134 protein-coding genes, 3 pseudogenes and 1 riboswitch (1 of these 138 running past the window's edge) are annotated in these 113,348 nt (G+C 35.9%); of the genes and pseudogenes, 72 read left to right on the forward strand and 65 right to left on the reverse strand.

What is annotated here, in order from left to right:
• The first annotated feature begins 373 nt into the window (after positions 1-373).
• Positions 374-688: a hypothetical protein gene (locus N0O92_RS12910; RefSeq protein WP_315615081.1), complete on the forward strand. Its 315-nt coding sequence runs from the start codon at positions 374-376 to the stop codon at positions 686-688.
• A 47-nt stretch (positions 689-735) separates the two neighbouring features.
• On the opposite strand, the gene N0O92_RS12915 is transcribed toward N0O92_RS12910, so the two are convergent.
• Entirely contained in the window at positions 736-2,466 is a 1,731-nt protein-coding gene (locus N0O92_RS12915; RefSeq protein WP_315615082.1) for an ABC transporter substrate-binding protein, read from the reverse strand.
• 284 nt (positions 2,467-2,750) lie between these two features.
• Between N0O92_RS12915 and N0O92_RS12920 the strand changes: the two genes are divergently transcribed.
• Positions 2,751-2,939, forward strand: coding sequence for a BshB3 potential contributor to bacillithiol synthesis (locus N0O92_RS12920; protein WP_315615083.1), 189 nt, complete (start codon positions 2,751-2,753; stop codon positions 2,937-2,939).
• Between the two features lie 113 nt (positions 2,940-3,052).
• On the forward strand, positions 3,053-3,472 hold the full coding sequence (locus tag N0O92_RS12925; RefSeq protein WP_315615084.1) for an SRPBCC family protein: 420 nt from the start codon (positions 3,053-3,055) through the stop codon (positions 3,470-3,472).
• A 115-nt stretch (positions 3,473-3,587) separates the two neighbouring features.
• Here N0O92_RS12925 and N0O92_RS12930 read toward each other — a convergent pair whose 3' ends face one another.
• A complete protein-coding gene (locus N0O92_RS12930; RefSeq protein ID WP_315615085.1) occupies positions 3,588-3,794 on the reverse strand; it encodes an alpha/beta-type small acid-soluble spore protein in 207 nt (68 codons plus the stop codon).
• A 311-nt stretch (positions 3,795-4,105) separates the two neighbouring features.
• Between N0O92_RS12930 and N0O92_RS12935 the strand changes: the two genes are divergently transcribed.
• Both N0O92_RS12935 and N0O92_RS12940 read left to right on the forward strand, forming a co-directional pair.
• Positions 4,106-5,932, forward strand: coding sequence for a MotA/TolQ/ExbB proton channel family protein (locus tag N0O92_RS12935; protein ID WP_315615086.1), 1,827 nt, complete (start codon positions 4,106-4,108; stop codon positions 5,930-5,932).
• Complete coding sequence (locus N0O92_RS12940) at positions 5,925-6,617, forward strand: OmpA family protein (protein ID WP_315615087.1); 693 nt, start codon at positions 5,925-5,927, stop codon at positions 6,615-6,617. The genes N0O92_RS12935 and N0O92_RS12940 overlap by 8 nt, the downstream gene beginning before the upstream one ends.
• 226 nt (positions 6,618-6,843) lie before the next feature.
• On the opposite strand, the gene N0O92_RS12945 is transcribed toward N0O92_RS12940, so the two are convergent.
• The 3 genes from N0O92_RS12945 to N0O92_RS12955 are packed head-to-tail and all read right to left on the reverse strand — an operon-like array spanning position 6,844 to position 10,106.
• Positions 6,844-8,850, reverse strand: a complete 2,007-nt coding sequence (locus N0O92_RS12945; protein WP_315615088.1) for a DUF6449 domain-containing protein — start codon at positions 8,848-8,850, stop codon at positions 6,844-6,846.
• Positions 8,825-9,724 carry an ABC transporter ATP-binding protein gene (locus N0O92_RS12950; RefSeq protein WP_315615089.1) on the reverse strand — a complete coding sequence of 300 codons (900 nt, stop codon included), beginning with the start codon at positions 9,722-9,724 and terminating at the stop codon, positions 8,825-8,827. Before N0O92_RS12950 ends, N0O92_RS12945 begins: the two co-directional genes overlap by 26 nt.
• Complete coding sequence (locus tag N0O92_RS12955; protein WP_315615090.1) at positions 9,717-10,106, reverse strand: GntR family transcriptional regulator; 390 nt, start codon at positions 10,104-10,106, stop codon at positions 9,717-9,719. The genes N0O92_RS12950 and N0O92_RS12955 overlap by 8 nt, the downstream gene beginning before the upstream one ends.
• Positions 10,107-10,737: 631 nt before the next feature.
• On the opposite strand from N0O92_RS12955, the gene N0O92_RS12960 reads away from it, so the two are divergent.
• Together N0O92_RS12960 and N0O92_RS12965 are read left to right on the forward strand one after the other, a co-directional pair.
• The gene (locus tag N0O92_RS12960) at positions 10,738-10,998 is read left to right on the forward strand and encodes a hypothetical protein (protein ID WP_315615091.1); all 261 of its coding nucleotides are present in this window, start codon (positions 10,738-10,740) and stop codon (positions 10,996-10,998) included.
• A 15-nt stretch (positions 10,999-11,013) separates the two neighbouring features.
• A complete protein-coding gene (locus tag N0O92_RS12965) occupies positions 11,014-11,739 on the forward strand; it encodes an alpha/beta fold hydrolase (protein WP_315615092.1) in 726 nt (241 codons plus the stop codon).
• A 122-nt stretch (positions 11,740-11,861) separates the two neighbouring features.
• On the opposite strand, the gene N0O92_RS12970 is transcribed toward N0O92_RS12965, so the two are convergent.
• Both N0O92_RS12970 and N0O92_RS12975 read right to left on the reverse strand, forming a co-directional pair.
• Positions 11,862-12,281: a GNAT family N-acetyltransferase gene (locus tag N0O92_RS12970; protein ID WP_315615093.1), complete on the reverse strand. Its 420-nt coding sequence runs from the start codon at positions 12,279-12,281 to the stop codon at positions 11,862-11,864.
• 245 nt (positions 12,282-12,526) lie between these two features.
• Entirely contained in the window at positions 12,527-12,733 is a 207-nt protein-coding gene (locus tag N0O92_RS12975; RefSeq protein ID WP_034742580.1) for an alpha/beta-type small acid-soluble spore protein, read from the reverse strand.
• 330 nt (positions 12,734-13,063) lie between these two features.
• Here N0O92_RS12975 and kamA point away from each other — a divergent pair.
• From kamA to N0O92_RS13020, 9 genes and pseudogenes are all read left to right on the forward strand, one after another.
• Positions 13,064-14,068, forward strand: a pseudogene (gene kamA / locus N0O92_RS12980) (lysine 2,3-aminomutase); the annotation flags it as partial.
• Positions 14,069-14,117: 49 nt separating this feature from the next.
• Positions 14,118-15,686 (forward strand): recombinase family protein, encoded by a 1,569-nt coding sequence (locus N0O92_RS12985; protein WP_315615094.1) that lies wholly within the window; start codon positions 14,118-14,120, stop codon positions 15,684-15,686.
• A 30-nt stretch (positions 15,687-15,716) separates the two neighbouring features.
• Positions 15,717-16,847 (forward strand): N-methyl-L-tryptophan oxidase, encoded by a 1,131-nt coding sequence (solA, locus tag N0O92_RS12990; RefSeq protein WP_315615095.1) that lies wholly within the window; start codon positions 15,717-15,719, stop codon positions 16,845-16,847.
• Positions 16,848-16,878: 31 nt separating this feature from the next.
• Positions 16,879-17,118 carry a hypothetical protein gene (locus tag N0O92_RS12995; protein WP_315615096.1) on the forward strand — a complete coding sequence of 80 codons (240 nt, stop codon included), beginning with the start codon at positions 16,879-16,881 and terminating at the stop codon, positions 17,116-17,118.
• A gap of 231 nt (positions 17,119-17,349) precedes the next feature.
• The gene (locus N0O92_RS13000) at positions 17,350-17,625 is read left to right on the forward strand and encodes a hypothetical protein (protein ID WP_315615097.1); all 276 of its coding nucleotides are present in this window, start codon (positions 17,350-17,352) and stop codon (positions 17,623-17,625) included.
• A 27-nt stretch (positions 17,626-17,652) separates the two neighbouring features.
• Positions 17,653-17,886, forward strand: coding sequence for a hypothetical protein (locus N0O92_RS13005; protein ID WP_315615098.1), 234 nt, complete (start codon positions 17,653-17,655; stop codon positions 17,884-17,886).
• Between the two features lie 135 nt (positions 17,887-18,021).
• On the forward strand, positions 18,022-18,795 hold the full coding sequence (locus N0O92_RS13010; RefSeq protein WP_315615099.1) for a class I SAM-dependent methyltransferase: 774 nt from the start codon (positions 18,022-18,024) through the stop codon (positions 18,793-18,795).
• A 106-nt stretch (positions 18,796-18,901) separates the two neighbouring features.
• Complete coding sequence (locus tag N0O92_RS13015) at positions 18,902-19,471, forward strand: hypothetical protein (protein WP_315615100.1); 570 nt, start codon at positions 18,902-18,904, stop codon at positions 19,469-19,471.
• A 153-nt stretch (positions 19,472-19,624) separates the two neighbouring features.
• Complete coding sequence (locus N0O92_RS13020; protein ID WP_315615101.1) at positions 19,625-19,921, forward strand: hypothetical protein; 297 nt, start codon at positions 19,625-19,627, stop codon at positions 19,919-19,921.
• A 74-nt stretch (positions 19,922-19,995) separates the two neighbouring features.
• Here the strand turns inward: N0O92_RS13020 and N0O92_RS13025 are convergent, their stop codons facing one another.
• Positions 19,996-20,412, reverse strand: a complete 417-nt coding sequence (locus tag N0O92_RS13025; protein WP_315615102.1) for a DUF1284 domain-containing protein — start codon at positions 20,410-20,412, stop codon at positions 19,996-19,998.
• Positions 20,413-20,837: 425 nt separating this feature from the next.
• On the opposite strand from N0O92_RS13025, the pseudogene N0O92_RS13030 reads away from it, so the two are divergent.
• The 8 genes and pseudogenes from N0O92_RS13030 to N0O92_RS13065 all read left to right on the forward strand — a co-directional run.
• Positions 20,838-21,263: pseudogene (locus tag N0O92_RS13030) on the forward strand (lysine 2,3-aminomutase); the annotation flags it as partial.
• 3 nt (positions 21,264-21,266) lie between these two features.
• Complete coding sequence (locus N0O92_RS13035; RefSeq protein WP_315615103.1) at positions 21,267-21,539, forward strand: YokU family protein; 273 nt, start codon at positions 21,267-21,269, stop codon at positions 21,537-21,539.
• Positions 21,540-21,582: 43 nt separating this feature from the next.
• Positions 21,583-22,890 carry an aspartate aminotransferase family protein gene (locus N0O92_RS13040; protein ID WP_315615104.1) on the forward strand — a complete coding sequence of 436 codons (1,308 nt, stop codon included), beginning with the start codon at positions 21,583-21,585 and terminating at the stop codon, positions 22,888-22,890.
• Between the two features lie 64 nt (positions 22,891-22,954).
• Positions 22,955-23,602: a CoA transferase subunit A gene (locus tag N0O92_RS13045; protein ID WP_315615236.1), complete on the forward strand. Its 648-nt coding sequence runs from the start codon at positions 22,955-22,957 to the stop codon at positions 23,600-23,602.
• Positions 23,587-24,252, forward strand: coding sequence for a 3-oxoacid CoA-transferase subunit B (locus N0O92_RS13050; RefSeq protein WP_315615105.1), 666 nt, complete (start codon positions 23,587-23,589; stop codon positions 24,250-24,252). The genes N0O92_RS13045 and N0O92_RS13050 overlap by 16 nt, the downstream gene beginning before the upstream one ends.
• Before the next feature lie 22 nt (positions 24,253-24,274).
• Complete coding sequence (locus N0O92_RS13055) at positions 24,275-25,573, forward strand: peptidase (RefSeq protein WP_315615106.1); 1,299 nt, start codon at positions 24,275-24,277, stop codon at positions 25,571-25,573.
• A 433-nt stretch (positions 25,574-26,006) separates the two neighbouring features.
• The gene (locus tag N0O92_RS13060) at positions 26,007-27,341 is read left to right on the forward strand and encodes an allantoinase (RefSeq protein ID WP_315615107.1); all 1,335 of its coding nucleotides are present in this window, start codon (positions 26,007-26,009) and stop codon (positions 27,339-27,341) included.
• 77 nt (positions 27,342-27,418) lie between these two features.
• Positions 27,419-28,846: a YfcC family protein gene (locus N0O92_RS13065; RefSeq protein WP_315615108.1), complete on the forward strand. Its 1,428-nt coding sequence runs from the start codon at positions 27,419-27,421 to the stop codon at positions 28,844-28,846.
• Positions 28,847-29,110: 264 nt separating this feature from the next.
• Here the strand turns inward: N0O92_RS13065 and N0O92_RS13070 are convergent, their stop codons facing one another.
• The 3 genes from N0O92_RS13070 to N0O92_RS13080 form a co-directional block, all read right to left on the reverse strand.
• Positions 29,111-29,233: a hypothetical protein gene (locus N0O92_RS13070; RefSeq protein ID WP_315615109.1), complete on the reverse strand. Its 123-nt coding sequence runs from the start codon at positions 29,231-29,233 to the stop codon at positions 29,111-29,113.
• Between the two features lie 25 nt (positions 29,234-29,258).
• Positions 29,259-29,564 carry a hypothetical protein gene (locus N0O92_RS13075; protein ID WP_315615110.1) on the reverse strand — a complete coding sequence of 102 codons (306 nt, stop codon included), beginning with the start codon at positions 29,562-29,564 and terminating at the stop codon, positions 29,259-29,261.
• A gap of 105 nt (positions 29,565-29,669) precedes the next feature.
• Positions 29,670-31,598: a sensor histidine kinase gene (locus N0O92_RS13080; RefSeq protein ID WP_315615111.1), complete on the reverse strand. Its 1,929-nt coding sequence runs from the start codon at positions 31,596-31,598 to the stop codon at positions 29,670-29,672.
• Positions 31,599-31,782: 184 nt separating this feature from the next.
• On the opposite strand from N0O92_RS13080, the gene N0O92_RS13085 reads away from it, so the two are divergent.
• Together N0O92_RS13085 and N0O92_RS13090 are read left to right on the forward strand one after the other, a co-directional pair.
• Positions 31,783-32,007, forward strand: coding sequence for a hypothetical protein (locus tag N0O92_RS13085; protein ID WP_315615112.1), 225 nt, complete (start codon positions 31,783-31,785; stop codon positions 32,005-32,007).
• A 127-nt stretch (positions 32,008-32,134) separates the two neighbouring features.
• The gene (locus N0O92_RS13090; protein WP_315615113.1) at positions 32,135-33,043 is read left to right on the forward strand and encodes a PhzF family phenazine biosynthesis protein; all 909 of its coding nucleotides are present in this window, start codon (positions 32,135-32,137) and stop codon (positions 33,041-33,043) included.
• Positions 33,044-33,047: 4 nt separating this feature from the next.
• Here N0O92_RS13090 and N0O92_RS13095 read toward each other — a convergent pair whose 3' ends face one another.
• Positions 33,048-33,542: a ribonuclease H-like YkuK family protein gene (locus N0O92_RS13095; RefSeq protein ID WP_315615114.1), complete on the reverse strand. Its 495-nt coding sequence runs from the start codon at positions 33,540-33,542 to the stop codon at positions 33,048-33,050.
• Between the two features lie 316 nt (positions 33,543-33,858).
• On the opposite strand from N0O92_RS13095, the gene gndA reads away from it, so the two are divergent.
• The 9 genes from gndA to N0O92_RS13140 all read left to right on the forward strand — a co-directional run bounded on the left by gndA (position 33,859) and on the right by N0O92_RS13140 (position 43,867).
• Positions 33,859-35,268 (forward strand): NADP-dependent phosphogluconate dehydrogenase, encoded by a 1,410-nt coding sequence (gene gndA, locus N0O92_RS13100; RefSeq protein ID WP_315615115.1) that lies wholly within the window; start codon positions 33,859-33,861, stop codon positions 35,266-35,268.
• 117 nt (positions 35,269-35,385) lie between these two features.
• The gene (locus N0O92_RS13105; protein ID WP_315615116.1) at positions 35,386-37,077 is read left to right on the forward strand and encodes a M3 family oligoendopeptidase; all 1,692 of its coding nucleotides are present in this window, start codon (positions 35,386-35,388) and stop codon (positions 37,075-37,077) included.
• Positions 37,078-37,146: 69 nt separating this feature from the next.
• Positions 37,147-37,734, forward strand: a complete 588-nt coding sequence (locus N0O92_RS13110; protein ID WP_315615117.1) for a YdcF family protein — start codon at positions 37,147-37,149, stop codon at positions 37,732-37,734.
• A 150-nt stretch (positions 37,735-37,884) separates the two neighbouring features.
• Positions 37,885-40,032: an ATP-dependent Clp protease ATP-binding subunit gene (locus N0O92_RS13115; RefSeq protein WP_315615118.1), complete on the forward strand. Its 2,148-nt coding sequence runs from the start codon at positions 37,885-37,887 to the stop codon at positions 40,030-40,032.
• 479 nt (positions 40,033-40,511) lie between these two features.
• Entirely contained in the window at positions 40,512-40,652 is a 141-nt protein-coding gene (locus N0O92_RS13120) for a hypothetical protein (RefSeq protein WP_315615119.1), read from the forward strand.
• A 67-nt stretch (positions 40,653-40,719) separates the two neighbouring features.
• Entirely contained in the window at positions 40,720-40,929 is a 210-nt protein-coding gene (locus N0O92_RS13125) for a hypothetical protein (protein ID WP_315615120.1), read from the forward strand.
• A 28-nt stretch (positions 40,930-40,957) separates the two neighbouring features.
• Positions 40,958-41,533 carry a GNAT family N-acetyltransferase gene (locus N0O92_RS13130; RefSeq protein ID WP_315615121.1) on the forward strand — a complete coding sequence of 192 codons (576 nt, stop codon included), beginning with the start codon at positions 40,958-40,960 and terminating at the stop codon, positions 41,531-41,533.
• Positions 41,534-41,681: 148 nt separating this feature from the next.
• On the forward strand, positions 41,682-43,280 hold the full coding sequence (locus N0O92_RS13135; RefSeq protein ID WP_315615122.1) for a glutathione ABC transporter substrate-binding protein: 1,599 nt from the start codon (positions 41,682-41,684) through the stop codon (positions 43,278-43,280).
• A gap of 68 nt (positions 43,281-43,348) precedes the next feature.
• Positions 43,349-43,867, forward strand: coding sequence for a GrpB family protein (locus N0O92_RS13140; protein ID WP_315615123.1), 519 nt, complete (start codon positions 43,349-43,351; stop codon positions 43,865-43,867).
• Between the two features lie 41 nt (positions 43,868-43,908).
• Here N0O92_RS13140 and N0O92_RS13145 read toward each other — a convergent pair whose 3' ends face one another.
• The 3 genes from N0O92_RS13145 to N0O92_RS13155 all read right to left on the reverse strand — a co-directional run bounded on the left by N0O92_RS13145 (position 43,909) and on the right by N0O92_RS13155 (position 45,311).
• Positions 43,909-44,115, reverse strand: a complete 207-nt coding sequence (locus N0O92_RS13145) for an alpha/beta-type small acid-soluble spore protein (RefSeq protein ID WP_034742580.1) — start codon at positions 44,113-44,115, stop codon at positions 43,909-43,911.
• Positions 44,116-44,249: 134 nt separating this feature from the next.
• Entirely contained in the window at positions 44,250-44,753 is a 504-nt protein-coding gene (locus N0O92_RS13150) for a YsnF/AvaK domain-containing protein (protein WP_315615124.1), read from the reverse strand.
• A 78-nt stretch (positions 44,754-44,831) separates the two neighbouring features.
• On the reverse strand, positions 44,832-45,311 hold the full coding sequence (locus N0O92_RS13155) for a YsnF/AvaK domain-containing protein (RefSeq protein WP_315615125.1): 480 nt from the start codon (positions 45,309-45,311) through the stop codon (positions 44,832-44,834).
• 165 nt (positions 45,312-45,476) lie between these two features.
• Here N0O92_RS13155 and N0O92_RS13160 point away from each other — a divergent pair, with 165 nt between their 5' ends.
• The 6 genes from N0O92_RS13160 to N0O92_RS13185 all read left to right on the forward strand — a co-directional run bounded on the left by N0O92_RS13160 (position 45,477) and on the right by N0O92_RS13185 (position 50,055).
• Entirely contained in the window at positions 45,477-45,644 is a 168-nt protein-coding gene (locus N0O92_RS13160; protein ID WP_315615126.1) for a hypothetical protein, read from the forward strand.
• A gap of 136 nt (positions 45,645-45,780) precedes the next feature.
• Positions 45,781-47,277 (forward strand): spore germination protein, encoded by a 1,497-nt coding sequence (locus tag N0O92_RS13165; RefSeq protein WP_315615127.1) that lies wholly within the window; start codon positions 45,781-45,783, stop codon positions 47,275-47,277.
• A 15-nt stretch (positions 47,278-47,292) separates the two neighbouring features.
• A complete protein-coding gene (locus N0O92_RS13170; protein ID WP_315615128.1) occupies positions 47,293-48,459 on the forward strand; it encodes a Ger(x)C family spore germination protein in 1,167 nt (388 codons plus the stop codon).
• A gap of 6 nt (positions 48,460-48,465) precedes the next feature.
• Positions 48,466-48,687: a hypothetical protein gene (locus N0O92_RS13175; RefSeq protein WP_315615129.1), complete on the forward strand. Its 222-nt coding sequence runs from the start codon at positions 48,466-48,468 to the stop codon at positions 48,685-48,687.
• Positions 48,684-49,784: a GerAB/ArcD/ProY family transporter gene (locus N0O92_RS13180; RefSeq protein WP_315615130.1), complete on the forward strand. Its 1,101-nt coding sequence runs from the start codon at positions 48,684-48,686 to the stop codon at positions 49,782-49,784. Before N0O92_RS13175 ends, N0O92_RS13180 begins: the two co-directional genes overlap by 4 nt.
• Positions 49,785-49,836: 52 nt before the next feature.
• On the forward strand, positions 49,837-50,055 hold the full coding sequence (locus tag N0O92_RS13185) for a hypothetical protein (protein WP_396334508.1): 219 nt from the start codon (positions 49,837-49,839) through the stop codon (positions 50,053-50,055).
• Between the two features lie 38 nt (positions 50,056-50,093).
• On the opposite strand, the gene N0O92_RS13190 is transcribed toward N0O92_RS13185, so the two are convergent.
• The gene (locus N0O92_RS13190) at positions 50,094-50,273 is read right to left on the reverse strand and encodes an H-type small acid-soluble spore protein (RefSeq protein ID WP_315615131.1); all 180 of its coding nucleotides are present in this window, start codon (positions 50,271-50,273) and stop codon (positions 50,094-50,096) included.
• Between N0O92_RS13190 and N0O92_RS13195 the strand changes: the two genes are divergently transcribed.
• From N0O92_RS13195 to N0O92_RS13210, 5 genes are all read left to right on the forward strand, one after another.
• On the forward strand, positions 50,253-50,501 hold the full coding sequence (locus N0O92_RS13195) for a hypothetical protein (protein WP_315615132.1): 249 nt from the start codon (positions 50,253-50,255) through the stop codon (positions 50,499-50,501). The two genes, N0O92_RS13190 and N0O92_RS13195, sit on opposite strands and share 21 nt — an antisense overlap.
• A gap of 17 nt (positions 50,502-50,518) precedes the next feature.
• Entirely contained in the window at positions 50,519-51,526 is a 1,008-nt protein-coding gene (locus tag N0O92_RS13200) for an LLM class flavin-dependent oxidoreductase (protein WP_315615133.1), read from the forward strand.
• A 130-nt stretch (positions 51,527-51,656) separates the two neighbouring features.
• Complete coding sequence (locus tag N0O92_RS23830; RefSeq protein WP_396334511.1) at positions 51,657-51,737, forward strand: putative holin-like toxin; 81 nt, start codon at positions 51,657-51,659, stop codon at positions 51,735-51,737.
• A gap of 292 nt (positions 51,738-52,029) precedes the next feature.
• The gene (locus N0O92_RS13205) at positions 52,030-53,007 is read left to right on the forward strand and encodes an HD domain-containing protein (protein WP_315615134.1); all 978 of its coding nucleotides are present in this window, start codon (positions 52,030-52,032) and stop codon (positions 53,005-53,007) included.
• Between the two features lie 323 nt (positions 53,008-53,330).
• Complete coding sequence (locus tag N0O92_RS13210) at positions 53,331-53,927, forward strand: phosphatase PAP2 family protein (protein ID WP_315615135.1); 597 nt, start codon at positions 53,331-53,333, stop codon at positions 53,925-53,927.
• 64 nt (positions 53,928-53,991) lie between these two features.
• Here N0O92_RS13210 and N0O92_RS13215 read toward each other — a convergent pair whose 3' ends face one another.
• From N0O92_RS13215 to N0O92_RS13230, 4 genes are all read right to left on the reverse strand, one after another.
• Positions 53,992-55,410: an SLC13 family permease gene (locus N0O92_RS13215; protein ID WP_315615237.1), complete on the reverse strand. Its 1,419-nt coding sequence runs from the start codon at positions 55,408-55,410 to the stop codon at positions 53,992-53,994.
• A gap of 220 nt (positions 55,411-55,630) precedes the next feature.
• Positions 55,631-56,710, reverse strand: a complete 1,080-nt coding sequence (xerS, locus tag N0O92_RS13220) for a tyrosine recombinase XerS (RefSeq protein WP_315615136.1) — start codon at positions 56,708-56,710, stop codon at positions 55,631-55,633.
• A 205-nt stretch (positions 56,711-56,915) separates the two neighbouring features.
• On the reverse strand, positions 56,916-58,403 hold the full coding sequence (locus N0O92_RS13225; RefSeq protein WP_315615137.1) for an amidase family protein: 1,488 nt from the start codon (positions 58,401-58,403) through the stop codon (positions 56,916-56,918).
• Between the two features lie 132 nt (positions 58,404-58,535).
• Entirely contained in the window at positions 58,536-59,042 is a 507-nt protein-coding gene (locus tag N0O92_RS13230; protein ID WP_315615138.1) for a YhcN/YlaJ family sporulation lipoprotein, read from the reverse strand.
• A 145-nt stretch (positions 59,043-59,187) separates the two neighbouring features.
• Between N0O92_RS13230 and N0O92_RS13235 the strand changes: the two genes are divergently transcribed.
• On the forward strand, positions 59,188-59,343 hold the full coding sequence (locus N0O92_RS13235; protein ID WP_315615139.1) for a hypothetical protein: 156 nt from the start codon (positions 59,188-59,190) through the stop codon (positions 59,341-59,343).
• 294 nt (positions 59,344-59,637) lie between these two features.
• On the opposite strand, the gene N0O92_RS13240 is transcribed toward N0O92_RS13235, so the two are convergent.
• Complete coding sequence (locus tag N0O92_RS13240; protein ID WP_315615140.1) at positions 59,638-60,066, reverse strand: RDD family protein; 429 nt, start codon at positions 60,064-60,066, stop codon at positions 59,638-59,640.
• A 190-nt stretch (positions 60,067-60,256) separates the two neighbouring features.
• On the opposite strand from N0O92_RS13240, the gene N0O92_RS13245 reads away from it, so the two are divergent.
• Complete coding sequence (locus N0O92_RS13245; RefSeq protein ID WP_315615141.1) at positions 60,257-60,580, forward strand: hypothetical protein; 324 nt, start codon at positions 60,257-60,259, stop codon at positions 60,578-60,580.
• Between the two features lie 142 nt (positions 60,581-60,722).
• On the opposite strand, the gene N0O92_RS13250 is transcribed toward N0O92_RS13245, so the two are convergent.
• Both N0O92_RS13250 and N0O92_RS13255 read right to left on the reverse strand, forming a co-directional pair.
• Positions 60,723-61,745 (reverse strand): DUF1835 domain-containing protein, encoded by a 1,023-nt coding sequence (locus N0O92_RS13250; RefSeq protein WP_315615142.1) that lies wholly within the window; start codon positions 61,743-61,745, stop codon positions 60,723-60,725.
• Positions 61,745-62,107 (reverse strand): group I truncated hemoglobin, encoded by a 363-nt coding sequence (locus N0O92_RS13255; protein ID WP_315615143.1) that lies wholly within the window; start codon positions 62,105-62,107, stop codon positions 61,745-61,747. Before N0O92_RS13255 ends, N0O92_RS13250 begins: the two co-directional genes overlap by 1 nt.
• 250 nt (positions 62,108-62,357) lie before the next feature.
• Here N0O92_RS13255 and N0O92_RS13260 point away from each other — a divergent pair, with 250 nt between their 5' ends.
• Complete coding sequence (locus N0O92_RS13260) at positions 62,358-62,531, forward strand: hypothetical protein (protein WP_315615144.1); 174 nt, start codon at positions 62,358-62,360, stop codon at positions 62,529-62,531.
• Between the two features lie 278 nt (positions 62,532-62,809).
• Here the strand turns inward: N0O92_RS13260 and N0O92_RS13265 are convergent, their stop codons facing one another.
• The 5 genes from N0O92_RS13265 to N0O92_RS13285 all read right to left on the reverse strand — a co-directional run bounded on the left by N0O92_RS13265 (position 62,810) and on the right by N0O92_RS13285 (position 67,489).
• Complete coding sequence (locus tag N0O92_RS13265; protein WP_396334509.1) at positions 62,810-63,616, reverse strand: cytochrome c oxidase assembly protein; 807 nt, start codon at positions 63,614-63,616, stop codon at positions 62,810-62,812.
• On the reverse strand, positions 63,603-64,109 hold the full coding sequence (locus N0O92_RS13270) for a DUF2243 domain-containing protein (protein WP_315615145.1): 507 nt from the start codon (positions 64,107-64,109) through the stop codon (positions 63,603-63,605). The genes N0O92_RS13265 and N0O92_RS13270 overlap by 14 nt, the downstream gene beginning before the upstream one ends.
• Before the next feature lie 162 nt (positions 64,110-64,271).
• Positions 64,272-64,853, reverse strand: coding sequence for a thioredoxin family protein (locus tag N0O92_RS13275; protein ID WP_315615146.1), 582 nt, complete (start codon positions 64,851-64,853; stop codon positions 64,272-64,274).
• 114 nt (positions 64,854-64,967) lie between these two features.
• Positions 64,968-66,572 carry an ABC transporter permease gene (locus tag N0O92_RS13280; protein WP_315615147.1) on the reverse strand — a complete coding sequence of 535 codons (1,605 nt, stop codon included), beginning with the start codon at positions 66,570-66,572 and terminating at the stop codon, positions 64,968-64,970.
• Complete coding sequence (locus N0O92_RS13285; protein WP_315615148.1) at positions 66,572-67,489, reverse strand: ABC transporter ATP-binding protein; 918 nt, start codon at positions 67,487-67,489, stop codon at positions 66,572-66,574. Before N0O92_RS13285 ends, N0O92_RS13280 begins: the two co-directional genes overlap by 1 nt.
• A gap of 157 nt (positions 67,490-67,646) precedes the next feature.
• Between N0O92_RS13285 and N0O92_RS13290 the strand changes: the two genes are divergently transcribed.
• Positions 67,647-68,234 carry a TetR/AcrR family transcriptional regulator gene (locus N0O92_RS13290; RefSeq protein ID WP_315615149.1) on the forward strand — a complete coding sequence of 196 codons (588 nt, stop codon included), beginning with the start codon at positions 67,647-67,649 and terminating at the stop codon, positions 68,232-68,234.
• A 165-nt stretch (positions 68,235-68,399) separates the two neighbouring features.
• Positions 68,400-69,542, forward strand: coding sequence for a YheC/YheD family endospore coat-associated protein (locus tag N0O92_RS13295; RefSeq protein ID WP_315615150.1), 1,143 nt, complete (start codon positions 68,400-68,402; stop codon positions 69,540-69,542).
• Between the two features lie 99 nt (positions 69,543-69,641).
• Here the strand turns inward: N0O92_RS13295 and N0O92_RS13300 are convergent, their stop codons facing one another.
• The 3 genes from N0O92_RS13300 to aepX are packed head-to-tail and all read right to left on the reverse strand — an operon-like array spanning position 69,642 to position 72,451.
• Positions 69,642-70,379 (reverse strand): YheC/YheD family protein, encoded by a 738-nt coding sequence (locus N0O92_RS13300; protein ID WP_315615151.1) that lies wholly within the window; start codon positions 70,377-70,379, stop codon positions 69,642-69,644.
• 15 nt (positions 70,380-70,394) lie between these two features.
• Positions 70,395-71,531, reverse strand: coding sequence for a phosphonopyruvate decarboxylase (gene aepY, locus N0O92_RS13305; RefSeq protein WP_315615152.1), 1,137 nt, complete (start codon positions 71,529-71,531; stop codon positions 70,395-70,397).
• Positions 71,525-72,451 (reverse strand): phosphoenolpyruvate mutase, encoded by a 927-nt coding sequence (aepX, locus tag N0O92_RS13310; protein ID WP_315615153.1) that lies wholly within the window; start codon positions 72,449-72,451, stop codon positions 71,525-71,527. Before aepX ends, aepY begins: the two co-directional genes overlap by 7 nt.
• Positions 72,452-72,658: 207 nt before the next feature.
• Between aepX and N0O92_RS13315 the strand changes: the two genes are divergently transcribed.
• The 3 genes from N0O92_RS13315 to N0O92_RS13325 all read left to right on the forward strand — a co-directional run bounded on the left by N0O92_RS13315 (position 72,659) and on the right by N0O92_RS13325 (position 76,407).
• Complete coding sequence (locus tag N0O92_RS13315; protein ID WP_315615154.1) at positions 72,659-73,771, forward strand: YheC/YheD family endospore coat-associated protein; 1,113 nt, start codon at positions 72,659-72,661, stop codon at positions 73,769-73,771.
• Between the two features lie 226 nt (positions 73,772-73,997).
• Positions 73,998-75,122, forward strand: a complete 1,125-nt coding sequence (locus tag N0O92_RS13320; protein WP_315615155.1) for a YheC/YheD family endospore coat-associated protein — start codon at positions 73,998-74,000, stop codon at positions 75,120-75,122.
• Positions 75,123-75,216: 94 nt separating this feature from the next.
• Positions 75,217-76,407, forward strand: a complete 1,191-nt coding sequence (locus tag N0O92_RS13325; RefSeq protein WP_315615156.1) for a KamA family radical SAM protein — start codon at positions 75,217-75,219, stop codon at positions 76,405-76,407.
• A gap of 165 nt (positions 76,408-76,572) precedes the next feature.
• Here N0O92_RS13325 and N0O92_RS13330 read toward each other — a convergent pair whose 3' ends face one another.
• The 3 genes from N0O92_RS13330 to N0O92_RS13340 are packed head-to-tail and all read right to left on the reverse strand — an operon-like array spanning position 76,573 to position 79,583.
• Entirely contained in the window at positions 76,573-77,676 is a 1,104-nt protein-coding gene (locus N0O92_RS13330; RefSeq protein WP_315615157.1) for a YheC/YheD family endospore coat-associated protein, read from the reverse strand.
• Between the two features lie 3 nt (positions 77,677-77,679).
• Complete coding sequence (locus tag N0O92_RS13335) at positions 77,680-78,423, reverse strand: YheC/YheD family protein (protein WP_315615158.1); 744 nt, start codon at positions 78,421-78,423, stop codon at positions 77,680-77,682.
• Between the two features lie 38 nt (positions 78,424-78,461).
• The gene (locus N0O92_RS13340) at positions 78,462-79,583 is read right to left on the reverse strand and encodes a 2-aminoethylphosphonate aminotransferase (protein ID WP_315615159.1); all 1,122 of its coding nucleotides are present in this window, start codon (positions 79,581-79,583) and stop codon (positions 78,462-78,464) included.
• A gap of 285 nt (positions 79,584-79,868) precedes the next feature.
• Here N0O92_RS13340 and N0O92_RS13345 point away from each other — a divergent pair, with 285 nt between their 5' ends.
• Positions 79,869-80,630, forward strand: coding sequence for a DUF3891 family protein (locus N0O92_RS13345; protein WP_315615160.1), 762 nt, complete (start codon positions 79,869-79,871; stop codon positions 80,628-80,630).
• Positions 80,631-80,713: 83 nt separating this feature from the next.
• Here N0O92_RS13345 and N0O92_RS13350 read toward each other — a convergent pair whose 3' ends face one another.
• The 11 genes from N0O92_RS13350 to N0O92_RS13400 form a co-directional block, all read right to left on the reverse strand.
• Positions 80,714-80,896, reverse strand: coding sequence for a cysteine-rich CWC family protein (locus N0O92_RS13350; protein WP_315615161.1), 183 nt, complete (start codon positions 80,894-80,896; stop codon positions 80,714-80,716).
• Between the two features lie 112 nt (positions 80,897-81,008).
• Positions 81,009-82,727 (reverse strand): assimilatory sulfite reductase (NADPH) hemoprotein subunit, encoded by a 1,719-nt coding sequence (cysI, locus tag N0O92_RS13355; protein ID WP_315615162.1) that lies wholly within the window; start codon positions 82,725-82,727, stop codon positions 81,009-81,011.
• 26 nt (positions 82,728-82,753) lie between these two features.
• Positions 82,754-84,580, reverse strand: a complete 1,827-nt coding sequence (locus N0O92_RS13360; protein WP_315615163.1) for an assimilatory sulfite reductase (NADPH) flavoprotein subunit — start codon at positions 84,578-84,580, stop codon at positions 82,754-82,756.
• A 273-nt stretch (positions 84,581-84,853) separates the two neighbouring features.
• Positions 84,854-86,116, reverse strand: a complete 1,263-nt coding sequence (locus N0O92_RS13365) for an ATP-binding protein (protein ID WP_315615239.1) — start codon at positions 86,114-86,116, stop codon at positions 84,854-84,856.
• A gap of 3 nt (positions 86,117-86,119) precedes the next feature.
• On the reverse strand, positions 86,120-86,314 hold the full coding sequence (locus tag N0O92_RS13370) for a hypothetical protein (RefSeq protein WP_315615164.1): 195 nt from the start codon (positions 86,312-86,314) through the stop codon (positions 86,120-86,122).
• A gap of 247 nt (positions 86,315-86,561) precedes the next feature.
• Positions 86,562-87,248 carry a DUF421 domain-containing protein gene (locus tag N0O92_RS13375; protein WP_315615165.1) on the reverse strand — a complete coding sequence of 229 codons (687 nt, stop codon included), beginning with the start codon at positions 87,246-87,248 and terminating at the stop codon, positions 86,562-86,564.
• A gap of 88 nt (positions 87,249-87,336) precedes the next feature.
• Positions 87,337-87,915, reverse strand: coding sequence for a hypothetical protein (locus tag N0O92_RS13380; RefSeq protein ID WP_315615166.1), 579 nt, complete (start codon positions 87,913-87,915; stop codon positions 87,337-87,339).
• Between the two features lie 181 nt (positions 87,916-88,096).
• On the reverse strand, positions 88,097-88,723 hold the full coding sequence (locus N0O92_RS13385; protein WP_315615167.1) for a hypothetical protein: 627 nt from the start codon (positions 88,721-88,723) through the stop codon (positions 88,097-88,099).
• A gap of 108 nt (positions 88,724-88,831) precedes the next feature.
• Positions 88,832-88,996, reverse strand: a complete 165-nt coding sequence (locus tag N0O92_RS13390) for a hypothetical protein (protein ID WP_315615168.1) — start codon at positions 88,994-88,996, stop codon at positions 88,832-88,834.
• A gap of 88 nt (positions 88,997-89,084) precedes the next feature.
• Entirely contained in the window at positions 89,085-90,254 is a 1,170-nt protein-coding gene (locus N0O92_RS13395) for an LL-diaminopimelate aminotransferase (protein WP_315615169.1), read from the reverse strand.
• A 165-nt stretch (positions 90,255-90,419) separates the two neighbouring features.
• The gene (locus N0O92_RS13400) at positions 90,420-90,875 is read right to left on the reverse strand and encodes a LysM peptidoglycan-binding domain-containing protein (protein WP_315615170.1); all 456 of its coding nucleotides are present in this window, start codon (positions 90,873-90,875) and stop codon (positions 90,420-90,422) included.
• Between the two features lie 176 nt (positions 90,876-91,051).
• On the opposite strand from N0O92_RS13400, the gene N0O92_RS13405 reads away from it, so the two are divergent.
• The 4 genes from N0O92_RS13405 to gerPC all read left to right on the forward strand — a co-directional run bounded on the left by N0O92_RS13405 (position 91,052) and on the right by gerPC (position 92,669).
• The gene (locus tag N0O92_RS13405; protein WP_315615171.1) at positions 91,052-91,276 is read left to right on the forward strand and encodes a spore germination protein; all 225 of its coding nucleotides are present in this window, start codon (positions 91,052-91,054) and stop codon (positions 91,274-91,276) included.
• 218 nt (positions 91,277-91,494) lie between these two features.
• Positions 91,495-91,716, forward strand: coding sequence for a spore germination protein (locus tag N0O92_RS13410; RefSeq protein ID WP_315615172.1), 222 nt, complete (start codon positions 91,495-91,497; stop codon positions 91,714-91,716).
• Between the two features lie 15 nt (positions 91,717-91,731).
• Positions 91,732-91,956: a hypothetical protein gene (locus tag N0O92_RS13415; protein WP_315615173.1), complete on the forward strand. Its 225-nt coding sequence runs from the start codon at positions 91,732-91,734 to the stop codon at positions 91,954-91,956.
• Positions 91,957-91,988: 32 nt separating this feature from the next.
• The gene (gene gerPC / locus N0O92_RS13420) at positions 91,989-92,669 is read left to right on the forward strand and encodes a spore germination protein GerPC (protein ID WP_315615174.1); all 681 of its coding nucleotides are present in this window, start codon (positions 91,989-91,991) and stop codon (positions 92,667-92,669) included.
• A 24-nt stretch (positions 92,670-92,693) separates the two neighbouring features.
• Here the strand turns inward: gerPC and N0O92_RS13425 are convergent, their stop codons facing one another.
• From N0O92_RS13425 to N0O92_RS13435, 3 genes are all read right to left on the reverse strand, one after another.
• A complete protein-coding gene (locus N0O92_RS13425) occupies positions 92,694-93,515 on the reverse strand; it encodes an ATP-binding cassette domain-containing protein (RefSeq protein WP_315615175.1) in 822 nt (273 codons plus the stop codon).
• A 71-nt stretch (positions 93,516-93,586) separates the two neighbouring features.
• Positions 93,587-94,741, reverse strand: coding sequence for an agmatinase family protein (locus tag N0O92_RS13430; protein ID WP_315615176.1), 1,155 nt, complete (start codon positions 94,739-94,741; stop codon positions 93,587-93,589).
• A 124-nt stretch (positions 94,742-94,865) separates the two neighbouring features.
• Complete coding sequence (locus N0O92_RS13435; protein ID WP_315615177.1) at positions 94,866-95,321, reverse strand: Hsp20/alpha crystallin family protein; 456 nt, start codon at positions 95,319-95,321, stop codon at positions 94,866-94,868.
• Between the two features lie 184 nt (positions 95,322-95,505).
• On the opposite strand from N0O92_RS13435, the gene N0O92_RS13440 reads away from it, so the two are divergent.
• Positions 95,506-96,027, forward strand: coding sequence for a hypothetical protein (locus N0O92_RS13440; protein ID WP_315615178.1), 522 nt, complete (start codon positions 95,506-95,508; stop codon positions 96,025-96,027).
• A 93-nt stretch (positions 96,028-96,120) separates the two neighbouring features.
• On the opposite strand, the gene N0O92_RS13445 is transcribed toward N0O92_RS13440, so the two are convergent.
• Positions 96,121-96,315 carry a hypothetical protein gene (locus N0O92_RS13445; RefSeq protein ID WP_315615179.1) on the reverse strand — a complete coding sequence of 65 codons (195 nt, stop codon included), beginning with the start codon at positions 96,313-96,315 and terminating at the stop codon, positions 96,121-96,123.
• Between the two features lie 264 nt (positions 96,316-96,579).
• Here N0O92_RS13445 and N0O92_RS13450 point away from each other — a divergent pair, with 264 nt between their 5' ends.
• From N0O92_RS13450 to N0O92_RS13470, 5 genes are all read left to right on the forward strand, one after another.
• A complete protein-coding gene (locus N0O92_RS13450; protein WP_315615180.1) occupies positions 96,580-97,185 on the forward strand; it encodes a CbiM family transporter in 606 nt (201 codons plus the stop codon).
• 20 nt (positions 97,186-97,205) lie between these two features.
• Positions 97,206-97,634, forward strand: coding sequence for a hypothetical protein (locus N0O92_RS13455; protein WP_315615181.1), 429 nt, complete (start codon positions 97,206-97,208; stop codon positions 97,632-97,634).
• Between the two features lie 8 nt (positions 97,635-97,642).
• Positions 97,643-98,470: a DUF4198 domain-containing protein gene (locus tag N0O92_RS13460; protein WP_315615182.1), complete on the forward strand. Its 828-nt coding sequence runs from the start codon at positions 97,643-97,645 to the stop codon at positions 98,468-98,470.
• 27 nt (positions 98,471-98,497) lie between these two features.
• Positions 98,498-99,232 carry a cobalt ECF transporter T component CbiQ gene (cbiQ, locus tag N0O92_RS13465; RefSeq protein ID WP_315615183.1) on the forward strand — a complete coding sequence of 245 codons (735 nt, stop codon included), beginning with the start codon at positions 98,498-98,500 and terminating at the stop codon, positions 99,230-99,232.
• A gap of 103 nt (positions 99,233-99,335) precedes the next feature.
• Positions 99,336-100,334, forward strand: a complete 999-nt coding sequence (locus N0O92_RS13470) for an aldo/keto reductase (protein ID WP_315615184.1) — start codon at positions 99,336-99,338, stop codon at positions 100,332-100,334.
• 19 nt (positions 100,335-100,353) lie between these two features.
• Here N0O92_RS13470 and N0O92_RS13475 read toward each other — a convergent pair whose 3' ends face one another.
• From N0O92_RS13475 to N0O92_RS13500, 6 genes are all read right to left on the reverse strand, one after another.
• Entirely contained in the window at positions 100,354-100,680 is a 327-nt protein-coding gene (locus N0O92_RS13475; RefSeq protein WP_315615185.1) for an MGMT family protein, read from the reverse strand.
• 71 nt (positions 100,681-100,751) lie between these two features.
• Complete coding sequence (locus N0O92_RS13480) at positions 100,752-102,002, reverse strand: ABC transporter permease (RefSeq protein WP_315615186.1); 1,251 nt, start codon at positions 102,000-102,002, stop codon at positions 100,752-100,754.
• Entirely contained in the window at positions 101,995-102,894 is a 900-nt protein-coding gene (locus N0O92_RS13485; RefSeq protein ID WP_315615187.1) for an ABC transporter ATP-binding protein, read from the reverse strand. The genes N0O92_RS13480 and N0O92_RS13485 overlap by 8 nt, the downstream gene beginning before the upstream one ends.
• Before the next feature lie 89 nt (positions 102,895-102,983).
• Complete coding sequence (locus N0O92_RS13490; RefSeq protein ID WP_315615188.1) at positions 102,984-103,259, reverse strand: SunI/YnzG family protein; 276 nt, start codon at positions 103,257-103,259, stop codon at positions 102,984-102,986.
• 202 nt (positions 103,260-103,461) lie between these two features.
• The gene (locus N0O92_RS13495) at positions 103,462-103,764 is read right to left on the reverse strand and encodes a GNAT family N-acetyltransferase (RefSeq protein ID WP_315615240.1); all 303 of its coding nucleotides are present in this window, start codon (positions 103,762-103,764) and stop codon (positions 103,462-103,464) included.
• Positions 103,683-103,901 (reverse strand): hypothetical protein, encoded by a 219-nt coding sequence (locus tag N0O92_RS13500; RefSeq protein ID WP_315615189.1) that lies wholly within the window; start codon positions 103,899-103,901, stop codon positions 103,683-103,685. Before N0O92_RS13500 ends, N0O92_RS13495 begins: the two co-directional genes overlap by 82 nt.
• A gap of 235 nt (positions 103,902-104,136) precedes the next feature.
• Here N0O92_RS13500 and N0O92_RS13505 point away from each other — a divergent pair, with 235 nt between their 5' ends.
• Complete coding sequence (locus N0O92_RS13505) at positions 104,137-104,769, forward strand: cell wall hydrolase (RefSeq protein ID WP_315615190.1); 633 nt, start codon at positions 104,137-104,139, stop codon at positions 104,767-104,769.
• Between the two features lie 213 nt (positions 104,770-104,982).
• On the opposite strand, the gene N0O92_RS13510 is transcribed toward N0O92_RS13505, so the two are convergent.
• The 3 genes from N0O92_RS13510 to ytxJ are packed head-to-tail and all read right to left on the reverse strand — an operon-like array spanning position 104,983 to position 106,085.
• Positions 104,983-105,468 carry a GNAT family N-acetyltransferase gene (locus tag N0O92_RS13510; RefSeq protein WP_315615191.1) on the reverse strand — a complete coding sequence of 162 codons (486 nt, stop codon included), beginning with the start codon at positions 105,466-105,468 and terminating at the stop codon, positions 104,983-104,985.
• Positions 105,469-105,528: 60 nt separating this feature from the next.
• Positions 105,529-105,768, reverse strand: a complete 240-nt coding sequence (locus N0O92_RS13515) for a glutaredoxin family protein (RefSeq protein ID WP_315615192.1) — start codon at positions 105,766-105,768, stop codon at positions 105,529-105,531.
• On the reverse strand, positions 105,765-106,085 hold the full coding sequence (gene ytxJ, locus N0O92_RS13520) for a bacillithiol system redox-active protein YtxJ (protein ID WP_315615193.1): 321 nt from the start codon (positions 106,083-106,085) through the stop codon (positions 105,765-105,767). The genes N0O92_RS13515 and ytxJ overlap by 4 nt, the downstream gene beginning before the upstream one ends.
• Before the next feature lie 194 nt (positions 106,086-106,279).
• Here ytxJ and N0O92_RS13525 point away from each other — a divergent pair, with 194 nt between their 5' ends.
• Positions 106,280-106,489 carry a hypothetical protein gene (locus N0O92_RS13525; RefSeq protein ID WP_315615194.1) on the forward strand — a complete coding sequence of 70 codons (210 nt, stop codon included), beginning with the start codon at positions 106,280-106,282 and terminating at the stop codon, positions 106,487-106,489.
• Positions 106,490-106,571: 82 nt separating this feature from the next.
• Here the strand turns inward: N0O92_RS13525 and N0O92_RS13530 are convergent, their stop codons facing one another.
• The 5 genes from N0O92_RS13530 to N0O92_RS13550 all read right to left on the reverse strand — a co-directional run bounded on the left by N0O92_RS13530 (position 106,572) and on the right by N0O92_RS13550 (position 109,254).
• On the reverse strand, positions 106,572-106,781 hold the full coding sequence (locus N0O92_RS13530; protein WP_315615195.1) for a hypothetical protein: 210 nt from the start codon (positions 106,779-106,781) through the stop codon (positions 106,572-106,574).
• A 122-nt stretch (positions 106,782-106,903) separates the two neighbouring features.
• Positions 106,904-107,284, reverse strand: a complete 381-nt coding sequence (locus N0O92_RS13535; protein WP_315615196.1) for a peptide-methionine (S)-S-oxide reductase — start codon at positions 107,282-107,284, stop codon at positions 106,904-106,906.
• A 90-nt stretch (positions 107,285-107,374) separates the two neighbouring features.
• A riboswitch (SAM riboswitch) is annotated at positions 107,375-107,490 on the reverse strand.
• A gap of 234 nt (positions 107,491-107,724) precedes the next feature.
• Positions 107,725-107,931, reverse strand: coding sequence for a hypothetical protein (locus N0O92_RS13540; RefSeq protein ID WP_315615197.1), 207 nt, complete (start codon positions 107,929-107,931; stop codon positions 107,725-107,727).
• A 105-nt stretch (positions 107,932-108,036) separates the two neighbouring features.
• Positions 108,037-108,849, reverse strand: a complete 813-nt coding sequence (locus N0O92_RS13545) for an endonuclease/exonuclease/phosphatase family protein (protein ID WP_315615198.1) — start codon at positions 108,847-108,849, stop codon at positions 108,037-108,039.
• 111 nt (positions 108,850-108,960) lie between these two features.
• Positions 108,961-109,254 (reverse strand): Dabb family protein, encoded by a 294-nt coding sequence (locus N0O92_RS13550; protein WP_315615199.1) that lies wholly within the window; start codon positions 109,252-109,254, stop codon positions 108,961-108,963.
• A gap of 185 nt (positions 109,255-109,439) precedes the next feature.
• Here N0O92_RS13550 and N0O92_RS13555 point away from each other — a divergent pair, with 185 nt between their 5' ends.
• Complete coding sequence (locus tag N0O92_RS13555) at positions 109,440-110,504, forward strand: AbrB family transcriptional regulator (RefSeq protein WP_315615200.1); 1,065 nt, start codon at positions 109,440-109,442, stop codon at positions 110,502-110,504.
• A gap of 57 nt (positions 110,505-110,561) precedes the next feature.
• Here the strand turns inward: N0O92_RS13555 and N0O92_RS13560 are convergent.
• A pseudogene (locus tag N0O92_RS13560) lies at positions 110,562-111,140 on the reverse strand (peptide-methionine (S)-S-oxide reductase MsrA); the annotation flags it as partial.
• Between the two features lie 112 nt (positions 111,141-111,252).
• Here N0O92_RS13560 and N0O92_RS13565 point away from each other — a divergent pair.
• The 4 genes from N0O92_RS13565 (at position 111,253) to rraA (ending at position 112,888) form a co-directional block, all read left to right on the forward strand.
• A complete protein-coding gene (locus tag N0O92_RS13565) occupies positions 111,253-111,483 on the forward strand; it encodes a hypothetical protein (RefSeq protein ID WP_315615201.1) in 231 nt (76 codons plus the stop codon).
• 33 nt (positions 111,484-111,516) lie between these two features.
• Positions 111,517-111,948, forward strand: coding sequence for a TIM barrel protein (locus N0O92_RS13570; RefSeq protein WP_315615202.1), 432 nt, complete (start codon positions 111,517-111,519; stop codon positions 111,946-111,948).
• Between the two features lie 171 nt (positions 111,949-112,119).
• Complete coding sequence (gene yhfH, locus N0O92_RS13575) at positions 112,120-112,254, forward strand: protein YhfH (RefSeq protein WP_315615203.1); 135 nt, start codon at positions 112,120-112,122, stop codon at positions 112,252-112,254.
• A gap of 157 nt (positions 112,255-112,411) precedes the next feature.
• The gene (rraA, locus tag N0O92_RS13580) at positions 112,412-112,888 is read left to right on the forward strand and encodes a ribonuclease E activity regulator RraA (RefSeq protein ID WP_315615241.1); all 477 of its coding nucleotides are present in this window, start codon (positions 112,412-112,414) and stop codon (positions 112,886-112,888) included.
• A gap of 74 nt (positions 112,889-112,962) precedes the next feature.
• Here rraA and N0O92_RS13585 read toward each other — a convergent pair whose 3' ends face one another.
• Positions 112,963-113,348, reverse strand: the 3' portion of a protein-coding gene (locus N0O92_RS13585) for an MFS transporter (protein WP_315615204.1). It continues 799 nt past the right edge of the window; the window shows 386 of its 1,185 coding nt (coding positions 800-1,185); its start codon lies beyond the right edge, outside the window; the stop codon is at positions 112,963-112,965.

A 113,348-nucleotide genomic window follows, 5' to 3' on the forward strand; every position in this document is an offset into this window, starting at 1 on the left:
TATCAGGTTACTAGAATGTTAATCTGTAGGGCTTTTTTGGTAAACATGTTGGCGTAGCGTGGTAAATTCCCTGGCGGAGAGTGGTAAAAAAGATGGCAAGGGTGGTAAAATCCCTTGGCTGTATTCATCTGTAGATTGGAGCATTTTTTACTCGTTTCCCATATATATCGTTTTATATATGATATGTCATAAATTGGCTTACGCAGATCTGTACGAGCCTTTACGCTAAGAGGACAAGTAAAAGGGGGTATCGCTTAAACTAAGGCGTACCCTTTCTTTTTATAGTTTTTTGTAAAAATATTGGTAAAATTTCAAACTTATTTATTAGTTAGAACGTCTAAATTAATAGATTTATTAATAAGGGAGGATGGTTATGAACAAAGTATATTTGATCTTACTTACTTCTTTCATTATTCTTATTACTGGCTGCTCTTTTGGAACATTGCCTTTAGATCATGCTAAAGATCTAGCGATCGAATTTGCGGAAGAGTATATTCATGAGAATGAATTAAGTATCACAATTGAAGATGTGAAGATTTTTGACGTAGCTAGGAGCGATGATTTTAATAAGTGGGATGTGTACTTGGAAGTGGAAAGAGAGTCAAGCGAATTTGACTTATCAGCCTTAGGGTGGGTATCTGTTTCAGATGAAGAAGAAATTATAGAATACAATTTATGGAGCGATTAATGGAGTTTGATAAGCTAGAGAAAAAAGTCGCTACTTGTAAATAACGACTATTTTTCTCTTTCATTTTTTAACCACAATTTCTGATACTGTAATCGGTGATAACGATTCAATTCAACACCTTGAATTGAATCATCGAATTCCAATTTTACATGTTCATTATACTCACAGAGAAAAAGGATATAATTATGATCTAAAAGAAAGGTTTTAATTTGTGTCAAATGGTTATAAGCTGTTCTTAAATCTCGGCACTGCTGTATTTCCTGTGCCAAAGAACGGATGAATCCTTTTGCTTCAAGTGGCAAAGAGTTGTAAATAACGTTTGTATTAAGGCTGAGTGCATTCATGAAAGAATCAAATTTGTCTTCACCATGGCTTAAAGAAGTTAAAATCAGTTCAGCTTTGTAAAGTTGTTCTGAACTTGGTAACTGGTTTCTCTGAAACACATCTGTATGTAGAGTTATCCCTAACTCTAAAAACAAATGTGTCAATTGTTGCAACAAAAGGTTCAATTTATCATGATCTTCATTATTAGTTGCTATTAGAGAGATCGTTTGTCCTGTTAAGCCTTGTTCTTCAAACCAGTTTTTTGCTTTTATTAAATCATTAGTTGTTTGTGATTCATCCTTATTTTGATTGTTATGAGTGGGATTCAACCACTTAATGACGATAGCTAGCATTTTTAGGAATCCTGGTTGGCGATGAATTCCTGCTTTTTGATGATTAGATACTATGTACATGCCATATGGAGGTAAATTCTTTTTATGTGTATGTACAACCGATTTTTCATATAAAAAACGATAATCAATAGGTTTGGTTTCTGCTCCTATCTGATTAGCGATATTGTACAATTCGATCCTGTCTAATAAAGGCTGGTATCCAAAATAATTTGAAAAAGATTCAAGAACGAGGTAATTACGAATATGTTCTTTTATTCGAAAAGGCCCACTTCCAACAGGATTCAAAACAAATAAGTCTGGATTATTCTTATACAAATGAACAGGGATAATCATGGATTTCACGTCTGTAAAAACATGTGGAAATAAGCGGTTTGGCTTATTTAAATGAAAAGTAATAACAGTTGGTGATGAAACGTCAATATGGTCAATGTCTTCAACCATGTTTAATTTCCATGAACAGTTTCTTTTATCCCAGAATTCTATATTCTCCTTAATTACTTCAGATGTTAAGGGACTTCCATCATGAAAAACAATCCCTTTTCTTAAATAAAACCTCCAAATAAGCCCTTCTTCATCGTATTCCCAGTAATGAGCTAACTCTTGAACAAATTCGTCTTTTTCGCTGTTGTATTGAAGAAGACGATTGAAAACGTGTTCCACAATGTGCGCTTCGCTTTTTGATGTGATCTCAGATGGGATTAATGTATGAATATGGCCATAACCTGGATACCTAAGAATATCCATCCCATTATTTTGTATCCACTGGGGATACTCATTTATCCATGATAGGAAAGATTGATCCAATTCGGTCTGCTGTTCTATCCAAGTTATTGCTCGTTTGAGATCTCCATTTTCAAACCATCTTTGAACCTGTTGTTGCATTAGCCTTTGTGGAGAAATGTGAAAACAGAGCTTAGATACATTTCCTCTTCCTGAACTTGCATGCCAAGTAATCCATTGTTGGTCCTGCATTTGTTTGATAAGAGATTTGGCATGCCGCTCGGAGCATGAAAGTAGTTCGGCAATTTCCGATATAAACACGTTAACATCGGTCGGACCTAAATGTGAGTAAAGGGTGATATAATGATTTTCGAGTTTCATGTTCAACTTTTCCTCCTTTATTAAAAAGGTGAAATCTTGTATTTTGTTTTAATTTTATTTTTCTTCTTGTTTTTCTTTTACCATAAATCTGATGAAAAATCTAGTGACAATAGATTCAGAGAATGTTTAAGTGACTGTTAAGATGTTACTAGTACTTGAATTGTTAGAAGAAATAAGTATGTTACACTTGTAAATAATGAGGAAATTCTTTACCCTTATACTAAAGTTAGTTTTACATAGGTTTTACTTTTTAAGTATATTAAAATTAAAATGGAGAAAATATCATGAAGTTTTTACTATTTTTAGTAACCATTGTTTGTATTATATCTTTAGTAATTACATTGTCATTAACAAAAACGGAGGATACAGCATACTCCAGTCAAAGAAGCATGAAGAATCAACTCTGGATGTATCTGGTTCTAATTCCCATTTTGGCCATTTTAATCGCCGTTATTTGGAGGTTCGTATTTTAGAGGGCTGCTCTTGATCATCAAAAAGTAGTAGAGATGGATCGAATCTTTTGCCATCGTCAAGGTAGATAAAGAAAACATTAAAGCGAATTTCGCATTAAAAAGGAGATCATCAAATGGATACTTTACAAGATATTAGACATACGGTAGTTTTCAAAGCTCCGATAAAAAAAGTGTGGAATGCCATATCAACTTCTTCAGGCATTGAATCATGGTTTATGCCAAATGATTTTGAACTTAAAGTCGGACAAGATTTTCATTTGCAATCCCCGTTTGGTCCTTCTCCTTGCAAAGTATTAGAAGTAAACGAACCAACACATATTTCTTTTTCATGGGATACAGATGGGTGGATCGTTACTTTTTCTCTTAAAGAATTGCAAAATCAAACGGAGTTTACACTTGTCCATAGTGGCTGGAAGTCTCCTGAAACTAAAGTTTCAAAAGCAAACGAGAAGCATTCAGTTATTAGAGAAAGAATGGATCAAGGATGGGATAATCTTATTAATGAAGGGTTACGAAAAGTTGTTGAAGCGTAAATGAAGGCAGAGTCCTTAGATAGCTCTTCTATGGTCAATGATCTTTTAATTGGATTGAAAAGAGCATAATTAAGGGATGTTCTAACCATTTAGAACATCCCTTTTTCATTCACTATTAAAGCTGAGATCCACCCATTTGTTGCTCAGCCATTTGTACTAATCTTTTTGTAATTTCTCCACCAACAGAGCCGTTTGCACGGGAAGTAGCGTCAGCTCCTAATTGAACACCAAATTCTGATGCAATTTCATACTTCATTTGATCCAATGCTTGCTGTACACCTGGAACTAATAATTGATTTGAATTATTGTTGTTACTTGCCATGATTGAAACACCTCTTTCTTGGTTTTGATAATAGTATTGTTTAAACATAACTGATTTTATGTGTGATTTTACGTAATGATTAGGAAGTAAATATTTCCATGATACAATCCTCTTCAAACTCCCCATTTTACGAACTGCTCATCTACACTAACTCTACAAACTAAAGCATCAAAACTTCCCTGTCGATCTATGCATGATTTGTCCAATAGCAGAATAGCTATATACAACAATAGATCTGTCATGATTAAGCTAATTCGTAACGTTATAAGATTTCTTATTTTGACAATACAAATATATAGGGGGAGTTTGAAATGGTTGAAGCTATTTTGAGTCTATTCACGAGTGAACAACAAGCTCAAACTATATTATCTAATCCATTGATTGAAACCATTTTTATGGTGTTATTTTTTTCTTTTGCCGTAACGATTTTGATTCATTTTACATTGTATAGCAAGTTAAGAAGAATACGAAATTATGTTCATGATACGAATTCTTTAGACATTGCACCATTAAATCATTTCCAAAGGGAATTTGAACAAAAAAATCAAGAAGAATCAGTAAAAGTTGAGACTTTCGTTCAAAAGAAGTTTTCTAGTTGGCGTGTCGTTAACGTACCGGTAGTTAGTCTTATTAAAATGATTCAGATGACGGTGTCTGTTTTTATATTAATTGGTGTGTTAGGTACGTTTATTGGACTTGCTATGTCGCTCGGAAGTATTGATTCTACTGGGGATCAACTAGTTGAGAATGTAGCAGCAGTACTCGGTGGCATAGATGTAGCGTTTTATACGAGTATCGCAGGTATGGGACTATCTTTAATCATGACAATCGTGACTCGTGTAGCGAACACAGAATTTTTGTTAACGGATATTATGCTGAAAACAGAAGCATTTTTGGAGGAACATGAACAAGATTCGATGGCTCGTCTCATTACTGTTACAGAAACGATTCACTCATCTATAAATGAATTAAAGGAAACAAATCAAGAATCATTACAAAGCATCGTTAACTCCTTTAGAGGATTTCAAGAATATACAGTTGGTCTGCAACAGTCAGCAAAAGACTTAGCAAAATTTAATGAAGGGTTATCAGAAAACCTTAAGGATTTTGAGGTCATTTTTACAAATGTAAAAGAAGTAACAAATGGTTTTGATAAAGGAGTATCCAAGCTAAATAAAAATTTCGATCAATTATTTTCTTATTTTTACAAAATGGATCAAAGAAATGAAAAAATGACGAGTGCGTTTACGGAAACTTATCACAAAATTGCAGAGCTAACAACTTCTCAAATGGAAGCGAAGAATGATTTTCAACAGTCAGTCATTGATTTGAAAGACTTCTTTACAGCAATTACACAACGACAAGAAGCTATTCATACAAGTTTCGAGAAAATAAATGGCCAGAGCGAGCAGTTTACTCGTGTAATGAAAGAAAATACCCATCTATTTGAACGAATATTTGGAGAGGATGTAAGTTCGAAGCTTTTCGAAATGAATTCATATTTGAGAGAATTAAGAAGTGACTTTCATGCATTTGGTCATTCTGTAAATCGTTTACCTGAAGCAATTGAAACAGTTCAAAAGGCTCAAGGAGAGTATAAAAATTTATTAACGTATCGTTTTGATGAATTGAAACAATTTAATCACGAATTTATGAATCAATTACAACACCACTCGACTAACTCGCAAGCTGTAGAAAAATACTTGAGTGATGCAACACGATCACATGAACAAACTAATATGCAAAACAACCAATTATTAAATGAGTTGAGTCGTATTCTGACACAAATGTCTGATTCTTTTTATCAAAAGGATAAGCAACTAGAATCCAGTGTATCTGCTTTTAAAGAGACCGTATCCAAATTAGCTACAAACGTTGAAGGAACGATGGGGGATAAATTAGATAAAATCAGTAGGAATATTAGTGATTATATTATTGATATGAATGAAGCGATCAAAAAAGAATTTAAGCAAATTGGTGACATAACAGAGGAAAACCAACAAAGAAGCGCCCGTTATCTGCAGCAAACGCTCAATGAATTGAGTCAAGAGTTTCAACATTTAAATCGTCAGCTTCAGTTATTATCGCAAGACACACAAAGACAAAATGACCGAGTAAGGGTTGGAACAAATGATTAAAAAGTATAAGCGGTTATTTCATCGAGAAGAGGAAGAGAGTCACTTTTGGCCATCATTTACTGATTTATTAACGGCCATTCTCCTATGTTTTGTTCTCATTTTCATTATTATGATGGTTATCAAATCGTTTCAGATTGAAGAAATGAAACGAACCATTGACCAAATCATGGGAGTTCGTGTTGATTTAATTCATGATTTAAATGAAGAATTTACTGATTCGTCGTTAAATATTCAAATCGATGAACAAACGGGAGCGTTAATTTTTAATACGGATATTTTGTTTGAATTTGATGCTGCAGTGTTAAAACCAGAAGCCTTTACTTTTTTGGATGAATTTGTGCCTGCGTATTTAGATGTATTATTAGAGAGAGGGTATGAAGACTATATTTCTGAGATTATTATAGAAGGGCATGCCGATCAAATTGGGAGTTATTTATATAACTTAGAACTTTCTCAGCAAAGGGCTTTTAGTGTGGCAGAGTATATCCTTAGTGAAGATTTTCCCTATCAACACATTCAAGAACATGTAGAAGAGAAATTAACTGTTAATGGACGATCGTATACGGAAGGTCGTACCGATGAAGAAGGGAATTATAGCAATCAAGCATCTCGAAGAGTAGAATTTAAATTTCGTTTAAAAGATGAAGAGATTTTAGAACGAACACGGGAACTTCTTGGAGAATAATTGATTGGCTGTTTTCGAAAAGCAAGTGGCCATTGCGCAATGAAGCGAACATGAGAAGAATACGTACCCCATTAAAACAACAAAGTATGAAAAAGTCTTCCATTAATTTTGAACTGTATACAAAGTTGACTCTATCAATGAAGTACGAAGTGAGGGAAAACTCGCCACAAGAAAAATGAAAGCAGTGAAAAAGAAAAAATGACTTTTTCACTGCCCTCCAAAAACGTTAAGGAAGTTCTTTTAATAGAAAGTCTGGGGCGTCTTCGATCGTAATCGTTTCAAATTCTGGATGAATAGAATTATTAAAGTAAAAACCAACAATATAATCGCCTCTATAGCTTCCGCCTGATTTTTCAAGGATTTCCGTCAATTGATCTGGGTTGGCTAGTTTCAAAGCATCCTCTCTCTCGGAAAGACTCTCTTCAAACCCTGTATTACCATAAACCACCTCATGAAGATCTCTATTGTCTTCATTTTTTACAATATACACATGAGAAAGATCATCTGTTGTTACACGTGCTTGGTCTAATAGTCCTTTTTCTTCTAACCAACTATCAATGAGCGTATATGACTTTTTCCAAGAAAATTGAAGGTATTGATTATTATTAAATTCATAAGAAATTTCTGACCACCAACTTCTTGAATCCATTGTTTCTTCATATGATTGATTTTGTATATCCGCTTGAATCAATTGATGAAATTCTTCAATATCATCTGGATTCGTTAACGTTACTCTGTTTTCAGCTCGGTAAGAGTGAATGGAAATACGATTAAGATTAGACAAATCGTCTACTTTCAAAACCGGATTTTGATTTTGTCTATATTCTGGTAATTCCACTATTTCTCTATACTGCTTTTGGTAAATGCTGATTGGTAGTTGATAATATCTAACAATTTGGTCGCCATTTTTTAAATTATAACGAATGGCAACTGAATTGGATGTATTTGACATGTTTTTAAGGAGTTTCTTTTCGCTTATGATCTGTTCATGTAAACTGTGAATATTTTTAATCGTTTCTGATTCTGTATAGTAATAAGTTGGTTCAATGTACAGTCTTCTATTTTCCTCGTAATACGGGTTCGTATGTCCTTCGTAATCAATGACACTATAGACAGATTCCCCAAAGTATACACCTTGTATGTCTTCCACATTTGGAATTTTCTTCTCAAACCCAAACATATCTAACTGCAACGAAAACCCTAATAGAGCCATAACAATGATATAGGCGGCATATCCTTTCCATTTAGAAAAGACTCTCCATGTTTTTTCTAATATCATTGTAGCTAAAATATAGCCAAGAAAAGCTGCTGTTACATACCCAAATAGAATCCAACCCATTCCACCTTGTAAACTCCCAAAATAAAGACCACCAACTAGCATAGTACAAAAAGTGACCCCGTATTTAAAAAGTGGACGAAGTGATTGAAAGGCAATTGCTTGAGTTGCTATTTCTGTCCCTCTTTTTTTATAAGCAATTACGGCAGCAACATAAAACACGATGCATAAAAGCAAATAAATCATACTTTCGATTATTGAAAGAGGGAGGCGATCCAATTGAGTAATCCGAATAAAAGGAATTAAACTTTCTAATTGCTGATTTAAGTAATAATGAGATGTAAAACCAAATAAGTAAAACTCTATGTTTGACACAAATAAAATAGTCACACCAACAGGAAAGAAAAAGAGAATATAGGTAAGGGCTCCTTGTAGGAGAGACATTCCTGTGAACATAGCAACAAACACACCAGCTAGAAAAACAAAAATATAAAAGAGAGCTGTGATTGTCATCCAATTAAAAATGGACGAGAAGGATAATAACTCTTTGTAAGGTAGAAACTGTCCTAACGCGAATAAGCTAATAGCTGTAATGAAGATTGGAACAAGTAATACAAGCAAGCCAAACAAAGCATGTTGATGAAATAAATGTTCTCTTTTTATTGGCAAACTATGGGTAAAATCGCTAGAAAGCTTCACTTGAATATAACGAAATAAGAAAATGGCTAGTAAAACAGGAAACGTAAATATCAAGAAAATTTGAAAATCGTTAGAAAGGGCAAATAAACTATTAGGCGGATCAAAATGGTGAAATTCGTTCTCTCTTGTGTAAGCCATAAGAAGTTGAAGTGGGAGAGAGAAGAGCAAACAAAGTAACATGGCTAAGCTGATCCATCCAACGTTACGAATATCTTGAATGAAAATTCCCCTATTAAACAATAATGTTTTCAATCTCATAACCAACGTCCCTCATTTCATAAATAAAGATTTCTTCTAACGTCAAAGGAAGCAAGTCAAAAATAGCTGGTTGATATTTACGTACTTGAGATATAATCTCTTGTTCTTTTCCACGCACAATGTAAAGAAGAACACTTCCTCGTTCTTCCTTATAAAGAATAGGCAAGCTCGTTAGCCATTCAGAAGGAACTCCTTGTTTAAACGCAACTTGTATTTTGTGTACATCAGATTTTAAGTCATCTAAGTCCTTCTCAATAATTAATTTTCCACCATGCATAATGCCAACATTATCACAAAGATCTTCTACTTCTCGAAGGTTATGAGAGGAGATGATCACTGTCATTTCACGTTCGGCAACATCTTGAATAAGAAGATTTTTAATCTTTTGTCTCATAACTGCATCCAATCCATCTAATGGTTCATCCATAATGAGCACATCAGGCATGGTAGATAACGTAAGCCAAAATGCTACTTGCCGTTGCATTCCTTTTGAAAGCCGGTGTATTTTCTTAGAGCGATCAATTTGAAAGACATTTTGCAACATTTGAAAACGTGTTTCATTCCAAGAAGGGTAGACCGATTGATAAAAATGAGCTGCTTGCTGGATTGTTGTATTTGGGTAAAAGTATAGAGCATCCGCAATGTAAATCATTTTCTCTTTTACTATGACATTTTCAAAGACAGTTTGTTCATTTATAAGAACTTCTCCTGAGTCTTGTTTATAAATACCAGCTAACATCTTTAATAAAGTTGTTTTTCCTGCACCGTTTGATCCAAGCAAGCCGTAAATAGAGCCCTTTTGAATATGTAGGGTAACGTTATTTACTGCTTGAAATCCATCAAATTGTTTATGCAGATTCGTTACATTAATCATCTTGATTCACCCCTTTAGTTGATTGCTCAGCAAGTGTAATTAAATTTAGAATCTCTTCTTTATCTATACCGAGGTAAAGTGCTTCTGATAACAATTTCAGTAATTCCTGCTTCATTTTCATCACCTTCTCGTCATTTGTGGTTGTCGCCTGAGGAGCAACAAATTTCCCTTTACCTGGTATTGAGTAAATATAGCCTTGGTGTTCTAATTCACGATACGCTTTTTGGATTGTATTAGGATTTACGGTTAAATCTTGTGCTAGAACTCGGACAGAAGGGAGCTGTTGATCGGGTTCGTACACTTCTTGAATAATCAATTCTTTCCACTTTTCAACTAACTGTTCGTAAATGGGGACACGACTTCTTAGATCTAATTGAAACATATTGGCCTCCTTTCATACGCTAATGATTATTTGTATTAACTGAACTAACTGTATTATTTAATATAGTACGGTCAATACAGGTTTGTAAATAAAATTTTAAAAAAATGGAAAAATAATTGGAAATTAAAGTGATTTTTTAATGAAAAGAAAGTGGCTACTCAATCGACATGAGATTCTTTAAGCATATTATTCTTACCACTCTATACGCGAGAGTTTTATGATATGTTTAAATGGCGAAATCATATTAATACAGCCTAGTTTCTACTGTTAACAATGAATTAAAAGAGCAAGGGTATACGTTTATGTCCGTTACAGGACTTTTGGAGAACGGTCATGAATTTGTATTAGAAAAGGCTGTTTTCGCATACTTTGTTGTTTTTATGGGATACGTGTTCTCCTCATGTTCGTTCCATTGCGCTTCAGCCACTCGCTTTCCGCGGGGAGGTGCCGAGCCTCCTCGGCTGCGCCTGTGGGGTCTCGCCCTTACCTCTGCATTCCCGCAGGAGTCGAGTGACTTCCGCTCCATTTCACTATGAGGAAAAACTATTTCATAACAACAATCTTTACGAAAACAGGCTTAGAAAAATACAACACACAGAAAGTGTAAATATCATATATCGGGAGGGAAGTAGTGAAAGATTTAGATAAGGAAAGTCAGGAAAACCTTAAGGAAGCTTTTCGAATTATTGGTTATATAGTAATGGTTTCTACGCTTTCTTTTATAATACTTTATTCAGTTATGGAGTTTATACCGAGTTGGAGTTGGGGATTGATCGTCATTTTATGTGGTTTTATTACGAGAATAGTAGATAAAAAACTCTCATTAAAACAAATGTATAGAATAAATTTATTACTAATTTCTTTAAATATAGTCATAATCATCGCAAACTAGAGAGGAAAAGTGGAAATGGATAAAGGTATGTATATTGACATTGGTGGTTATACACTGTTTGCGAAGTTACTAGGAAATAAACAAAACAATGTAACAGTCGTTTTTGATTCAGGATATGGAGATGATTCTACGTCATGGGATCCTGTCCTCAAAGAAGTATTGAAGTTTACAAAAGTTTTTGTATATGATCGAGCTGGTATAGGGAAAAGTGAAAAAAGCAACCTACCTAGAACAAGTCAAAACATGGTAAAAGAACTTAATACTCTCCTAATCAGTTTGAATATAAGTCCACCGTATGTATTAGTAGGACATTCATTCGGTGGAGTAAATGTAAGGCTATATACGGATGAGTATCCAGAAGACATAGCAGGACTCGTTTTAGTCGATACTACTCCAGCAGACTATCGAGAAACGTTTTTGCCAACGATGTCCAATGAGTTTCAAGAAACGTATCGTAAGCAGTTTGTTTATGAGAGTGATTATAATGAATTTATGGCAAGTTTAAAGCAATTGAAAGAACTAAAAAAAGAGTTACATCTACCTATGATTGTTATTTCAGCAGGTAGAAAACAGCATTACTCTAAACAGTCTCAAAAGTTATGGAATGACATGCAAAAGCAACTCTCTGAAACATCTACAAAAGGAGAGTTCGTCCTGGCTAGTAAAAGTGCCCACTATATTCAGAACGATCAACCAGAAATTGTCGTTCAGGCAATCAAGAGAATGTGTTCGAAAATTTAATTTCATTAATACTAGCAATTATATGTCCTTTTCTGTGACCTCAAAACAGGGAAGAGAGCAACAGGGGGTAATAGTTAGTGCGCTCTCTTTCTGTAAGGCAAGGATTTTTTTTGCTGCTTAATTTAGTGTTTTCTAGCTATTATAAAACCGTTTGGGATCTTATCAAAACCAATTTGTGGATAATACCCCATGGCAGTTGGGGAGGATAGTAGGATTAATGCTACCTCTTCTCCTATTTGATTTTGTAAGAATTGAACCAAATCTTTCCCGATTCCCATGTTTTGATATTGATGATGAACAGCTAAATCTGAGAGGTAACAACAGTAACTAAAATCTGTGATAGCTCTAGCAACTCCTATAAGGTTTTCTTGATCCCAGGCAGTTATCAGAATATCAGCATTGTCAATCATACGCTGCAACCGAGCTACATCATCGACTGGTCTTTTAATACCTGATGATTTAAAAACAGCTGATAATTCCTCTGCTGTAATTACTTTGTTCATGGTAATTGTTAGTTTTTTTCCTCTTGTCTCTTCATTCATACATTCTTCCCCCTTTTTATAGTTTCATTATATAGTTGATCTGGCATCATCGAAAGACTTAGAGTTAAAAGATATTTCCTCAACCTTTCATAAAGGAAGTAGTTTTAGCTAAAGGATAAATTAGGGTTTCGTAGTTGACTTTCATAAGTAACGTTAAAAAGGCAGCGGAGATCGCTGCCTTTGTTCGTATTTTTGTTTACTAGATCTAACGGAATCCGTTACTAAGGACACCTGTTTTCTTATTATTAAAACTGAGATCCACCCATTTGTTGCTCAGCCATTTGTACTAATCTTTTTGTAATTTCTCCACCAACAGAGCCGTTTGCACGGGAAGTTGTGTCAGCTCCTAATTGAACACCAAATTCTGATGCAATTTCATACTTCATTTGATCCAATGCTTGCTGTACACCCGGAACTAATAATTGATTTGAATTATTGTTGTTACTTGCCATGATTAAAAACACCTCTTTCTTGGTTTTGAAAATAGTTTGTATGGTCATGGATGTTTTTATGTAGGAAAACACCATGCAATTCTTACCAAATGGTATAGATGCCAAAATGTTGGAGGTAATGCTCTATTTTCGGCAGGTTGTAAAGGCATGCCAAATTCATTTTCTGATTAATGAACTGCTTAAATTTAGGCAGCTGTAGTTAAAGTCAATCACGAGAAAGAATGGATAGTTGATTTTGACAAGGGGTTCAAAGTAACAATTATAAACTAAAAAGGTGGCACAATAATTGCATTATAAATAGTGAGTCTTTTATTAGGAGGGTATACCAACATGAAAATGGATTTATATAAACCAACTCGCCACTGGAAGGATATTGAACTTTGGAAAGACGTTTCAGAAGAGCAATGGAATGATTGGATTTGGCAATTAACGAACACCATTCGTACGCTTGAAGAATTAAAAAAGGTAATCAATTTAACACCAGAAGAAGAAGAAGGAGTGAAAATTTCAACAAAAACAATTCCGTTAAATATCACTCCCTATTATGCATCATTAATGAACCCGAATGATCCAAGGTGCCCAATTAGAATGCAATCGGTCCCGATAGGAGAAGAAATCAACAAGACAAAATACGATATGGAAGATCCTTTGGAAGAAGATGAAGATTCACCTGTACCAGGATTGACACATCGTTATCCAGACAGAGTGTTATTTCTAGTAACGAATCAGTGTTCGATGTATTGTCGCTACTGTACACGCCGAAGATTTTCTGGCCAAATCGGAATGGGTGTGCCAAAGAAACAATTGGATGATGCCATTCATTATATAAAAAACACGCCGAAAGTTAGAGATGTTCTTCTATCTGGAGGTGATGGATTATTAATTAATGACAAGATTCTAGAATATATATTAAAAAACCTACGTGATATTCCACATGTAGAAATTATTCGAATTGGAACAAGAGCACCTGTCGTTTTTCCGCAACGTATAACTGAGAACTTGTGTAACATCTTAAAAAAGTACCATCCAGTCTGGTTGAACACTCATTTTAATACGTCGATTGAAATAACAGAAGAATCAAAAAAGGCATGTGAAATGTTAGTGAATTCTGGAGTTCCTGTTGGAAATCAAGCTGTCATTTTAGCAGGTATTAATGATAGCTTACCAATTATGAAGAAATTGAATTATGATTTAGTGAAAATTCGAGTTCGTCCTTATTACATTTACCAATGTGATTTATCTGAAGGAATCGGCCATTTTAGGGCTCCTGTTTCAAAGGGGTTGGAAATAATTGAAGGCCTTCGCGGTCATACGTCTGGTTATAGCGTACCTACATCATTTTTTATAGTCTGGATGAAAGAACAGCGAAAGGATGATCTGTAGCATGTTACCTTCGTTTAATAGAAATATGCACGTTGCTATGTACCTTCGTATTTCTCAAGAGAAAAGGTCAGAAAATTTCGAAACATTAACGAACCATCGTAAGATCTTAACAGAACTAGCAACTAGAAATGGGTATACGTTTGAAACGTACGAGGAAGTTCTTTCAGGAGGAACATCTGATTTGGACCAGAGGCCACAATTACAAAAGTTATTAAGGGAAATAGAGAAATTTGATGCAATCCTTGTTGTAGAGCTTTCTCGCTTGTCAAGAAATGGATTAATATCTGAAACGGTCCTTCAATATTGTAAGGATTATGATAAGGTAATTATTACACCTGAAAAAATATATGATTTAGCAAATAATGATCATGATGTTCTTACGTTTCGATTTGGAGCATTGATTGCGTCACAGGAACATGCTTTAATCGGAAAACGTTCAAAAAATAATAAAATGCAAATGGCCAAGACTGGTTTATATATATCAGGTAGTCCTCCTTTTGGCTATCGGAGAAATCCAGAAACAAAAAAATTAGAAATTCATGAAGAGGAGGCAAAAACAGTTCGTTATATTTATTCACTTTATTCTGAAGGTAAAGGAATTTTTAAGATTAGAGACAGGTTAAATGCAGAAGGGTATAAATCAGCGACAGGGAACCATTTCAACATCCCTTCTATTAAACGAATCATCTGCAATCCAGTTTATAAAGGGTGGACGGTATTTACAGATCGCAAAAAAATAAAAAAACATGGAAAGTTTGTGCATGAGACAAATGGAAGCATCATTTGTGAGAACAGTCATCCTGCCATTATAGAAGAAAGTGTGTGGAATGACGTCAACAAAGCAATCGAAATTCGTTCGAAGTCCTCGGTCAATACTAGAGAAAAACCAGCTCTGAACACAGGAGTGACGGTGTTAAAAGATTTACTCTATTGCTCCGAATGCGGAAGGAAAATGGTTATTCGAAATGATAAAAAGTCCAATATGTATATGATTAAAAAATGTGAATACTTAACAAATAGCGGAGAGAAGTGCGGCAATTCAGGTATCAAGCTCGAGTATGTTGAAAAAAATGTCCTGCAATATATACAATCATATAAACAAGATCTTAAGACAGTTTTAAAATTGATGAATTTAGAGATAGGTAATACAGCAAAAGACGAGTTGAAGTACCGATTAAATAAGATAGAAATTCAGAGAAAAAAAGTGGAAGTTCAAAAGAAAAAGTTGATTGATTTGGCTGTTTCAGGAATTTTTTCTCATATCGAATTACTAGAAAAAAATCAAGATCTGAAGAGTCAGCTGGCACACCTTGACCTACAACGTGAAAAGTTACAATGTGAACTGAACGAGATGTCAACGGATGATCGTAATTCGCAGCTCAAAGAGATTCTATTAAACATTGAAACAATGAATGAGATTCAAGATTCAGAATTACTAAATGAAACGTTAAAAATAGTGATTAAAAAAATTTATTATTCACGTGTTATGCCTTCGAGTATTCTTGAGAAGTCCACGCGAAACGAGGAACGAAAAAACTTTCCTTTTCAATTGAAACTAGAATATTATTGATCTATTGAAATACAAGGAGGATTTTGTAAGATGAACTATGATGTAATTGTTATTGGAGCTGGGTCAATGGGGATGGCGGCTGGATATTTTCTATCTAAAAGTGGAAAAAACACGCTGCTTTTAGACTCATTTCAACCACCACATAATAAAGGTAGTCACCATGGAGAAACAAGGATTATTCGTTATGCATATGGAGAAGGGGAAGAATATGTCCCATTCGTCCTAAAAGCAAAAGAGTTATGGAAAGAGTTAGAACAGACAACAGGCAAGCACCTGTTTCTTCAAACAGGTGTATTAAATGTAGGTCATAAAGACTCTGCATTCATACAGAACATTATTTCAAGTTCAAAAACGTATTCTTTGCCTATAGAAGTGATGAATGCAACACAAGTTCAAGACAAATGGTCAGGATTTTCAATGTTTGAACATGACCTGGCCTGTTTTGAACCAACATCTGGTGTAATTAAATGTGAAGAGAGTATTAAAGCCTATCAAGAACTGGCGGAATCTCATGGAGCCACCATACAAACGAATAGTAGAGTAAAGAGCATCTCTATCTTAAATGACAAAGTTACAATTAAAACAGATGACCAAACATACAATGCTGATGCATTAGTAATATCAGCCGGGGCTTGGTCAGGAGAACTTCTTTCTATGCTAGAATTAGACTTGCCACTTGCACCAGTTCGGAAGACATTCGCCTGGTTTGATGCTAATAAAGATATTTATCATTCTGATCAGTTCCCGGCATATGCTTTTGATACACCAAATGGAATGTATTACGGCTTTCCTAGCATTGACGGCGCTGGCATTAAGGTAGGGCGTCATGACGGAGGAGAACAAATCAATCCTAATAAGCCATTGGTCGGGTTTGGGGAAGTGGCAGCAGATGAGGATGATTTGGCTCAATTTTTATCCGCATATCTTCCTGAAGTCGGACAGTTAAAGTATGGAAGAACATGTATGTATACACTAACACCGGATGAAAGATTTATCATAGACCGCCATCCGAATTATCCTAATGTTGCGATCGCGTCGGGCTTTTCTGGACACGGATTTAAATTTAGTAGTGCAGTAGGACAAGCGTTAAGTAATTTAATCGTTTCAGGAAAAAATGATATTGATCTTTCACCTTTTTCGATTAAACGATTCTCAAAATAAGTAACTATAAAGTAAGAAAGTAGGATAGAAGATGCAAAAAGAGCATGTAGTAAGCATCCTTGATTTTGAAAGAACTGAGCATCATACCGTTTTTGTGAAATTTATAGGACATGATGCCGTTTTAGGAAAGGACATTGAAGGAGAAGTTAAGTTTGTTGGGGGACTTCCATATGGAGATGTGATTCACCCTGAACGATCGTCGATGTCTTCAGAATGTAGAGAATTTGTCCGAACGACGTTAATCAATAAATATAAAGCTGGTGAGTTCTGAAAAAAGTCGTTACCAAGAAAGTAAAATGTCAGATGAACTTGGAAGTAAATCGGTGCGTTGTTCAATAAGAACAGCGTACTTTTTTTAGGGAATGTAAAGATGGAACTTTTTTTGATTTTTTTCGTATATACTACTAACATTTAATATGAAATAATTGGTAAATGAAACAGGTTGAGATTGAGTACTCTTTTAGTGAGATTTATTGTCAAAATATTTAAACTAGGGGGATTTATGAGGGGACTATTCATTATTACTATTTTTTATGTTTTTGTCAGTAGCTTGTTTTATTTTAATGGATTTAATGGTTTCATCGGTGGGGATTTTTTCATGAACGTAAAATCTATTTACAGAGTGGGAGAACAAGTACCTTTAGCTTTAGGGCTAGGGTTGGTTTATTTTTGGGCATTATTGGGTTCCGTCTATTATCTTACTAATTCTAAAGCTAGGGTTAAAGACGAAGAATCTAGAGATAGTGAAGAGCTAATAGCAGCTAGTAAGGAAGATTAATGTATTAAAGTGAAGGAGTGTTGTTTTGTGGGGAAAACAAATCAAGTGAAACCTGTCGATACGAAAAAAGTTCTATATATGTTAGGTATTTTTATATTTAGCGGGTTGCTGTTATCATCTTTTCTAGATGCAAATCATTATTTGGAAGAATACTCTTTGTACACTTTGTGGGAATTTCGTATCTTTACCGTATGTAGTGCAGTACTTTATTTTATCCTTGTTCATTACTATCATCGTAGAAAGAAAACGATTATTAATTGAAGACGGGATTAAATGTGAAAAACTCATCTCGAATCAGAGGTAACTGGAAGAAGCGAGGCAATCTCAGTAGAGTCTTTTCCAAATTCCTACAATAGAAAATAAATGAGAAATAAAGTCGAAGGAAGGTTCGCATTATTGAAAAAAGAAGACATTTTTCACGATAATATGGATAAATACTTGGATCCTGAATGGTATGATTTACAATATGATCATTATTTAAAAGATTTCCCACTCATATTAAGGTGGGCAAAAAAACAAGGTGGAACAATAGCGGACCTTGCTTGTGGAACTGGTAGAGTCACAATTCCGCTAGCGTTAGAAGGTTTTTCGGTTATAGGTGTCGACTTAAATGAAGGCATGTTAAATAGAGCGAAAGAAAAAACAAAAAAACGAAACGTACCTATTAAATGGATTCTGCAGGATTGTACGAACTTGAGACTTGATACAACATGTTCTCTTATATACACAACAGGAAACTCTTTCCAACATTTCTTAACAAACGAATCACAAAATCAGTTACTTCAATCCATTCATTCGCATTTAGAAGATGAGGGTATTTTTATTTTTGGAACAAGGTTTCCCAATTTAGAAGAGCTAATGAAAACGAATGAATGGAGTTCGAGCTATTACAATAAAACGAATCAAAAAGTAATAGAAAAGCACCGTGAAATTTATCATCCTTTAACGCAAATTCTAAAATGTTTGACCTTTAAAGAAATTTTGAATAACGAAGGAGAAGTGATAAGTGTAGAGAATGAGCGGATATCTCTACGGTTTGTTTTCCCAATGGAAATGGAACGGTTATTAAATGAGAACGGATTTTCGATTATACAATCATATGGAGATTGGGAGCAAACACCTCTACAAGAGTCTAGCGGTGAGATGATTTATGTATGTAAAAAGTATTAATCTCTCATTCACATTAATTTGTAGGCGCGTGATAGCGTATTTCACTATCGCATAGTTATTAGTTAGTTGGTAAATCTATACGTAACTAATAAATAGGATGATGTAAATGAAGAAGTGTATCGTGTTGCTTGTTTGTAGTTTTTTCATTTTTGGCATTACTAGTAAGTTCGTAGCTGCAAATACAAACCATGAGGGTCGCCCTTATGAGGAAATTTATCCTGAAATTGGATATATAACGGTTGAAGAAGCAGTAAAAGAATTTGAGCATCATTTCAAACAAGATCTAAAGCTACCGCTAAGACTTCCTCCTTTAAGCTTTACACATCATTTCGGTAGGTTTAGTGATGCAGAAGGTGACATAAACGATTCTCTTGAATTGGAGTTTATCAATGAGAAGTCTCCAGAAAATCACTATGTTGTTTTTGTACGACCTATCGAACATAAAATTCCGATAAAAAATAAGCGTGTGATGAAACGATTTACACTAAAGAATGGAAGTGAAGCAAAATTTATTAACGTTTCAGATTCGATTGAAGCTCTCGTCTTTGAAAGAGATCATTGGCAATACATGTTGAGTATTCCTAAGAGGGTTTCTGATAAGGTCACTCCTAACATGCTAGTTGATATAGCTAATTCAATTGATTATCGATGCGAAAAGGAAAATCCATTCGATTAACATTACGGAAGAGATATTCTAAAAGAGCAATGCTTAACTATAAGCCTTGCTCTTAAGTCTGTTCTTGACAATGTGAAACCTTTAAAGGGGGAATAACGTAGATGTATAATAGGTAGTATAAAAGCTTTGCTGTTGATTAGGAGGAGATACCAGATGTTTTTAACCATTTTTTTCATGATTCCTATATATGGGTTGTTAATATGGACTTATTTTTATCCTGAAGAAAGTATGTTATTAGGGCAAAGATGGATGTACAAAGAAGAACCGGAGTTTTCTGAAATGGCGATTGGCTACACTAAATTCGCATCGGGTATTGGAATGTTTATATTAACGATCGCTCTATCAAGTTCTTTTTTTAACAATCCCTTTGTTGGCCTTTTCTTCATTCTGGGGTTATTTTGTTATATTATTTATGGAGTTTATAAATTGGATAAAAAGATATTAAAGTAATTGGAAATTGTTTAACAATAAGTTGTTATCACCAGTCTTTTTAGGGCTGGGGTTTCCCATTAATAAGGGAGGATTTATTCAACCTCCCTTAACCCTTTACCAGCGAGTAGTTCTTCAATTCCTTCTTCGCAAACCCCGTAAGTACGCCAAGAACAAGTTTCGCAGATTGTATGAATATCAGAAGGAATAACATTTTTCCTAATACGAGTTTCTATGTCTTCCCAGTATAAAATCTGTCCGATTTCAAGCCCCATTAACTTTAGAATAGCAGCATCTCTTTCATAGATGTTATCGTGTTGGCAGTGATATTCACCTGAGTTAGGGTACTTATTGCATAATTGATCAGGCCCCTTGATAATATGGGTTGGAGTCTTAGGGTCTTCTCTTAAAGTTTGGTGTATACGCGTCATATTTTGCACGTATTCTTTAGAATATCCCATTCCACGATAACCTAGAAGACAAAATAGATGATGTCCCCGCAAATTATACATAAATATGTTCCCCCCAATCTGTTATGTTCGAGCAGTTCGATTGTTAACCACGAAATTTAATGAGTTAACCTTTGTTGTTTTATCATAACATAACAGACGCATATTTATCATTACCCGAAAAAAAGTACAAGCTATCGCATAAATGGACGTGCAAGTTCTCTTATTTACTGGAATATCAATCTAGTAAAAAGACTATAGGGTGATGCTTATGAAAAAACATTCATCGAAGAGCCAGGGATCAAAGCCACCTTGTACGATTGTAGAAGTTAATAAACCTAACATTGAAAAAATGGCAAAAGCATTTTTACAGCTATATAAACAGACGAGAAAGGAAAAATAGGCTAGATCTATACGTTAAGGGAGTGATTGGATATTAGAATCTAATCACTTTTTTTTATTATTTTTTACATCCTATAAAAAACAACGTACCTACTTTTGTAGTAGATGCCCCAGGTGGAGGGGGGAAAATTACTCTACAGCCTAATTATTTAATTTCACAAAGTCCGGAAAAAGTAGTTCTTCGAAATTTTGAAGGGGTCATTACGAGTTATCCGGAGCCACAAGGCTATGTTCCAGGTCGCGCGGATGATTATTTCAGTCATATTTATCAAAATTATGAGAAGAATCAATCAAATACAGGAATCTCTTCTTTACTGAACGATGAGCTAAGTACGCTCGTTCCTAAATCTTTAGAACGGTACAATAGGAGATCGTCATATCAAGAAAATGAAGGATATTCAACATTGAAAGATCGGAGAGAAAAACGGGATCAGTTGAAGGAGAAGAAATATCAGGCTGAATTGAAAAAGTATAGCCCTCATTCAAATAGCGAAAATCAGAAAGGGGTGTAGGCTGTGAAGTGCGAGTGGTGTGAACAAATAGGAGCAGAAGAAATACATTGTACAGTATATTGGGAGCTTCCTGATGGCACACGAGCAATTGAAATTACAGAAACGCCTGGATTTGAATGTAAAAGCTGCGGGATGGAGTATCAAAAGGAAGAGATCATTCAAGAGATTGAAGATCAACTACTGTTGATCGATACGAGCAAACTCGGAAAAAGCCTGAGCTATGAACAATTAATGAATCAAAAAAGATTATTGAAATATAATTATTTTCGTTTCTAATGCTATTGAATTGGTGAGTCCTCCAAAAGAAAGTGAGATGCTTATGAAACGTTCTTTATTAATTAAACCAATGATGGATGAACACTATCCCACCGTTGTTAGAGGAGAAGGAATTTATTTATACGACGATCAAGGTAAGAAATATTTAGACGGATCTTCTGGTGCTGTAACAGCAAGTCTTGGGCATGCCCTTCCTGAGATCATTCATGCTTCATATGAACAATTGCAGAAAGTATCATTTGTTTATCGGTCTCAATTTACCTCAGAGGCTGCGGAGGAATTGGCTCATGATTTAAATAAACGATTGGATGCAAAAGAAGATTACTGGTCCTTTTTTGTAAATAGCGGATCAGAAGCAACGGAAACAGCTATGAAAATAGCGATTCAACACTACCAAGAACAAGGCAAAGCAACTAAAAATAAAATAATCTCACGTTGGGTTAGCTATCATGGAATTACCATGGGTGCCTTATCAATGTCGGGACATGTAAAACGACGGGAACGCTTTGTCCCATTATTAGAAGACTATCCATGTGTTGCCGCACCTTACTGTTACCAATGTCCGTTCCAACAAACATTTCCGAATTGCAAGCTAGCTTGTGCAAAAGACTTAGAAACCGCCATTACACGGATTGGGGCTCAGCATATTGCCGCTTTTATTGCTGAACCAATTGTTGGAGCAGCTGGTGGCGTCATTGTTCCACCTAAGGGCTATTACCAGGAGATTAAGAGAATATGCGATCAGTATGACATTTTATTTATTGCAGATGAAGTGATGACAGGTCTTGGGCGATCGGGAAAAATGTTTGCGATCGATTATTGGGATGTGAAACCGGATATAGTCACACTTGGAAAGGGGCTTAGTGCTGGATATACACCAATTGCTGCTGCACTTGCAAGCGAAAAGGTGATGCTCCCTATAATAAGAGGTTCAAAAAGCATTATGAGTGGTCATACATTTAGTGCGAATCCGCAATCTGCAGCCATTGCACTTGCTGTTTTAAATTATCTCGAAAAAGAAAAAGTAGTAGAAAATGTGCAAAGGTTAGGGGAGATGCTTCTACAAAAGTTAGACTTACTAGCCAAACAAAACCCTATAATTGGGGACATTCGTGGTAAGGGCCTGTTAATAGGGGTTGAATTTCATTCAAAGTCACATGGAAGTCTAACACAAAAAATGGTGAAAACAGCTAGAGATAAAGGCTTGCTCCTTTATCCTTCTTCCGCCGGTGTAGATGGAATAGAAGGAGACGGAATTATTATTGCTCCTCCATTAACGATTAAAGAAAAAGAACTCGATGAATTAGTGGCGCTTTTTGCAGAAACTTTAAAAGAATTCCAAGGAGGATAGGAGGGTAGCACTCGTGCCTGATACTAATCAGTCTTTAAATAAAGTAAGGAGTTTAAACGAAGTGATGGAGTGCATTCATGATGGATGTACATTAATGTTTGGTGGATTTGGCGGGGTAGGAAATCCACCGACTTTGATAAATGGTTTAATTGATCATAATCGGAAAGATCTCATTTTAATTGGAAATGACGCTGGATTTCCTACGATCGGAATTGGAAAATTGATTAGCGAAGGAAGAGCAAAAAAGTTAATAGCTTCCCATATTGGATCAAATCCAGTTGCCGGGCAATTAATGGTAGACGGCAAGTTAGAAGTTGAATTTTCGCCACAAGGAACGTTAGCAGAAAGAATCCGAGCAGGAGGGGTAGGGTTAGGAGGCATTTTAACCGATATTGGCTTAGATAGTATCATTGAGGAAGGGAAACAAAAAGTAGAAGTAGATGGAAAAACATATTTATTAGAAACCCCACTAACTGCTGATGTATCCATTATCCATGCAAAAAAAGCTGATGAATTTGGAAATTTAATTTATGAGACAAGTGCAAGGAATACGAACCCATTAGTAGCGATGGCTGGAAAAACAACCATTGCTGAAGTCGAAGAAATTGTACCTGTAGGTGAGTTAGATCCTCATGAAATTATCACACCCGGCATTTTTGTGGATTTTGTTATTCAGAGCAAAGGGGTAGATTGGAAATGGGCATGGGAATAAACATACGAGAAAGGATGGCCAAACGGGCAGCACTCGAAATTGAAAGTGGTATGATCGTAAACTTAGGAATAGGGATCCCATCACTTGTTGCCAACTATTTACCAGACACCTGTCACGTGATGTTTCATGCTGAAAATGGGATCCTTGGGATTGGAAAGGCTCCGGAAAAAGGAAAAGAAGATCCTACTTTATGTAATGCAGCTGGGTTTCCTGTAACGACGGTCCCTGGAGCTTCTTATTTTGATAGTTCCATTGCTTTTGGCATGATTCGCTCAGGTTATGTAGACATCACCATTTTAGGAGGACTCGAAGTAAGTGAAAGTGGGGATTTGGCTAACTGGATTGTTCCTAACAAGCGGGTACCAGGTATCGGTGGAGCGATGGAATTGGCTAAAAAAGCGAAGAAAGTGATTGTTGTAATGAATCACACGAACAAAGATGGTCAAGCGAAAATTGTTACGAATTGTCTTCTTCCATTAACAGCGAAACAATGCGTCGATATCATTATAACAGATATGGCTGTAATCGAAGTTTCTAATGATGGGTTAATTCTACAAGAAGTGATGTTACCTTACTGTATAGAAGACGTTATCCAAGCAACTGGGGCACCACTTTTCATTCCAGATCAGGTTAAGTTTGTTACAGAATAAGAAATGAGAGAGGGGAAGTGTGATGAAAGATCAAGATCAATTGAAAGATTCGATTTCAAATTGGTTACAAGAACATCGCACTGAAGGAACCAAATTGCTGCAGAGACTAGTTCAAGCACAAAGTACGCAAGGAAATGAAGCAGGGGCTCAAACAATTGTTATTGAAACCTTAACCAAAATGGGCTTAGTACTTGATGTATGGGATCCTGATGGAAAAGAGTTACAGACTCATCCTGACTTCGCTTCTTCTAAAGTTCACTTTGATGGAAGTCCCAATGTTGTAGGGATTTTAAAGGGAACGGGAGATGGACGTTCAATTATATTAAATGGCCATATTGATGTTGTACCTGCTGGAGATTCTGGACAATGGGAAGATGATCCTTATAGTGGAAAAATAGTAGATGGAAAAATGTATGGGAGAGGCGTAACAGATATGAAGGGAGGGAATGTTTCACTTCTTTTAGCAATTCAGGCAATTCAAGCATTATCGATTTCTCTGAAAGGAGATGTAATTTTTGAGAGTGTAATTGAAGAAGAGAGTGGCGGAACAGGTACATTGGCTTCTATTGTTAGAGGTTATAAGGCGGATGCTGCTATCATCCCGGAACCAACCAATATGAAGATCTTCCCGAAACAACAAGGGTCTATGTGGTTCCGAATTTATATAAAAGGTCGTTCTGCACATGGGGGAACAAGGTATGAAGGGATAAGTGCAATTGAAAAAAGCATGATGGTCATTAACCACCTTTCCGATCTTGAGAAAATTAGAAACAGCCGTATAACGGACCCTTTGTATAAGAGCATCCCGATACCAATTCCCATTAATATAGGGAAAATAGAAGGAGGAGACTGGCCATCATCGGTTCCAGACCTAGTAAAATTGGAAGGTAGAATAGGCGTTTCTCCAAATGAAACGATGGACGAAGCTAAGCGAGAACTAGAGCAGTGGATAGAAAACATTGGCGAAGTGGATGAATGGTTTGTGAGTGCACCTCCAACAGTAGAATGGTTTGGAGCGAGGTGGCATCCGGGTTCGATCAAAACGGATCATGAGCTTGTTGCTTCATTAACTGAAAACTATCAATTGGTATTACGAGAAGAGCCTATAGTGGAGGCTTCTCCTTGGGGGACAGATGGTGGATTGCTTACCAATGTAGGAAAAGTTCCAACGATAGTGTTTGGACCAGGTGTAACTGAAAAAGCGCACTTTCCAAATGAATATATTGAACTGGATAACGTTTTTTTAACAGCAGAAATTATCGCTTTAACCTTGATAGATTGGTGTGGCGTGGGAAACGTGTCAATAAATAAAAAAGGATAAGAGCAATTGAGACGAACTCAAGTGAATGATTAAAATGTGATGGATTCTGTTAGGTTTATTGACAGGTGAAGTTTTCATTTTATGAATTTCCGGGCGAGTTTGTCTCTTTTTTATATACTCTCGCGAGCGGTTAACTGACTTAATAAACAAGGAATAGGATAAATTTAAGTGCTTTCATGAAAATTTGTAGTTCCTTGTGTCAGATTCATCAAAAAGATTGTTATATTTCCTAACATAATTAACCAAAGTTTTGGAAGTATCTGATAAAACTGAATTATAGGATAAAAACATAAAGCTATTTTATTTTTTTTGGACTCAATTTGTGCAAGCTAACTAATAAAATTACGTTGATTTAGTTTAAGTGGCTAATGATGATTAGTTAGGAATCTTTTACACTCATACTAGTCAACGTTATAAAACAGGGGGAACTAACATGTTATTTGATACAGTTATACGATCTGGAACGATAGTAACTGAAAAAGATATTTTTGAAGCGGATCTAGGAATACATAATGGCAAAATCATGACAATCGCTGAATCAGGTACATTAATGGAAGGGAGCGCGCGAACAATTGATGCAAAAGGATTGCACGTATTTCCTGGTTTAATTGATGTGCATGTTCATTTCAATGAGCCTGGCAGAGAAAATTGGGAAGGGCTTGAAACGGGAAGTAAAAGCTTAGCAGCTGGAGGTGTAACGACATTTTTTGATATGCCTTTAAACAGTAATCCTCCAACCACCACAAAGGAACGTTTTTTAGAAAAGAAGGAACTCGCCGATAACAAATCCATTGTTGATTACCGTTTGTGGGGTGGATTAGTTCCAGATAATCTTGACCAGCTTTCTGACTTACATGAACAAGGTGCGATTGGCTTTAAAGCTTTTATGTCTGAGTGCGGGACAGATGATTTTCAGTATGCTGATAATCATACATTACTTAAAGGAATGGAGAAGATTTCTGAACTGGATTCCATTTTAGCTTTGCACGCTGAATCAAACGAAATGATTAATTTCTTAACAGATAAAGCAATAAAAGAACAACGTTTATCGATTCGAGACTATTGTAATTCACGCCCGATCCTTTCTGAGATGGAAGCAGTTGAGAGAGTGCTGCGTTACGCAGAATTAACGGGTTGTAAGTTACATATTGTACATGTTAGCAGCAAACTAGTGATCGATCGGATTAAAGAAGCTAAAGAACAAGGGATTAATGTAACGGCTGAAACATGTCCTCATTATTTATGTTTATCTATTGATGAGTTTGAGGAAATCGGTGCTACTGCCAAGTGTGCTCCTCCTTTACGAGAAAGGGAGGAAGTGGAACTTTTATGGCAATCGTTAATTAATGGCGATATCGATCTAATTAGTTCTGACCATTCTCCATCACCACCTGAGTTGAAATATCAAGGAGAAAGCATTTTTGATGTGTGGGGAGGAATTGCTGGATGCCAAAATACACTGCATGCTCTTTTGACTGAAGGTTACCATAAACGTGGTGTATCCTTGTCAAAGATTGCAGAAGTAACCGCATATCAGCCTGCAAAACGATTCGGACTTTTTCCCGAAAAAGGGTCAATTCGTATAGGGGCCGATGCAGATTTAACATTAGTTAATTTGGATGAAAAGTTTGTTTTAAATGCAGAAGATTTATATTATCGACATAAAATTAGTCCTTATGTAGGTAAGACTTTTACTGGTAAGACAGTCTATACAATCTCCAGAGGCACATTTGTATTTGAAAAGAATATCGGAGAAACCATTGTATAAATAATAGATTGAATATTAGGAATTATTAATTATTTATTGCTAAAAAAAACCTCATAGAGAAAAAGGAGTGGAAGAATTTGAGAGCACAAGCACCCATTACGCCAGTAGAGAAACAACAACCAAAAAAGAAATTTGCTTTTCCACATATTTATGTTATTTTACTAATTTTCGTTGCAGTTATGAGTATTGCCTCCTATATTATCCCGGCCGGTCAATATGAGCGAGTCGAGGGTCCAATGGGGAGAATGATGATCAATCCGGAGGTATTTACATTTATTGAATCAACACCGATTGGATTAATGGACTTTTTAACGGCGATTCCTCAAGGGATGGTAAGCGCAAGTTCCGTTGTCTTCTTTACATTTATGATTGGTGGAGCATTTATGGTATTGAAGGATACGGGGATCATTCACTTTGGTGTAGATCGATTAACGAGAACGTTTATTACTAGAAAAGTATTAATCATTCCTGTGTTGTTAGTAACATTTTCTATTATTACTGCATTTATTGGTACGCCGGAGTTAGCGTTAGTTTATGTACCAATATTAATTCCGTTAATGATTAAACTTGGCTATGACAAAATGATGGCTGCTGGAGTAGCGTTAATTTCGACAACAGGTGGTTTTTTAGCAGCTTTAACCAATCCGGGCACAGTTGGACTTTCTCATCAAATTGCAGAATTGCCTATTTATTCTGGTGCAGGTTACCGCTTCTTGTTGTTAATGGCAATCATTGTTTCCGGGGTTTTCTTTTTAATTCGATATGCGAAAAAACTTGAAAAGAACCCACATCTAGTTAAACAGAGTTTAAAAGAAACAGCATCTCAACATATATATGAAGAAAAGAATTATGAAATTACAACTAGACAAAAGGTTGCGGGAATTGTTGTCATCATCATGTTTATTGGGATGATTTATGGAGTGTTAAATCATCAATGGGACTTTATTAAGTTAGCTGGTTATTTTCTAGCTATGGGTGTTGTGGTAGGTATCGTAGCGGGGATGTCAGGAAATCAGATCAGTGATTCATTTAATAAGGGATTCCGCGATGTTTTACTCGGTGCGATGATTATTGGTGTTGCACGCGGAGTAGCAGTAGTAATGGAAGAAAGTCAAATCATTGATACAATCATTTATGCCTTATCTCATGTAGTAAGCAGTTTGCCATCTTCCATCACCGTATTAGGGATGTTAGCAACGCAAGGATTGTTTAATTTCTTTGTTCCTTCTGGAAGCGGTCAAGCTTTAATAACGATGCCAATTATGATTCCACTAGCAGATATAGTTGGAACAACTAGACAAACAGCTATTTTAGCCTTTCAAATTGGAGATGGATTATCGAACATTATTTTCCCAACATCGGGATACTTTATGGCAACAATTGCTGCTGCTGGTATCTCTTACGGAAAATGGGCTAAATTTATCTTCCCATTATTAATCGTTTGGTTTGCTATTGGATGTGTATTTTTATTAGTTGCACATGCTATTGCTTGGGGACCATTTTAATGTAACAAAGGCTGTTTTCGTATACTTTGTTGTTTTTATGGGATACGTGTTCTCCTCATGTTCGTTCCATTGCGCTTCAGCCACTCGCTTTCCGCGGGGAGGTGCCGAGCCTGCGGGGTCTCGCCCTTACCTCTTCATTCCCGCAGGAGTCGAGTGACTTCCGCTCCATTTCACTATGAGGAAAAACTATTGCCATAGCAACAATCTTTAGGAAACCAGGGTAACAAAAAAGCGTGCGACCTATAATAGGCGCACGCTTTTTTGTTATGCTTTATTTTTCCAAAGATCAAACATAGCTTGTGTAAATTCAATTCCTTGGTATAAGAAAATACTGAATGCACTTGCCGACAAAACAGCAATAGTCATAAGACGAATCCAAAACATCATCTATTCCTCCTTTCAAAAAAGGTAATTAGGAATGAATGCTGTTTTGAAAATAATTAGATTGATAAAATACGGAGAACAGGAAATGTTTTGATGTTTCGACACATTGATTTTCAAAGGTTGCTAGATTTATGAAAGAAACAAACCAAATAAGCAATGTGATTGTTCCAGCGGTTATACTTGAGTTTTTTGTATCTTGGCTGTCATTTCCTTGAAACGATTCAAAAACCGCTTCATGAGTATAGCCTTTTTGCTCAAACGTCTTTTCGGCTGAAATAGAGGTGTTCAAAAACAAGTAAAGCATTCCTGAAACTAATAGAATGAGTTGTTTCATATGTTCACCTCTTCTTAAGTAGCCACATCATATCATGTTCTCTTAAAGTGGAACATAGGCAAAAATAACTAAAGAGTGATAAGGATAAACGGCAAGTGGTGAAAATTACTTTGGCAAAGTAATGTGGATCGTAAACCCGTCTGCCGTATCAAGTTCAAATGTTCCTCCTAATTCATCTACACGCTCTTTCATCGCTGTAAGACCAAGCCCCATCTCAAATTCCTCCGGTGAGTTTCCGTTATCTTTAAGATAGAAATGTACGTTCACGTTTGAATCATATAATTTGAAAATAAAGCTATTGCTTTGCCCGTGGCGAATCCCATTTGTTAACCCTTCTTGTAAGGCGCGAAATAACACATGACGCAATTGCGAAGTAAACGTCCCGTTTAAAACAATTTCGGTTTCAATCGTAACCCCCGTTGTTTTTTCTGTGTTTGCAATTAATTGCCTGATAGAATCTAGGAAATTATCTGATAATTCAGCAGTCTTAATGATTTTTAAAATGCGACGAATATCATCTAACCCCGTCCTTACTTGTTGTTGAGAAGCATCTAATTTTGCAACAGCAGATAAAGGATCTTTTTTTATTAACCGTTTTCCAGCTTCGATTTGAACGATGATTGTTGTTAATGTATGGCCAACTGTATCGTGGATATCGCGAATAAGTTGGTTTCTTTCTTCTAGAGCTGATTTTTCAGCGAGGGCCGCTGCCGTTTCTCTCATTGTATTCTTTAATGTTTCCGTTCGTTCTTGTACTTTATCTTCTAACGACTCATTTAAATGACTAAGTTGTTCATTCAGCTTGGCCACTTGTTTAAATGTTTTGGAATATTGTATAGACATAACTAATGATTGAGAAACAATAAAGACGAGAAATCCTAAAGGCAAATAATTACCTGTTTGTATAATGTTTAGATTGTATAAAAGATCATTTGTTATGGTCAGATAAAAAAACAACCCCGCTACTGCACTAATTAAAGCAGATTCTCTTTTTCTTATAGCGGCAACAATTAATACATATGCAAAATATAGGATAAGGAACAAGGCTAATACGGTGTACCAATTAAATATATATGTAAAGATATATGGTGTTGTTAGCAAGACGAGAGAGGTAAATAACCCTGTTATGACGACCATTACTCGGTAGAACCGATAGTGAACGTCTAATGGGTACATTTGCTTCAAAAAGATCAAAAACAGGAAAAATCCCCCATAATTCGTTACGTATTCTAGACGCATTTCCAATCCCCAGTTTAGAGTAGGGAATAATGTAACTAGAAATGCTTGGTCGATTAATAACATCCTTATCCCTATTAGCAAACTAAACAATCCGAATACAAAAGATGTAACTTCTTCCCGACGGTACATATAAATGGATATATGATAAATAGCAATAATTAAAAAACAACCAAATAGAAATAGATTATTTGCTACACGCTTTTGAGTATATAACGTTAATGCCTCGGCGTTACCAATAAGAATATCGCCACTAAGACCGCCTTTAGTGTGGTGAAAATTAGACGCTTGAATGATGATGTCAAATGTTTTTTCTGCAGGTGTAAAGAATATGGAATTTGGTGAATATTTGGGTTTGCTCGTTTCTTTGCTATCGCCAACAGAACCAACCTCTACTTTTAATTCTCCGTCAATGTAAACTGCATAAGCTGTATGAATATATGGAATGTATAGCCCTAATGTCCGATTTAGATCATCATCATTTAATTGAACGGATAAGTGAAAAGTCGCATACCCTTGACTTGGCAATTTTTCTCCTTTTACTTCCAACCCATTCCAAAGTCCGGGTAAATTAATATAGTCATGATTTTGAGAATGATTTTGAACCGATTGCAATCTCTCATTCCAATACAAATTCCAACTTCCGTTAAGGGGGATAAGGTCTTTCGTCTCAAAGGAAACAGACTGAAGATCAACAAATCCATTTATAACAGTTGGATTTTTATGTACATTGTTTGAGTCAGAAGAGCAGCTAGTTAGGAATATAAGAATAGGTAGAAGAAATAAAATGAATCGCATGTTTAGAACCTCACATATTCTAAAAAGAGTCTATTTTACTACTTATAATCTTTTATTACTAAAATACCATAAAAGGTTCCTATATTTTATAATATTCAAAAATATTTCTCGTTAATCTTGACATGATTTTATTTTCAACCACATATATAAAGATGTAAAAGGACGAACAGTAAGGAGAGGAGATATGTCTGATCTAATAAAAATCTTTGTTTTTACGTTATTTCTTAGTATTCTTTGGGTGATACCAAGGATAGATTTAATTATTGGATGGATTACAAGTCATGTTTGGCAATCGATTGTTATAGGAATTTGTCTGATTGGCGTTCTTTTGCTGTTTAATTGGTTTGTGTCTAAAAGAGCGCAAAAGGTGCAAAATGGCCAACTGGAACTGGAAAAATCAGAAGGGTAATCTTTGTAAACCAAGCTACTACTCATTGCAGAGGGCTTGGTTTTTTATCTTAAAAAGGACACCGAAGCTAGCTCTTCTTTTTTCATTACGTTAAGATAAGGCACATAATATAAAAGGGGAGTGAACGATGAAGGATTTAAAAATATTCCATGTAGATGCATTTACGTCGGAAGCGTTCGGAGGCAATCCGGCAGGGGTAGTACCAGATGCTTCAATTATGACGTCTAGTGAGATGCAAGCTATTGCAAAAGAACTAAATTTATCAGAAACGGCTTTTTTAACACCATCACAGCCTGGCTCTAATGCTGATTTCCAAATTCGTTTTTTTACACCCACTAGCGAAATAAATTTTTGTGGTCATGCGACTGTGGCTTCAGCTTGGTTACTTGGAACGGTATATGAATGGATAAAGAAAAAGAACATGATCACGTTTGAAACAAACATCGGTCATGTTCCAGTAGAATTTGTCTTAAATGAAGGAAAACTCGATTCGGTTATGATGACACAAGTCGAACCTAAGGTGAAAAGCATTGATACGAACATAGATGAATTAGTAAGTATTGTTGGTTTATCTAGAGAAGATATTGCTAGTAATTATCCAATTCGAATCGCCTATACAGGGAATTGGCATCTACTCATCCCAGTAAAATCAAGAAAAGCGATTGACGATGCTATCCCGCAAATGACGAAGTTAAAAGAACATAATGAAGCTCATCAAATCACCACAACACATCTATTTACGTTCGACAGTCAAGAAGAGGACTGTATTGTATATACTAGAGATTTTGCCCCAGCTGTTGGCATAAATGAAGATCCTGTAACGGGATCAGCTAATGGAGCTTTAACTGGTTATTTCATACTAGAAGGCATTTTTGATTTCAATAAGGATCACTCGTTTCAAATTGCACAAGGACAGGCAATGGGGAGACCTGGAAAAGTTAAAATTACTATAGGCACATCACAAGAGAAACCATTAGTAAAAGTAGGAGGTAGTGCAGTTCCAACTATTGCAGGTACAGTGATAGCTCCTTTGTAGGGTGTTATCCTCCTGCTTTTTTCGTATACTTATTTGCATAACTTGAAGCTACAAAAGCATCTGGCTTGATTTTGGGCTCAACCCCCATTGTTTCTAACCTGGCCACCATTTCATGTACATACTCACGTGTTTTGTTTCTTTGCCCAGACCCAATATCAATATGTCCTTCGATGGAAAAGGTAGCGCCTTGATAAACATACGGTAACACGAGATCGATCATTTTGTTCTTTTTTGTATCTGTAAACATGGAAACAACTTCTTCCGTTAATGATGTTTCTAACGAGATACGTTCGTGTAAATGTAGCATTTTTCTCGGAACGGTGAACTTCCTAATACACGCCCAAGCTCCTTTTCCAGTGTTTTGAATGACAATTCCCGTGATGAAAACCGTACACGTCGCATGAACTTGAGAGTCTGTCCCAACCATTAAGCGGTAATTTCCACACGGCTTGATGCTCATAAATTTTATAATACGGTTAAAAACTTGTTCGAATGACATGTTTTTTTCTTGTAAATTCTGAAACTTGTAGTGTAACCTATTATATTGACTCAAATGATCACCTACATTTATTTGTTATATAGTCATCATATGCAAGCAAGCTGTAATTATTAGTAAAATCAGACAATTTAGGCTAATATCTGTAGAAAATGAGCAAAAAAAGTAAGAAATATTTGCGCCTTTGTTGGAGTGATAGTAATATTAATGGAGAATTCCAAAAAAAACTGTACCCGAAAAAGAATTGTTGTGAGAAAATAATCATGTATTGGGTAAAGTTAGAGCACACTAAAGAAAGAAAACATTAGGAGTGGTAGAAATGAGTAAACAACAAGTTGGGGTTATTGGACTAGCTGTAATGGGTCGTAACCTAGCGCTTAACATTGAAAGTAGAGGGTATAGTGTTTCTGTTTTCAACAGATCTTCAGAAAAAACAGAGACCATGCTAAAAGAAGCAGAAGGTAAGAATGTTGTTGGTACATATAGCATTGAAGAGTTTGTTGCTTCACTAGAAACACCAAGAAAGATTCTACTAATGGTTCAAGCTGGTTTCGCAACAGACGCTACAATTGAGCAATTATTGCCCCATTTGGAAAAAGGCGACATCTTAATTGATGGTGGGAATACGTTCTTCGAAGATACTCGCCGCAGAAACAAAGAACTTGCTGAATCTGGTATCCATTTCATTGGAACAGGAGTATCAGGTGGAGAAGAAGGCGCGCTAAAAGGTCCTTCTATTATGCCAGGTGGACAAAAAGAAGCTTATGATCTAGTAGAACCTATCTTAAAAGATATTTCTGCAAAGGTTAATGGAGATGCTTGTTGTACGTACATCGGTCCAAATGGTGCTGGACACTACGTGAAAATGGTTCATAACGGAATTGAATATGGTGATATGCAATTAATTTGTGAATCATACCACCTTATGAAAGACGTTCTAGGATTAAGTGCGCAAGAATTGCATGAAACGTTCAAAGAGTGGAATGAAGGCGAACTTGATAGTTACTTAATTGAAATTACAAAAGACATCTTCACGAAAGTGGACGACGAAACTGGTAAACCAATGGTTGATATGATTTTAGATACAGCTGGCCAAAAAGGAACTGGTAAATGGACAAGTCAAAGTGCACTTGATTTAGGTGTTCCTTTATCCATTATTACTGAATCTGTTTTCTCTCGTTTCATTTCTGCAATGAAAGAAGAGCGTGTGAAAGCAAGCAAAATCCTGAGCGGACCAAATGCTACATTTGACGGAGATAAAAAAGAATTCGTTGAAAAAATTCGCAAAGCACTGTATTTAAGTAAGATCTGCTCTTATGCTCAAGGTTTTGCTCAAATGAAAGTAGCTTCTGAAGAGTATGACTGGAACCTAAACCTAGGCAACATCTCAATGATCTTCAGAGGTGGTTGTATCATCCGTGCACGTTTCTTACAAAACATTAAAGAAGCATACGATCGTGATGCAAACCTAACGAACCTTTTATTAGATCCTTACTTTAAGGAGATTGTAGAAAGCTACCAAGAAGCTGCGCGTGACGTTGTTGCTACAGCAGTAAAACTTGGAATTCCGGTTCCGGGTCTTTCAAGTGCACTAGCTTACTTTGATAGCTATCGTACAGAAACACTTCCTGCTAACTTGTTACAAGCTCAAAGAGACTACTTTGGTGCTCATACGTACCAACGTATTGACAAAGAAGGTACTTTCCATACAAATTGGATGGAGAAATAAGATAGATTATCGAGGGGTTGTCTTAAGGACAACCTCTTTTTTTATTTGGATATTTTTAGTATTTATTAAGAAGGTACATTTTGGTACGATAAGCTTACATAAAAAGGAGGAAAACTCATGCCCGCATTTTACGTAGAACCTATACATGTTCAAGATCCAACCAAACTAGAAAAAATGTTCAATGAATTATTACAAGCCCCGACTGAGTCAGTTGAGGAATTTGAAGCATGGTTAAAAAAGCAAACAGAGTTGTTCGACTCAATAGAAGAGGCAATGTCAGGACATTATATTGATTTTCAGTGTCAAAGTGATTTAAAAGAAGCAAAAGAAAAGTTTGAATACGATCAAACGGTCATCGACCCTCTTTATAAGAAGTATGCTTCACTATTTGATGAAGCTTTCTTATCTTCAAAAGCTCTAAATCAACTTGACCCAGTATTGTATAACCAATTAATTAAGAGAAAACAAAATGCCAAAGAAATCTTTCGACTAGAAAATATTGATTTAGAAGTGAAAGAAGATGAGCTCGCCACAAAATACTTTGAGTATACTGGTGCTTTAACAGTTCAATGGGATGATGAAGAACTTACCTTAAGTGAACTTTCTCCATACATTCAAGATCCTAACCGTAAGACGCGGCAAAAAGCACTTACTTTATTATCTGAGGCCATTCTTTCAAAAGAAGCGGAATTACAAGAAATTATGAATCAATTAATCGTTATCCGTCACAAAAAAGCTCAAAATGCAGGACTTACTAACTTTCGTGATTATATGTTTAAGAAATATGAACGATTCGACTATACACCTGAGGATTGCAAAAACTTAGCTGAATCGATACAAAAGCACGTTAAACCATTAAAAGAAAAGCTTCAGAAACAACACAAATTAGAGTTAGGAATTGATACGTATAGACCGTGGGATCGACAAGGGGTTCCAAAAGGAGAAAAACCCCTACAACCATTTGCAACAACAAATGAGCTTATTGAGAAATCCAAGACGATTTTTGATAACCTTGACCCTCGTTTTTATGAGCTTTTAACAAAAATGAATGAAGGTGGCATGCTCGATTTAAACAGTCGAAAAGGAAAAGCACCTGGAGGATTTTGTTCAAACCTTCCTATTTCGGAGTTATCCTTCATCTTTATGAACGCCTCTAAGACACATGATGATATGATTACATTGTTACATGAGATGGGACATTGCATTCATAACGACTTAATGAGAACACAACCAATTGGTGAATACCGCGAAACGCCAATGGAATCAGCAGAATTAGCAAGTATGTCGATGGAATTGCTAACAATGGATCAATGGAACCTTTTTTACAAGGATGAAGCGGAACTTATTCGAGCAAAAAAAGAGCAATTAACAGGAATCATTCATTTTCTGCCTCAAGGCATGATCATTGATCAATTTCAACATTGGATGTATGAAAACCCAGAACACACGGCTGCTGAACGTGATGCTATGTACAAGGAATTGATGATTGAGCTTGATTCAAATGTTGTTGATTGGAGTAGTTATGAGAAGTGGCAGGAAACTGCTTGGTTACGTGTTCTTCATATATTTGAAGTGCCGTTCTATTATATCGAATACGTTATTGCTCAATTAGGCGCTGTCCAAATGTACAAGCAATATCGCGAAAATCCTGAACAAGCATTGAAAAATTACAAAAAAGCTCTTTCACTTGGCTCTTCAAGGTCATTACCGGAAGTGTATGAAGCTGCTGGAATACGTTTTGATTTTTCAGAATCGATGGTTCGAGAATTAATGAAGTTTTTAGAAGAAGAGTTAGATTTATTAAATTAGCGTTTATAAGAGTTGTCATGAGGGGCAGCTCTTTTTCTTTGACATTATCTTAAAGAAATGGGATTGATCATGGGGAAAAAGGTGTTATTCAATTTATTTCTGGTTAGCATTGTATTTGCAACCTGTTATGTTGGTTTCTTACACATTCAAATTCTTCGTTATAGTTCTAGTCATGTAATAGAAGATGCTGATTATGTCATTATATTAGGAGCAAGAGTGAAGGGAGAAATTCCATCTTTATCTCTTCAACACCGAATTAACGCAGCATTGGAATATTTAATTGAAAATAAAAATACGCTAGTCATTGCTTCAGGTGGACAAGGTCCAGGTGAGGATATTACAGAAGCTGAAGCTATTAAAAGGGAATTACTGAAAAACGGAATAGAAGAGTCTCGAATTTTGTTAGAAGAACAATCAACTTCGACGCTTGAAAATCTTACTTTCTCAAAAGATCACATTCCGAATTTATCTGGGAAAGGAATAATTGTAACCAACCGTTATCATCTTTACCGGGCCATCTTGATAGCAAAAGATTATGGATTAGATGTCATGGGGTTGCCTGCTGAGACTCCTAAATCTGTGTTGGTTCAGTCGTATGCTCGGGAGTATTTAGCTATAACAAAGTACTTTTTACAAAAGGGCTTTGCTCGTTTCTAATAAATGGAAAAAAATAATTAAACTTTCTGCTTGAAAAGTCAAAAAAGGTCAAATATAATAATCTTAAATGAAATAAGATTACAGCCTAATATGGCTTTTCTTTTTATATTAATGGTCAAATATAGTCAAAGTCAAAAGGAGGATTCAAAAATGGTTCTATGTGATAAATGTCAAAGTAACCAAGCGAATGTAAAGATGAATATTATTATAAATCAGTCTAAAAAACAAATTTCATTATGTGCAGACTGTTATGCCCAAGCACAGAATCAATTTGGAATGTCTTCATTTCATTTTGATGATATCTTTAAAGGCTTCATGCAAGCTAACATGGGTGGGGTAGCGAACGGATTTACACAACAGCAAGTGAAAGAATCTGCACCAACAAATGGCGGCAATGGCTTTCTTGATCAACACGGTCGGAATTTATCTGATGAAGCAAGACAAGGGCGAATTGATGCAGTAATTGGCCGTGAAAAGGAAATTGAACGCGTAATTGAAGTTTTAAACCGTCGTTCAAAAAACAATCCTGTTTTAATCGGTGAAGCTGGTGTTGGTAAAACAGCAATAGTGGAAGGGTTTGCTTTAAAGATTGTAAAAGGAGAAGTTCCAGCTAAGTTACTCAATAAAGAAGTGTATGTTCTAGATATTAGTTCACTTGTTGCGGGTACGAGCTATCGTGGTCAATTTGAAGAGAAGATGCAACAACTTGTAGTGGAGTTAAAAGAACGTGATAACGTAATTCTCTTTATCGATGAGCTTCACATGATGGTCGGCGCTGGTAGTTCTTCTGAAGGATCTATGGATGCTAGCAACATTTTAAAACCATCATTAGCACGTGGGGAATTCCAAATCATTGGGGCAACAACGTTAAAAGAATATCGTATGATTGAAAAAGACCCAGCACTTGAGCGTCGCTTCCAACCTGTTGTGGTTAAAGAGCCAACACCAGAAGAAGCTCTTGAGATTTTAAAAGGGATTCGACCTATTTATGAAAACTATCATAATGTAAAATATTCAGACGATGTATTAAAAGCTTGTGTAGCATTATCTGATCGTTACATTCAAGATCGCTTCTTACCGGACAAAGCCATTGACTTGCTTGATGAAGCTGGTTCGAAGTTAAACCTAAAGCAAGGGATTACAGATAAAGTCAAACTTCAAAAGCGTTTAGATGACCTGACACGTGAAAAAGAAGAAGCAACACAGCAAGAAGATTATGAAAAAGCAGCTCGTCTTCGCGATGAAGAACTCGAGCTACAACGGAAATTAGAAAATGATGTGATTGAGCCTGTTACAGAGGTAACAGTTGAACACATTCAAGATATTATTGAAAAAAGTACAGGCATTCCAGTTAAAAAATTGCAAAAATCAGAGCAATCAAAAATGAGAGACCTTCAAAGAAATTTAACTAAAAAAGTAATCGGACAAGAAAAAGCAATTGAAAAAGTGGCAAAAGCCATCCTTCGTGCGCGAGTTGGATTAAAACCAAAAAACCGACCAACTGCTTCCTTCTTATTTGTCGGACCAACAGGAACAGGGAAAACAGAGTTAACGAAAACACTAGCTGCTGAACTATTCGGAAGCAAAGATTCCATGATTCGTCTTGATATGAGTGAATATATGGAAAAACACTCTGTATCCAAACTCATTGGTTCACCTCCAGGCTATGTGGGACATGATGAAGCAGGTCAATTAACAGAGCAAGTTCGAAGAAATCCGTATTCCATTATTCTTTTAGATGAAATCGAAAAAGCACACCCTGACGTAATGAACATGTTCCTACAAATTATGGATGATGGCCGTTTGACAGATAGTCAAGGAAGAGTAGTCAACTTTAATGAAACAGTGATTATCATGACTTCTAATGCAGGAGTAAACGACAAGAAATTAGGTGCCATCGGCTTTAATGAATCAGAAGGAGAAAGTGTGTTAGCAACACAAAGCATTCTTGAAAGCTTACGAGATTACTTCAAGCCTGAATTCTTAAACCGAATTGACTCAATTGTTGAATTCAATCACATAGAGAAACATAACCTAATTACTATTATTGATATTATGCTTGATGATTTACAAGCAACACTAAAGGAGCAAGCTTTATCCATGGTGGTAACACAAGCAGCAAAAGAAAAAATTGCTGAACTTGGATATCATCAGGCTTTTGGAGCTCGTCCATTGCGTCGTGCAATTCAAGAGCATGTCGAAGATCAAATTACAAACATTTTAATTCATGATGAAAATAACATTTCTATGTTTGAAGTAGATGTTGTAGCCAACGAGATTAAAGTAAATGGAAAATAATTAGGTGTTGAAAACAACAGTGGTCTCCACTGTTGTTTTTTGCTGTAAAAATGCATGTTTGTAAATGTGGTATTGAGATAGATTGAAGGTGGAGGAACTTGAGGTTGTGAAATGGGAGAAACAGAGCATTGGCAACCGCAAAAGGAGTGCTTGGAGCTTTGGAATGGGAGAAACAGAGCATTGGCAACTGCAAAAGGAGTGCTTAGGGCTGTGAAATGGGAGAAGCAGTGAATTGAAAACCGCAAAGGGAGAGCTTTGGGAAGTGAAATGAGTGAAATAGAACATAGACAACCGCAAATGGTGTGGTTGAGGTCGTGAAACCCGAGAAACAAAAAATAGACAACTTCAAAGCAGGAGTTTGAGTTTTCGTATACAACCTGGAATGTTTTTTCCTATCTTCAACAATAAATTGGGGATTAATGTTAATATGTAGAGATAGAAACAGGAAATGATTATTGGATTGAAAGTAGGTTGAAATTATGTTATTAGTTGCTATTTTAGTTTTCACAGGACTTTTTGCTATTTATGATGCAATAAGAAAGGTGAATAACAATATTCTTAACCAAACAGAAGAGCTTAAGAAAATTCGTGAAGAATTGAGCAGATACAATCAGAAATAAGATAGAATCATTTTAAACTGTCAATATCTCAAAAAACTCATATCTTTTGAAAGGAAGGACCAGGACTATGAATAAAAACAAATGGAATTGGTTGTTTTTAATACTTGGAACAACAATCATTCTAACTCTTGGGATAGGAAGGATTGTTCAAATTGAGAATAATTATAAGGCAAACCAGAAGATTATTGAACCTTGTATCGATAATGGCGGTACCGTTGTTTTAGATCAACGTATCTTGAGGCTTTCATCCGTAACGTGCGAAAGTAATAACAATTAGATTACTAGAAAGAACGGAGTTAGGATGTATGAGGAATATTTATTTAGTCGAACACAGTCTTGACTATTGCAAACGAATTTATGAGTTATCGTCGGCACCTGAAGTGAAGGATGCACTTGGTTTGCCTGATGGGACTATAAAGGATACGGAGAAATTTATTATTTCAATAATGGAAGAGGAAAAGGAAGGAAAGACAATCTCGAGAGTCATCCTAGATGAAAACAAACATGTTATAGGAATTACGACATTAATGTTTATCGATCATGAAAAAGAATCTTGTCATTTAGGTACGTGGATCGGACATCATTATTGGGGAAAAGGGTACAATTTAGCTTCCAAAATTGAAATCTTGCGTATTGCTTTTTTTGACATTCATTTAAAGTATGTTTTTTCTGGAGCTAGAAAAGTGAATATCCGGTCTCAAAAGGCTCAAGAAAAATTACCATTTATAAGATTGCATGTTCAAAAAGACTTTCCTGACGTACATAGGAGCCTGGAGCTAAAAGAAAAACAAGCATGTGAATTGCATGTTTTTGTAAGAGATGATTTTATTCAGTTATATAAAAATAATAAAAAAACTGAGAAAACAACGACTAAAATGTAATAGACATCAGTTTAACTGATGTTTTTTTCTTTTTCTTTATAGGATTGTAATTTTTCATTTTTTCTGTATTAAATTGACAGTTTTAAAACTAGTAAACTATAATTCTATAGTAATATAAAATTCACCATAGAGAACAAGGAGGATTTACATGAAGAAAATCTCATCAAGAATTTTTGTTATCATGCTTATGTTTGTAATAAGTATTGTAGCAGCTTGCAGTAGTGATTCTGTACCAGAAGACTCTAGTTCAGATATCGAAACAGCTCCGACAGTTGGTGGAGACCTCAACATTGGTGTTGTATCTGACCCAGTTTCATTAGATCCACATGGTGCCAATGAAACCGTCTCTAACACGATCAACGCTACTATTTATGATCGCCTCGTTTATATGGATCAAAATTCAGAAATTCAACCAGGTTTAGCAGAGTCACTTGAACAAATTGAAGATACGGTTTGGGAGGCGAAAATCCGTGAAGGGGTTACATTCCATGATGGAGCAGAATTAAATGCCGAAGCAGTAAAACTAAGTCTCGACCGTGTACGTGATCCAGAAGTGGCAGCGCCGGTTGCTTTCTTATTTGGAATGGTTACAGATGTTCGTGTAGTAGACGAGTTTACGGTTCATATTGAGACTGAATTTCCATTTGCTCCACTACCAGCTCACCTTGCTCATACAGCAGGTAGCATTATCAGTCCCATTTTAATTGAACAATCATACGAAGATCTTGCTAATGGAGAAAACCCTTTTGCAGCAGCAAATGAGCATCCCGCTGGAACAGGCTATTTCAAGTTTGTAAATCAGGTGCCCGGTAACTCAGTAACCCTATCTAAAAACGAAGACTATTGGCATGAAGAACAAGCAAAAGTGGATACTGTAACATTCAAAGTGATCCCAGAGAGCTTAACACGAATTGCCGAGCTTGAAACAGGTGAAATCGACATTAATTTCACAGTTTCGCCTAGTGACGTTTCTCGTATTGAGAGCAATCCTGATACAGAAATTGAACAAGTAAATAGTACTAGAATGGTCTACCTTGGGTTCAACACAGAAGTTGAGCCGTTTAATGATGTAAATGTTCGACGTGCCCTTCATATGGCAATTGACAAAGAAGCCTTAGTTGCTGGTATTCTTGACGGAATTGGTATTCCTGCTCATACACCAATCGCACCAGGTGTGTTCGGATATAGTGAAGGTGTAAATTCAATTGAATATGACGTGGAACAAGCAAAAGAACTTCTAGCTGAAGCAGGCTATTCTAATGGTCTTGAAGTAACGTTATTAACGGATGATGAACGTGAGCGTCAAGACTTAGCTGTGGCACTTCAAGCACAGCTTGAAGAGATTGGTGTTAATGTGACCATTGACACATATGAGTTTGGTACTTATATTGAGCGTGCTGGCCTTGGTCAAATGGAGATTTTCTTAGGAAGCTGGGGAACGGTAACAATTGATGCTGACTATGGATTGTATGCTGTTTTTCATTCATCCAACGTTGGACCACCAGGAAATCGTTCTCGAATTGTGAACGAAGAACTAGACGAATTACTTGATGCAGCTCGTCAAGAAACAGATGCGGAAACAAGGATTGATTTATACGCTCAAGTGCAGAACAAGCTTGCGGAAGAATCACCATACGCGTATCTGTATTTCCCTGATAACATTTCAGCGACTCGTTCGAATGTAGAAGGGTTCTGGCAATACCCAAGTGGATATTTCTTCTTGCGTGATGTATCATTAAAACAATAAAAACTGAAGTTATCTCTTAGTGTATCTAGGAGATAGCTTTTTATTTTGAGCTCGATTAGGGGGACGATATGAGAAAAGTTGAAGTACTTCCATATAACAAACAGTGGCCAGATATGTTTCAATTAGAAGCTGACCTTTTGAAGGAGGTATTGGGGGCCGAAATTTTGGATATTTATCATATTGGTAGTACAGCTATTGAAGGGTTACATGCTAAGCCTATTATTGATATCATGCCCGTAGTGAAAAACATTACAACAGTAGATAGTTATAATGAAGAGATGATCGCTATACGTTATGAACCAAAAGGTGAAAATGGGATAAAGAATCGACGTTTTTTCCAAAAGGGAGGAAACAACAGATCTCACCACGTCCATATATATGAACGATATAATCCCGAAATTGTTCGGCATCTTGCATTTCGTGATTATTTGCGCAAGTACCCTTTGGAGGCAAAACAATATGGCGATAGAAAAATTGTTCTGGCTAAACAGTATGCATTTGACATTAATTCTTATATAAAAGGGAAAGAAAAGATGGTAAAAGAAATGGAACAACGAGCACTTATTTGGCATGAGCATATTAGATAAAGGGCACTTACAACCTTACTTGTAAGTGCCCTGTTGTGTTATTAAAACTGAGATCCACCCATTTGTTGCTCAGCCATTTGAACTAATCTTTTTGTAATTTCTCCACCCACAGAGCCGTTTGCACGGGAAGTTGTGTCAGCTCCTAATTGAACGCCAAATTCTGATGCAATTTCATACTTCATTTGATCCAATGCTTGCTGTACACCTGGAACTAATAATTGATTTGAATTATTGTTGTTACTTGCCATGATATAAACACCTCTTTCTTGGTTTTGATTTTTAGTATAAGTGATTTTGCTTTTTTTATGTGAATTACGCTATTAGATCTATGATGTAAATCTTACCAAAAGATACGGCAAGAGAAGAAGAACGATATGAACCGCTATCGTTCTTCTTCTCTTACATCAGCTTCTCCAGTTACTTCTGAATGAACAACTTCTTTTCTCAGTGTTGTTTTGATTTCCTCTTCTTCCTCTATTTGTTGTTTAGTAATGGAGACCTCATTTACTTTAACTGGATGCTTGTGTATTTCTATTTCTTCTTCTTTTAAAGGAATGCGAATTTCATCTTCATCGCCTGCTTCTATCACCAGTTCTTCTCGCTTTATTGGGACAGTCATCATTTTCTTATCTTCTACGACTTCGTGGTGTACTCTTACTTCGCCAGTTTGTATTCGTTCTTTTTTCAGATCTAGTTGTTCTTCTCGGAGGGAGAAGGATTGTTTAGGTGTTTCATATGAGTTGTGTTCTTTCTCGCTCTTATAGTGTAGGGCTTTACTGACGCCCCCTATTACTCCTCCAAGAAGCATTCCTGTTAGTAAAGAAAAACCCATAAACCATCCGATAAGTACACCCATTATGGTTCCGATAATGATATATCTCCCCATAGTAACCTCCTGTATAGTTTTCATGATTTTGACTAACAAAAGGAGCCCTACTTCTTAGAAGTAGGGCTCCTGTGGAAACTAATCTTCACGAATGATGTCTGTATCACCGTGAGATTCAACTTCAGCTACTTCTTTATGAAGAACATCACGGACTTGCTCTGTTTCTTGTACGGAGCGTTTGTGTGCAGATACTTCTCCAGTAACAACGGTATGCTTATCGACATCGACTTTTTCAGCTGTTACAGGAATGTGTATCGTTTCTTCTTCTGTAATAGGATCATCTGTTGGCTCGTGATCTACGGCTCTACGTTCAATAATAACTTGATCATGAGAAACCGGTACATTTACAGTTTTTTCTTCTTCTACGATATCTTTGTGAAGCGTAACGTCACCCGTTTCTACGCGATATTTATCAATATCAAGCTCTTCTTCACGAAGATCAAGGTGCGCGTTTTCTTCTGCGAATTCAACATCTTCACGTCGATCTACCTCACGTGCCTCTTTACGGATTTCCTTTTTGGTTTCTTCTTCTTCATTAAATAAATCAAAAAAGCCCATTACGAAAACCTCCCTAGGAATTGTGAATATGATCGTACAAAGACTAGATTATCCTATTGTGATCAAATTATGCTTTGGAAAAATTTCGTGGTTGTAACTTCAATTAATACTCTTTAGTCGACATGTAAATAATACAAAGAAAATCAATAGTAAGGAGCTGAAATCATGTCAAGGAAAAAGAAAGACCCTCAATTTCAAAGTGGTGAAGATGTTGCTGATCAAAAGAAAGGCCTTTACGGGCTTAACCCAACTGAAAGTCTTTTAGGAGTGAATTTTGCTACAACAGAAAATGCATACTTAAACGAACATTATCAAGAAGATCCTGAAGAGTAATGAGAGAAGAAGGTTGTTTTGCTATTGAGAAGCAACCTTTTTCTTTTTTGTTTTTGAAAGCTACAGTAACACTATTGGTATAAACTCATTGATCAGGGAGAAAGTAGAAATAATTCTTTTTTATGGGGTAATGTACATGAAGGTATCTAATAACGTGTTATACCGTGAGTTAGGTTTAAATATTAAGCAGATGAAAGAAATTTTCACTAATTCCACTGATGTGATTTTTCGAACATTTCATGTTGAGGATAGAAATGCAAATTTAATCTACGTTGATGGCTTGGTTAATACGTCTGATATTCAAAATCACGTACTACATGAAATCATTAAAAAGAAACATGTTCCTAACGTTACATTTGAAGATTTAGAGCAAGAAGTAATTTCTCTGTCGGATATCAAAGAGAGCAACACCTTTGATGAGATCGTGAGCTTTATTTTGGATGGAAATGCGGTTGTATTAATTGATCAGTATGATAAAGCATTAGTATTGCCAGTTTCTAAATTTGAAACACGGTCCATATCTGAACCAGAATCAGAGTCTGCGATTCGAGGGCCAAGAGAAGGGTTCATTGAAAACATTCGAGTTAACACATCATTAGTACGAAGAAAGATTAAAACACCTAATTTGAAAATCAGTTCTAAAAAATTAGGGGAGCAAACTCAGACCAGTGTAGAAATTGCCTATATTGATGGAATTGTCGACAAAAAAGTCCTAGAAGAAGTAGAGAACCGTCTTAATCGCATTGAGATAGATGGGATTTTGGAAACAGGTTACATCGAGGAACTAATTGAAGACAATCCTTGGAGTCTTTTTCCGCAAATACAAATTTCTGAACGGCCAGACACTGTAGCTGCCAATTTATTAGAAGGGAGAATTGCTTTATTTGTTGATGGAACTCCCTTTGTCATGGTCCTTCCAGCAACTTTTTGGCAGCAATTTCAGGCAAGTGAAGATTATTATGACCGATTTTATATAGCCATTTTCTTGAGAATTATCCGATTCTTATTTTTAGCGATTGCATTGACTTTACCAGCTTTATACGTAGCTACAACAACATATCACCATGAGATGATACCAACTAAATTACTATTAAGCATTGCTGCGAGTAGGGAAGCTATCCCATTTCCAGCTATCGTAGAGGCATTTATTATGGAGATTTCTTTTGAAGCTCTGAGGGAAGCGGGAGTTCGCCTTCCGAAAACCATTGGGATGGCTGTAAGTATATTAGGAGCATTAGTAATTGGATCAGCAGCTGTTGAGGCCGGTATTGTTTCCGCCCCAATGGTTATCGTCGTATCTCTTACAGGGATCGCATCATTTACCATACCTAAATTCAGTCTGGCTATTGCTGTCCGGTTGCTTCGTTTTCCTTTAATGATACTTGGTGCAATATTTGGGATGTTAGGCATTGTTATAGGAATGGTATTAATAGTTGCTCATTTATGTAAAATGAGATCATTTGGGGTACCTTACTTTGAGCCACTTGCCCCAATGAAATTATCGCAATTAAAGGATGTCTTTATCCGTGTTCCAATATGGATGTATGAAAAACGCCCAAGTGACTTTGTGAAATCAAATGTGAGAAAGCAAAGTGATCATCTAAAGCCATCACCAAGTCAACAGCAGGAATAGTATTGGGAGGGTGCCATGAAACATCTTTTAAAACTAATGATATCCACAATCATATTCATACCCTTGCTTGGTTGTTGGGACAGACAGGAAATTAATGATATAGCCATTGTTACGGGGTCATCCTTTGATATGGTAGGTGAGAATGAATATAAAATTGCTACACAAGTTCCCCTACCTGGCGAGATGGGGGGAGTAGGAAGTGCTGGTGGTGGTGGTGGAACTTCAGGCGGATCTTTGTTTTATTTAGATGCGGGAATCGGAAATAATGTTCGTGAAGCCAATGCTGATACCCAGCAAAGGATGTCGAGACAACTCATTTTTGGTCATCGTCGAATTGCGATTTTTGGAGAAGCGTTGGCTCAATCTGGAATAAGAAGAACGTTAGATGTGCTAACAAGAACTAGGGAAGCAAGGTTATCTACAAGAATATTCGTGGCCGAAGGTGAAGCGATTAATGTTTTAGCTGCCAAGCCACAATTAGAAAACCTATCTGCAGAATCTATCAGAGAAATTGGCGCTCAAAAATTTGACATCACGCTAAGAGACTTCCTGTTGGATTTTCAACAAAAAGGCAATGATCCTTTGCTTCCAGTGTTAACCCTTGTGAAGAATGAAAGCCCAGATCCAGAAATGGTTGAGGATCAAATAGAGATTAACAAGGTTGCTGTTTTTAAAGGAGATAAGCTCGAATTTATCACAAATGAGAAACAAACATCCGCTATTAAGTGGATTTTAGCTGAAAAACCTGGTGAGGTGTATCCGGTTATGTGGGAGGAAACCCAAGCTATTGTCGCAAGAATTTCAGAGCAAAGCTCAGATGTCTCCTACCGGATTGAAAATGGAAAACCAGTTATGGTCGTAAATGTGGAATTTACAGGAAACATTATTGAAAACGAAACGGATTTAAATTTTGAAGAACGAGGAGCTTTTGACAAAGTTAACAAAAAGATGGAGGAGGAGATTAAAGTAGAGATTGAATCAATACTAGAAGAAACCTTCTCAAAAGGGATTGACTCATTTGGGTTAGGGTGGTTATTACATCGCCGTGAAAGAAATAAATGGAATAATGAATGGAAAGATAATTGGAGAGAAATGTTGATAGATATTGATTATGATATTCAAGTAAATAGTGCCCTTGAATATACAGGCTTAGTGACTGAAGGGATTGGTATAGGGGAGTGATCAGTAGTGCTACAAATTGTTTTTATTTGGGCGGTATTAATAGGAACATTTTTCTTAAATAAAAAGGCATTAGAAAAAGATAAGAAGGTACGAAATCTTTATCTCGTTTCTTCTTGTTTTACGGCATTATTAGCGGTTTTTCTGGACTATGAAATTGGATTAAATAAATACACTGAGATGCTAATTGACATTTTTGGGAGCTTTACCGACGTGGTGATTGGAAGATGAAGATCCAAATATCTCAAAGACAACTTAGTTTATTAACAGCTAACTTGACTATCGCAAGCGGTCTAGTTGTCCTGCCGCAATCCTTAATTGATTTAGCTTTACAAAATACTTGGACCGTGATTTTTCTGTTGTTTCTCTATGTTGTCTTTCTTATCAGTATCGCTTTATTTGGGGTAGGAAAACTTAATGATTTTGCCTTAAAACCTAAACAGAAAAAAACAAAATTATTAGCGTTTCTCATGGTTATATTCATATTTCATATTATTATACGCGATCTTCGAATTTTAACTGGATTTATTGAAGTTACTCTTCTTCCGTTAACACCTTTATTTATCATTACAGTGCTGATTATTGGAACAAGTCTGTATATTGCCTGGGCTGGTTTGGAAGTAATTGCTAGATTTAATGAATTGGCGTTCTCCTTGTTCATTTTAGTTGTTTTATTTATCCCTCTGTCATTGTTAGAGAAGTTTGACTTGGAAAATTTTGAACCAGTACTTGGGTTACAGGTTATTCCGTCTCTTTTTCAATCTTCGTACGTTGGTCTTGCTTGGATGGGAGAGGTTATCATTGTTTTTTTAATTTTGGGAGCTGCTAAATCTATTAAAGAAACAAGAAAATCAATGTTATGGGGAGCTGGTATTGGTATTGGCTTACTTTTTATTCTTATTTTCTGTCAAATAGCGGTACTAGGAGCTGAAATTGTTCGCTATTCAACTTATCCGAGTTACACTCTCGTTCAAGAAATTCGATTAACGGAGTTTATGGATCGTTTAGATTTTATATTAGTGGCTTTGTATTTTCCAATCACCTTTTCCAAACTTGCCTTTTTGCTATACGGGTTAAATTTCTCTATGAACCTTTTGTTTAATAGCGATAACAAGGTTACATTGATTCCTCAAGCTATAGCTATTGGTATATTATCTATTTTGTTATTCGAAAATAAGACAATCGTATACGAATTTCAAATACATACATGGGCTTCTTTAGGGCTATTTTTGCAGCTTTTAATTGCTGCAGTAATGTTTTTTATTATTGGTTCACAAAAACAATCAAAAAAGAAGAACAAAAATGATCAAGCTCGAACTCTTAATTGAGGTTTCAACAACAAGAATGAAATATGAAGGTAAGTAAAATACTAAATATGAGGTGATCGTCTTGGGTGAAAACAAGAAGAAGGAATTTGAAATGCCTAGTAAGACTTATGCACGCGGAGAAATAGGGATTCGAACGGAAGTGGACCCAGCACATCCTGATTATAATATTGATCAATATGCTGGCGATTCTGTGAATGAACACAAAGAATTAGAACGAGCAAATGAAGATATTGCTGAAAAGGAAATAGGCCAAATTAACGAAAATTTATAACGTTACTAACAGAGAAACCACCCTAATGGGTGGTTCCTTTAATGTTCGATTAAACTAGATAAATCAACTTCAAACTCATTTTGTGGCTCAGCGAGTGGGAAGATTCTTGCAGTATCATGTACATTGCTTACGTTTTGAATATACACAGGAGTTTCATTATACGTAACATTAGCCATAACAGGAGAAGCGGCAATTTCTTGAGCTCGTTGTTTGTTCATCAGAGTTCCTCCAATTCTTTATTTACGGTTTTACTATTTGCATTACATATTCCGATTATTCATAATGAGCATAACAAGGAGAGAAAGATGAATAAGAAAAAATGGATCGTAGTAGCTGCCATAATAGGCTTTATTGTTGTAAATATGTTCATCACCAATGTATCAAATAAAAATGATGATAGAGATTCGAACGTGAATCCTATTAATAGTAATATTTCAACTCATTAGAGAAAGAGGGAGTTTTAATGAGAATTAGCGTGTTAGATCAAGCACCCATTTCTTCAAATCAGACATCAAGCCAAGCACTTATAGAAGCACTGAAATTAGCGAAAGCGGCTGAGGATTTGGGCTATGCTCGTTACTGGATTGCAGAGCATCATGACTTACCTGGCCTTGCTTGTTCTGCTCCAGAAGTGATGCTTGGATATATTGGGGCACATACCGACACGATCCGGATAGGAAGTGGCGCTGTATTGCTTCCCCACTATAAACCGTATAAAGTTGCAGAAGTATACAATACGCTTGCTTCGTTATTTCCAGGAAGAGTGGATGTAGGTATTGGGCGTGCTCCTGGTGGCTCAGCAGAGGCAACTAATGCATTATCTGATCATTTTTTACAAAATGTATTTCAAATGCCGACTTCAGTCCGTGAACTGATTCACTTTTTAGATGACGACTTTCCGCATGATCATAAATATACAAACGTTTCTGCCGCTCCCGTTCCAGATATATCCCCAGAACCATGGCTTCTCGGTACTAGTAAAAAAAGCGCACTGCTCGCTGCGGAGTATGGAATGGCATATGCCTTTGGTCTATTTATGAGCGATCGTGATGGTCAAGAAATTATTAACCTGTATAGAGAGAATTACAAAGCTAGAAAGAAAGAACAGAAATCAGAAGTGATCTTAACAGTATCTGTCATTTGTGCTGATACAGTTGAAAAAGCGGAAGAACTAGCTCTTAGTCATTTAATTTGGAAGCTTCAAACGGAAAAAGGAGAAGGGAGAGAGGGGGTTCCTTCCATAAATCAAGCTAAATCTTATCCAATGACAGATCAAGATAAACGGTCTTTACAAAACATGAAGAAGAATATCATAATTGGCGATACTGAAAAAGTAAGGAAAGAATTATGTAATTTGAAAGAGACATATGATTTTGATGAATTAATGATTGTGACTATTACATATGATCCAAATGATCGGATTCGATCATACGAGTTACTAGCAGAAATCGTTCAACAGAGGGACTATTAGGCTATTGTGCGAATATACGTTCGTTAGTGGTTAATTCTTCTAGTATGTTGTGTTATAATAATAGAACAATAGAATGATGCTTCTTAAAGGGTGGACGGTATATCATCCCCATTGAAAGGGGGTGAGGCCGGTGACGGTATTTGAATCATTAATGCTCATGATTGCATTTGCAACCTTGGTTGTTGTGGTCCTTACGTCAAAAGAAAAATAATCCACCCTTGCTGTGTAGAAGCAGGGTGGATCAATGTAAATGTGTGATCTGCCGCCCCCTTAAAGGGCAGTCTATTGTGTTAACCGATGGTGTTACCAGCACCGTCGGTTATTCTATGCTATGCATTTATAATACAAGTATACGTGTTATGTGCAAGAAAATCAAACGAATGATTTCCTTTTCAAATAATGTGATCTAGTGTGTCTTTTGATTTCCTTTTTTGGAGGGGTGTCTTCAGTGGTGTCTCTAGTAATGTACACAGGATTCCAGAACATTTAAGGAGGCTTTACTAGTGTTATTAACAGACTCTATTTTTGGTCATTTTGAAATAACAGGAGTTCTAGAAGAGCTTATTATCAGTTCCGCAGTTCAAAGGTTAAAAGGCATTCATCAAGGTGGGGCGAGTTTCTTAGTAAATGATCTATGGAAAGTTACAAGGTACGATCATTCTATTGGTGTCATGTTATTAATTAGAAAACTCGGCGGATCAGTGGAAGAACAAGTTGCGGGTTTGCTTCATGATGTTTCGCATACGGCTTTTTCGCATGTTATTGATTATGTGTTCGATAATCAAAACGAAGATTATCATGAAGAAATATTCGATAAAGTGGTGGTAGCCTCGTCTATTCCACAGATATTAAAAAAATATGGATATGATTATAGAGAGATACTAGAGGAACAAACGAAGTGGTCAATCTTAGAACAACCCGCGCCAGACTTATGCGCCGATCGCATAGAATACACCCTTCGCGATATGTTTGAATATGGCTATCTATCAAAAGGTGAAATAGAAGCTTTTTTAAATGATTTGATTGTAGTAGATGATAAAGTTCATATGCGTACAATAGAACAGGCTGAATGGTTCGTAGAGGTATATTACCGAGAAGTGATTGATTTTTTTATGGACCCTCTTAATGTATACGCTTATGAGCTGCTTGCGCAAGTTATTAAGCGTGCGTTAGATCTTGGATATTTACATTTGAACGATATGCTCCTTACGGATAAAGAGGTCATTCTTAAATTAGAAAATAGTAAAGATGATAAAATTTCATCAACTTTAAGAAATATACATACGAAAGTCCAAGTTGTCGAGAATCCTGATCATTATCATATTCATAGAAGAAATAAAGTTAGATTGATCGATCCGCTCCTAATTAAAAACGGGAAGAAAATAAGATCATCTGTTCTGTCGTCAAAAGTTAGAAACATGAATGAAGTGGCTCTGAGAAAAGCTACAAATGGAGCCTACGTTGAGATCATCTCTAGTTAAAATAATGGTCTAAGGAGAGTGGGGAAAAGACGGGCTAAGTGCTACGTAATCCAATGCTCATTCACAAACACCACTCCGACTTCTATCGACATTTTTCGTCGAGCTATTGACTTTTTTGTAAAAATATGCGCTTGCCCAGGAAATTCTCATTTATTGACTGAATAATCTGATTGCATTGATGGTCGTAAAAAAGAGAATAAATAACAGAAAGCACCTAACAATAGATACGTAACGATCCTAGAGGCAGGTGCGAATAGTTGAATTCTAAGTTAATATCTAAGCTCCTCTTATTGGGGGTATTTCCACTTATAAGTGTTATTATCTTGACGTATTTAGTTACAACAAATAAGACCCTTGATCTAGACGAAAAGATTATTGAAGTTGTACGTACGTTCGAACATCCTTTTATAACTAAAATCATGATTGCAGTCAGTTTTATTGGCAATACCTGGCCTGTCATTATTGTTTCTCTTGTTATGCTTTTCGTTATATACAAGTTATATCAGAAACGAGATGAGGTTCTTTTATTTATCATTGTCTCATTAGGTTCAACAGGGGTTAATCAGTTATTAAAACATGTATTCAAACGGGAAAGACCAATTTTGGATCCAATAGTTGTAGAAACAGGGTTCAGTTATCCAAGCGGACACTCAATGGCAGCATTCTCTCTTTATGGCATCATCACTTTTTTGTTCTGGCGTCATATTAAAAGTTCTTTTAAAAGAAAAATGTTAATCGTATTTAGTGTGATCATGATCTTCATTATTGGATTTAGTCGAGTGTATCTTAGAGTTCATTTTCCAACTGATGTGTTAGGTGCCTATTTAATTAGTGGGGTTTGGCTCTTTTTTACGATTTGGATTTATCAATATATAAAGGATAAGCAATTCAGTCGCCAAAACAAGAAAAACTTTCCTTAATTAGAAAAGGTCAATGAAGAAAGCGCAATGGAGTTTATCTCATTGCGCTTTTATATTTTTCTGCCTAAAGAAAGAAAGGAAGCCAAAAGTAAACGGCTGCTACAATAACTAGGATGGCAATAACATTTAATCGAACACCAGTTCTAATCATATCTTGTATAGATATGTAATTCGAGCCAAATATGACCGCATTTGGAGGCGTTGAAACTGGCAACATAAAGGCACAAGTAGAAGCTAACGCAACGATTGCCATTAATGCATATGGTTCTACACCGATCCCCGTTGCAATGCCAATGGATATGGGTATGAACATATTTGCTACAGCCGTGTTAGACAGAAATTCCGTCATGAATAGCAGTGATGTTGCAAAAGCCAATAATAAAAGTCCATATGGTAGGTTGCCGATCTGAGTTAAATGCATGCCGATCCATCCAGTTAAATTTGTTTCAACAAATGCAGCGGCAAGTGATAGTCCGCCACCAAACAATAATAAAATACCCCAAGGAAGGTGCTTCATATCGGACCAATTCATAAGCATTCCTTTGCCGGAATGAGTTGGAATTAAAAATAGAGCAAGAGCCCCTAACAGAGCAATAGTCGTATCTGTAAGCTGTATAGGCAATAGACTGCCAAAGATCCAAAGACTAACGGTAGCAGAAAAGATAAGCAAAATAGCTTTTTCCTCTTGAGTTACTTTACCTAAGGCAGCTAATTGCTTTCTCACAACCTTTTCAGGTATTTTTACGTCTGAAGAGACAGGAAACTGAAACAAAATTAGAAAATAGAGTAGAATTAATAATAAAACAGTTACAGGAAAGGCAAAAACCAACCAAGAAACAAAGGATATAGGTTGGTGAAGCACTGTATTGGATATCCCAGCTAGAATCGCATTCGGAACAGATCCAATTAATGTGGCAAGTCCACCAATGGAAGCAGAATAGGCAACAGTTAACAACAACCCCTTCGAAAAGGAATGTAAGGAGTTCGAATCAAATAATTGTTGTTCTTTTACTTCCGTTATTAGGGCAATGGCTACCGGAAACATCATTAATGCTGTAGCAGCATTTGATATCCACATAGACAAAAAGGCGGTTGCAATGAGAATGCCTAAAAGGATCCTTTTTGTACTTGTCCCAATCGTAAGCAAGATGGTCATTGCCATTCGTTTATGCAAATTCCATTTCTCAATGGCAAGGGCGATAGTAAATCCCCCTAGAAACATAAATATGATTGGGCTAAAGTAGGCAGTTGATGCAACCTCATGACTCGTTCCACCACTTAGTGGCAGTAAGAGAAGGGGGAGGAGAGAGGTAGCAGCCATAGGAATTGGTTCCGTAATCCACCAAGTTGCAACTAGTAAGGTAACAGATAAGACGGCTCGTGGTTCGTTCGATAACCCTGTAAAATCAGGGATAAAATAGAAGAGGAGGGCTATAATAGGTCCGAAGTAAAGGCCGAACCATTGTCGATTTGTATAATGGATGTCACTCACCATCCAATCTAATTGTGAGATAGAATTCTATTTAAAATTTATGAAGGTTCAAGCACAATTAGGACATGTTTATAATGAAGATGGTTATCTAATTTTTTGTTCTGTCTCAAAACTCTAAGTATACTTTTGAAATGAGATAAAACAGGTTTCTATCTCATAACTTCCGATAATATATGTTATGTAAACTTAAAAAAGGAAAAAACCTAAAGATCTAAACATCATCTTTAGGGATATCCATTTTATCTACGGCGTGTTTTAAATCATCATTACTAATATGTGTATAAATCATCGTTGTTTGTATAGAGGAATGGCCCAATTGTCTTCGTAGTTTTGGTACATCATTGATTTCTATATGATATCTTGTTGCAAAGGAATGACGAAGTTTATGTACGGACAATGCTGGTTTTCCAAAAGCAACTGCGTATTTTTCAATTAATTTTTCGATTGAGCGTGCCGTTAGTCGTCTTGGCGTTCCTTTAGGACCCATAGCAGCTGCCACAAATAGTGCTTTGTTCGATTTTTCTACTTTGTATCGTTCTTCGCGAATTTGAAGGTATTCTTTTAGATCATCCATTGCTAATCTGCTAAAATAAACATATTGTTCTTTGTTTCCTTTTCGAATCACTCTAGCTGTATATTTACTATAATCAATATCATCTAAGTTTAAATTTACAACTTCCGAAAGTCGTAGACCAGAACCTAAAATGAGGGAGACGATCGCTGTATCACGCTCACGGTTTAATAGGTGGAAGTTAAAGAGTTTTTTATTATCTTTGATAGCTATCCCATAATCAGTAGCTATAAATTGCCGAAACTTTTCATATTCATCTCCCATAAGGATTTTTCCTTCCATTTTATTAGCGATGGTTTCCATGCTTTCTTTAATTTCATTAAATTCTATTTTTGCCATCACATTTCTTTTTAAATATGGCTGTAAATCTCGTGTTTCTGCAATATTTTGAAGGTAATTAAATAGAGATTTCAAAGCAGATAATTTCCGGTTAACTGTAACTTCTTTGTTATCCAGCTCATATTGTAGAAAACTTAGAAAACTTTCTACTTGTTGAGTTGTTAGGGATTCTAAGAGATCTAACGGTATATTTTTAATTTCAGCGCTATGTAAATGCTCATTTTTTAGCCATTGAAAGAAAATTTTATAATCATGAGCGTAATTAAGCAAAGATGCAGCTGATAATTTTCTTTTTTTATGGTTAATGTACTCATCAACGTACCAAGGTAATTGATCTAATATCAGTGAGAGTTTCTTATAATGTTGAGATTGATTTGCCATAATTAAACACCTCGAGACAGAGAATTCTATACTCTCATTTTACTTCGATATGTTTATTACGTCAAATTTATATTTTACGTAATAAAGTATTTGCTTACAGATCATCCCCCTTTTTTATGTTATCGTTTTATCTTACATGCTAGATCAAAAAAAGAAACCTAATTTTCAAGGTCTCTTATCGTGTTTGTTTTACTATTATAATTTTCTAATACATTGGATTTTGTTTTACGTCAATCCAATGATTGGTTTTTTCAAAAAATGCTGCTAGTTGTAACAAAATGTCTTCACATCCACGTCTTGCTATAAATTGAACCCCGCATGGCAATTCGTGATCTGTCAAGTGAAGTGGCACAGATATAGCGGGTTGACCAGTTATATTGGCTAATTGTGTAAATGGCGTTCTTTGCAAACTATTAATCGCTAATTTGTCAACAAAGCCAGATTTCTTTAATAAACCTCCTAGGCCAATGCTGCCAACAGAACGAATAAGCATCTTTTCAAATGCAGTTGGTTCTAATTCCCCAATTTTAGAAGGTGGATTAGCGGTAGTTGGTGTGAGGTATAGATCAAATTCATCATGAAATAGTTCCATTTGATATGCTGCTTTATCCCACTCGTTCATACTTAACACAAAATCTTCCGCAGAGATGGTCTTTCCTAATAAGCCCAATAACCATGTCGTCGATTCTACATCTTTTATTTTTATTTTTCTCCCTATTTTTTCCTCGATTGTCGTAAGTGCGGCCCCCATTTCAGCGAAATACATCATCATGTAACTTGAAGCGATCTTCATTCCGTTTACAGGTGCCTCCTTTTCCACAACGTGATGTCCTTCAGACTCAAGGATCGAAACCGTCTTTTCCACTGCTTTGATACATTCTGGATGAACACTGGTGTATATGGGAGAACTCGTTGTATAAGCGATGTGTAAAGGTTTTCTTAAAGGGGTTTTGATCTTTTCTATATAGCTCCCTTTCATTGGTGGAGCAAAAAAGGCATTTGCTCGGTCAAAGCGATATTGATCGAGCATGGCAGCACTATCTCTCACTGTTCGACTTAAAATATGATCGACAGATGCGCCCTGCCATACTCTTCCCCTTGTTGGTCCTATTGGGGTGCGACCTCTTGTTGGTTTTAAACCAAATAAACCGCAAAATGAAGCTGGGATACGAATCGATCCTCCCCCATCATTTGCTCCAGCAATGGGAACCATTCCTGCTGCAACGGCTGCTGCAGAACCTCCACTAGATCCACCAGGCGAATATTCAGTATTCCAAGGATTCTTTGAAGGTCCATAAAACTCAGGTTCCGTTATACCCATAAGAGCAAATTCAGGTACATTTGTCTGCCCCAATATGGATACTCCTGTTTCTTTAATTTGCTTGATAAATTCACTATCAAATGTAGAAATAGTTTGATTCAAAAGTCTGGACCCGTTAGTGATTGGTTCCCCTTTAATCTCTTGTAGTATATTTTTAGTCAGAATCGGAACACCTGAAAAAACCTTATGTGATTCTGTAAAGTCCTCTTTTAAAGCACGCTCATACATTCTATGTATCACTGCATTAAGCTTTGGATTTTTCTTCTCTATCTCTTGAATAGCTGTTTCAATTACTTCTTCACGTTTGATCTCTTTTTCCTTTATTAATTGCGCTAACCCAATAGCATCATAATGCTTGTAATGAAAACTCATTAGATCCAGATCCCCTCTTTATCGTTCTACTGTATCTAGTCATATACATTCTATGAGAAATGAACATATCCTCTCCCCAAAATGAAAAAGGCTACCAAATCATGAACGTGGTAGCCTACCGAAACAGAAAAATTACAAAGACCCTTCGTCAGGACGAACTGGAGCAGCTAAATCATTTAAAATATCATTAAAATTAGCTCCTACCTTATTAAAAGCAGTCCCATTACGTAGTTCGTGATCTAACTTACAAATACGCTCGACTGCTTGTTGATCGGTAACGACCTGAATAAAATCACGATTAATGAATTGAGCAGCCGTCTGTTCAACCTCAGCCGTTATTCTCATTGGGTCTTCATTTGTCGTAATGCCAATAAGTACATTTTCCTCATGGATAACAACATGAGCGTCTTTAACGCCGTTAAGAGATTGAATATGATGAGCAAGGCCTTCAACAGCCTGGGCTTCATATTGATGGTGATACGTTGTATGGTTTTGAGTTTGTAAGGATGGAGTCACCTCTCCTGCTTGAGCCGTAACTTGGCTTTCTTCATCCCCACTTGCATCATGAGTACCTGCGCAGGCTGATAAACCACTAATAAGCATCGTGGCAGTAGTTAGAGATATCATGAATTTTTTCATTCGAAATTCCTCCTTTCCCATTATCTTGTCTATTAGGAGGAATTATTACTCTCAGTAGTTCGTATAACGTACTTCATGATTGGTTATAACGTGTAAGGAGACTTAGCCTATGTAGTCCAACAAACTATAATTGGGAGTGATTACTGTGTTCCATAATAACTCTGAAGAAATTCGACAAATAATTAAGAAAGCAAATTCAGATGATAACCAAGCGAAAAGCGCGACAGCATTAGTCAATCATATCGTGACTGAAATGGACCCCCAACGTCGAGAAGCAGGGAAATCTCAAAACCGCCGTTAATAAATATTTAGGTAGTTACGTTGCGCCATGAAGAATAAACAATACCCTCATTCTAATAGTAAATGAGGGTACAATCCGACTATTTCTTTTTGAAAAAGTTTGAAATGAAAATCAAAATGATTCCTACAATTATCGCTGGTATAGATAAAAAAGCTATTTGTTCAGGGGGATCAGCCAGGATTCCTACATTCTCGTTAATTCCAAAACCGAGAATGAAAAAGAGAAATCCGATAGCAAATAGTATTTTTCCAAAAAGAGAGTGTTTCTTCACGGCTGTGCTCCTTTACTATTCAGCTATTTTGAATCCCATTCTTCAGGCAGGTTATACGTTACATAAGTTCCAGCTATGAAGTCATGAATGGAACGTTTATCTTCTCTAAATACAACCATAAAGAAGCTTACGATAACTCCAATCCCTAATGTAATAGCATAAACAAAGCCTGCAACCACATCTCTTAAAAGCATAGTTCCTATACCCACTTTGTACCCATCAACTCTTGCAATACGAATCCCTACTGCTCGTTTCCCAAGCGTATACCCATACCAAAATACTGGCAATAATAAATAATATAATGGACTAATAAAATCAAGGATGGTAAAAGAATCAACGAAAAACGAACCGAATAACAAAAGAGAAATAAATCCTAAGCCTACAAACACAATTACTGAATCAATGATGTTTGCTCCTAACCTAATCCAAAAGCCTGCTGGATTGTCATTCATTCAATCTCCTCCTTTTCTATAACCATTTTATTTCGGATTAAGCTTGTTATATAACTTCTAGTAAGAATAACATAGAACTCGCTTTCATTTGGAACGATATCCCATTTTGGAAAGATGAATGAATTATTTTTGTAATACGTTTTTCTTTTTGGTAACACTAATACAAAAGCATATGCAGGAGGAAGATAAAATGCCACGAAAGTCCGCAACTACCAAAACGGAATCCGTCGAGGAAGAAACAGAAGACCATTCACCTAAGGAAGAAAACGAAGATCAATCTAATGAAGTAAATAACCTTACCCATTGGTTAGCGGCTGTGCTAAATTACCTTTCAGATGATGAAGTCGAAGAAATCGATATTGAATATCTTTTAAATAATACAGAAGGTTTACGTGAATGGTGGGATCAGTACCGAGAAAGCAATCGAAAGTTAATTGAAGAAGAAATTATATCTTCATTAGGTGAATTAACTTTGGAAGAACTTGAAAGCATTCGTGAAAAAGTTAAAAAATAATTAGAAAAGCAAACAACTTTCCGTCTAAGGAACACTTGTTTGCTTTTGTTGCGTATTACTAGCTTGCTTTCATCCAATAAGAGTCTCTTCATAGCCTTATTCAAATGGAGTTTATTTATGTTCAAATTGCATGAGGATTCGATTAAAGGTTTTCCCTTACACGAACACGATAAGACAACATATCTTTCGGTATCCCTTTTATTTCGAAGGAGCCGTCATATACCAGCTGTCTAATTCTGTATTCTATAAAGGCTTCATCTACTTGACATGTTTGATGGTCAATTACTTCACCTATAATACGCGCTACTTGTATAAATGATGAGAATCCTACTTGTCTCTGAAGTTCTCGTGTTACTTGAATGATAAGTGGATCATAATATGATTCTTTTACAGATATTAATTTGTTATTGTCAAAAACACGTAACACTTCTTTCGTTTTTGATAAGGTTTCCCATTCCCTTTGAAGGTTGACTCTTACCTCCTCTGTTAATGGGACATTTCCTTTTGTCTCATAAATAATCTTTAATTTTTCTGGCTGGATTTCCCCAGTATGAACTGCAGGATACCTTTCTTCTTTTGGACTAAAAAGCCTTTGATATTCGGAAGATGTCTGAATAATATAGATATCGTTCAGCTTATTCTGTAATAGATAGAGAAAGTAACGTAGACCCGTTTGTTCATTTGCGTTGTCCGCAGTCCAAATGTTAATCGGGATATTAATTGGTATAGAATCAATTTCGTCTAAAGTCCGCACTATCCGGCTGTTATATTCGTCTTCTAGATAATTCATAGGAATATTAATGTGGTTTACTAACCAATCGAAGCGGTTGTTTTTCCCCTCTTCTTTTTGAAGTTTCCAAAGAGGTCCTCTAGCAAAGTAATCTGGAAAGCCTATTACTTTATGTTCAAAACCTAGGCCAAACCGCAACGTACCTGCTGCTGATTCGCCACAAATAAGATGAATGGCTTCGTAATCTTCCAGCATAATAGGTTCGTCTGAATGAGCGAGAGTGATTTCGCTAAGCAAGTCGTCAATCTCCTTACTCATTTTCTCATGCGAAGGCTTGAATTGTTGAATATCTTTTAATCGTAGTACCGTATGTAATAGTAAGCTTTTTGCTTCATTACTAGTTAGTTTGTCAATTAATTGGATTATGTTCTTCATTATTTCTTCACAATATCATCTTTCAGAGAAGCTACCTTATGTAAAACGACCTCAATATCTGATTCAGCTATATGAAAATGAGCGAGGGCATCATGAAGATGGGTCGCAATCGATTCAAAGTGTGAAGGCTGAATGTTCATGCCTTGATGTGCTTTTGCCATAGACCTACCTGAATAATGAGACGGACCACCTAACGCAAAACTAATAAATTTAGTTTGGTGAACAATTTGTTTTTCTATATCCGTGTGCTTGAAGAAAGCAGCGACAGATTCTTCCTTTAAAACTAATTCATTGTAAAAATAGTCAACTACTTTTGCAATGGCTTCTTCTCCACCAATCTTTTCATATAGAGATTGATCCATATATACACTCCCAACAATTTTATATTTATAGTTTTTCTTGGTTTGTCTCTTTTTCATTTTAAAAGAATATGCCAAACTTTGGCAACACTCTCTATTTATTATTGGTTAATGTGACCAAAGATGAAAGGTTGATCTTCTATTTTTTGAGGTGCAGCCAAGATTGAAAATGAAGAAATGACTTTTAGCAAAAACACAATCATTTCTAAAATGACAAACCGTGATCACAACCTACTTATAAGGAGAGATGTGTATGATGCAAGCAGATCATTTTATTAAACAACGTTTACGTTTACATGATATTCCTACTTATGAAACTGACATTCCTTATATCTTATCTATTATGAATACTATTCATCAACAGCAAGCCTCTCTGTTCCGATTAAACGTTCCAGTGATGGTCTCCCTGAAGGTATGCAACTTATAGGAAATCTTTTAACTGAGAAGTTTGTTTTACAGGTTGGCGCAGCGTGGGAACAGACCAATCCTATTTCATTTGATTTTGATTAATAATATTTCAGTTGTACAAAAAAACCTAACGAATGTTTCGTTAGGTTTATCTATTTACCAACTTGCTTTTTTAAGTTCTGGAATTTGTCCTATATGCGCGAGTGCTCTAAGAAATCCGACAAATCTTAAACTTTTTAAGGACAACTTATTACTTAAAAGGATGTCCTAAACGGTGAAGATTTTGTGCTTTAATTATTATACTCCTTGCGCTGAGTAGCCGGACTCAATACTTGTTCTTGGTCTACTTACTTTATACCATTGCCAGCATAATATAAAAATAATCACCACATCGATAGCATCGCCCCCATAATACATAAGGATAGCCCCTGATTCAGCTTGATTAGCAGGAACCCCATAAGGTGGATTGGCATAAATGAACTTTGATAATATACCATGACCAGCTAGCGCAATCACTAACACAATCGAACGATAAACATAACTCGTTCGATGTGGAGTTGGATCTATGTAAATCATCGAAACAGTAAAAACATACCCTGCTAGAAAGACGTGAAAATGTATAAACAGATGTAGAACCATATGATCGTGCATCGAGGCATATAGATTGGTTGTGTAAAGAAGCCACAAACCACCGATGTTGAGAATAGATGCAACAACTGGATCCGTTATAACACGAACAAACGTACCTTTTAATAATTTCGTAAGTTTTCTAGCTGTGCGTACGTTGAGGGAACGCAATAACACGGTCATTGGTGCTGCAAGGACCATCAGAAGCGGTGCAAGCATACCCAGTAATAAGTGTCCGAACATATGAGCGGTGAAGTCTACATGAGCTCGCTCAGCTAAAGGACCACAAACGGCCATTATTGCACAAACGCTCCCGATAATCCAAAATAGAGTACGATAATGAGGCCACGGAGCGTATTTCCGATTAGAAGTAATCACTGCTATTACATAAACAACTAAGCCAATAAGAAAGGGAATAGCTAAAATAAGTTGAGGAATGATGACAATTACATCTTCATGATGATCATGCATGTTCATTTGAAGCAGCTCCTCCTTCGTCCTTTGATTGGTTGGTTTTTTGAATGAGAAGGGCTCCAATGATAATTAAAATAATGGCACCGATATTCCAAACTAAATCATAGACAATTACATTGTCAACATATCGAATTTGATGCAAACGCATGAGTTTGTGTTGAACGATCCCGTCATATAACTGAAAAACTCCTGCACCTAAGAATACTCCTCCCCACCAACGCTTGAGCCAAACAGCGTTTCTGCGGCGTAAATCTGCAAACATAAACAAACCACCAATGGTTGCAAACCAACTAAAGGCGTGAAATAATCCGTCTGAAATAAGCCCAATATCGGTTGTGGCTCTATCGTAAAAATGATGCCATCTAAGTAATTGGTGAAAAACCATTTCATCAAAAAAAGCTATAAGACCTAGTCCAAATAATATACCTGACCATAGATTTCGTTTAGAATATTTATTTGTAGAATAAAGCTTTGTATCGTTTGTTGCCTTTTCCATAAAAAACTCCTTACGCTTGTTTTTAACAACAGTCAACAGTCTAACCGAAAAGAGCAAATCTAAACGTGGAGGAATTGTAGTGTACGTTAATGACTTTTATATATAAAAAAAGAGACGAAATCACAAACGGATTTCGTCTTGAACTTATTTTATGAATATAATTTAAACTAAATCACAAGCTTCAACAGGCATCCAATGTTCATCTTTGCCATCCCACTTAACATTACACCCGATCGGATTCGTTACTTGCGTTGTAATAGCTTCATTTGCTAGGTGCGCAGATAATGCGTTTTCCAAATCGTTAACGGTCATTTTACTTGTGTCTCTAGGTTGATCCACACCTCTTCCCGTATAGATGAGTTTTCGATTCTCATCAAAAACAAAGAAGTGAGGAGTTCGCAAGGCACCGTACGCTTTAGCAATATCTTGTGTTTCATCATGAAGATAGGTCCAAGGATATTTCTTTTCTTCCATACGTGCGACCATGTGTTCGAATGAGTCATCTGGCTTTGTATTTACACTATTAGAATTAATGGCTACGAAACTTACGCCTTGCTCTTTATATTTATCCGCCGTCTCTCTCGTAATTTCGTCCGATCCAACGACATATGGACAATGATTACATGTGAAAAATACGACGACTACTTTTGAACGTTCAAAATCAGTTAATGAATATGTTTCCCCGTCTGTTGCTTGTAAAGAAAATGCTGGAGCTTGATCTCCTATTTGCAGCGTAAATGCCATTGCTCATTCCCCCATTATCAATATAATTTGACGCTCTCGCATATACATTCAAGAAAAATGAACATTTCCCTTCTAAAGATTGTAAATTAAAAGGAATCAATCATTTTGTAGCTTCTAACTAGTGAGATCACGGTTTCTATAGCTATAAAATCCAACGTAAGTAAGGATAACTGCAACACTAGTTAAAATAGCTAGAATTAGATAATTCATTTCTTCGACCGGTAATTGAGGAATGTGACCATACGGTGAAAATTTTCCCATCCATTCCGGAAATTGAAGCAATCCTCCTAAATAAACAACTAGAAACGAGTAGCCGAGATACAACCATGTGAAGCCCGTATACTGAGGCAATATACCAATAAGAAGGACGCCTAATCCAATCATAATCCACATGGCAGGTAAATAAACCATCAACGATTCAAACATCACCATAAAAGAGATCGGAGTATCCATCACAGCAACAGAAGCTGACCATAATCCGATTAATGCAAGAGCCAACATCGCTGCACCTAGAAGAATAGATATGAGGAAATAACTCCCTAGGACTGTTGATCTTGAAACAGCCCGCGATAGTAAATGTTCAGAACGCCCCTTCTTTTCTTCGCTTTTCAGTTTTAATAAAAACATTAATGTCGGAACTGTGCAGATCATCGCCATTACAGACATTAACATTGTCAAAAACTGTTCCGTTAGCGATAGACCTTCTACAGGTGTTAATAACTGACTCATCATTTCATTACTCTCAAAAAAAGCTTCTAAATCTCCGAAAACGGAACCATAGGAAGCGCCCAGTATATACATTCCAACAGCCCAAGCGATGATACCGGTACGTTGTAGGCGCAGTGCCAGGCCTATTGGACTTTGTAATAGTGGAGTGGCATGCTTTTTTCCCGGCTTTGACGGAATGAAGCCAGATCCCAAATCTCGAATGGTATTCAGATAAAAGGCTAAACCGATAAAAATGATGGCTATACCGAGTGTTAAAGCGATAGGACCCCATTTATCTGTTACAAACACTTCTGTTCTTACAATCCATCCAAGTGGAGAAAACCAGGAAAGAAGTTCGCTGCTCACATCTCCTATTGCTCTTATGAGATAGGCTACACCTAGTACAGTAAAAGAATAGCCAATTGTTGCTCGAGAACTCTCTGAAACTTGAGCGAATAGAGCGGTAATGCCCGAGAAAAAGAAACCGATTGCACCTAAAGTGACTCCGTATAATAACGAGCCTTCTAGATTCATACTTTCTATTTGTAGACTGTATAATCCTAATCCAATCAGAAGAGCTAAGACAACGTTTACGCCAGTCATAACAATTAGAGTTGAACTAATGTTGGTTAATCGTCCAACCGGCAGAGACCTGATTAATTCAGTGCGTCCCTCTTCTTCATCTGTACGAGTATGTCTACTAGCAAGCAGAATATTCATTAGGGCTACAACAATAGCAGTAAATAGCAACATTTGGTGTGCCATCATAGGACCTGCCGTATAGTTGTCTAGACCATAACCTGGCCCAACCATGGCTGTCATAGCCGGATTCCTCATTGTTTCGGCAATAGCCTGTCTTTCCTGATCTGTTTCGTATAAACTGGTGAAAGAAGAAGCCGTTATAATCGTAAGAAGTGTAATAGATAAGAGCCAAATAGGGAGACGGACTCGATCTCTTTTCATGATAAAACGAGTCATGATTCCTGTTTGACTTGTTAATTGAGTCCACATTAAGATTGTCCTCCCTCTCCTATTCCTTGAAGCTCTGTTGGGTCTTCGTAATGACGCATAAATAAGTCTTCTAATGTCGGCGGAGAACTCTCTAGTTTCAGTAATCCAAATTGACTAATGTACTTCATTACAGCATCTAACTCTTCTGAGTCAACCTGAAACGAAAAAGTTGAACCCTTCTCTTCAAGGTCATAAATGCCTTTAATGCTTCCTAAGTTATCTATTGGCTGCTTAGTCTCTATTTGCAGATTTGTTCTAGTTAAATGCCGTAGTTCTTGTAATGTTCCCGTTTCAATCATTTGTCCTTGCCGAATGATTCCTACTCTATCACACAACTTCTCCACTTCTGACAAAATATGACTCGAAAGCAACACACTCTTTCCGGCTACCTTTGCTTCTAACACACAATCTTGGAACACTTTTTCCATTAAGGGATCGAGTCCCGAAGTTGGTTCATCCAGAATGTATAAATCAGCGTCAGATGCAAATGCAGCAACCAAAGCTACCTTTTGGCGATTTCCTTTTGAATAGGTCCGGCATTTTTTACTCGGATCTAACTGAAACTTTTCAATGAATTCATCCCTTCGATTTCTTTGGTTTGATCCTCGTAACTTCATAAATAAATCAATCACTTCTCCGCCGGTTAAGTTAGGCCACAAATTTACATCTCCTGGAACATAGGAAAGATGTTTATGAATCGCGACAGCATCCCGCCAAGCATCTTTACCAAATATTTTGACCTCACCATCTGAAGGTTTCAATATCCCAAGTAGTGTTCGGATCGTTGTTGATTTCCCGGCTCCATTTGGACCGATAAATCCGAATACTTCTCCTCTATTCACATCTAGATTCACGTCATTTAATGCAATGAATTTTCCAAATCGTTTTGTTAGGTTGGTTGTTTGGACCACCTTCATCAAAAAACCTCCTTGTCGGATAAAATATGAAACTTTTGAAATATAAAGCGCTATATAGTTCATAATATAGGTGAATGATCAACCTGGCAAGTGTTTTTGAACTCATTTGTTTGTTTTATTTCATAAATTTTAATAAAATATATATGAGGTGAAAGCAATGGATGGATTTCAACGACGTAGAGAACAGAAAAAACGAAATATACTAGAGGCAGCCTTAACGTTATTTATGGAGTATGGCATTTCAAAAGTGTCTATTTCAGAAATAGCCGAGGAAGCAAATGTGTCTCAAGTAACCATATATAATTATTTTGAAAGCAAACATCGATTAATTCATGATACTTTTATTTATTATGTAGATAAAGCATCAAGTGATTTTGAAAAAATTGTCTATAGCGACATCCCTTTCCCGGAAAAAATCAAGGAGATCATTTTTAATAAGAAAGAAGTTGCTAGACAAATAAATGATGAGTTTTATCAATATCTTATGAAGGAATATTCGACCGAAGGAAATTATATAGAAAAGATTTACGTTCAAAAAGCTGTCCCTTACTTTACTTTTTTGTTTAAAGAAGGAAAGGAACAAGGGTACATTGATTCTAGTTTGTCAGATGAAGCAATTCTTTTTTATGTCCAAATGTTAAAAGACTTTATTCAAAGGGAAGATGTTTATCAAAAAATATTACCGCTTACTGAAGATATAACTAATATCTTTTTTTATGGAATAATGGGAAAACAAAATAATTAATTGAAGAATTCGTACGCACTTTTTAAATGGAGGTGCGTCTCTTTATTAATATGGTCTTCCGTAACCCATTTTTAAATAATAAGCTAATATGATCGAATTGGCCATGTCAGCCTCACTTGAAATTCATAAACTATTATAAGTGTGATAAAAAGGAGTGAGGTTGCAATGGAAAGTATAAGTGATACTTCTACCTTATCCAAACCAATAGTAGGGGTATTAACTAGTAGCAGAAATATAAGACGCTTGCAGCAACAAAAAACAAATGATAAATATTCTCTTCTAACAAAAGCAAATAAAGTTGCAAATACAACACTTTATTTTTTTTGTTATAAAGATATCATTTATCATAACAAAACCATTGTAGGGACGTACTACGACGAAGAAATGAAGAAATGGAAACGAATGATTTTTCCTGTTCCTGATATCCTGTACAATCGAGGGAGCAGAAGTTCTTATAACGTTATGAAGGCAGTCACATCCCTTCACTCAGATGAAATGAAAGTCATTAATAGTGTAGCTGGATTTAGCAAATGGGATGTTTACAAACGTTTAGTTAAGAATAAAAAATTACAGCCTTTTCTCCCACTTACTAAGTTCTTTTCTAATGCTTCTGATATTTCAAAAGAAGACTTTAAAAAAATTATAAAAGAAAAACGCAGAATTTATGTTAAAGCGGTACAGGGATCACGTGGGAAAAAGGTTGTTCGTGTAGAAAAAATACGTAACGGTTATTGCTTTTCCCATTTCAATAATCAGCTTACTAGTGTTCATGCAAAGAATAAAAAAGAGGTATTAACCCTGTTAAAGGATTTTTTTGGCTCTAGAAGTGTGATTGTTCAAGAAGGAATTGATTTACTTGAGTTAGATGAACAATTTATTGATATGAGAGCTGAATTGCAGAGAAATGGTCAAGGCGAATTAGAGGTCGTTGCCATACCAGTTCGAGTAGGACAAAAATCATCACCTATATCTACACATGGGGACAGTTTCACATTTGAAGATTTTTATAAAATCATTCTTTCGTATTCAGAGGAAGAGGTTGTAGAACTTCGTAAGAAACTTGACGACGTATTAAAACTATTTTATAAAGCTCTTGAAAAGGAATATGGTCCTTTTGGGGAATTAGGAATTGATATAGCTTTGGATAAAGATGGTAACATCTGGTATATCGAGTGTAACGCTCAATCAGCTAAAAAATCATTTTTATCCGCATATGATAATGAAACAATTGAACGTTCTTTTCAAAATATATTAGAATATGCAAAGTATTTATATCGAGAAAAAAAAAAGAAAATTCAAACCCTTTAAATCATCAATCTAAATGGTCTGTTATAGTGAATAACATTCTCAGCCCGTTTAATAAGGAAAATAATAAAAAGTTGTGACTTAAGCAGTCACAACTTTTTATTATTTCCCTTTTTTATATCTTTTGATTCTTTGGTAATAACTTTGATTGTCTAACTTTCGAAAATGTGACATCATAGGATCTAAATTTGCTTCGATAATGTAAATATGACCATTCTTATCTACTCCCATATCAAACCCGAAAATACGTTGCTTGCTATAATATTTCGCTAAGCGTTCAGATGCTTTAACAGTAATAGTTTCTAGGGCAGCCTTTAATGTCTGTGGTGATACATTCAAATCCGATCTCTGTACGGCGTCTTCTACATACAAGATTTCACCGCCACTTCTTGCGATATTTGTAACTACATACCCTTTGCCTGCGACTTTTACTACCATTGCGGTAACTGTCCATGGATCATCATAGGTTTTGCGTTGAACGATAACTCTAAAATCAATGATACGGTCATCTATTTGTGCAAGAGATATCCTTTCTTGAATCAGATATGCCTGATCATTCACATGTTGAGAGGCAAATGCAAAAGTTTCTTCTTTGCCCATCGTTAATTTCTTATCCTCAATTTGAATTTCATATTTCTGTGATCCAATCTCTTCAATTTTAATTACTCCTTTGCCCCTGCGTCCATTATTGGGCTTAACAATGATTTGTCCATATTTATTCATAAGCTCCCAGAAAGCTTTCTCACTAAATGTTTTCGTTTCTGGAAGGTGAGGAGCAATAGTACTAATTTTTTTTAGAATTTCATACCTTCTCCATTTTTTTCGATTATACGATGCCAAGTTACTTCCGCCTTTCTAGTTGTTCTTATTAATAAACCTTTCCAATCTATTTTTCACTTCATGTGGTTTTAGCGTTGGTCGTCCTAGTTTTTCTTTTGATCCTTTTGCTATTTTCATATATATAAATGTTAATCCTTTTTCCTCTTTCCACTGATTAATAGCGGATTTCAATTGATCTATAGTGTGAACATATCGTGCAAAAGGATAACCACTAGATGAGGCAATATCTACAAAATGAGTATTATGAGAGACGGTCTTTTGTCCCCCTGTTGAATCATGTGAATTATTATCAAGTAATATATGAAGCATATTGGAAGGTTGATAATACCCATTTGTAGCTAAGCTTCCCATTCTCATTAGTAACGACCCATCACCATCAATTACTACACAATCTAAATCGTTTCTAGACAAAGCTAAACCTAGGCCAAGAGAACTTATACATCCCATTGACCCCACCATATATAAATTATGATCGGCATCCTCAATTTCAAATAACTCACGACCTGTTTTTCCAGTTGTGGCTAATTGAACCGTCTTTTCATCTTTTAGCATGTTAATAGCAGATAGAACTTCGAAGCGTGTTGGCAGTTCATCAGTAGAATGTTCCTCTTCTTTTTTACGAATAATGCTAGTTCGTGATTCTTGCGTTTTTAATGTTTCACCTAGGAAAGTTCCTTTTTTAACAACAAAAAAGAATGATTGACCCTTCTCAATCCATCTATCCGCTTCTTCTAATTGCTGTTTTGCTTTTTCAATATCCTTCGATAAATAACCCCATTTCACTTCCATTAATTCAAGTAGATCTGTCGTGATTTTTCCTGTCAATTCATGTTGGGGTTCATCAGAGATTCCTGGTTCTCCTCTCAGGCTCACAAATCCTAATAAAGGAATCTTAAAAGGGGCATTCAGTGAAACTAACGGGGAAACAGCATTCATTAAGCCTGAATTCTGCATCAAGACAACTGATTTTTTTCCGCCAATCGAGCTTCCAGATGAGATGGCAATCGCGTCCCCCTCATTTGCCGCATGAATATAATTACAATCATTAATGGCATAATTGATTAAACTTTTTAAAAATGAACAAGGTACACCACTAAAAAAATCATATCCTAGTTCTTTTAATTTTTCTCCAAACTCCACAGTGTTTAACATGATGAATCACCTTGTTTATCTCCTCCCTCTGTTAAAGCTTTACTTGCATTTTGTGGGAGATATATTTTTTCCGCCTCTAAAAGCTCATCTGCTCCTTGAAGTCTAAATATTTCACTTACACTAGCAACTTGTTTTTCAATTGAGTTTAAATTTTGAATTCTATATATTTCCTCAGATGTTTTTTGCATGGCAGTAATGGCTGCGCGTACGTTGTGATTTGCCCAGATAGCTAAACTTACTCCTAGTTCTCTAAATCTTTCAGTGGGAACTTGATAATATTTTGTTGGTACAATGACGATTGGGTGTCTATCCCCCCATTCTTTCATAAATACCTCTATTTCATTGCTATCTGCTCTTTTGCTGTGCACGAGTATAGCATCAGCGCCTGCCTTTCTGTACGCCTCAGCTCGTTCTAAGACTGCTTTTAGTCCATGACCTGCAATAAATCCTTCTAGTCTTGCAACTACGTTAAAATCATCATCTGTTTGAGTATCTTTCATTGCTTTTATCTTTCCACTAAACTCCTCAATATCAGCAAGAGGCTGTGTATCACCATTTATAAATGAGTTTGTTTTAGGGAACAATTTATCCTCTATACACACACCAGCTATTTGGCGTTGTTCTAACTTCTTAACTAACCTTCTTGCATTATTGAAGTTGCCATAACCTGTATCTCCATCTAGTAAAATAGGTATGGATGTACCATCGCTCATAAATTCCAATACTTCTAACACTTGAGTCCATGACGCTTCATTATTATCTCTAACTCCCAAACTAGCTGAAATCGATAGACCGCTAGCCCAAATTCCGCTAAAGCCGGTTTCTTCCACTATTTTTGCAGATAAACCGTTATGTGCTTCCATTAGAAACTCTAACTGCGGAGAGTTGAGCAAGGATCGAAGTTGCTTTGTTTTTTTCACTTTTAAACCTCCTCAAAAGGTGCAATAGAATGAATGCAAAGTGGTTTACAATACATTTACATTATTCTATTAAGAAGCAATCAATTTGAAAGGGACATTGGCGCATTTCAAATAAAGTTTTCAATTATTTTCTTAACCCTTATATATGCCGTTTCCGTTTCAAGGAAATGAACATAAATAGTGTTGAGAAGGGAGTGAAATAAAGAAATGGCAACTTCTGATTCAATAATAATCGGGGTTCTTGTAACAAATCGAGTTATTAATAAATTAATGAAAGGCGACCATTCCATGAGAGGTTATGACCGTCTTGTTCAACTATCACGAGCAGCTAAAGTGGCAAATGTGACCCTTTATTTCTTTTCTGCCAAAAATGTCTTCTTCTCAAAAGCTGTAAAAGGGATGGTTATGGACGAACAAGGGGTTTGGGAAAAGAAACTCTTTCCTTTACCTGATGTATTATATGACCGTCTTGCTACCCGAGATACAAAGAGCTTGTCAGAGCAAATAAGACGTGAGTTTGACCGAAAAGGGATAAAAAAAATTAATTCCATTTCCTATTTTAATAAAGGTGACGTTTATACGAGCCTTCTTAAAAATGAAAAAGTTAATAAATACTTGCCAGAATCAAAATGGTTTAGTGATGAAAAAGAATTAATTACCTTTCTAAAACGGCACCCAAAGGTGTATTTAAAAGCTGCTCGTGGTGGAAGAGGACGAAGTGTTTTATGTATAGAGAGTATAGAATCCAATGGATATCAGTATAAATATTTCAGAGATGACCATTTATTTACAGGAGAAGCCTCAGACTTCCATGAATTGTTCACATTTATCCAGCAGTTTTTTAAAGATAGGCCTTTTATCATGCAAAAGGGCATCAACTTATTAAAGATAGAAAATAGCAATATTGATTTTCGTGCCGAGTTACAAAGGAATGGGGAAGGAAATTTAGGAATAACAGGTATTACGGCTCGGACAGGAGTGAAGAATTCTCCTATTACTACTCATTCTTCCGCTTATACTCTTGAACAGTTTTTTGAGAAAGTCTTATATTATCGCCCTGAAGAAATATATTTAATAAAAGATCGATTCCAAACATTCTTATATGACATGTATGAAGCAATCGAAGAAATTTACGGTCCATTTGGAGAAATAGGAATTGATTTCGGTCTAGATACAAATGGGGACATTTGGTTCATTGAACCAAATGCAAAATCTGCAAAAGTTTCCTTATATAAAGCATATGACCAAGAAACGTATTTTCAAGCATTCTTAAACCCTATTGAGTATGCTAAATTTATTATGAAATCAGACCCTGAATAATTAAAAGTATTGTTAATAAAGAACCTATTTTTTTAATGGTTATTTATATTTTATTTTTGTACGCTTTCTAAAAGTGTATTTTATCAATAGCAAACTCCTCTTTAGCAAAAAAACACGTCACATATGACAGAAAATATTCATACGTCAATTTAGAGCACATAAGAGTAAATTACCAATACTTTCACAAATAGCAGTCAATGTCATAAGCTAAAGAGGGTGACGTAGAATGAATAGAGCAAGTCTAAATACATCCTATAAAAAACCCATTGTAGGCGTACTAATTTCGCGGAGTAATGTAAGCAAACTAATGCGGCAAGAATTTCATTTAAAATATACTCACATGGCAAGAGCAAACAAGATTGCGGGGATAACCCTTTATTTTTTTTCTCCACGAGATATAAATTATGCTGATAAAACCATTGCTGGGCTATATTTCGATTATCAAGATGAAATGTGGAAACAAAAAAGCTTTTTATTTCCAAATATAGTGTATAACCGTGGTTATAGGGGTTCGTTAAACGTAACCAAGGCAATTAATACGTTTCAGACAAACGGAGTCCTGTTAATCAATACTCTTTCGGGGTTTAATAAATGGGATGTTTATCAATCTCTAGCTAAGAAAAAAGAATTGCAGCCTTTTTTACCAACCACTCGTTTTTTTAAGAAAGCTCAGGATATTACAACAAAAGATTTCGAAACATTCTTAAAAAAAAGAACGAAACTATATATCAAAGCAACAAGAGGATCCCGTGGAAGAAAAGTTGTAAGTATTGAAAAAAAACAAAATGGCTATGAATGTTCTTTTTTTATTAACACACTCACAATCATTCAAGTTAATAAAACGAGTGAAATTATAGACATTCTAAAAGAATTTTTTGGAGAATCAAATATTATTATTCAAGATGCAATTGATCTAGTAAAAATAGATAACCGAATTATTGACCTACGAGCTGAAGTACAGCGAAATGGAAAAGGAGAAATAGAAGTGGCAGCTATTCCGGTTCGTATAGGTCAACAGTTCTCCCCTATTTCTACCCATGGTGACAGTTTTCCCTTTAACGATTTCTTTAAAGTCATTCTCTCTAATTCAGAAAAAGAGATTAATATGATACGTAACAAAATAGAGGACATATTGGTACAATTATATACTTCTATTGAAGAAGAATATGGTCCATTCGGCGAAATTGAAATTGATCTCGGATTAGATAGAAATGGCCAATTATGGTTTATTGAGTGTAATGCATTCTCTGCAAAAAAATCATTTATAAAAGCATACGATGAAAAAACCATTACACGATCATTTTTGAACTTACTAGAGTATGCGAAGTTTATTTATTTTAAAGGGAATTAAGCTCTTCTATTAATTTTTGACTTTAATTATAACTATTATCTATTAGGTTACAGTCACCATATACTAATAATTATGGAGAGGTGTAAAATTTGATATGAATCCTAAATACATTGCTAATATCGAAAAAATAGGCAATTTAACAGAAGAAGAAAAAATTGCCTTAAAAAAAGTAACTGAAAAATATGTATTCCGAATAAATGACTATTATTTAAATTTAATCGACTGGACGGACCCTAATGATCCAATAAAAAGGTTAGTTATCCCATCAGAAAGTGAGTTAGATGAATACGGACGCTGGGACGCTTCCGATGAGGATACAAATTATGTTGCTAAAGGTTGTCAACATAAATACCAAACGACAGCCTTATTAATCTGTTCGGAAGTTTGTGGTGCCTATTGTAGGTATTGTTTCAGAAAACGTTTATTTAGATCAGATGTAAAGGAAGCGATGTCAGATGTTAGTGAAGGCATTGAATATATTGCCAACACTCCTGAGATCAATAATGTCTTGCTTACAGGTGGTGACCCATTAGTCTTAGCCACAAAGAAGCTTAGACTAATTATCGAACAGCTAAGGGCTATAGATCACGTAAAAATCATTCGTTTAGGGTCAAAAATCCCTGTTTTCAATCCAATGAGAATTTATGAAGATGAAAGCCTGCTTGAGTTAATTAAAGAATACTCAACTGAAGAACGAAGAATTTATATCATGGCTCATATCAATCACCCTAGAGAAATAACCGATGAAGCCAGAAAATGCTTTAAAGCTTTACACGACGCAGGAGCAATTATTGTAAACCAAACTCCTGTATTAAAAGGCATTAATGATGACCCGGTTGTGTTAGGAGAGTTATTAGATAAATTATCATGGGCAGGGGTAACTCCTTATTACTTCTTTATCAATCGCCCTGTTGCTGGAAATCGGTCTTTTGTTCTCTCCCTCAAAGAAGCATACGAAATTGTAGAAGAAGCTAAAGCGAGGACTTCAGGATTAGGGAAACGTGTTAGACTTTCCATGAGCCATACCTCTGGTAAAATTGAAATATTAGCAATTGAAGATGGAAAAGCGTATTTGAAATATCATCAATCAAGAGATAATGAATATGGGAAATTTATGGTATTAGATTGCCCAGATGATGCAAGTTGGTTCGATGATTTGCCTAATAATGAACAGTACTGGAAAAAGCCAAACAAGAAGGTCTCAAATGTCATCTCAGTTAATGAAATGCCCGATATGCCAACAGCTAAACAAAGAAGCAAACGTAATCAAGATAAAAATAAATAAACTTACTTTATGACATCTAGTCCCCTCCCTTGCTAGATGTCTTTTTTCTTTTAATAATTTCAAGAGTAATACCAATATAGTTGTTTTTTACATATGTGTGAACTTGATCAATTAAAAAAACGAGCCTAGAGGCTCGTTTCTGTCATCCCTTTGCGCTGGATGAAATTATGATCTGTCTGAATCCATTATATATTTAGCATATTCTAAACGGTTTAAGTAAGACTTTCTAACAATACTGTCTCCAAATGCCTTCCTTAAAGACGTTTTTCCTGAAGTAGCATTACATTCGATAAACCAGATTTTCCCTTTCTTATCTATACTAAAATCTATTCCCATTTCTCCAAAAGATCCGTAAGCTGATTCAATCGTTTTATATACTGTAAAAATAAACCGTTTTACCTTAGCTTCCATTTTCTCGCATTCTTCTTTTCTATAATGTAGTTGATCAGATAAAAATGTTGAAAATGGATAGTATATGGATTGCTTTGTATATGATACGGGGGATGATGTATCACCTAAACGAACAGCTGTTCCTATGATCTCTATTTCTCCTTTGCCATTTCTTTGGACTTCACAACGCATATCAGCAAGTCGACCAGATATCATATGTGAATCAATCGCATGCTGCATGATAATTTTTTGTTCTCCAAAAAAATCTGAGATTACCTCACATAAGTCATTAAATTGTTTTACTTTGTTAATGACTACATTATTTTGAAAAATATACCGATATTCATAGTCGTTACAAGAGCGCTGTACACGCATAATTTGTTTCCCTCTTCTACCGTCGGTTGTTTTCAAGTAGATCGTATCAGATGTTTGAAACATCGTTTTAAGGTTATTCGGTTTTTTGAATAACTTGGTATAAGGAAGGTGTTTTTTTAAATCTCCGTTATTAAAAATAATCCTGTAAACTTCCCACTTATCAAAATTACTACTAGCATTTATAAATTTGACACCTTGCCTTTGAAAAGCATCTCGTATTTTTATATATTTTGGTACATCAAGTCCTTTTGCCACTCTATTATAAAGCACATCTGGAAAAGGAAATTCTTTCTGCTCCCATTCTTTCTTATTATAATACATGCCCATTATCTTGTTCGTATGAAGGTTAACGTCAGAAGCTGAGAAAAAGTATATGGTTGTTTGAGCGACTTCATTTGCCTCTACAATCTCCTTGATTTTAAAAGACATTCTTTGGTTTTTCAACCTTGTTACATCACGATTTTTGCTAAAAATACCGATTACTGGAGTATTAGAAAGTTCCATGGATTACTCCCCTTTCTTATACCTCATAATCCGTTCATATTGTCTTTGATTACTAAGTTTCTTAAAATGAGAAACCATTGGAGAGCGATTCGCCTCAATAATCCAAATGTGATTTGTGTTATCTATTCCAATGTCGAAACCAAAAGCCCTATGATTAGGCATATATTGAGTTAAAACTTCAACTGCATCGATTGTAACCTGATCTATTTTCTTTAATATTTTTCGTTTTGTCTGTTTATTAATAGATAGCTGTTCCATTGCTTCTTTTACAGACAAGATAGTTCCGTTACTTCTTTCGTTATTTGTCACAATAAATCCACTTCCAGCAACTTTGACTGCTTTTCCAGTGACTTTCCATGGATCCTCTATTTTTTTTCGCTGAACCATGACTCGTAAATCAATAGGACACCCATTGATTTCTGCAAGGGCAATTCGATATTGGATCATATAGGATTGATTCCCTATTTTAGTTAATAAATATTCGTAAGTTTCATTTTTTCCTCTAATCAATGTTTTTTCCAATTCCGAGTGGATTTCATAGGTTTCGGAGTCCATTGATGAAACTTTAATAATCCCTTTTCCTCTCTGTCCTATAACCGGCTTTAATATTACATGACTATACTTACTTAGCATTTCCCATAAAGCTGATTGGGAAAAACCTATTGTTTCAGGTAAATGCGGAGCTAGTTTTTCAGATTCCTTTAATAACAAATATCTTACATACTTATTTTTTCCTATTTTAGCCATGATAACCACCTTCCCCTTGTACTATTTCTTAAAAGGAATTATTTCTTTGCTACATACCCTATACTTTGAAGATAACTTTCTAATAGGCTTAAAAACACGTTTATATCCTTGCACGTAATCTCTCCTATGTTAGCAATTCTGAATGTATCAAACTGATTCAGTTTACCTGGGTAAATGGTGAAATTTCTTCGATAAAAATAATCGTGCATGTCATTAAAGTCAAACTTACTGCATTCTGGTTCATAGATAGCAGTAATTAATTTTGAATGATGTTTTTTCGGTATCATAAAGCGAAGTCCTAATTTGGAAATTCCTTTTATTAAGGTATTCCAGGATTCAGAATATCGATTATACCTTTCTTTCATGCCCTCTTGTTTTAATTCAATAATAGCCTGTTTCAGTGCATAAAGTGTCTGGACAGGCGGTGTGAATCGCAATTGACTAGTTTTCGAAAAATAATCATATTGACTATACAAATGTAAATAGTAGTTCTTTTGATGGAGATCTTTGCTCAATTCTAACGAGTGTGTATTTGCTATAACGAAAGAAACTCCAGCCATTCCTTGAATATTCTTATTTGAACTTGCAGCCAAATAATGGATATTCATTTTAGTCATATCAATAGGGATAGCAGCAAATGAACTCATGGCATCAACAATCATTTCAAGGTCATACTTTTTACAGATAGATCCAATTGCTTCAATGTCATTGAGCAGGCCCGTAGTTGTTTCATGATGAACGACAGCAAGGTGGGTTATTTTTTTGTCACATTCTCGTATCACGGTTTCTAGCGCACCAAGGTCGATGCCATCATCTAAAGGGCTATGGTATATAACAGTATTTAACCCATAAACCTTTGCAATTTCACACATTCGCTTACCATATGCACCATTGTCGATAATCAAGACTGTATCGTTTGTATCGATAACCGAACTTAAGATGGATTCGACTGCAGCCGTTCCTGATCCACCAAATAAAATGGTTGAATACTGATTTTGATTAGCAACAATGGCAGTAAGTTCATTACTAATAAACTTCATTACATTTCCAAAATCAGCTTCACGTGGACAAATATCAGGTACGACTTGTGCCCATTTGACACTATCAGTTGTGGTTGCAGGACCTGGATTGAGTAATATATTACGTTTAACATGTTTCATAACATGGTCACCTCAAAATCAATAATGAAATATGAATCGTTGCATGTGTTGATGAATGTCAAAATGCGTATATAATGTAGAGTCTATATGGTGGAAACGGAACTATATTACTATATGTGCGAGTCATCAATTTGAATAGATACGTAACTAGTAATTTAAAAATTCAAATCATCACTCCAACATTAAGCTGCTAAAACGGATCATACTTCATCTTTGCCATAATAAAGGGTTAAGCATATTAATATAGAAGTAGTAAAGAAAATCGCAGGGTGAGGGGGAACACTGGTGATTGTTCGTGAAAAAATAAATAGCTACATTTTAGTGAAACAACATGACCATGCCTATATTTCAGGTCAACTAGCTGAAAATTGGAATGATGACATTTTTCAAAAATCTAAAAATAGAAACGACGTTATATACAGTGTCTATCAACATGATCGAGGCTGGATAGCCTTAGATCATACACCTTTTTGGAATGATTTAAGTAAGAAGCCATATTCGTTTATCGATTTCCCACTTGTACCTAAACTAGTGCACTATAAACATGGGATAGATGAAGTGGAAAGAGAAAATTCATACGCAGCCTTACTTTGTAGTCTTCATTTTTGTGCTTTATTAACTTCCAATGACAATGAATACCAATGGTTCTTGTCACACGAAGAAGATAGACAAAAAAAACTAAAAAACGATCTTAAAATTAATCCTGGATGGCACCAAAGTTTACTACATTCTCATTTTGATTTGCTTCAATTTTGTGATCACTTGTCTTTATATCTATGTATGAATAAGCCTGGTCAGCAGAAAAGTTATCAATTTAAAAATTCAGCCTTACTTCCATTTACGAAAGATATGGAACTTACTGCAAGTTGGATAAATACGGAACAACTGTCGATTGCCCCATTCCCTTTTAAAGATGATTTTGAGATTAAAATCAAATATAAAGAAATTTTCAAACAGGATGTTTCTAAAATAGGTTTAGTGAAAGCTTATCATGATGCAGATGACCAAGAATTTACATTTAGGATCATAAATAGTGAGAAGAAATAAAAAAGAAATAATCCCCTCCTTTTTCTATATATTCGGGGATTATTTCTTTTTGTATAAGTATACAATGAGTAACCGCTTGCAGTTCATTTCTTAAACGATTCTAGACAAGGTTTGCATATACAAGACCTGCCCTTAAATTCATTAGGGATCAATTCGAAAACTTCATGTGGGAAGTATTCGTTCGTACACCAACATGATTCTAAGCCACATTGATTGTCACTTTTACAAATCGGACACTTTTTGCTACAAATAAATTCATTATTCACAAAACAGACCAACCTTTCAGATCGGATAAATAAACTAGATCTGACCTATTTCTATCATACCTAATACATATATAGAAAAAAGACAGGAATAAATTCCTGCCTTATCTTCACATTAATTATGAAAATTCGTTCCATCCGTCGTCGCTTTAATAACGCCTGCACGAATCACAAAATCTCCAAAGTGTTCGCCTTCTTCACGTTCTTTTGCATAACGAGGAATAAGGACGTTTAATTCTTTTAAAATTTCCTCTTCTCCAATATTTTCACGATACATTTTGCTCAAACGACTACCATCAAAAGCTGCGCCAAGATACATATTGTACTTACCAGGCGCCTTACCGATAAATCCAATCTCAGCTAATGTAGGACGAGCACAGGAGTTTGGACAACCTGTCATGCGGATTGTAATTTCTTTACCTCGTAAGCCACTTTCATCAACGATCTCATCAATTTTATCAACAAGTTCAGGTAAATAGCGCTCTGCTTCCGCCATTGCCAATCCACATGTTGGAAGTGAAACACAGGCAAGTGAGCTACGGCGAATCGCAGAATAATGCTTACCGTCTGTTAAGCCATATTCTTCAATTAGTTCATTGATTTTTTTCTTTTTCTGACTTGAAACATTGGCAATAACTAAGTTTTGGTTAGCAGTAAGACGGAAATCCCCTTTATGAATTTTCGCGATTTCACGTAAACCTGTCATTAACTTATAATCTTCAAGATCCGTAATACGGCCACCTTGGACGAATAAAGTGAAATGCCAATTTCCTTTTCCTTTAACCCAGCCGTAACGATCTCCATTATGATCAAAGTGGAATGGCTTGGCTTCTTCTAGCTTCCAACCAAGACGCTCTTCCAACTCTTCTTTTACTGTATCTAAACCAAGGCGATCAACCGTATATTTGAATCGAGCATTTTTACGTTCCGAGCGGTTTCCGTAGTCACGTTGAATCATAATGATTTTTTCAGCAACATCATACACTTGTTCAGGTTTACAGAAACCAATTACTTTTGCTAGCTGAGGATATGTTTCTTTGTCACCATGTGACATTCCCATTCCTCCACCAATGGTAACGTTAAAACCAACTAGTTTGTCGTCTTCCACAATAGCAATGTATCCTAGATCTTGTGAGAAGATATCAACATCATTTGACGGTGGAACCGCTACTCCAATTTTAAACTTACGCGGCAAGTAAAGAGCACCATACATAGGTTCTACTTCTTCTACATCCGGAGTTCCAGCTACTTTTTCTTCATCAAGCCATAGCTCATGATAAGCTCTCGTACGTGGTAACAAATCGTCACTCAATTGCTTAGACCATTTAAACACTTCTTCATGAATCTCAGATTGGTCTGGATTTGGATTACACATAACGTTACGGTTAACATCTCCACATGCAGCAATCGTATCTAACATAGATGCATGAATATCTTGTATCGTTTGCTTCATGTTCCATTTTAAAATTCCGTGCATTTGAAACGCTTGACGTGTTGTTAACTTTAATGTGCCATTTCCGTATTTTTGAGCTAGCTCATCCATAACAAGCCATTGTTCTGGTGTAGATACCCCACCTGGAGTACGTACACGTAACATAAATTGATAAGCTGGTTCCAGTTTTTGTTTTTGTCTCTCATTACGAAGGTCGCGGTCATCTTGCAAGTAGCTTCCGTGGAACTTCATAAGACGATTGTCATCGTCAGAAATTCCTGAACTAATTCGATCTAACATCGTTTCTGCAAGTGTGCCTCGTAAATAATTACTTTCCTCTTTAATGCGTTCAACATCACTTGGAGGACCTTCTGGCGCTTTTAATACTAATTTATTGACCATCTATAAAACTCCTTCCACTAGCAAAATCAATATACATCTCGTTGATAACGTTTTTGTTGTTGCATATCAGAAAGGTAACTTTCTGCTTGTTCACGACTCATATTTCCTTCTTTTTCAATAATGGTAAGTAACGTTTCATGAACGTCATGAGCCATCTTTTTCTCATCGCCACAAACATAGAATGTAGCACCTTCTTGTATCCAATCAAATAGTTCACGACTATGTTCTAACATGCGATGTTGAACGTATACTTTTTCTTCCGTATCACGTGAAAACGCAACATCCATTTTTGTCAAAACACCATCTTTTAACCAGTTTTGCCACTCTGTTTGATACAAGAAATCTGTAACAAAGTGTTGATCACCAAAGAATACCCAAGATTTTCCTTCGGCTCCCGTTTCTTCACGCTCTTGCATGAATGAACGGAACGGCGCAATTCCTGTACCAGGTCCAACCATAATAATTGGTGTTTCTGGATTTTCTGGTAATTTAAAGCTTTCGTTATTTTGAATATAAATAGGAAGCGTATCACCAGGTTGTATTCGCTCGGCCGTTAAGATAGAGCATACACCATTTCTTTCGCGACCATGTGATTCATAACGTACAGCACCAATAGTTAAGTGAACTTCATCAGGATTAGCAGTTAAGCTACTCGAAATTGAATATAGACGGGATGGTAACTTTCGTAAGATCGATACTAGATCTTGTGCGGATCCGGTCCATGGTCCGAAATCTTGAACAAGATCAAGTAAGTCACGACCATTAATATATTCTTTTACTTTGTCACTATTTTGTAGAAGGTCTTGCACGTCTTTATTACTTAAAAATACTGCAGCTTGTTCAATGATTGCTTTAGTTAGCACAGTAATTTCAAAATTTAACGAAAGTGCTTCTTTTAAGGAGCGAACGTCTCCTTGCTTATTAATTTGCACGTTCTCATTAGAATCTAGTTTTAATTCTTTCAGTAACTTGTCTACTAGTTCAGGCTCATTTTCTGGATAGACACCGACACTATCTCCTGGTTTAAATGTTAATCCTGATCCTTCTAGTGACAACTCAAGATGGCGCGTTTCTTTGTTGGAACCACGTCCATTTAAGTTTAAATTCTCAAGAACTTCAGCTTTAAATGGGTTCGTTCTTGAATAAACTGATTCTGTAGATTCAGAAATTGCAGTTTGAACAACTGGTGTGGAAGCACTGCCTTGAGTTTGATTTAACCCAGCTAATACTCCTTCTATCCATTCTGCCGCAGGCTCATCAAAATCAAGATCGCAATCTACACGATCGTGAAGCCTTGTAGCTCCAAGCTCTTCCAATTTTTGATCAAATTCTTTACCTGTTTGACAGAAAAACTCGTAAGAACTATCTCCAAGTGATAATACAGAATATCGAAGGTCTGGTACCTTTGGCGCTCTTCTCCCATGAAGAAATTCATGGAATGAAATAGCATTATCAGGTGGTTCTCCTTCACCATGCGTACTGACGATAATCAGTAGGTTATGTAGCTTCTTTAAATTGTTTGGTTTAAAATCGTTCATAGATGATACGGTTACATCGAATCCACGGTCACTAAGCGTTTTTCCTGTGCTTTTTGCAAGACCTTGTGCATTTCCTGTTTGCGAACCGAAGAGAATGGTTACTTCTTTCGATATTGGTTGTTCGACAACCGGAGCTGCACCAGCTGTAACTGGCGATTGAGGTTGCTCAGTTGCTCCTGCCGCTGTAGCGACTTGAGAAGCAGCGAGATAACCTGTCAACCAGACTTTTTGAGACTCAGTTAATGTCGGCAGAAGGCGATTTAGGAGCTCTGCCTGCTCCTGACTAAACGGACTGTTCATTACCTGAAGTTGCAACACTATCCACCTCACAAAGAATCTTATAATATATAGATCATTTTAGTATGTGACTCTTTTCAACAATTTTTCCTATATAAAATGATTAATTCAATCGTATCTTTAGAATTCCTATAAGTCAAATTGGTTTTTATTATCTCAATCATAAAAAAAACTTATGATTGGAAAGCTAATGATTTATGAGGTGATTGCCGATGACAAATCTCACAAAAAAGAGTATCCATGAATCAGTCTTTACGAAAGAAAGACCAACCGAAGTATCGGTTGGTCAAGTCAAGTAATAGGCAAAAGTATGGTAACAGTTGTTCCTTTATTAATAATACTAGCAAAAGAGAGTGACCCATTATGTTCGTGAATAATTTTTCTTGATACCATTAGACCTAATCCCGTGCCTTTTTCCTTTGTTGTATAAAAGGGTTCACCTAAATGGGCTAGTCGTTCTTTTGAGATCCCTTTCCCTTCATCACAAATCACAATTTTAACGTTACCCTCTGATTTTTCAGCTGTGATGTAAATCTCTCCACCAGTAGTCATAACTTCCATAGCATTTTTAATAACATTGATTAGAACTTGTTTGATCTGATTGCTCTCACATTTAATTTCGGGTATATCAGAACCGAAATTGATCTGAAGTTGTAAATTGTGCATGATTGCTTGCGTATTTAAAAGCATGACTACCTCTTCAATGAGTACAAGTGGGTCATGTTTTTCAAGGGAATGAACTTCTGGTTTAGCTAGGTAAAGAAATTCATTTACGATTTCATTTATCCGCTCTACTTCGGACATCATAACATCAAAATAACGGTGATTTTCTTGAGCGGTTGCTTTTAAAAGTTGAATAAACCCCTTGATCCCTGTCAATGGATTTCGTATTTCATGAGCCACTCCTGCAGCTAATTGTCCTGCTACTGACAATTTCTCAGATTGGTTAATTAAATCCTCTACTTGCTTTCTGTATGTAATATCTCGAATCATAATTTGTGTCGCTGGTTCACCTTTATATGAAAGTGGCTGTTCAATCGTTTCAATGTTTAGAAATGATCCATCCGCCTGAAGTAACTTTTGTTGTTTCGTACTACCGACATCTATAGAAGTTTTTTGAGTTTCTCTATTAACGATTCCGAAATCTTCCCCTGGAAGAACAATGTCTGATAGCTTCTCTCCAACGGTACTTCTTCCAAAAAACTCTGCTGTTGCTGGGTTGGCATAGATTAATTCACCGTTTTTCTCAACCATAATTCCATCGGGTGATTTTTCAACGAGTTGACGGTATAGATTCTCTGAAGTTTCTAATTCAATATAATAAGCAAGGAATGAAGCCATTGATTGCAATAATACTATGTCTTTCTCTAAAAAAGAGTATTGTGTTGTAGCTATCGCACATAATGTCCCAAAAATACTACCATCCTTTAAAACAATAGGAACACCTAGAAAACTTTTAATGTTTAATCCTTCTGTCACTTCTAGCTTAGAGGCAACAGGATGTGTTGATGTATCATTAATAATAACAGGGTCCCGCCCTGCTTGTATAATAATGCTTCAGTAAGCGTCTAAAAAAGGCAAGCTAGTCCCCGCATCAAATAAATGCTCGTTTCGATGAAACGCGCTGAAGATAAGGCTAGTCTTTCGATTGTTACTCGCTACACAAAATGTGTTAACATCAATTTGCTTACTGATTACATCTAATATGTGATCAGATGCTTGTTCGATACTCGTATGAAATTGACTATTCACTCTTTACCACCTCCCCCTTAAGCGAACTTAACAAGGTTACCACGTTATTATACAGGAAATGGTGTTTGATTCATACCAATTAAGAAGAGACTGGGACAAAAGAGTTTTGGGTGATGAGAAATCCGACGCTACGATAGTTAATGCTTGTAATCGCTCCGGAAGTATACTTCGCTAAAATTGTGAACCGATCGTATTCTCAGTTAAACACCATAGTTTTGTCCCAGCCTCTTTCTTACTTATTTTTTATTTAAACAGTATCTGTTCTGGTATCGATATATACAACACCTTGTCTATCTAGTTGTGCATAAAAAACATCTTCAATTTTGGATACATTATTCATTTTTAAAACCGTTCTTACCCAGTCTAAATCTTTGCCAAGAAGCTCTAAACTTTTCGATAAAATTTTCCCATCAATGATAAAGGCTTGACCAACACCTCGGTCAGGTTGAACGTTGAATACATCTTTTTGCATAGCAGGCAAATAAGGAGCTTTTCTAAGTACACTAACTTGCCCATCCGTTTCCAATATAGCCGTTTCAACCTCATCAATATTAAACACATTCTTTTTTCGTAAGTTCGTTAACAAGCTATCAATTGTGAACCGAGATTTTTTTAATCCTTCTTCTAACACTTGCCCATCCTTCATTAAATATGTTGGTTCATCTTCTAGTATTTTTCTACCGCGCATACTTTTAATTGCGATAACACTTGTTACAAAAGTATAAAAACAAAATAGAAGCAAACCGACCATACTAATAAAGATTGGAACATCTTTCATAATCATGGAGCTAGCTACAATTGATCCAATTGTAATTCCAGCTACGTAATCAAAAAAGGTCATTTGCGCAATTAACTTCTTGTTTAAAAGTCGACATAAAATATATAAAATAACAAAGGCAACAGTTGTACGAATGGTTATTTCAATAACCGTCATACTTAATCCCCTCCTTAAGGATACCAACTAATAGTTGGTTTACCCTAGGGGATATGAATTATTCATCATGATCACTAATAGAAAAAGATTATTGATCACAAACGAAATCAACATATTGTCGCGCAAAATTATCAGCTGCTTTTTCATGAGGAATATTCCGGTAACGCTTTTTTTCATCGTACGTATTACCGTCTATCATACTGTCGATAAAGCGCTCATAATAGTACTCCCCTCGGTCAAAATAATCAAATAGTCTCTCTTTTTTATTTGATCCAGTCCCTCCCATCAATGCGTGAACGTAATGACCAACTTCATGTAAAAGAACAAAAGCAGCATATTCAAAACAGGTTGTTTCGTCTTTTTTCATATCAAGTACATATTCCTTATTTTGAAAACACTCTGTTACTGACAGCACATTGATATAAATAACAGGCTGAAACTCCCCAACATCATCAATCGCTAACTCACCTGGAAAGTTGATTGGTTCATCTGTAATATAACATGTCAAATCTGAGATGATCTCTTTATAAATAGAGGTTTGTAACCAAGTTACCGTAGAGCAAACTCCTTCAAGAGCATGGAGCGCATGTTTCTTGGAAATATTAAACTGTCTACGTAAAAAATCTTCATGTTCATAGATGAAATTTAGTGACTTCTTAACTTTCATACTGCACCCCCAAGCTTTGGTTGTATTACAGTAATCTAGATGAATAATGTTGGCATGATCCTTCTATACAACTTATGAACAGAGGAAGAGTTGGATGAGCACATTTTTACAAGAAAAAAGAGATCAGGTGTGTACCGATCTCTTAAGAAATGTATGTTCAATTAGTAGTAGGAAATTATGATTACATGTTTCTAACTATCATTTGAAGTTCTTTATAAGTATAGTTATGTATGATTCCGGGTTTATTCTTTAAATAGTCTATGATTTCAGCTTCGCCTAATTCTATATAGGTTCGTAATCCTCCAATTATCATACGCAGATATTCAAGAGAAGGTTTTATAAAATCAACGTTCAAGTCCCAAGAAGAGGTGAAAGTAAAGATTGGATGGCCATCTTCTGATCCTAAATACATAATCGTTCCGTACCAAGAATTTCTAACTGTTTTGTATCCTTTTGTTTCTATTTCTTTTAAATTAATATCCAATTCAATGCCGTTGTTTTCTTGCTTAACCACGTCCATAAATTGCCCTACAGTAATTAAATATTTTCTACTGTAAGTTTTATAGCGGTTGTCTTGATGTATACCGATGAACGCTACTCCTTGGTTTTGCCAACGCTTCGAGTTCATGGCGAAATACAATGGATATTCAAGTAAATGAGTTGCTTCTTTTAAAGGCAAAGAAGGATCTTGGCAACCGATCTCTTCTTTGTCAGAGCCTTCCGGTTTTCCTCCTTGAATGTAACATAAGAAGCGTTCTCGATTTAAATTAGAACCGTAACTCGCGTACCATACATATTGCGTAGTCATTCTTTTCCACATCCTTTTCTATTCACTAAATCAAATTTCGGGAAATGCAACAAGACCCACATTACAATATATGGGTCTTGTTACTAATTATTTTGGAATGTAGAAGAATTACTTCTTTTCTCTTACATCTCTACCCTCTGCGCCTACAGAGATTCCTGAATTCGTGGATGCATTTTGATCTTCCACACCTAATTTTGGCTTGTTTGCCCCACCAAGATAAGGAGTTTTATGCTTTTGTTGAATTTTTGCTATTTTATCATAATCTTGATTCATTATATACCCTCTTTTCTTAGTCAAAATGGTCATTCTATTAGGTAGGGTTTATTATTAGCGAATCATTTATACTTGCCGAATGTTTTAGTTATGCAGGAAAGATGCTACTTGAATTAAGTTTTTGGATAGCTGACAGTAAGACGTCTTCTTGCTGAACTAGTGAAATTCGGGTATACCCTTCTCCTTCAGATCCGAACGCAACACCAGGAATGGTCACTACACCTGTTTCGTCCATTAATTTATAGCTGAACTGAGTTGAACGATAAGGTGCGGGGATTTTCGCCCAAATGAACATAGAGGCGCTTGGACGGGCCACTTCCCAACCAATCGTATGAAGTCCATCTACGAGCGTATCTCGACGTCTTTTATATATCATTCTTAACTCTTCACTAAAAAGAGAAGTATCTGTTAAAGCTCGGACGGCTGCATATTGAATAGGCAAAAATACACCAAAGTCCAAGTTGGATTTTAAGCGTTTTAGACCTTCAATTACCATTTCATTTCCCACTACATAGCCAATCCGACAACCGGCCATATTAAAACTTTTAGAAAGAGAATTAAATTCTATTCCCACTTCTTTTGCTCCTTCAACAGATAAGAAGCTAATTGGTTTTTCTTCATAATATAATTCTGAATAGGCAAAATCATGTAGAACAATGATGTTATATTTCCGTGCGAAAGCAACCACCTTTTCAAAAAATGTTTTCGTTGCCATGGCAGGAACCGGATTGCCAGGATAGTTCAAAATCATCATTTTCGCTTTTTCTCGTATAGGCACAGGGATGGATTCTAAGTCAGGGAGAAATTGATTATGCTCATATACCGGCATAGAGTAAGGAACAGCCTCAGCTAACGAAATACCAGCAGCATAAGCGGTATACCCTGGATTAGGAACTAAAATGATATCACCAGGATTCGTAATAACAGATGGGAGATGCACTAGACCATCTTGTGAACCCATGACCATTAATGTTTCTTTTTCAGGAGAAATCGATACATGATATTGACGGCTATAATAAGTTGAAATGGCTTGATGTAATTCCGGAATTCCTGTAAGGGCATAGCGATATAAAGACGGGTCTTTTGATTTGTTAGCTAACTCGTCCATCACAAAGGAAGGTGGTGGTAAATCTGGACTGCCAATACTTAAGTCAATCATTTGATATCCTTGTTCCACTTTTTTACGTTTGTATGCAGCCAATTCATTAAAAATACTCGTTTGAAAAGCGTTCATTTTTTTTGAGAATAGTTCAGTCATTTTGAATCCCTCTTTTAATCAAATTACAATTATGTACCTTCTATTAGTAACATAGATTGGCAGTTTTTAAAATAATGTACAGGAAAAGTTTCGATTTGATTAATCGTATTAGATGAAAAGGGAGTTCAATATAACCTTGTTAGTCATGATTGAACTCCTTTTTATTTAGTTATAATACTTTCCGCTTCCCCTTTGTTTGTGTTTTGACTGCTTGTATTGTTGCGGCATGTAGTAGCTCGGTGGATGTTGTGGTGCGTATTGTTGCGGGGTATGATGGTGAACTGGTTGCTGATCGTCAAACATTTCTGATGCATGAGTTCCGTTTTTGGGATGTGGATGGGAATAATCCTGAGAAGGCCAATGTGTGATCTTTACTTTTTTATATTTGACAGGTTCATCTTGTACATAGGCACATACATTTCCTTTTGTTTTCTGAAGTTGATCATCTTTAATAATTCCGTTAATTCCCATGACAGAAGGAACGGTTATATGCGTATTTCCTTTGATATAAGACGGATTTTTTATGTGCTTATTTAATGACTGTAATACGTCGACTTGAACATTACAATGTTTTGCCACGTCATACAATGATTCTCCTTCATACGTAACATAAATCTTCATGTTTTGTCCCCCTGAGATTAGATTAGCAATATATGTGTATTCAACTACTTATTTTTTGCTATTCAAAACAAAAATCTTTCTCTTGAAAGAAACCTCTCAGTGACTCACTATTATTTTCTCCACGCATACGATAGCAATATATTTTTGAGATTACTAATGTTTTAGGAGGAGTCAAATTGTTGACACATATGAATAATATCTTTGGGATTCGAATCAATAACACATCTAATAACGCATCCATGAACTTAGGTAATGCCTTGCACAAGGGACATCAAGCAAATGTGAAAAGCAATGCAGGGTATGTTCAGCCCGGCGATGCGAACTTCTCACCTTTACAGTTTAATAATGCCAATTTAACAAATGATCCTGATGTAGCAGATCAAACACAAGCTCAAGTATAAAATTCGTTGTTAAATATTCCAAATGAAAGACAGAATATGGCTAAATCATTTTGGCAATTCTGTTTTTCGTTTGAGAATAAAATGATAATTACTTAGATGTAGACATTCACTCTATTTATTTTCATACATAAGATAAAAGTATTATTGGTATCTGTGACATCATTACGTTTGTAGCATACGAATAAAATAAAGAAAAGGATTAATAGGAGGAATCGAAGTTGACACATGTAAATAATATTTTCGGCATTCGAATTAACAGCGCCTCCAACAATGCATCTGTAAACTTTGGAAATGTACTGCACAAAGGTCATCAAGCGAATGTGAAAATGAATGTCGGTTATGCTCAAGCTGGGGATGCAAACTTCTCACCATTGCAGTTTAATAACGCTAATTTAGTGAATGACCCAGATGTAGCAGATCAAGCACAGGCTCAAGTTTAGAGAGGGTTGAACTATATGCAGATTAACATAAGGAATATACGTATTAATTCCATTAGCACAATTGGTTCGTTAAATATAGGCAAGACTGTTCTGGCGCAAAATCATGCATCAACTGCTCAGTTTCCGAAGCCATATTATGAAGAAAATGAGCTTGAATTGAATGATGAAAATGATGAGAATGGAAAATATCTTCCTTTTGTAGATGTTCCAATCATAGACGTACCTCCCGAAACAGAGTAAAAGGTAACTTGATCATGTAAGGAGAGGATAGCATGTATAATTGGTACCCCACCGTTCAATCGAATTCAGCGTATCAAGAACCTAGTCAGCCATTTCAATCACCATACAATAATACACAATATACAACCTATTATCCGCAGCAAGAAGCATACTATCATCAACCTCAATACCAGTATTATTCTAACTATCAGGCAGAACAACAACCAGTCTATCCATACTATTCATCTCAACATGAATCGTTTCCTGCGCAAATATCAGAAAACAATCAAGTGGACGAAGAAAAAGAGGATACTAAACAATTGGTTGAAGAAGAAGCTGAGAATCATCTAGAAGCAGAAGCTTTTGGTAAACCTACGGCGAAACAAAGCCCCTATCAATACAATGACTATTATTACTTACATCTTCTAAAGCAAGTATCGCAGCAAGTAAAAGACTTGCATGAGAAGCTTGAAAAAGTAGAAAAAGAGAAAGAGGAATTGAAAGAAAAAGTTGAGCAAATTAAACCAATTAATATTGAAAATATCAATTATAAAATCCAAGAATTAACGGTTGAAGAGCTATCTGGCAACTTAATGATCGGTATGACAGCATTAGGTGAATTAGATGATTTAAAAAAATTTCTTAATGAAGATGGGAAAATTCAATTCAATGATATTGATACAGAAAACTTTGAACAACAAATGGAAGATCTTGAATTTGGCAACGAAGGATAAGCCTATCCCTTTTAGTTCCTCGTCTTAAAATGTTTTATTATAATGAATCATCTCATAAAGCATTCTCGCTGCTTCTTGTTCCGTTTTTGGCAATGTTTCAGTTTCAAGCATCCTAAATAATCTGGCAATGACAGGTAAATGTAAATTTGCTTTTCTAATCCATGTTTCATCTACTAATAATTCAGGACCTCCAGTTGCCAGTATCTTCCCTTCCTTCATTAAGATGATCGTATCTGCCCATGAAGCAGCAAAATCAACATCATGTGTGGATAGTAAAATGGTTTTCCCCATGAAGTGTAAGCCTTGTAATAAGGCAGCTACTTCATCCCTACCTTGTGGGTCTAGATAGGACATCGGTTCATCTAAAACCACAATATCGGGCTTCATTGCTAAAATTCCGGCAATCGCCACTCTTTTTTTCTGACCATAGCTTAGATGAAACGGTGCTTTTGTTTTAAACTCTAACATTCCAACTGATCCTAAAGCAGCCCGGCAAACATCCTCAATCTCTTCTTTGGACATTCCTAAGTTACGTGGTCCAAACTCGACATCATCTAAAACAGTACCTGAAAACACTTGATCGTCGGGGTCTTGAAACACTAGTCCGACCTTCTGACGAATGGTTTTCGTACTTTTTTTCGTTAATGGACTACCCATAATCTTAACGCTGCCTTTTTGAGGGAGCTTTAACCCATTTAGATGGTGAAGCAAGGTTGATTTTCCAGCTCCGTTCGGTCCAAGTAAGGCTACTTTTGAACCGATAGGAATTTGTAGGGAAATATCCTCGAGTGCCTTTGTACCATCTTGGTAATCATACGTTACATGAGCCAATTCAATGGCATTCATATTGCACCTCCTAAATGAAACAATGAAGGAGAAGTGACAAGTATAAACAAGTCACTTCAATGAAAAATGGACTAAGAAAATTTCTTTCCTAACTTTCCTGCGTCGACCATTGATGCCAAAACATCTGCTATGATACGAGTAGCTAACAAAGCGGTTTTATCACTTATATCGTATGGTGGAGACACTTCAACAACCTCTAATCCACAAATTCCTTCTCTTGCTATTAAATCTAAGAACTTTAATCCTTCCCTCGGTGTGAATCCTCCAGGTTCAGGCCAACCTGTTCCTGGAACGAAACCTGCATCAAAACTATCAATATCGACACTTAAGTAAACAGCTTTCGCTCCTTTCCACGCTTTTTCAAGGGCAATTTCAGCTACTTTTTCAATTCCTAGACGTTCAATATCCATAATAGAAATGGCGGTCGTATTAAACTTCCGAACGTTTTGCACAGCTTCTCTCGGAACTTGCCAGCCACCAATTCCAACTTGAACGAGGTTTTCCGGTGGAGCATTAGGGATATTTGTTGCATGAAACCAAGGAGTCGTATGCATTCTTTCATCCATGTCTTTTTCTTGTAAGTCCAAATGACGATCCATGTGAATAATCCCAACCTTACCGTCAACATTCTCTGCAATCGCTCGAAGGCAAGGGTAGCCTATCGCGTGGTCCCCACCAAGCATGACCGGTAACGTTCCTTGAGCAAATACGTGGGAGACGGCCTTGAAAATCTGGTCAAAACTTTTTTCAATGTTAGCAATAGTAAACACATCACCCACATCACACATTTTAAGTGATTCGACTAAATCTACTCCTTTTTCATAACTATAACTCGTATAAAGTTTAGAGATACGCCTAATGGCTTCAGGGCCAAACCTTGCTCCTGCCCTATAGGTAGTACCTATATCAAAAGGAACACCCATAAAAGCTACATCATAGTCACCTACTTTACGTACATCTTCTAAAAAGGGCGTACGTAAGAAAGTCGGGATTCCAGCATACGCCGGTCTTGGTTCCCTTGTAAACGTTGATATGGTGCGATCTCCAATTGAAGGGGCCGCTTCTAATCCATACTTAAGGGACCTTTCCAAAATTCTTTTGTTCTCTACTTCGGGTATTTTTGCTTCCTTTTCTGCTTGTTCAAGGCCCAATAAGTCATATTGCCTATCACTTTCGAGCGCTTTTTTCTTTCGAAAGCTCAACCCATGATCGTCAAAGAAGCCCAATAAAAACCACCTCTATTCTCCATAATCTAGGATGCATGAAACATGCTGAAAGGAGTCGAAGTCCACCCCAACACATATATATTCAATAGGGAAAGCCTTATTACATCAATAAAAAGAGACCAGCTTACTTTCGGCTGGTCTTATCTAAATTTTGAACAACTACCTTGTTATTTGATTGATTTGGTCTAAATAATCGGTGTAAATGGATAAATAAATGTCCGCTTTTAAACATGGCTTCGACTTTATCGTCTCTGACTGCAAATGGCAATTCAACTGTTCGTTGAATGGGTCCTTGCGGAATCTCTTGATGTACTAGTCTGAAGCCGTTGTAATCAATATGAATAGTCCCTCTAACTTCAAGAGTCTTTTCATAGACATAAATATCAACATCTTCCAACTTTAATCCTGGCGTAGCAAAGATACATAGAAGTTCGTTTCCTGATTCATAAATGTTCATGCTAACGTCAGCATGCGAACTATTGCTACTCTCAACATCCATATTCTCAAAAGCGGAAAAAAAGTCTTCCCCTAGAAAGTTTGGCAAGGATTTCTTCCAATGATTCGGCCAATATCTGTTCACCTTAGTCCCTCCCATAGTTAGCTTCTTCTATATTTTTATGAATCTTTACATGATAGGTGACTAAGGTCTTTTCAACATTAGTATTCAGTGAAACCAATTTTCATTAGTTATTCACCCGGACATTCTTCGATAAACAGAATACACTAGCGTAACGAGAAAAATAAATGAATTAAAGGAGAATGACATGTTTCCTAACCAACCTAATCATCGCACAAAGCCACCAATGTCTCCTCTTGGATTTAACCCTTTTGAATTCGGGATGCAGCAAGTTCCTATGAATACTCCATTTTTCAAGAACTTTTTCAAACAAGTTCCACCGATGCAAGGACCGGGCCCAAATTATGATAACTATGCCAATCAACCTGGACAGCCATTTCAAATGGAAAACCCTTTCCATCCATCTTTTATGAATTTTGGAATCCCAAGTAACGGACCAATGAATCATCCTTTTTTAAAGTCATTCTTTGGACCAGAAGATTACCCAGTTGGAGAAGCTTATAAAAAACAAGAAGGCAACCAAGGAAACAATTCACCGAATCCAAACGATCATGATCAAACTATACAAGGTGGACCGCAACCGTTTGGTGGTAACCCAACTTCTCCATTCCCAAGCCTTAGTAAAATAAATGGAGGGCTTGGAAAAGCGGTGAATTTTTATAATCAAGTTAACCCTATGTGGAAGCTAATTAGTGGCTTTATGAAGTAGCAATATAATCATGGGAGTAGGCGAGGTTCTTTATATGGAACTTTGTTTGCTCCTCCACTCTTCTTTGTTGTTTTCTGTTATCTATTTTCATCTTCATTTTTCATAATCATTTTCTTCATTTATAACTCCAAAATTAAACTCATCCCCTATGACGATTTCATCTGCATTGATCTTTTGATTGGCTTGATGTCCTTTATGAATTGTGGGGCCATAATTAATCGAAGCACCTCCTGAAATATGGTTAATACTCAAATGATGAATAATGGTTTTATGCCCATATTTCTTCAACATCCTCCCTCCTTTCTCTCTTCTACTAAATTATGATTAAGCGGACAACCTCGTATAGTTGAAAGTCACCGAGTTTTGAAAAATGTATAGATGTCCCTTTTCAATTTTTAATCATGTCCAACAAAGAATGAAAAAAGTTTTTGGCGGACAAACATATTCAATAGCTACTTTCGATATAGTTAATTGAATCAATTATTGCAGGTTTCACTCGAAAAAGAGTGATTGAAAACGAATTATGGAATAAGGAGGAGATGAAAATTATAAATGCATATCGCTGACGGAGTAATTAGTCTACCTGTTGCGCTTACGACCACAGTTGGAGCTTTCGGCCTGTTAGCCTATTCGATTAAGGGAGTAAGGGAAGAAGAAATACCTAGAATCAGTCTTTTAACGGGTGCCTTTTTCGTTGCTTCATTGATCAACATTCCAATAGGTCCTACATCGGTTCATCCACTATTAGGTGGTTTTTTAGGTTTGGTTTTAGGAAAACGTGCCCCGCTTGGTATCTTTATTGGCTTGATTTTACAAGCTGTATTGTTTCAACATGGCGGAATTACAACACTCGGTGCAAATATGATCCTAATGTCTTTACCCGCCTTATTTATTTATTGGCTCTCTCGTTACCTCTACCATTCTTCCTTGTTTCTAAGAGGATTCCTTTCAGGTTTTCTTGCCATTGGTTTAGGGGTTGGACTTTTAATTGTTCTTCTATTATTTTCTGATCAACGTTACGGGGAAGGAGTATTTTCTGTTATACGAATTGTCATTTTTGCTTATTTTCCATTAGCTCTGCTTGAAGGAATTTTAACTGGATTTGCTGTAAAGCATTTATTTGAAATGAAGCCGAATTTATTTAAAGGAGATGTTTGATTGGAGGTGGTATAACCAGAATGAAAAAAAGCTCAAAAACTTTAGTGTTTGTTTTTTGTTTATCGTTAATGGTCGTACTTATTCCGGATCCTGTTTCTGCGCATCGCATGATAATTGAGCAAACAGATAGCAGCACCTTACATGTTCGCTACGATGATGGAACAAACGCTCAATTAGCGACTGTTACAGCTTATAACGAAAATGGCATGTTCCTTTTTGAAGGTAAAGTAGATCACAACGGTTATTATAAGTTTGATTCAGAACAAACACCACACCGTTTTGTAGCAGATGATGGTCTAGGACATCGAGTGGTCTTCATAAGAGATAACAATGAACAAGTGCTTCAAGCAATTCCATTGTGGATACGCACTTTCTTAGGAGTTTCTATCTTGTTGTTCATAGCGGCTTTGTTTAAGTATCGAACAAGACAAAAGACTTACAAGAGGTGAATGATTCTATGAAAAAATCATTTCTTTTTCTTCTAATTGCTTTTAGTTTCACGTTTTTACTAACTCCATCAAAAATTTCAGCCCATGAACTATTTATACAAGTGGAAGAAAATGATACGGATGAAGAATTAAGAGTCGATGTATTATGGGGGCACTTGAGAGACTTTTTAGATGTATCCAACCACGACAACTATGAGTTATATGTACGTTATCCAAATGGAAACGAAGAACAATTGTCACTTGAGAGTATCGGAGTCCACGCGGTATCATACGTACCCATAACAGAAGACGGCGATTATACGTTTTGGGCGATGAGAACGCCTAGTACATACACTCCTGATACTGGGATTACTCAATTAAGCAATCAAATGGCAAAAGTCATTCATCATGTAGGTAGTAGTTCATCGATCGCGGATCAACCAATTTCCTTAGACCTAGAAATTGTGCCAACCATCCATTTACCTAGTTTCACAACAGGCGTGTTTAGGGGAATCGTTCAATTAAACGGACATGAAGTGTCTGACGCAACAGTTACTGCTTATGGTCCTAACGGAGAGATATTAGAAAGTACCTCGGATCACAATGGGGTGATTGAATTTCAATTTGATTCAACAGGTGAGTGGTTACTCAAAGCAAATGTAAGAAGCGAGGAAGCGGGTACACTTGACGGAGAGGAATATGAGATCGTTAGTCAGACCTCGACTTTATTATTAGATACAGGTCAAACGGTAGAGTCATCAACCAATATATGGACGTTAGTCGCGATGTTAGTAATTGGTTTGTTTGTCGGTGCATCCATTGTTTTATTGACGGTTAAAAAGACGAGAGAAGAATAGCTAAATTCATGCAAAGGGGGACTATTTATGGCAGAAACGGCAGAGGCGAAATCAACCATTAGCAATTGGGCTCTTTGTTGGGAACCGCGGGCCAAGTTAATGGCTGCTATTCTGTACATTTTTGGTGTGATTAGCCTATCCTCCCCTTTTGTCGTATTCCTTGCCTATATGATAACTGTTATTGCTCTGTTGATGATGGGGATTTCCGTAACTTTATTAGTGAAAAGGTATTTAATTATTCTGCCTTTTCTTTTGTTAATGACCATTCCCTTAGTATTTGGCCATGGCTTTCCAATTAGTAGCGACCAAGTTTTATTTGCTAGCGTTATTTTATTAAAAGCCTTTACATCTATGACACTTATTACGATCATATTGGAAACTCAATCACTTGAACAATTTATGACTAGCTTGGCTCATTTGAAGGTACCTCCTGTTTTAATTACTGTCTTATTGCTCTCTTACCGCTATGTTTTTTTATTTTTAGATGACATTCAAAAAATGCAAACAGCTGCTAAATCACGTTTTTTTTATGGGGGAATTCGGCTTAATCAATTAAAAATTTACGGGCAGCTAACGGGGTGTTTACTAAGAAAATCATTAGACCGATCAGACTTAGTTTATGAGGCGATGGCATCACGATGTTTTAATGGAAGGTTACGGTTTGCTGATCCAAAAGCAGTAAAAAAGATAGATATTGGAAAAACAGTGTTGGCTGTTAGTTTTATTGTTATTTTGATAGGGGTAGAGAATTTCTATTTATAATAACAGCATTTCTGAACTTCTCCTCAGAAATGTTGTTCTATTTTGTGAAAAAACTAGAACAACTGGTACAATAAAGAGGGTACATAAATTATTGTAGAGGTGAATGATTGTGAAATATAAAACGGTAGGAAAAAGCGGGTTGGCTGTTTCAGAATTATGCCTTGGAACGATGACTTTTGGAAAAGCGACTCCTGAAGCTGAATCCATTAGGATAATTGATCGTTTTCTCGATGATGGTGGTAATTTCATTGATACGGCAGATGTTTATGTTGGGGGTAAATCGGAAGAGATAGTAGGAAAAGCGATTAAGGAAAAGCGACAAGATGTAATAGTAGCAACAAAAGTTAGGATGAAAATAGGAGACCGACCAAATGACGTTGGTTACTCGCGTAAACGAATTATGGATGGGATCGAAGCCAGTCTAAAAAGACTACAAACGGATTATGTAGATTTGTATCAGCTTCATGTCTGGGACCATTTAACTCCTATTGAAGAAACCCTTCGAACGTTAGATGATCTTATTACTTCTGGAAAAGTTCGCTATATAGGATGTTCCAATTTTTTAGCATGGCAAATGATGAAATCCTTATCGATCAGTGAACAAAAAGGGTATGCAAAATTTATATCGATACAACCTCAGTATAGTTTAGTCAACCGAGAGATGGACCGAGAAGTTATGTCTTTATGTAAGGAAGAAGGAATCGGAGTACTTCCATGGGGACCTTTAGGTAGTGGACTTCTTTCAGGAAAATATGATGGCATGGAAACACCCACATCCGGACGTCTTTCAGAAGGATTACAAGGAGAATCTAGTTGGGAAAACAAAGGGATAGAACGGAATTTTACAATTGTTAATAAAGTAAAAGAAATCGCTCAACAAATTGGTAAAACACCTACTCAAGTTTCTTTAAACTGGTTATTAATGAAAGAAGGTGTTACATCACCAATTTTCGGCGCACGAACACTTGAGCAATATGAAGAAAACATCAAAGCTGTTGGTTGGCGTCTCTCGGCAGAACATTTCGAGGAGTTAGATGATGTAAGTGCATTACCATCTGAATATCCGACCAGATTTATTGAAAAATTCCGTCGGGAGCTTTAAACAAAGAGATCAAAAAGGGTTAATTTTCTCCTTTTTGATCTCTTTGTGGGTTGAATTGATAGACATCTAAGTTAACTTTGTCATTTTCTACTTTCACTTCTTCTGCTTCTAATGACATTTTTTGTATAAAAAGTAATTCTTCATTTTTAATGCTTATTTCTCCTTTTGAATTGACCAACCGATGCCATGGCAATTGATGTTTTTTACTCATTGAATGTAAAATTCGTACGACCTGCCTGGCTGCTTTTGGACTACCAGCTAGATTGGCAACTTGACCGTATGTCATTACTTTTCCTTTTGGTATATGTAATATGATCTTGAGTACACGTTCTGTAAATGGTTGCATGATCGTAGCATTCCTTTCGTCATGATCAAGAAGGAAAGCAATGGGATTGGGATCCATTGCTTTTTGATGTTTTATTTTTTCGTCAAATCTATTGCTTTTTTTATATCTTTTAACGAATTGGATTTTCCATACATTAAGACACCACCACGGTAAATTTTTGCGCCAAATATAGCTAGTATGATAATAGCCAAAAGTAAAATTGCAATTCCTAGAAGAGGTTCAACAGGTGAAATGTTTAACATCCCCACTCTAAGAAACATAACCATTGGTGTAAAAAATGGAATATAGGAGGTTACTGTTATAAATGTTGAATCTGGGACTCCTAATCCAAACATGGCTATAAAAAAGCCAATCATGACTAGAAAAGTCATAGGTAAGATCATTTGCTGGACATCCTCAATTCTGCTAACTAAAGAGCCTAATAACGCTGCTAATGTGGCATACAAGAAATACCCTAGCAAAAAGAAAACAATTGCATAAAAGATAATGGAAGAAGATAAATCTCCAAAACCAAAGACATCAAAGAATCCACCAACAAGAGTATCTTGATTTTGAATAATAGAAAGATAGCCAACTAATAGCAAAATGGAAAGCTGAGTAAGTCCGACAAAGCCAATTCCAATAATCTTTGCGAACATTTGTTTCACTGGAGAAACACTTGATATAAGTATTTCCATGACACGAGAAGACTTTTCGGTCGCGACTTCCGTAGCAATCATATTTGCGTACATAATGACTGAAAAGTAAATGAAAAACAACAATATGTACACAATTCCTCTTGCTTGGTTTAGCTCTTCAGCGGACCTGGCTCCTTCCACTATGGCTTCCTGTGTAAAGGTTACAGGAGTATTCAATAGTGTTACTTCATCAATGGATAAGTCGAGTTGTGATGCAGCCGTCAGGGATTGAATATGTTGCAAAGCTGCATGAATACTTGATGTTACAACATTTCCAGATAATGAAGTTGATATGTAGATGGCTTCGGGGAACTGTTCCGGACCATAAGATAATTTGAGTAGTCCTTCATAAATCCCTTCTTCTACTTGTAGTTCAATTTCTTCTTGAGAAACAGTAGCTAATGAAAGTGTGATATCTTCATTCAGAACGGCTAATTCCTCTTCTAATAAAGGTAATAACTCACCAGACTCATCAATAACCGCTACTTGATAAGTAGAATCTTCCCCTTGAAAGACGTCTATAATTAGACCAATATTGGCCATAATAAAAATCCCAACCGCTAGTATAGTGGTAGTAATAATAAATGATTTTGCTTTGAGTTTTGAAAAATAAGCATGTGATAACATAATCCAGAAATTATTCATAGGAAGTCCCCACCTTTTCAATGAAAATATCTTGCAAAGACGGTTCCTCTAATTCAAACTTTCTTACAAAACCAATTGAAACAATTTGTTGAAATACTTTTTCAGCAACACCTTCCGACTCTACCTGCAAGTGTACTCCTTCTGTTGTTTTTTTCCACTTAAGAACACCCGGTAGGGATTGAAGCACCGATAAGTCGAAATCAGCATGGATAGAAATATTCTTTTTGCCAAACGATCGTTTAATCGTTTTTAATTCACCAAGAACTACAGGAGCACCATGATGCATGATACATAAATTCTCACATAACTCTTCAACATGTTCCATTCGGTGACTTGAGAACACAATGGTTGTTCCGCTTTCTTTTAGGTCTTTTACTGCTTCTTTTAGAAGTTCAACATTGACAGGATCTAATCCACTAAAGGGTTCATCTAAAATGAGAAGAGTTGGCTTATGGATGACGGATGCGATAAACTGTATTTTTTGTTGATTTCCCTTTGAAAGTTCCTCTATTTTTTTGTTTTTGTACTCAGGTACATTAAAACGATCAAGCCACATGTCTAATTCGTTTAAAATATCTTGTTTTTTCATCCCGCGCAATCGAGCCAAGTAAATGATTTGATCACTTACTTTCATTTTAGGGTAAAGACCTCGTTCTTCGGGCAAATAACCAATCTTGTTTGTAGTAGTATAATTGATTTCTTGGCCATCCCATGTAATCGATCCTGCAGTCGGATCTAACAATCCTAAAATCATTCGAAACGTTGTCGTTTTGCCCGCTCCGTTCGCTCCTAAGAACCCAAACATTTCATTTTTTGGTACTTCTAGTGAAAGATTATTAACGGCTGTAAAGGCACCGAATCGTTTTGTTACGTCTTTTACTAATAATGTCATCCTCCCCACCCTTTCTTCCTAATTATGTTACATTCTACTATTATTTTGATTTTTTAAATCTAGTTACTTTTATGTTTTTATTCTAAGTATTAATTGTCTTTCCTTTTTCTTTTTATAGCTGATACAATTTGCTCTTTTATGGACGCCTTACTCGTAAATACAAGATAATTTGATTTTTGCGTTTTTATGTAAATTCGTTCCGTTGTACCATATGGATATCCAATTCGCATGACCGAACTTTTATCCCCAGCATACGTATCATCACTTGTTACATCTACAATGTCAGTAATAGGTATATTCATTTTCGACAACTGCCATTTAAATACAATATCATCTTTCGTTTGTTCAATTTTGACTTCGAACATATCCATCCCACCATTTCCGTAATACTATGTCTTAGGTTTTTCTGTAACTAACAACGTAAGCGTCTCTAATTCTACGTTTCAATAACAAAGATGGTTTCATACGATAACGATCTCATGAAAAAAGGATAACAAATAGTTTCCTTAGATGTTATCCTTGATGTTCTATATAATTCGAACCGTATATTATAATTGGAACCGTATATTATAATTGGAACGTGTAACTTAAAAATGATTGATCATTCACAAAACCCATCTTTTTATATAGATTTTGTGCTTTTATATTTGTTGCTGCTGTTTCTAAGCTTAGGAATTTTGCGCCTGTATCATTACATAATTCTATTGATAATTGTATTAACTGTTGCGCTACACCTGATCTTCTATACTCTTTTTTTACATACAAATCATTTAAGATCCAGGCTTTTTTCATCGAAACCGATGTAAAGGTTGGATACAGCTGAACAAAACCAACAAAACGTTCATGATCCTTAGCAACAAAATGATTGATTCTTGATTGATAATACGGCTTTTAATAAAGTCGTAAGCCCCTTTCCTATCCTCTTCTTGATCATAAAATTGTCTATATTGATCAAATAATTCAGAAACCTTTTCTACATCAGAGAGCGATGCTTGATAATATTCCATTTTACATTCCCCTTACCTTAATTATTAGTACTGCTCTATTGTTATATTAAACGCTAATCCCATTTTAATAGTGTTAGCACGAATATAATAGAGTGTCTGTCTTATAAATTGATATAATTCACCCAAGCTTCTGTAATATCTATGTAAACATATTGTAATACTATTCTAGTTCATTCTTTCATAGGGATAAATTAATAGGATCTCTTAAAAACGATAAAAACTAGGAGGATTTTTCATGAAGAAACTAATTTATCTGCTAACATTCCTAGCAGCCCTATTTATTGCTGTTCCAACTTTTGCCTATACTGTGCAAGAGGGTGACACGATGACCAAAATCGCACACCAAAACGGTTTGACATTAGAAGAAATAGCAAGGGCTAACCCACAGGTTACAAATCTTGATCTCATTCTTGTTGGACAGGAAATCAACTTACATAAAAGCAATCCTACTTCCGAATCCAATTCGGTAGAAGCCTATAGTAACGAAACCTATACTGACGAGCTTGTTCTTTCAGAAAACGAATTAGATTTATTAGCAAGAATTGTACGAGCTGAAGCTCAAACAGAACCATTTGAAGGAAAAGTGGCAGTAGCGGATGTTGTGTTAAACAGGGTAGAAAGCTCAGAATTTCCAGATACGATAGAAGAAGTCATATATGAACCAAGACAATTTCAACCCGTTTCCAATGGTCAAGTGAACAAACCAGCGGATGAGGAATCGATTGAGGCAGTAGCAGCGGCAATATCTGATATGAGAAATATAACCGAAGACTCTTTGTTCTTTTATAACCCAGACATTGCTACAAACCGATGGCTAGATACAAGAGAAACAACGGTTGTCATTGGACAACATGTATTTAAAAATTAACTACTCGGTTGTTATTTCTTTATTAAAAGCATTTCATTTAAGCCAAATTAATGAAAGCAGGGCTCTTTTGCTTGAAAAATCGACTCCGTAGTCTGCTGTCATTAATTTGGAAATCAACCTCTTTTCAACACCAACGTAAGACATTTATAACTCTACCTCAAGTTACTAACGTTAAACACATTAAAACTTACCTTTATTTCATAATGGTAAGTTTTATACTTTTAACACCAACCGTTTCGTTTGAAGCATGTGTCCATAAAAATCTTCGACGTATTCATCTATCAAACGAAAGCCTCTTGCTTCATAAAAAGCCTCACCCACTTCATTACCTTTTTCTACTTCAACATAAATATTTTCTATATTGTTAAGTTCTTTCATACCGGTAGTTAGGAGTTGGCTTCCAACTCCCTTTCCTTGTTTACTCGGGCAAATATACATAGCACCTAAAGTTGCTTCTAGCTCATTTGAGAAAAAGTTGGCAAAGCCAATCACTTCCTTGTTCATGGTTGCAACAAGAAATAAAGATTTCTTTATTCTCAGCTCCATTCTTTCATCTGAATAAGCACTTTCAATAAACTTGTTTTGTACATCAATTGGAATGAGTCCTTCATATGTATGGTTCCATGTTTCTTTCGCTAATTTTTGTATGTCAACAATGTCACCATTATTTGCTTTTCTTATCATAGTGTTACCGAACATTGGACTACCTCCCCCATCTAGATAACAAGGGAGCTGTCACTTTGACAACTCCCAACTTTTTTACTTTTTTACGCTAGCAATAAGCTCATTCAGTTCCGGCGAGAACCCTTTTACAGCTTGATCGCCTACTACTGTAACGGGAACACCCATAAAACCAAATTTCTCCACTTCTTTTTGATATTCCTCACTAGCCATAACATCTCTTACTTCAAAATCAATGCCTTCATCCTTTAGCATTTTTTTCACATAGGTACACTCGACACAGCCATCCGTTGAATAGACAATTACTTGTTTACTCATTCAGCAACTGCCTCCTTAATTGCTTGTGTTGTTATTTTCCAATGTGACGTATTCCAACGAACCTTTCCATCTTCAAGTAAGAAAATTTGAGGTGATTCGTGCTTAATTCCAAACTGTTCTGCAATTTGATTAGAAATTGGTCGATCTTCAATTACTAACACAATGGCTGCCGATATGTTTGTCTCTTTCACATAAGCCTGAAATTCTTCATGAGCTTTTGCGCTTATTGGACAGGTTGTACTATGTTTAAAAAGTAAGTGTTTTCCTGATTGTTGTACAAACTGATTCATCTCTTCAATGCTTGTTAGTTGTTTCATCGTAAAGTAACACCATCCTATTGTTGAATACTTTTCAATTACATTACCACAATCAGGAAGAAATGACTATGAAAACGATTGTTTCTTTTTCTTATTAGAATTATTTGATAAAAGCTTTTCTTTTTTATTCATCTCAGGTAAAATTAAGGAAAGCGCTTACTCAAAAAATAAATTTATACTAAATAGGTGATAACATGAAACGAACGCAACCATTCTTAATCATTTTTAGTGGGTTATTAGCTTTGTACTCAATTTATCAAATAGTTAACAATTTCATGCAATCTAATATGTTCATTCATATCCTTGCGTCAATATTGTTTGGCACAATCTGTTTAATTGAATATCGTAGCTATAAAAAGAAAAGGAAAATCAGAAATCAGCAACTTGCTCAAGAGCAACATTAGTCATAACAGTAAAAAACAAGAACCAAGGTGAATCTCACCTTGGTTTCTTGTTAACATAGATCAGTATGTACTTTTAAATAGTCTATAGACCCTCAAAATCATCTTCAGACAGATCAAACTCTTTTATCATCTCTTTTATGATTAAATCAATCCCTTTAACTTCACCTAGATTGATTTGTTTTATCTCAATAAGTTTCTCATTATTCAATTGTTCAAACAAAGCATTTTTTTTACATATCAGCCGTTGAACGTAATTTCTAAGATGAGCTTTGTCAATTTGTTCCGACACCATTTACCAACTCCAGAATAGATTACCAACAAAGAGTACATATAGGTAAGCTTATTATAAAACGAATCTATGTAGAAGTCGAATAAAGTAGAAAAATATTATAAAAAAACAAACCGACTCCAATATTAGTAAGAAATTTCTTTCATCTGTTTCAAGTCAATCAGATGTTCACATATTGGAGTAATCTCGGTAACGACATCCTTTTTTATTATCTGTTTTATTTCATTTTTCTTTTGTTTAGCTGCTGTTAATTGAGTAACAGTGGTGAAGAAAATACATGATTGATTTTTTAGTGATTGGTCTTGTCTTGTTGTTGGGTCATGTAAATCAAAAAACAAATCTACTATTTCTGTATAAGATACTTTCCACGGATCAAACCAAATCTCTACAATATCTATGTTTGCCCCTTTTAATTGTCCAACATGAACATTTTCAATCCCACGAATAACTGTATAAAAAGGTTTTTTACTAAAAAATTCACTTGCTCCAAACACTGCTCTTTCCATAATTTGCTCGCTCCTTTGAGCGATAAGCCTTCTATTCATCAAAAAACCTCTCTTTGTATGAAAAGAGAGGTTAAAATGATTTTATCCATCCTCTCATCTTTCAAAGGTTAAAACCTTTGCAGGAATTAGCACCGTTTAAGTCTAAAATCGACTTAATGGTTGCCGGGTGTCATAGGGCCTGGTCCCTCTACCACTCTGAATAAGAAGTTTATCGCTATTTAATTATTTTTTTTAATCATGTAATTGTTATTAATAATAACAATTCCTTATCTGAAATTCAAGTACTTTTTTAAAAATTCGATTTTTTCAACAAAATACACATGAAATCATGGAGGTATCTAAGGGGCCATTTACTTTCTTGGCGTTGTTTTCTCTTCCCAATGCGCTAAATTATTAGCATCTTGCTAAACCTTCGCAGGAGATCATAAACCCAACTTTTTCTATTCGGTGTTTTCTTGTAGTGTTTTTATCAGTTCTTCGAAATTATCATTAAACCTGCCTATTTCATAATCATAGAAACCAGTGTTTACATGATTCCTAGAAGATTCTCTAATAGCACTTGATATATTCAAGGAAGCATACACTATACAAAAACTTAAAAGTACAATTGCACCCGTCATCGATAATTTTGGTTTCTTCGTTTCCAAGTAGGTCCCTCCTAAAGACGTTCAATCTTGTTTTCTTTTAGTTTACCACCAATAACTAACAATTTGTTCCAGTATCTTAATAGTAGATTAAGTAAAACAATGAAATCACTGATATAATAGCATTCTTGCTGTTACTGGAAAGTGATCTGAAGCATCACTTTTAACCACACTTACTTCATCTACGGCAAAATCAGAGCTATGGAAAATATAGTCAATTTGCCAATCTTCACTATAATACGTTTGAAAAGGTATGCCTTTATTGCTTTTGATTAATCGGTCATTCCAAATGTGATATTCTTGTTGACTCGGTACGGAATTTAAATCTCCCGTTAAAACAATTGGCCCATCAATCGTTTTTATTTTATTATTGATTTCTTCAATAGCTCTTGAGCGCTCTTCTCTGTTTAGTCCTAAATGGGTGTTGATGATATGAATGGTATGAGTGTCCGATATTTGAAGCTCTACAAAGATCGCTGTTCTCGTTTCTATACGGTTCGAAAATGTGAGTGTTTGTTCGTTTATAATAGGAAACGTAGTTAAGATAGCATTCCCATAGTAAAGGCCAGGATAGGCTAAGGAAGGAGAAAAATAGGCGTTCATGTTAAGTTCTTTCGCAATCACATTCACTTGGTCAATGAAATTGGATCGCAAGCTATTCCTTTCAACTTCTTGTAAACTGATAATATCCGAATCTAAAGATTGAAGGGTTTCGATTGTTCTATTAATATCTACTCTATTATCTTGTCCCTTCCCATACTGTATATTATAAGATGTAACCGCTATCAAAAAATCTTCTTCTAAAAAAAGCTTGTTATTATGTACTGATATAAGTGTTTCCTCTTTATTCAATTGATGATAGTAATGTACACAAAAAATAAAAATGAGTGCTATTTGTAAGAAAGCATGTTTCTTGTCCATCGAGCCCTCCTTTCTTCGATAATCTAAGTATACCATAACAATTCAGAAAATTCAGTTAGTACATTTATCCAAAAAAATAGAGCCAACTAACCGGTTGGCTCATAGCTCATATTAAAGTTCGAAATCTACACCAATGCTGTCTACTCTTCCTACTTCACGAATAAAAGCAGCTACTTTTTGGTGTTCTTCGTTTTCAACATACGCATCAAGTGCTGCTCTGTCTTCAAAACGAACAGTTAGTACAACTTGATATTCTTTGCTTTTCTCAGCAAAGTTAAGGCCCGCTTGTAAATCCACAATTCCTGTTAAGTGTTGCTTTAAACCTTTAAATTGGTCAACAACTTCCTGCAGTTGCTCTTGTGTGGTTGTTTCTCCAAATTTTACAAGTACAGTACGATTAATCATTTCCAATTCCTTCTTCCTGCTTCATTTTTTTGCCAAGTTTTATTGTATCGAACAATTTTTGAAGAAGCAATTCTAACGTACGATTTTGAGCACTTAGCTCATATTTGAAATACTGAGTTATTTCGTCAACCGAAATGGATCATGTTATGGTATAATTTGTATATCCTTGAAAAAGGGGTTTTGACATGAAGACTGGAGATTTTTTACGTTTGATGGAAACAGTGATTCTTGGATTGTTGGGTGGATATTTGTTTAATATAGCTAACCTTCCATTGCCTTGGGTATTAGGTTCATTGACGGCTGTCATGCTTTGGCAAGGCTTTACAAAAAGGCAAGCCCACTGGCCAAGTTTTATTAAAAATAGTGGATTAATAATTCTTGGTATATATTTTGGGTTATATTTCACCATTGAAACTTTCACGATGATTGGCCCTTATTTATTTGCTTTTCTTTTTCTAACCATTCTTTTAATTGCAACGAGTATTTTTATAAGTTCATATATTACAAAATGGATTGATGTTGATAAGATTACTAGCGTTTTTGGGTCGATTCCTGGTGGGTTAACCGAAATGGTTATTGCTAGTGAATCACTTAATGCAAAATCCTCACTTGTTGTCATTTTTCAAACAGTCCGTTTAATAACGGTTCTTTTTATTGTCCCTGCGGCGATTATCTTTTACTTTTCTCAGATTGTGACTCCTTCTGTTGCGACTTCTACAACAGATTTCTCACTAGGTGGATGGGACTATCGTTATTTATGGTTCATTCTTCCAGTGATAGCGGGGATTTTATGTCGCAATAAGATTCCTGCCGGAGTTGTTATAGGTCCACTTGCTGTAACGGCTCTACTAAATATGAGTGTGGTTGAATTATCGAGCGTTCATCCATTTTTCTTACTTATGGCTCAAGTAGCAGTGGGAATAGGCCTAGGTAAGAATATTTCATTTTCAGATCTGAAGATGGGTGGAAAATTTAGCATCGTTTATTTTGGTGTGTCAATTAGTTTGATTGTCGTATCATTTGTATTAGGGGTAATTTTAGCTCAAACAACTTCATTAGACTTAGCAACAGCGATTTTAAGTTTAGCTCCGGGTGGTTTGATTGAAATGGTATTAACAGCATCCATAGTCGGGGCAGATCCAGCGATTGTTAGTGCGTTTCAGCTTATTCGCATCCTAATTATCATTATCTTTGTTCCGCCTTTTTTGAAATGGTATTTCAGAAAAACAGTTACTCAAAACGCAGCATAAAAACCATTTGCCTTTTTCTTAAGAGCAAATGGTTTTTATTTTGAACTTAAATGGCCACTACCATTTTAATTTTGTAAACGTTACTTTTAGTAACTCAGTCTCCTCATCTGACAGACCCCAATCGTCTATTTCTTGCCTTACATGAGCTAATGTTCCAAACTCACGAACAAAACCATTTAATCGAGCAGCCAATGTTGAGTGTAAAAAGGCATCATGGGAAGAAAAAAGAGTTAACAGCGTTTGATATGCTGATTTGTAGCGTTTCAAGTAATATTTTTGATGTTTAGCTTCAGCTAGGTAAAAGGTTTCGAAAGGTTTAATCTCTGTTTGAATTTCAATATGACTTTTCTTTGAACATTCTTCATTCATAAAATACGCTTGCTTTTTTTGACTTTCATTATGATAAAGCAACAATGACATATACTGTCTGCCTCCATAACCATTGGCATTTCGCGATCGATGGTTTCTCCAAAAGACATCTAATATCTGTTCCAACGTTAGAATATTTGGATCATAATCAATTTGAATTGTTTCTGTATGATCACCCATTTGTCGATAGGTCGCATTGGCAGTTGTACCTCCAGCGTAGCCAACGCGTGTCCGAATGACACCAGGAAAATGCCCGAACCGAGCATCAGGACCCCAGAATCAGCCCATCCCTAGTGTGATTGTTTCAACTTCACGTGAATTACGGCAAAAAGGATTGATTTTCATTTCGTTGATGCCTCCTAGTTATGAATGAATTGATTTGTACATTCTAATAATAGTTAGATCTACATTAACTAAGCATAACATACAATCCATCATTCATTCTCCTTATCCGACTAGGCTTATTCCCGAAACGAAAGACTTAGAGAAGCAAATTATTACATCGCTAGTAAATGATTTAGAGATTGCTGAAGCATGTGGTTCGATCGGAGTTGTTGTTCATTTTGGGACAACAAAATCACTGGATGTTTTAGAAGGTTACAAAAAATGATCGAGATGTTAAACCGCGTCCTTATCCGCTACAATGGCGGCCCTACTTCTTATCGAGAATAATGCCGGAGCAGGTTCAGACATGGGAATCACTTTTGAAGAACTAAGCCAAGTTCGCAGCTTAACAGATAATCCGAACAAAATTGGGTTTTGTTTGGATACATGTCACGCATATGCAAGTGGGATCTATACAGGTGATAACTGGAATGAACTCGAAGAAAAAGGTGAAGAGTTAGATTACCTCCCTCATTTAAAAGCAATCCATTTCAATAATTCAAAATATCCATTCTTATCACGAAAAGATCGACATGCAAACCTACTATCTGGTCATATTAAAAAAGAGCAATTACAACACTTACTTGCCTCTAAAAAATTAAAAAGCATCCCTTTTATTGTTGAGACACCAAAAGATGAAGGTATTACACATCAATCAGAAATACAATGGATGAAAAGCAGCATCGAATAATATAGAAAGTTAGTTGTTTTACTGCAACTAGCTTTCTTTGTTGTTATAAAACAAACTCGTTGTATTTTTAGAAAATAGGCAAAATAAATTAAACTTTATTATAAAACAGAGTTGCATTACGACCTCTGTTATAATACAATATGAGTAACAAAATATTTGGAGGGATTTAAAATGACACCTACACCTGAATACTTCAGAAAGATCGAACCGAAAAAATGTACTGATTGCGGAACAGATATTGTGGAGATGCATGAATCGTATTTAAATCAGTGCGAAAAATGCTTAAGACTTGTCGAGCACCAGTAAGTGCATTCTGTATTAATACAGATGGATAGCGAAGCATAGAATGGTTCACACCTAGTACACAATCACGATCATTGCTACCGAGGTATTTGAAAAGGTTTTTTAGCCAACCTTTTGAAATACTTCTTTTTTTTAGTGATAAGAGAGGAGTTTTTTAGTGATGACTATTTATACTGCTGATCTTTGTGATGAACATGGAGATACAATTAAAGTTGCAGAACCAATCTTTACTCAATATGGAAAGCGCCGTTCTTTTTCCGGCATGATTTACACCGTTAAAGTATTTGAAGATAACGTTCTAGTAAAGAAAGCATTACAAACTATACCTAAAGGAAGTGTATTAATTGTAGATGGAGGTGGCTCGCGTAGTTGCGCTTTGGTCGGCGATAATCTCGCGGATCTCGCGATTAAGCGCGAGATAGCCGGGATTGTAGTGAATGGTTGTATTCGGGATACTGCACAAATTAACGAGATGGATATAGGCATCTTTGCGCTTGGTTCTCACCCTCTAAAAAGCAAGAAACAAGGTAAGGGGCAGGAACATGTAGATGTGTATTTTGCTGGTGTTAGTTTCCAACCAGAATCATATCTGTATGCTGACGAAGACGGAATTGTGCTATCAAATTTGAAGAAATAAGAGATATATAGAAAAAGAGTTTTTCGCGTTTCTTTGTACTAAACGGACAAACTCTTTTTCTATTACGATTTTTCTCATTTAACATGGGTTTGTTCAAGTACTACTGTATTTGATCGCATAATTGAAATAATGGTAATTACTAAGCATGTTGCCGCAAAAACAGCTAACATAATAAAACCGATGCTATAAGAACCGGTTGCTTCTTTTACCATTCCCATCACCAAAGGTGGAAAAAAACCACCAATGCCACCTATAGCACTAATAATACCAGTGACAGCACCTGTATTATTGGGTGAAACTTCTGGTACCAGTTTAAAAACAGCACCATTTCCTGCTCCTAATAACACAGCCATTCCTAGACAACTTAAACTAAAAATTAAAAAGGTATCTAATGAAAGAGCCATAAATGACGCTGTTAGGATGATCCCGGTAAACAGAATGGCAATGAGTTGATTGGCTC

Origin of the sequence: Alkalihalobacillus sp. MEB130, assembly GCF_032335535.1 — a bacterium.
Taxonomy (GTDB): domain Bacteria; phylum Bacillota; class Bacilli; order Bacillales; family Bacillaceae_D; genus Halalkalibacter.

Excerpts from the sequence above, each read along its gene's own strand:
- N0O92_RS12910 (WP_315615081.1), top strand. The coding sequence starts at position 374 with ATGAACAAAGTATATTTGATCTTACTTACTTCTTTCATTATTCTTATT.
- N0O92_RS12915 (WP_315615082.1), bottom strand. The coding sequence starts at position 2,466 with ATGAAACTCGAAAATCATTATATCACCCTTTACTCACATTTAGGTCCG.
- N0O92_RS12920 (WP_315615083.1), top strand. The coding sequence starts at position 2,751 with ATGAAGTTTTTACTATTTTTAGTAACCATTGTTTGTATTATATCTTTA.
- N0O92_RS12925 (WP_315615084.1), top strand. The coding sequence starts at position 3,053 with ATGGATACTTTACAAGATATTAGACATACGGTAGTTTTCAAAGCTCCG.
- N0O92_RS12930 (WP_315615085.1), bottom strand. The coding sequence starts at position 3,794 with ATGGCAAGTAACAACAATAATTCAAATCAATTATTAGTTCCAGGTGTA.
- N0O92_RS12935 (WP_315615086.1), top strand. The coding sequence starts at position 4,106 with ATGGTTGAAGCTATTTTGAGTCTATTCACGAGTGAACAACAAGCTCAA.
- N0O92_RS12940 (WP_315615087.1), top strand. The coding sequence starts at position 5,925 with ATGATTAAAAAGTATAAGCGGTTATTTCATCGAGAAGAGGAAGAGAGT.
- N0O92_RS12945 (WP_315615088.1), bottom strand. The coding sequence starts at position 8,850 with ATGAGATTGAAAACATTATTGTTTAATAGGGGAATTTTCATTCAAGAT.
- N0O92_RS12950 (WP_315615089.1), bottom strand. The coding sequence starts at position 9,724 with ATGATTAATGTAACGAATCTGCATAAACAATTTGATGGATTTCAAGCA.
- N0O92_RS12955 (WP_315615090.1), bottom strand. The coding sequence starts at position 10,106 with ATGTTTCAATTAGATCTAAGAAGTCGTGTCCCCATTTACGAACAGTTA.
- N0O92_RS12965 (WP_315615092.1), top strand. The coding sequence starts at position 11,014 with ATGGATAAAGGTATGTATATTGACATTGGTGGTTATACACTGTTTGCG.
- N0O92_RS12970 (WP_315615093.1), bottom strand. The coding sequence starts at position 12,281 with ATGAATGAAGAGACAAGAGGAAAAAAACTAACAATTACCATGAACAAA.
- N0O92_RS12975 (WP_034742580.1), bottom strand. The coding sequence starts at position 12,733 with ATGGCAAGTAACAACAATAATTCAAATCAATTATTAGTTCCGGGTGTA.
- N0O92_RS12985 (WP_315615094.1), top strand. The coding sequence starts at position 14,118 with ATGTTACCTTCGTTTAATAGAAATATGCACGTTGCTATGTACCTTCGT.
- solA (WP_315615095.1), top strand. The coding sequence starts at position 15,717 with ATGAACTATGATGTAATTGTTATTGGAGCTGGGTCAATGGGGATGGCG.
- N0O92_RS12995 (WP_315615096.1), top strand. The coding sequence starts at position 16,879 with ATGCAAAAAGAGCATGTAGTAAGCATCCTTGATTTTGAAAGAACTGAG.
- N0O92_RS13000 (WP_315615097.1), top strand. The coding sequence starts at position 17,350 with ATGAGGGGACTATTCATTATTACTATTTTTTATGTTTTTGTCAGTAGC.
- N0O92_RS13015 (WP_315615100.1), top strand. The coding sequence starts at position 18,902 with ATGAAGAAGTGTATCGTGTTGCTTGTTTGTAGTTTTTTCATTTTTGGC.
- N0O92_RS13020 (WP_315615101.1), top strand. The coding sequence starts at position 19,625 with ATGTTTTTAACCATTTTTTTCATGATTCCTATATATGGGTTGTTAATA.
- N0O92_RS13025 (WP_315615102.1), bottom strand. The coding sequence starts at position 20,412 with ATGTATAATTTGCGGGGACATCATCTATTTTGTCTTCTAGGTTATCGT.
- N0O92_RS13040 (WP_315615104.1), top strand. The coding sequence starts at position 21,583 with ATGAAACGTTCTTTATTAATTAAACCAATGATGGATGAACACTATCCC.
- N0O92_RS13045 (WP_315615236.1), top strand. The coding sequence starts at position 22,955 with ATGGAGTGCATTCATGATGGATGTACATTAATGTTTGGTGGATTTGGC.
- N0O92_RS13050 (WP_315615105.1), top strand. The coding sequence starts at position 23,587 with ATGGGCATGGGAATAAACATACGAGAAAGGATGGCCAAACGGGCAGCA.
- N0O92_RS13055 (WP_315615106.1), top strand. The coding sequence starts at position 24,275 with ATGAAAGATCAAGATCAATTGAAAGATTCGATTTCAAATTGGTTACAA.
- N0O92_RS13060 (WP_315615107.1), top strand. The coding sequence starts at position 26,007 with ATGTTATTTGATACAGTTATACGATCTGGAACGATAGTAACTGAAAAA.
- N0O92_RS13070 (WP_315615109.1), bottom strand. The coding sequence starts at position 29,233 with ATGATGTTTTGGATTCGTCTTATGACTATTGCTGTTTTGTCGGCAAGT.
- N0O92_RS13075 (WP_315615110.1), bottom strand. The coding sequence starts at position 29,564 with ATGAAACAACTCATTCTATTAGTTTCAGGAATGCTTTACTTGTTTTTG.
- N0O92_RS13080 (WP_315615111.1), bottom strand. The coding sequence starts at position 31,598 with ATGCGATTCATTTTATTTCTTCTACCTATTCTTATATTCCTAACTAGC.
- N0O92_RS13085 (WP_315615112.1), top strand. The coding sequence starts at position 31,783 with ATGTCTGATCTAATAAAAATCTTTGTTTTTACGTTATTTCTTAGTATT.
- N0O92_RS13090 (WP_315615113.1), top strand. The coding sequence starts at position 32,135 with ATGAAGGATTTAAAAATATTCCATGTAGATGCATTTACGTCGGAAGCG.
- N0O92_RS13095 (WP_315615114.1), bottom strand. The coding sequence starts at position 33,542 with ATGTCATTCGAACAAGTTTTTAACCGTATTATAAAATTTATGAGCATC.
- gndA (WP_315615115.1), top strand. The coding sequence starts at position 33,859 with ATGAGTAAACAACAAGTTGGGGTTATTGGACTAGCTGTAATGGGTCGT.
- N0O92_RS13105 (WP_315615116.1), top strand. The coding sequence starts at position 35,386 with ATGCCCGCATTTTACGTAGAACCTATACATGTTCAAGATCCAACCAAA.
- N0O92_RS13110 (WP_315615117.1), top strand. The coding sequence starts at position 37,147 with ATGGGGAAAAAGGTGTTATTCAATTTATTTCTGGTTAGCATTGTATTT.
- N0O92_RS13115 (WP_315615118.1), top strand. The coding sequence starts at position 37,885 with ATGGTTCTATGTGATAAATGTCAAAGTAACCAAGCGAATGTAAAGATG.
- N0O92_RS13120 (WP_315615119.1), top strand. The coding sequence starts at position 40,512 with ATGTTATTAGTTGCTATTTTAGTTTTCACAGGACTTTTTGCTATTTAT.
- N0O92_RS13125 (WP_315615120.1), top strand. The coding sequence starts at position 40,720 with ATGAATAAAAACAAATGGAATTGGTTGTTTTTAATACTTGGAACAACA.
- N0O92_RS13130 (WP_315615121.1), top strand. The coding sequence starts at position 40,958 with ATGAGGAATATTTATTTAGTCGAACACAGTCTTGACTATTGCAAACGA.
- N0O92_RS13135 (WP_315615122.1), top strand. The coding sequence starts at position 41,682 with ATGAAGAAAATCTCATCAAGAATTTTTGTTATCATGCTTATGTTTGTA.
- N0O92_RS13140 (WP_315615123.1), top strand. The coding sequence starts at position 43,349 with ATGAGAAAAGTTGAAGTACTTCCATATAACAAACAGTGGCCAGATATG.
- N0O92_RS13145 (WP_034742580.1), bottom strand. The coding sequence starts at position 44,115 with ATGGCAAGTAACAACAATAATTCAAATCAATTATTAGTTCCAGGTGTA.
- N0O92_RS13150 (WP_315615124.1), bottom strand. The coding sequence starts at position 44,753 with ATGGGGAGATATATCATTATCGGAACCATAATGGGTGTACTTATCGGA.
- N0O92_RS13155 (WP_315615125.1), bottom strand. The coding sequence starts at position 45,311 with ATGGGCTTTTTTGATTTATTTAATGAAGAAGAAGAAACCAAAAAGGAA.
- N0O92_RS13160 (WP_315615126.1), top strand. The coding sequence starts at position 45,477 with ATGTCAAGGAAAAAGAAAGACCCTCAATTTCAAAGTGGTGAAGATGTT.
- N0O92_RS13165 (WP_315615127.1), top strand. The coding sequence starts at position 45,781 with ATGAAGGTATCTAATAACGTGTTATACCGTGAGTTAGGTTTAAATATT.
- N0O92_RS13170 (WP_315615128.1), top strand. The coding sequence starts at position 47,293 with ATGAAACATCTTTTAAAACTAATGATATCCACAATCATATTCATACCC.
- N0O92_RS13180 (WP_315615130.1), top strand. The coding sequence starts at position 48,684 with ATGAAGATCCAAATATCTCAAAGACAACTTAGTTTATTAACAGCTAAC.
- N0O92_RS13190 (WP_315615131.1), bottom strand. The coding sequence starts at position 50,273 with ATGAACAAACAACGAGCTCAAGAAATTGCCGCTTCTCCTGTTATGGCT.
- N0O92_RS13200 (WP_315615133.1), top strand. The coding sequence starts at position 50,519 with ATGAGAATTAGCGTGTTAGATCAAGCACCCATTTCTTCAAATCAGACA.
- xerS (WP_315615136.1), bottom strand. The coding sequence starts at position 56,710 with ATGGCAAATCAATCTCAACATTATAAGAAACTCTCACTGATATTAGAT.
- N0O92_RS13225 (WP_315615137.1), bottom strand. The coding sequence starts at position 58,403 with ATGAGTTTTCATTACAAGCATTATGATGCTATTGGGTTAGCGCAATTA.
- N0O92_RS13230 (WP_315615138.1), bottom strand. The coding sequence starts at position 59,042 with ATGAAAAAATTCATGATATCTCTAACTACTGCCACGATGCTTATTAGT.
- N0O92_RS13240 (WP_315615140.1), bottom strand. The coding sequence starts at position 60,066 with ATGAATGACAATCCAGCAGGCTTTTGGATTAGGTTAGGAGCAAACATC.
- N0O92_RS13245 (WP_315615141.1), top strand. The coding sequence starts at position 60,257 with ATGCCACGAAAGTCCGCAACTACCAAAACGGAATCCGTCGAGGAAGAA.
- N0O92_RS13250 (WP_315615142.1), bottom strand. The coding sequence starts at position 61,745 with ATGAAGAACATAATCCAATTAATTGACAAACTAACTAGTAATGAAGCA.
- N0O92_RS13255 (WP_315615143.1), bottom strand. The coding sequence starts at position 62,107 with ATGGATCAATCTCTATATGAAAAGATTGGTGGAGAAGAAGCCATTGCA.
- N0O92_RS13260 (WP_315615144.1), top strand. The coding sequence starts at position 62,358 with ATGATGCAAGCAGATCATTTTATTAAACAACGTTTACGTTTACATGAT.
- N0O92_RS13265 (WP_396334509.1), bottom strand. The coding sequence starts at position 63,616 with ATGAACATGCATGATCATCATGAAGATGTAATTGTCATCATTCCTCAA.
- N0O92_RS13270 (WP_315615145.1), bottom strand. The coding sequence starts at position 64,109 with ATGGAAAAGGCAACAAACGATACAAAGCTTTATTCTACAAATAAATAT.
- N0O92_RS13275 (WP_315615146.1), bottom strand. The coding sequence starts at position 64,853 with ATGGCATTTACGCTGCAAATAGGAGATCAAGCTCCAGCATTTTCTTTA.
- N0O92_RS13280 (WP_315615147.1), bottom strand. The coding sequence starts at position 66,572 with ATGTGGACTCAATTAACAAGTCAAACAGGAATCATGACTCGTTTTATC.
- N0O92_RS13285 (WP_315615148.1), bottom strand. The coding sequence starts at position 67,489 with ATGAAGGTGGTCCAAACAACCAACCTAACAAAACGATTTGGAAAATTC.
- N0O92_RS13290 (WP_315615149.1), top strand. The coding sequence starts at position 67,647 with ATGGATGGATTTCAACGACGTAGAGAACAGAAAAAACGAAATATACTA.
- N0O92_RS13295 (WP_315615150.1), top strand. The coding sequence starts at position 68,400 with ATGGAAAGTATAAGTGATACTTCTACCTTATCCAAACCAATAGTAGGG.
- aepY (WP_315615152.1), bottom strand. The coding sequence starts at position 71,531 with ATGTTAAACACTGTGGAGTTTGGAGAAAAATTAAAAGAACTAGGATAT.
- N0O92_RS13315 (WP_315615154.1), top strand. The coding sequence starts at position 72,659 with ATGGCAACTTCTGATTCAATAATAATCGGGGTTCTTGTAACAAATCGA.
- N0O92_RS13320 (WP_315615155.1), top strand. The coding sequence starts at position 73,998 with ATGAATAGAGCAAGTCTAAATACATCCTATAAAAAACCCATTGTAGGC.
- N0O92_RS13325 (WP_315615156.1), top strand. The coding sequence starts at position 75,217 with ATGAATCCTAAATACATTGCTAATATCGAAAAAATAGGCAATTTAACA.
- N0O92_RS13330 (WP_315615157.1), bottom strand. The coding sequence starts at position 77,676 with ATGGAACTTTCTAATACTCCAGTAATCGGTATTTTTAGCAAAAATCGT.
- N0O92_RS13335 (WP_315615158.1), bottom strand. The coding sequence starts at position 78,423 with ATGGCTAAAATAGGAAAAAATAAGTATGTAAGATATTTGTTATTAAAG.
- N0O92_RS13340 (WP_315615159.1), bottom strand. The coding sequence starts at position 79,583 with ATGAAACATGTTAAACGTAATATATTACTCAATCCAGGTCCTGCAACC.
- cysI (WP_315615162.1), bottom strand. The coding sequence starts at position 82,727 with ATGGTCAATAAATTAGTATTAAAAGCGCCAGAAGGTCCTCCAAGTGAT.
- N0O92_RS13375 (WP_315615165.1), bottom strand. The coding sequence starts at position 87,248 with ATGACGGTTATTGAAATAACCATTCGTACAACTGTTGCCTTTGTTATT.
- N0O92_RS13380 (WP_315615166.1), bottom strand. The coding sequence starts at position 87,915 with ATGAAAGTTAAGAAGTCACTAAATTTCATCTATGAACATGAAGATTTT.
- N0O92_RS13385 (WP_315615167.1), bottom strand. The coding sequence starts at position 88,723 with ATGACTACGCAATATGTATGGTACGCGAGTTACGGTTCTAATTTAAAT.
- N0O92_RS13390 (WP_315615168.1), bottom strand. The coding sequence starts at position 88,996 with ATGAATCAAGATTATGATAAAATAGCAAAAATTCAACAAAAGCATAAA.
- N0O92_RS13395 (WP_315615169.1), bottom strand. The coding sequence starts at position 90,254 with ATGACTGAACTATTCTCAAAAAAAATGAACGCTTTTCAAACGAGTATT.
- N0O92_RS13400 (WP_315615170.1), bottom strand. The coding sequence starts at position 90,875 with ATGAAGATTTATGTTACGTATGAAGGAGAATCATTGTATGACGTGGCA.
- N0O92_RS13415 (WP_315615173.1), top strand. The coding sequence starts at position 91,732 with ATGCAGATTAACATAAGGAATATACGTATTAATTCCATTAGCACAATT.
- gerPC (WP_315615174.1), top strand. The coding sequence starts at position 91,989 with ATGTATAATTGGTACCCCACCGTTCAATCGAATTCAGCGTATCAAGAA.
- N0O92_RS13425 (WP_315615175.1), bottom strand. The coding sequence starts at position 93,515 with ATGAATGCCATTGAATTGGCTCATGTAACGTATGATTACCAAGATGGT.
- N0O92_RS13440 (WP_315615178.1), top strand. The coding sequence starts at position 95,506 with ATGTTTCCTAACCAACCTAATCATCGCACAAAGCCACCAATGTCTCCT.
- N0O92_RS13450 (WP_315615180.1), top strand. The coding sequence starts at position 96,580 with ATGCATATCGCTGACGGAGTAATTAGTCTACCTGTTGCGCTTACGACC.
- N0O92_RS13455 (WP_315615181.1), top strand. The coding sequence starts at position 97,206 with ATGAAAAAAAGCTCAAAAACTTTAGTGTTTGTTTTTTGTTTATCGTTA.
- N0O92_RS13460 (WP_315615182.1), top strand. The coding sequence starts at position 97,643 with ATGAAAAAATCATTTCTTTTTCTTCTAATTGCTTTTAGTTTCACGTTT.
- cbiQ (WP_315615183.1), top strand. The coding sequence starts at position 98,498 with ATGGCAGAAACGGCAGAGGCGAAATCAACCATTAGCAATTGGGCTCTT.
- N0O92_RS13470 (WP_315615184.1), top strand. The coding sequence starts at position 99,336 with ATGATTGTGAAATATAAAACGGTAGGAAAAAGCGGGTTGGCTGTTTCA.
- N0O92_RS13475 (WP_315615185.1), bottom strand. The coding sequence starts at position 100,680 with ATGCAACCATTTACAGAACGTGTACTCAAGATCATATTACATATACCA.
- N0O92_RS13480 (WP_315615186.1), bottom strand. The coding sequence starts at position 102,002 with ATGAATAATTTCTGGATTATGTTATCACATGCTTATTTTTCAAAACTC.
- N0O92_RS13485 (WP_315615187.1), bottom strand. The coding sequence starts at position 102,894 with ATGACATTATTAGTAAAAGACGTAACAAAACGATTCGGTGCCTTTACA.
- N0O92_RS13490 (WP_315615188.1), bottom strand. The coding sequence starts at position 103,259 with ATGTTCGAAGTCAAAATTGAACAAACGAAAGATGATATTGTATTTAAA.
- N0O92_RS13500 (WP_315615189.1), bottom strand. The coding sequence starts at position 103,901 with ATGGAATATTATCAAGCATCGCTCTCTGATGTAGAAAAGGTTTCTGAA.
- N0O92_RS13505 (WP_315615190.1), top strand. The coding sequence starts at position 104,137 with ATGAAGAAACTAATTTATCTGCTAACATTCCTAGCAGCCCTATTTATT.
- N0O92_RS13510 (WP_315615191.1), bottom strand. The coding sequence starts at position 105,468 with ATGTTCGGTAACACTATGATAAGAAAAGCAAATAATGGTGACATTGTT.
- N0O92_RS13515 (WP_315615192.1), bottom strand. The coding sequence starts at position 105,768 with ATGAGTAAACAAGTAATTGTCTATTCAACGGATGGCTGTGTCGAGTGT.
- ytxJ (WP_315615193.1), bottom strand. The coding sequence starts at position 106,085 with ATGAAACAACTAACAAGCATTGAAGAGATGAATCAGTTTGTACAACAA.
- N0O92_RS13525 (WP_315615194.1), top strand. The coding sequence starts at position 106,280 with ATGAAACGAACGCAACCATTCTTAATCATTTTTAGTGGGTTATTAGCT.
- N0O92_RS13530 (WP_315615195.1), bottom strand. The coding sequence starts at position 106,781 with ATGGTGTCGGAACAAATTGACAAAGCTCATCTTAGAAATTACGTTCAA.
- N0O92_RS13535 (WP_315615196.1), bottom strand. The coding sequence starts at position 107,284 with ATGGAAAGAGCAGTGTTTGGAGCAAGTGAATTTTTTAGTAAAAAACCT.
- N0O92_RS13545 (WP_315615198.1), bottom strand. The coding sequence starts at position 108,849 with ATGGACAAGAAACATGCTTTCTTACAAATAGCACTCATTTTTATTTTT.
- N0O92_RS13550 (WP_315615199.1), bottom strand. The coding sequence starts at position 109,254 with ATGATTAATCGTACTGTACTTGTAAAATTTGGAGAAACAACCACACAA.
- N0O92_RS13555 (WP_315615200.1), top strand. The coding sequence starts at position 109,440 with ATGAAGACTGGAGATTTTTTACGTTTGATGGAAACAGTGATTCTTGGA.
- N0O92_RS13570 (WP_315615202.1), top strand. The coding sequence starts at position 111,517 with ATGGCGGCCCTACTTCTTATCGAGAATAATGCCGGAGCAGGTTCAGAC.
- yhfH (WP_315615203.1), top strand. The coding sequence starts at position 112,120 with ATGACACCTACACCTGAATACTTCAGAAAGATCGAACCGAAAAAATGT.
- rraA (WP_315615241.1), top strand. The coding sequence starts at position 112,412 with ATGACTATTTATACTGCTGATCTTTGTGATGAACATGGAGATACAATT.